105 protein-coding genes, 1 tRNA gene, 2 pseudogenes and 1 riboswitch (2 of these 109 only partly in view) are annotated in these 111,865 nt (G+C 65.3%); of the genes and pseudogenes, 53 read left to right on the top strand and 55 right to left on the bottom strand.

From position 1 onward, the window contains the following. The 5 genes from VHN57_RS00290 to VHN57_RS00310 form a co-directional block, all read left to right on the top strand. Positions 1–1,389: the 3' portion of a hypothetical protein gene (locus tag VHN57_RS00290; RefSeq protein ID WP_423282280.1), read on the top strand. The gene continues 564 nt to the left of window position 1, outside the view; 1,389 of the gene's 1,953 nt are visible here — the last part of the coding sequence; its start codon lies off the left edge, out of view; the stop codon is at positions 1,387–1,389. Between the two features lie 49 nt (positions 1,390–1,438). Further along, on the top strand, positions 1,439–1,987 hold the full coding sequence (locus tag VHN57_RS00295) for a J domain-containing protein (RefSeq protein ID WP_004210421.1): 549 nt from the start codon (positions 1,439–1,441) through the stop codon (positions 1,985–1,987). After that, on the top strand, positions 1,960–2,310 hold the full coding sequence (locus VHN57_RS00300) for a (2Fe-2S) ferredoxin domain-containing protein (protein ID WP_136186469.1): 351 nt from the start codon (positions 1,960–1,962) through the stop codon (positions 2,308–2,310). Before VHN57_RS00295 ends, VHN57_RS00300 begins: the two co-directional genes overlap by 28 nt. A gap of 72 nt (positions 2,311–2,382) precedes the next feature. Then, positions 2,383–2,703 (top strand): hypothetical protein, encoded by a 321-nt coding sequence (locus tag VHN57_RS00305; protein WP_004210423.1) that lies wholly within the window; start codon positions 2,383–2,385, stop codon positions 2,701–2,703. Further along, a complete protein-coding gene (locus VHN57_RS00310) occupies positions 2,703–4,232 on the top strand; it encodes a methyl-accepting chemotaxis protein (RefSeq protein ID WP_010336709.1) in 1,530 nt (509 codons plus the stop codon). The genes VHN57_RS00305 and VHN57_RS00310 overlap by 1 nt, the downstream gene beginning before the upstream one ends. Positions 4,233–4,239: 7 nt before the next feature. Here VHN57_RS00310 and VHN57_RS00315 read toward each other — a convergent pair whose 3' ends face one another. Then, positions 4,240–4,686: a hemerythrin domain-containing protein gene (locus VHN57_RS00315; RefSeq protein WP_278984807.1), complete on the bottom strand. Its 447-nt coding sequence runs from the start codon at positions 4,684–4,686 to the stop codon at positions 4,240–4,242. Between the two features lie 169 nt (positions 4,687–4,855). Continuing rightward, positions 4,856–5,470, bottom strand: a complete 615-nt coding sequence (locus VHN57_RS00320; protein WP_010336711.1) for a superoxide dismutase — start codon at positions 5,468–5,470, stop codon at positions 4,856–4,858. A gap of 420 nt (positions 5,471–5,890) precedes the next feature. Here VHN57_RS00320 and rnk point away from each other — a divergent pair, with 420 nt between their 5' ends. Next, on the top strand, positions 5,891–6,295 hold the full coding sequence (gene rnk, locus VHN57_RS00325; RefSeq protein ID WP_278984805.1) for a nucleoside diphosphate kinase regulator: 405 nt from the start codon (positions 5,891–5,893) through the stop codon (positions 6,293–6,295). A 143-nt stretch (positions 6,296–6,438) separates the two neighbouring features. Here rnk and ispZ read toward each other — a convergent pair whose 3' ends face one another. Genes ispZ through VHN57_RS00350 form a run of 5 tightly spaced genes read right to left on the bottom strand, consistent with a single transcriptional unit; the run spans position 6,439 to position 11,109 of the window. After that, positions 6,439–7,092 (bottom strand): septation protein IspZ, encoded by a 654-nt coding sequence (ispZ, locus tag VHN57_RS00330; protein WP_278984803.1) that lies wholly within the window; start codon positions 7,090–7,092, stop codon positions 6,439–6,441. Further along, positions 7,082–8,020 (bottom strand): signal recognition particle-docking protein FtsY, encoded by a 939-nt coding sequence (ftsY, locus tag VHN57_RS00335; RefSeq protein WP_004210433.1) that lies wholly within the window; start codon positions 8,018–8,020, stop codon positions 7,082–7,084. Before ftsY ends, ispZ begins: the two co-directional genes overlap by 11 nt. Next, positions 8,020–9,261 carry a tRNA (N(6)-L-threonylcarbamoyladenosine(37)-C(2))-methylthiotransferase MtaB gene (gene mtaB, locus VHN57_RS00340; RefSeq protein WP_278984800.1) on the bottom strand — a complete coding sequence of 414 codons (1,242 nt, stop codon included), beginning with the start codon at positions 9,259–9,261 and terminating at the stop codon, positions 8,020–8,022. The genes ftsY and mtaB overlap by 1 nt, the downstream gene beginning before the upstream one ends. A 2-nt stretch (positions 9,262–9,263) precedes the next feature. Continuing rightward, positions 9,264–10,076, bottom strand: coding sequence for a diaminopimelate epimerase (gene dapF, locus VHN57_RS00345; RefSeq protein ID WP_278984798.1), 813 nt, complete (start codon positions 10,074–10,076; stop codon positions 9,264–9,266). Between the two features lie 40 nt (positions 10,077–10,116). Then, on the bottom strand, positions 10,117–11,109 hold the full coding sequence (locus VHN57_RS00350; protein ID WP_278984796.1) for a threonine ammonia-lyase: 993 nt from the start codon (positions 11,107–11,109) through the stop codon (positions 10,117–10,119). Between the two features lie 139 nt (positions 11,110–11,248). Beyond that, a riboswitch (cobalamin riboswitch) is annotated at positions 11,249–11,490 on the top strand. A gap of 171 nt (positions 11,491–11,661) precedes the next feature. On the opposite strand from VHN57_RS00350, the gene VHN57_RS00355 reads away from it, so the two are divergent. The 3 genes from VHN57_RS00355 to VHN57_RS00365 are packed head-to-tail and all read left to right on the top strand — an operon-like array spanning position 11,662 to position 15,276. Then, positions 11,662–13,518, top strand: a complete 1,857-nt coding sequence (locus tag VHN57_RS00355; RefSeq protein WP_278984795.1) for a TonB-dependent receptor plug domain-containing protein — start codon at positions 11,662–11,664, stop codon at positions 13,516–13,518. Continuing rightward, positions 13,505–14,509 (top strand): FecCD family ABC transporter permease, encoded by a 1,005-nt coding sequence (locus VHN57_RS00360; protein WP_278984794.1) that lies wholly within the window; start codon positions 13,505–13,507, stop codon positions 14,507–14,509. Before VHN57_RS00355 ends, VHN57_RS00360 begins: the two co-directional genes overlap by 14 nt. Continuing rightward, on the top strand, positions 14,503–15,276 hold the full coding sequence (locus VHN57_RS00365; protein WP_278984792.1) for an ABC transporter ATP-binding protein: 774 nt from the start codon (positions 14,503–14,505) through the stop codon (positions 15,274–15,276). The genes VHN57_RS00360 and VHN57_RS00365 overlap by 7 nt, the downstream gene beginning before the upstream one ends. 37 nt (positions 15,277–15,313) lie before the next feature. On the opposite strand, the gene VHN57_RS00370 is transcribed toward VHN57_RS00365, so the two are convergent. After that, entirely contained in the window at positions 15,314–16,519 is a 1,206-nt protein-coding gene (locus tag VHN57_RS00370) for a penicillin-binding protein activator (protein WP_423282286.1), read from the bottom strand. 11 nt (positions 16,520–16,530) lie between these two features. Here VHN57_RS00370 and rsmI point away from each other — a divergent pair, with 11 nt between their 5' ends. The 4 genes from rsmI (at position 16,531) to VHN57_RS00390 (ending at position 19,507) form a co-directional block, all read left to right on the top strand. Beyond that, complete coding sequence (gene rsmI / locus VHN57_RS00375) at positions 16,531–17,388, top strand: 16S rRNA (cytidine(1402)-2'-O)-methyltransferase (protein ID WP_097382229.1); 858 nt, start codon at positions 16,531–16,533, stop codon at positions 17,386–17,388. Next, positions 17,385–17,738 carry a YraN family protein gene (locus VHN57_RS00380; RefSeq protein ID WP_010336721.1) on the top strand — a complete coding sequence of 118 codons (354 nt, stop codon included), beginning with the start codon at positions 17,385–17,387 and terminating at the stop codon, positions 17,736–17,738. The genes rsmI and VHN57_RS00380 overlap by 4 nt, the downstream gene beginning before the upstream one ends. A 33-nt stretch (positions 17,739–17,771) precedes the next feature. Next, positions 17,772–18,746, top strand: a complete 975-nt coding sequence (gshB, locus tag VHN57_RS00385) for a glutathione synthase (protein WP_004210448.1) — start codon at positions 17,772–17,774, stop codon at positions 18,744–18,746. Between the two features lie 161 nt (positions 18,747–18,907). Then, entirely contained in the window at positions 18,908–19,507 is a 600-nt protein-coding gene (locus VHN57_RS00390) for a DedA family protein (RefSeq protein WP_037516194.1), read from the top strand. A gap of 6 nt (positions 19,508–19,513) precedes the next feature. On the opposite strand, the gene VHN57_RS00395 is transcribed toward VHN57_RS00390, so the two are convergent. The 3 genes from VHN57_RS00395 to VHN57_RS00405 form a co-directional block, all read right to left on the bottom strand. Continuing rightward, positions 19,514–19,807, bottom strand: coding sequence for a hypothetical protein (locus VHN57_RS00395; protein ID WP_423282289.1), 294 nt, complete (start codon positions 19,805–19,807; stop codon positions 19,514–19,516). Between the two features lie 74 nt (positions 19,808–19,881). Beyond that, positions 19,882–20,772, bottom strand: coding sequence for a tyrosine recombinase XerC (locus VHN57_RS00400; RefSeq protein WP_423282291.1), 891 nt, complete (start codon positions 20,770–20,772; stop codon positions 19,882–19,884). Positions 20,773–20,924: 152 nt separating this feature from the next. Continuing rightward, positions 20,925–21,335 carry a hypothetical protein gene (locus VHN57_RS00405; RefSeq protein WP_423282293.1) on the bottom strand — a complete coding sequence of 137 codons (411 nt, stop codon included), beginning with the start codon at positions 21,333–21,335 and terminating at the stop codon, positions 20,925–20,927. Between the two features lie 162 nt (positions 21,336–21,497). Here VHN57_RS00405 and VHN57_RS00410 point away from each other — a divergent pair, with 162 nt between their 5' ends. The 7 genes from VHN57_RS00410 to VHN57_RS00440 all read left to right on the top strand — a co-directional run bounded on the left by VHN57_RS00410 (position 21,498) and on the right by VHN57_RS00440 (position 29,388). Beyond that, the gene (locus tag VHN57_RS00410; RefSeq protein ID WP_278988120.1) at positions 21,498–22,376 is read left to right on the top strand and encodes an MBL fold metallo-hydrolase; all 879 of its coding nucleotides are present in this window, start codon (positions 21,498–21,500) and stop codon (positions 22,374–22,376) included. Beyond that, complete coding sequence (locus VHN57_RS00415) at positions 22,361–23,074, top strand: DUF4230 domain-containing protein (RefSeq protein ID WP_278988118.1); 714 nt, start codon at positions 22,361–22,363, stop codon at positions 23,072–23,074. Before VHN57_RS00410 ends, VHN57_RS00415 begins: the two co-directional genes overlap by 16 nt. Positions 23,075–23,105: 31 nt before the next feature. Continuing rightward, positions 23,106–24,092, top strand: coding sequence for a quinolinate synthase NadA (gene nadA, locus VHN57_RS00420; RefSeq protein ID WP_037516208.1), 987 nt, complete (start codon positions 23,106–23,108; stop codon positions 24,090–24,092). Between the two features lie 24 nt (positions 24,093–24,116). Continuing rightward, positions 24,117–25,532, top strand: a complete 1,416-nt coding sequence (gene cls / locus VHN57_RS00425; protein WP_423282296.1) for a cardiolipin synthase — start codon at positions 24,117–24,119, stop codon at positions 25,530–25,532. Positions 25,533–25,710: 178 nt separating this feature from the next. Then, entirely contained in the window at positions 25,711–27,837 is a 2,127-nt protein-coding gene (locus VHN57_RS00430) for a prolyl oligopeptidase family serine peptidase (protein WP_423282298.1), read from the top strand. Beyond that, entirely contained in the window at positions 27,834–28,688 is an 855-nt protein-coding gene (gene nadC, locus VHN57_RS00435; protein WP_278987964.1) for a carboxylating nicotinate-nucleotide diphosphorylase, read from the top strand. The genes VHN57_RS00430 and nadC overlap by 4 nt, the downstream gene beginning before the upstream one ends. Further along, the gene (locus VHN57_RS00440; RefSeq protein WP_278987962.1) at positions 28,681–29,388 is read left to right on the top strand and encodes a ribonuclease T2 family protein; all 708 of its coding nucleotides are present in this window, start codon (positions 28,681–28,683) and stop codon (positions 29,386–29,388) included. Before nadC ends, VHN57_RS00440 begins: the two co-directional genes overlap by 8 nt. A 142-nt stretch (positions 29,389–29,530) precedes the next feature. Here the strand turns inward: VHN57_RS00440 and VHN57_RS00445 are convergent, their stop codons facing one another. Both VHN57_RS00445 and VHN57_RS00450 read right to left on the bottom strand, forming a co-directional pair. Beyond that, positions 29,531–29,953, bottom strand: a complete 423-nt coding sequence (locus VHN57_RS00445) for a DUF4112 domain-containing protein (protein WP_136186488.1) — start codon at positions 29,951–29,953, stop codon at positions 29,531–29,533. A 65-nt stretch (positions 29,954–30,018) separates the two neighbouring features. Next, positions 30,019–31,521 (bottom strand): ABC transporter substrate-binding protein, encoded by a 1,503-nt coding sequence (locus VHN57_RS00450; RefSeq protein WP_125997154.1) that lies wholly within the window; start codon positions 31,519–31,521, stop codon positions 30,019–30,021. Between the two features lie 142 nt (positions 31,522–31,663). On the opposite strand from VHN57_RS00450, the gene VHN57_RS00455 reads away from it, so the two are divergent. Then, positions 31,664–33,103, top strand: coding sequence for a porin (locus VHN57_RS00455; protein ID WP_278988212.1), 1,440 nt, complete (start codon positions 31,664–31,666; stop codon positions 33,101–33,103). Between the two features lie 15 nt (positions 33,104–33,118). On the opposite strand, the gene VHN57_RS00460 is transcribed toward VHN57_RS00455, so the two are convergent. The 5 genes from VHN57_RS00460 to VHN57_RS00480 all read right to left on the bottom strand — a co-directional run bounded on the left by VHN57_RS00460 (position 33,119) and on the right by VHN57_RS00480 (position 38,643). Further along, positions 33,119–34,540, bottom strand: coding sequence for a carboxylesterase/lipase family protein (locus VHN57_RS00460; protein WP_278988214.1), 1,422 nt, complete (start codon positions 34,538–34,540; stop codon positions 33,119–33,121). A 168-nt stretch (positions 34,541–34,708) separates the two neighbouring features. Further along, positions 34,709–35,083, bottom strand: coding sequence for a 50S ribosomal protein L7/L12 (rplL, locus tag VHN57_RS00465; RefSeq protein WP_004210471.1), 375 nt, complete (start codon positions 35,081–35,083; stop codon positions 34,709–34,711). Between the two features lie 72 nt (positions 35,084–35,155). Further along, positions 35,156–35,671 (bottom strand): 50S ribosomal protein L10, encoded by a 516-nt coding sequence (gene rplJ / locus VHN57_RS00470; RefSeq protein ID WP_004210472.1) that lies wholly within the window; start codon positions 35,669–35,671, stop codon positions 35,156–35,158. A gap of 329 nt (positions 35,672–36,000) precedes the next feature. Beyond that, positions 36,001–36,531 carry a hypothetical protein gene (locus VHN57_RS00475; protein WP_278986008.1) on the bottom strand — a complete coding sequence of 177 codons (531 nt, stop codon included), beginning with the start codon at positions 36,529–36,531 and terminating at the stop codon, positions 36,001–36,003. A gap of 6 nt (positions 36,532–36,537) precedes the next feature. Then, a complete protein-coding gene (locus tag VHN57_RS00480) occupies positions 36,538–38,643 on the bottom strand; it encodes a RelA/SpoT family protein (protein ID WP_004210474.1) in 2,106 nt (701 codons plus the stop codon). A gap of 121 nt (positions 38,644–38,764) precedes the next feature. Between VHN57_RS00480 and VHN57_RS00485 the strand changes: the two genes are divergently transcribed. The 3 genes from VHN57_RS00485 to VHN57_RS00495 are packed head-to-tail and all read left to right on the top strand — an operon-like array spanning position 38,765 to position 41,209. After that, positions 38,765–39,247, top strand: a complete 483-nt coding sequence (locus VHN57_RS00485) for a winged helix-turn-helix transcriptional regulator (RefSeq protein WP_004210475.1) — start codon at positions 38,765–38,767, stop codon at positions 39,245–39,247. 55 nt (positions 39,248–39,302) lie between these two features. Next, positions 39,303–40,409 carry a sensor histidine kinase gene (locus tag VHN57_RS00490; protein ID WP_004210476.1) on the top strand — a complete coding sequence of 369 codons (1,107 nt, stop codon included), beginning with the start codon at positions 39,303–39,305 and terminating at the stop codon, positions 40,407–40,409. After that, entirely contained in the window at positions 40,406–41,209 is an 804-nt protein-coding gene (locus VHN57_RS00495; protein ID WP_004210477.1) for a LytR/AlgR family response regulator transcription factor, read from the top strand. The genes VHN57_RS00490 and VHN57_RS00495 overlap by 4 nt, the downstream gene beginning before the upstream one ends. 82 nt (positions 41,210–41,291) lie before the next feature. Here VHN57_RS00495 and VHN57_RS00500 read toward each other — a convergent pair whose 3' ends face one another. Continuing rightward, positions 41,292–42,023: an SDR family oxidoreductase gene (locus VHN57_RS00500; protein ID WP_278986010.1), complete on the bottom strand. Its 732-nt coding sequence runs from the start codon at positions 42,021–42,023 to the stop codon at positions 41,292–41,294. A 189-nt stretch (positions 42,024–42,212) separates the two neighbouring features. Here VHN57_RS00500 and VHN57_RS00505 point away from each other — a divergent pair, with 189 nt between their 5' ends. Continuing rightward, positions 42,213–43,106, top strand: coding sequence for an AraC family transcriptional regulator (locus tag VHN57_RS00505; RefSeq protein ID WP_278986011.1), 894 nt, complete (start codon positions 42,213–42,215; stop codon positions 43,104–43,106). A 20-nt stretch (positions 43,107–43,126) separates the two neighbouring features. On the opposite strand, the gene VHN57_RS00510 is transcribed toward VHN57_RS00505, so the two are convergent. After that, a complete protein-coding gene (locus VHN57_RS00510; protein ID WP_278986013.1) occupies positions 43,127–43,543 on the bottom strand; it encodes a GtrA family protein in 417 nt (138 codons plus the stop codon). A 44-nt stretch (positions 43,544–43,587) separates the two neighbouring features. Between VHN57_RS00510 and VHN57_RS00515 the strand changes: the two genes are divergently transcribed. After that, positions 43,588–45,501, top strand: a complete 1,914-nt coding sequence (locus VHN57_RS00515; protein ID WP_278986014.1) for a hypothetical protein — start codon at positions 43,588–43,590, stop codon at positions 45,499–45,501. Here the strand turns inward: VHN57_RS00515 and VHN57_RS00520 are convergent. Continuing rightward, positions 45,463–45,921: a nucleoside deaminase gene (locus VHN57_RS00520; RefSeq protein WP_278986015.1), complete on the bottom strand. Its 459-nt coding sequence runs from the start codon at positions 45,919–45,921 to the stop codon at positions 45,463–45,465. The two genes, VHN57_RS00515 and VHN57_RS00520, sit on opposite strands and share 39 nt — an antisense overlap. 149 nt (positions 45,922–46,070) lie before the next feature. Next, positions 46,071–46,292: a hypothetical protein gene (locus VHN57_RS00525; protein WP_004210483.1), complete on the bottom strand. Its 222-nt coding sequence runs from the start codon at positions 46,290–46,292 to the stop codon at positions 46,071–46,073. A gap of 153 nt (positions 46,293–46,445) precedes the next feature. Here VHN57_RS00525 and rpmB point away from each other — a divergent pair, with 153 nt between their 5' ends. Next, positions 46,446–46,739 (top strand): 50S ribosomal protein L28, encoded by a 294-nt coding sequence (rpmB, locus tag VHN57_RS00530; protein WP_004210484.1) that lies wholly within the window; start codon positions 46,446–46,448, stop codon positions 46,737–46,739. A 169-nt stretch (positions 46,740–46,908) separates the two neighbouring features. On the opposite strand, the gene VHN57_RS00535 is transcribed toward rpmB, so the two are convergent. Further along, a complete protein-coding gene (locus VHN57_RS00535; RefSeq protein ID WP_017502993.1) occupies positions 46,909–47,892 on the bottom strand; it encodes an esterase-like activity of phytase family protein in 984 nt (327 codons plus the stop codon). A 183-nt stretch (positions 47,893–48,075) separates the two neighbouring features. Between VHN57_RS00535 and VHN57_RS00540 the strand changes: the two genes are divergently transcribed. Further along, on the top strand, positions 48,076–48,501 hold the full coding sequence (locus VHN57_RS00540; protein WP_125986114.1) for a glycine zipper 2TM domain-containing protein: 426 nt from the start codon (positions 48,076–48,078) through the stop codon (positions 48,499–48,501). A gap of 58 nt (positions 48,502–48,559) precedes the next feature. On the opposite strand, the gene VHN57_RS00545 is transcribed toward VHN57_RS00540, so the two are convergent. Both VHN57_RS00545 and VHN57_RS00550 read right to left on the bottom strand, forming a co-directional pair. Beyond that, entirely contained in the window at positions 48,560–48,793 is a 234-nt protein-coding gene (locus tag VHN57_RS00545) for a hypothetical protein (RefSeq protein ID WP_278986017.1), read from the bottom strand. An 84-nt stretch (positions 48,794–48,877) separates the two neighbouring features. After that, positions 48,878–49,096 carry a hypothetical protein gene (locus VHN57_RS00550; RefSeq protein WP_004210488.1) on the bottom strand — a complete coding sequence of 73 codons (219 nt, stop codon included), beginning with the start codon at positions 49,094–49,096 and terminating at the stop codon, positions 48,878–48,880. Positions 49,097–49,309: 213 nt separating this feature from the next. On the opposite strand from VHN57_RS00550, the gene VHN57_RS00555 reads away from it, so the two are divergent. From VHN57_RS00555 to VHN57_RS00580, 6 genes are all read left to right on the top strand, one after another. Next, a complete protein-coding gene (locus VHN57_RS00555) occupies positions 49,310–50,281 on the top strand; it encodes an ArsR/SmtB family transcription factor (RefSeq protein WP_278986018.1) in 972 nt (323 codons plus the stop codon). Further along, positions 50,278–51,210 carry a methylenetetrahydrofolate reductase gene (metF, locus tag VHN57_RS00560; protein WP_161732471.1) on the top strand — a complete coding sequence of 311 codons (933 nt, stop codon included), beginning with the start codon at positions 50,278–50,280 and terminating at the stop codon, positions 51,208–51,210. Before VHN57_RS00555 ends, metF begins: the two co-directional genes overlap by 4 nt. Then, positions 51,207–52,253 carry a homocysteine S-methyltransferase family protein gene (locus tag VHN57_RS00565; RefSeq protein WP_278986022.1) on the top strand — a complete coding sequence of 349 codons (1,047 nt, stop codon included), beginning with the start codon at positions 51,207–51,209 and terminating at the stop codon, positions 52,251–52,253. Before metF ends, VHN57_RS00565 begins: the two co-directional genes overlap by 4 nt. A gap of 140 nt (positions 52,254–52,393) precedes the next feature. Beyond that, on the top strand, positions 52,394–54,994 hold the full coding sequence (metH, locus tag VHN57_RS00570; RefSeq protein WP_423282310.1) for a methionine synthase: 2,601 nt from the start codon (positions 52,394–52,396) through the stop codon (positions 54,992–54,994). Positions 54,995–55,136: 142 nt separating this feature from the next. Further along, complete coding sequence (locus VHN57_RS00575) at positions 55,137–55,406, top strand: SemiSWEET family transporter (protein ID WP_004210495.1); 270 nt, start codon at positions 55,137–55,139, stop codon at positions 55,404–55,406. Between the two features lie 101 nt (positions 55,407–55,507). Beyond that, the gene (locus VHN57_RS00580; protein ID WP_423282312.1) at positions 55,508–58,045 is read left to right on the top strand and encodes a PepSY domain-containing protein; all 2,538 of its coding nucleotides are present in this window, start codon (positions 55,508–55,510) and stop codon (positions 58,043–58,045) included. 391 nt (positions 58,046–58,436) lie between these two features. Here VHN57_RS00580 and VHN57_RS00585 read toward each other — a convergent pair whose 3' ends face one another. The 4 genes from VHN57_RS00585 to VHN57_RS00600 form a co-directional block, all read right to left on the bottom strand. Beyond that, on the bottom strand, positions 58,437–59,306 hold the full coding sequence (locus tag VHN57_RS00585; RefSeq protein WP_423282314.1) for an FAD:protein FMN transferase: 870 nt from the start codon (positions 59,304–59,306) through the stop codon (positions 58,437–58,439). A 110-nt stretch (positions 59,307–59,416) separates the two neighbouring features. Then, positions 59,417–60,298 carry a DUF4198 domain-containing protein gene (locus tag VHN57_RS00590; RefSeq protein ID WP_278988548.1) on the bottom strand — a complete coding sequence of 294 codons (882 nt, stop codon included), beginning with the start codon at positions 60,296–60,298 and terminating at the stop codon, positions 59,417–59,419. A 15-nt stretch (positions 60,299–60,313) separates the two neighbouring features. Next, entirely contained in the window at positions 60,314–60,847 is a 534-nt protein-coding gene (locus VHN57_RS00595; RefSeq protein ID WP_048938354.1) for a DUF2271 domain-containing protein, read from the bottom strand. A gap of 17 nt (positions 60,848–60,864) precedes the next feature. Further along, on the bottom strand, positions 60,865–61,509 hold the full coding sequence (locus VHN57_RS00600; protein WP_037506089.1) for a PepSY-associated TM helix domain-containing protein: 645 nt from the start codon (positions 61,507–61,509) through the stop codon (positions 60,865–60,867). A 309-nt stretch (positions 61,510–61,818) separates the two neighbouring features. Between VHN57_RS00600 and VHN57_RS00605 the strand changes: the two genes are divergently transcribed. Next, the gene (locus VHN57_RS00605; protein ID WP_267218477.1) at positions 61,819–62,940 is read left to right on the top strand and encodes an MlaA family lipoprotein; all 1,122 of its coding nucleotides are present in this window, start codon (positions 61,819–61,821) and stop codon (positions 62,938–62,940) included. Between the two features lie 119 nt (positions 62,941–63,059). Here the strand turns inward: VHN57_RS00605 and VHN57_RS00610 are convergent, their stop codons facing one another. Together VHN57_RS00610 and VHN57_RS00615 are read right to left on the bottom strand one after the other, a co-directional pair. Further along, positions 63,060–67,721 (bottom strand): NAD-glutamate dehydrogenase, encoded by a 4,662-nt coding sequence (locus tag VHN57_RS00610; RefSeq protein ID WP_278987604.1) that lies wholly within the window; start codon positions 67,719–67,721, stop codon positions 63,060–63,062. Positions 67,722–68,053: 332 nt separating this feature from the next. Beyond that, on the bottom strand, positions 68,054–69,328 hold the full coding sequence (locus VHN57_RS00615) for a PAS domain-containing protein (RefSeq protein ID WP_278987606.1): 1,275 nt from the start codon (positions 69,326–69,328) through the stop codon (positions 68,054–68,056). A 204-nt stretch (positions 69,329–69,532) separates the two neighbouring features. Here VHN57_RS00615 and VHN57_RS00620 point away from each other — a divergent pair. Together VHN57_RS00620 and VHN57_RS00625 are read left to right on the top strand one after the other, a co-directional pair. Then, positions 69,533–69,608: transfer RNA gene (locus VHN57_RS00620), tRNA-Thr, on the top strand. A 94-nt stretch (positions 69,609–69,702) separates the two neighbouring features. After that, the gene (locus VHN57_RS00625) at positions 69,703–71,835 is read left to right on the top strand and encodes a hypothetical protein (protein WP_423282318.1); all 2,133 of its coding nucleotides are present in this window, start codon (positions 69,703–69,705) and stop codon (positions 71,833–71,835) included. A 737-nt stretch (positions 71,836–72,572) separates the two neighbouring features. Here VHN57_RS00625 and istB read toward each other — a convergent pair. The 4 genes from istB to VHN57_RS00645 all read right to left on the bottom strand — a co-directional run bounded on the left by istB (position 72,573) and on the right by VHN57_RS00645 (position 76,838). Beyond that, positions 72,573–73,379 carry an IS21-like element helper ATPase IstB gene (istB, locus tag VHN57_RS00630; RefSeq protein WP_037523679.1) on the bottom strand — a complete coding sequence of 269 codons (807 nt, stop codon included), beginning with the start codon at positions 73,377–73,379 and terminating at the stop codon, positions 72,573–72,575. Continuing rightward, a complete protein-coding gene (gene istA / locus VHN57_RS00635; RefSeq protein ID WP_009823850.1) occupies positions 73,369–74,892 on the bottom strand; it encodes an IS21 family transposase in 1,524 nt (507 codons plus the stop codon). The genes istB and istA overlap by 11 nt, the downstream gene beginning before the upstream one ends. 385 nt (positions 74,893–75,277) lie before the next feature. Continuing rightward, positions 75,278–75,832: a hypothetical protein gene (locus tag VHN57_RS00640; RefSeq protein ID WP_423282321.1), complete on the bottom strand. Its 555-nt coding sequence runs from the start codon at positions 75,830–75,832 to the stop codon at positions 75,278–75,280. A 454-nt stretch (positions 75,833–76,286) separates the two neighbouring features. Beyond that, positions 76,287–76,838 (bottom strand): recombinase family protein, encoded by a 552-nt coding sequence (locus VHN57_RS00645; RefSeq protein WP_423282323.1) that lies wholly within the window; start codon positions 76,836–76,838, stop codon positions 76,287–76,289. A 1,271-nt stretch (positions 76,839–78,109) separates the two neighbouring features. Between VHN57_RS00645 and VHN57_RS00650 the strand changes: the two genes are divergently transcribed. Both VHN57_RS00650 and VHN57_RS00655 read left to right on the top strand, forming a co-directional pair. Next, complete coding sequence (locus tag VHN57_RS00650; RefSeq protein ID WP_069338532.1) at positions 78,110–79,048, top strand: right-handed parallel beta-helix repeat-containing protein; 939 nt, start codon at positions 78,110–78,112, stop codon at positions 79,046–79,048. Between the two features lie 31 nt (positions 79,049–79,079). Then, a complete protein-coding gene (locus tag VHN57_RS00655; protein ID WP_048938279.1) occupies positions 79,080–79,274 on the top strand; it encodes a hypothetical protein in 195 nt (64 codons plus the stop codon). Between the two features lie 113 nt (positions 79,275–79,387). Here VHN57_RS00655 and ahpF read toward each other — a convergent pair whose 3' ends face one another. The 3 genes from ahpF to betI form a co-directional block, all read right to left on the bottom strand. Further along, positions 79,388–80,968, bottom strand: a complete 1,581-nt coding sequence (gene ahpF, locus VHN57_RS00660) for an alkyl hydroperoxide reductase subunit F (RefSeq protein WP_278392316.1) — start codon at positions 80,966–80,968, stop codon at positions 79,388–79,390. Positions 80,969–81,155: 187 nt separating this feature from the next. Beyond that, the gene (ahpC, locus tag VHN57_RS00665; protein WP_004210655.1) at positions 81,156–81,719 is read right to left on the bottom strand and encodes an alkyl hydroperoxide reductase subunit C; all 564 of its coding nucleotides are present in this window, start codon (positions 81,717–81,719) and stop codon (positions 81,156–81,158) included. A 134-nt stretch (positions 81,720–81,853) separates the two neighbouring features. Further along, the gene (betI, locus tag VHN57_RS00670; protein WP_278987871.1) at positions 81,854–82,456 is read right to left on the bottom strand and encodes a transcriptional regulator BetI; all 603 of its coding nucleotides are present in this window, start codon (positions 82,454–82,456) and stop codon (positions 81,854–81,856) included. 170 nt (positions 82,457–82,626) lie between these two features. On the opposite strand from betI, the gene VHN57_RS00675 reads away from it, so the two are divergent. Then, positions 82,627–83,109 (top strand): hypothetical protein, encoded by a 483-nt coding sequence (locus tag VHN57_RS00675; RefSeq protein WP_278987873.1) that lies wholly within the window; start codon positions 82,627–82,629, stop codon positions 83,107–83,109. A 728-nt stretch (positions 83,110–83,837) separates the two neighbouring features. Here VHN57_RS00675 and rsmA read toward each other — a convergent pair. From rsmA to VHN57_RS00695, 4 genes are all read right to left on the bottom strand, one after another. After that, entirely contained in the window at positions 83,838–84,692 is an 855-nt protein-coding gene (gene rsmA / locus VHN57_RS00680; RefSeq protein ID WP_423282327.1) for a 16S rRNA (adenine(1518)-N(6)/adenine(1519)-N(6))-dimethyltransferase RsmA, read from the bottom strand. Continuing rightward, positions 84,682–85,707 (bottom strand): 4-hydroxythreonine-4-phosphate dehydrogenase PdxA, encoded by a 1,026-nt coding sequence (pdxA, locus tag VHN57_RS00685; protein ID WP_010335611.1) that lies wholly within the window; start codon positions 85,705–85,707, stop codon positions 84,682–84,684. Before pdxA ends, rsmA begins: the two co-directional genes overlap by 11 nt. Next, complete coding sequence (locus VHN57_RS00690; RefSeq protein WP_169859866.1) at positions 85,685–87,049, bottom strand: peptidylprolyl isomerase; 1,365 nt, start codon at positions 87,047–87,049, stop codon at positions 85,685–85,687. The genes pdxA and VHN57_RS00690 overlap by 23 nt, the downstream gene beginning before the upstream one ends. A gap of 86 nt (positions 87,050–87,135) precedes the next feature. After that, on the bottom strand, positions 87,136–89,400 hold the full coding sequence (locus VHN57_RS00695) for an LPS-assembly protein LptD (RefSeq protein WP_125998953.1): 2,265 nt from the start codon (positions 89,398–89,400) through the stop codon (positions 87,136–87,138). Between the two features lie 179 nt (positions 89,401–89,579). Here VHN57_RS00695 and VHN57_RS00700 point away from each other — a divergent pair, with 179 nt between their 5' ends. From VHN57_RS00700 to ndk, 3 genes are all read left to right on the top strand, one after another. Then, entirely contained in the window at positions 89,580–91,025 is a 1,446-nt protein-coding gene (locus VHN57_RS00700) for a leucyl aminopeptidase (RefSeq protein ID WP_278987237.1), read from the top strand. Positions 91,026–91,030: 5 nt separating this feature from the next. Next, on the top strand, positions 91,031–91,468 hold the full coding sequence (locus VHN57_RS00705; protein ID WP_278987239.1) for a DNA polymerase III subunit chi: 438 nt from the start codon (positions 91,031–91,033) through the stop codon (positions 91,466–91,468). A gap of 113 nt (positions 91,469–91,581) precedes the next feature. Continuing rightward, positions 91,582–92,004 (top strand): nucleoside-diphosphate kinase, encoded by a 423-nt coding sequence (gene ndk, locus VHN57_RS00710; RefSeq protein WP_004210674.1) that lies wholly within the window; start codon positions 91,582–91,584, stop codon positions 92,002–92,004. Positions 92,005–92,099: 95 nt separating this feature from the next. Here ndk and VHN57_RS00715 read toward each other — a convergent pair. Then, positions 92,100–92,285: pseudogene (locus VHN57_RS00715) on the bottom strand (transposase); the annotation flags it as partial. Between the two features lie 392 nt (positions 92,286–92,677). Between VHN57_RS00715 and VHN57_RS00720 the strand changes: the two are divergent. Both VHN57_RS00720 and VHN57_RS00725 read left to right on the top strand, forming a co-directional pair. Next, positions 92,678–93,459: pseudogene (locus tag VHN57_RS00720) on the top strand (IS5 family transposase). A gap of 45 nt (positions 93,460–93,504) precedes the next feature. Next, positions 93,505–94,188 carry an IS3 family transposase gene (locus VHN57_RS00725; RefSeq protein WP_423282331.1) on the top strand — a complete coding sequence of 228 codons (684 nt, stop codon included), beginning with the start codon at positions 93,505–93,507 and terminating at the stop codon, positions 94,186–94,188. Here VHN57_RS00725 and VHN57_RS00730 read toward each other — a convergent pair. The 4 genes from VHN57_RS00730 to VHN57_RS00745 form a co-directional block, all read right to left on the bottom strand. Beyond that, positions 94,185–94,964: an IS5 family transposase gene (locus tag VHN57_RS00730; protein ID WP_423282333.1), complete on the bottom strand. Its 780-nt coding sequence runs from the start codon at positions 94,962–94,964 to the stop codon at positions 94,185–94,187. The two genes, VHN57_RS00725 and VHN57_RS00730, sit on opposite strands and share 4 nt — an antisense overlap. 346 nt (positions 94,965–95,310) lie before the next feature. Beyond that, entirely contained in the window at positions 95,311–95,649 is a 339-nt protein-coding gene (locus tag VHN57_RS00735) for a hypothetical protein (RefSeq protein WP_287430120.1), read from the bottom strand. After that, entirely contained in the window at positions 95,646–96,833 is a 1,188-nt protein-coding gene (locus VHN57_RS00740) for an aromatic ring-hydroxylating oxygenase subunit alpha (RefSeq protein ID WP_278988470.1), read from the bottom strand. The genes VHN57_RS00735 and VHN57_RS00740 overlap by 4 nt, the downstream gene beginning before the upstream one ends. 108 nt (positions 96,834–96,941) lie before the next feature. Beyond that, entirely contained in the window at positions 96,942–97,532 is a 591-nt protein-coding gene (locus tag VHN57_RS00745; RefSeq protein WP_278988471.1) for a TetR/AcrR family transcriptional regulator, read from the bottom strand. 99 nt (positions 97,533–97,631) lie between these two features. Here VHN57_RS00745 and def point away from each other — a divergent pair, with 99 nt between their 5' ends. After that, positions 97,632–98,162 (top strand): peptide deformylase, encoded by a 531-nt coding sequence (gene def / locus VHN57_RS00750; protein ID WP_004210855.1) that lies wholly within the window; start codon positions 97,632–97,634, stop codon positions 98,160–98,162. 85 nt (positions 98,163–98,247) lie between these two features. On the opposite strand, the gene phoB is transcribed toward def, so the two are convergent. The 7 genes from phoB to VHN57_RS00785 all read right to left on the bottom strand — a co-directional run bounded on the left by phoB (position 98,248) and on the right by VHN57_RS00785 (position 105,649). Then, complete coding sequence (gene phoB / locus VHN57_RS00755) at positions 98,248–98,946, bottom strand: phosphate regulon transcriptional regulator PhoB (RefSeq protein ID WP_004210860.1); 699 nt, start codon at positions 98,944–98,946, stop codon at positions 98,248–98,250. 3 nt (positions 98,947–98,949) lie between these two features. Further along, entirely contained in the window at positions 98,950–99,645 is a 696-nt protein-coding gene (phoU, locus tag VHN57_RS00760) for a phosphate signaling complex protein PhoU (protein ID WP_004210862.1), read from the bottom strand. Between the two features lie 108 nt (positions 99,646–99,753). Continuing rightward, complete coding sequence (pstB, locus tag VHN57_RS00765) at positions 99,754–100,542, bottom strand: phosphate ABC transporter ATP-binding protein PstB (RefSeq protein WP_004210863.1); 789 nt, start codon at positions 100,540–100,542, stop codon at positions 99,754–99,756. Between the two features lie 8 nt (positions 100,543–100,550). Then, on the bottom strand, positions 100,551–101,795 hold the full coding sequence (gene pstA / locus VHN57_RS00770) for a phosphate ABC transporter permease PstA (protein WP_010337565.1): 1,245 nt from the start codon (positions 101,793–101,795) through the stop codon (positions 100,551–100,553). Continuing rightward, positions 101,795–103,189, bottom strand: a complete 1,395-nt coding sequence (gene pstC / locus VHN57_RS00775) for a phosphate ABC transporter permease subunit PstC (protein ID WP_004210867.1) — start codon at positions 103,187–103,189, stop codon at positions 101,795–101,797. Before pstC ends, pstA begins: the two co-directional genes overlap by 1 nt. Before the next feature lie 7 nt (positions 103,190–103,196). Then, a complete protein-coding gene (locus tag VHN57_RS00780) occupies positions 103,197–104,252 on the bottom strand; it encodes a substrate-binding domain-containing protein (protein ID WP_004210869.1) in 1,056 nt (351 codons plus the stop codon). A gap of 143 nt (positions 104,253–104,395) precedes the next feature. After that, positions 104,396–105,649: an ATP-binding protein gene (locus tag VHN57_RS00785; RefSeq protein ID WP_159365431.1), complete on the bottom strand. Its 1,254-nt coding sequence runs from the start codon at positions 105,647–105,649 to the stop codon at positions 104,396–104,398. Between the two features lie 99 nt (positions 105,650–105,748). Between VHN57_RS00785 and VHN57_RS00790 the strand changes: the two genes are divergently transcribed. The 5 genes from VHN57_RS00790 (at position 105,749) to VHN57_RS00810 (ending at position 109,662) form a co-directional block, all read left to right on the top strand. Next, positions 105,749–106,189 (top strand): hypothetical protein, encoded by a 441-nt coding sequence (locus VHN57_RS00790; protein WP_278986688.1) that lies wholly within the window; start codon positions 105,749–105,751, stop codon positions 106,187–106,189. 97 nt (positions 106,190–106,286) lie between these two features. After that, entirely contained in the window at positions 106,287–107,465 is a 1,179-nt protein-coding gene (locus tag VHN57_RS00795) for a glycosyltransferase (protein WP_278986686.1), read from the top strand. Positions 107,466–107,531: 66 nt separating this feature from the next. Further along, entirely contained in the window at positions 107,532–107,816 is a 285-nt protein-coding gene (locus tag VHN57_RS00800; protein ID WP_278986685.1) for an HPr-rel-A system PqqD family peptide chaperone, read from the top strand. Continuing rightward, positions 107,813–108,676 carry an HprK-related kinase A gene (locus tag VHN57_RS00805; protein ID WP_278986684.1) on the top strand — a complete coding sequence of 288 codons (864 nt, stop codon included), beginning with the start codon at positions 107,813–107,815 and terminating at the stop codon, positions 108,674–108,676. The genes VHN57_RS00800 and VHN57_RS00805 overlap by 4 nt, the downstream gene beginning before the upstream one ends. Continuing rightward, entirely contained in the window at positions 108,673–109,662 is a 990-nt protein-coding gene (locus VHN57_RS00810) for a nucleotidyltransferase domain-containing protein (RefSeq protein WP_278986682.1), read from the top strand. The genes VHN57_RS00805 and VHN57_RS00810 overlap by 4 nt, the downstream gene beginning before the upstream one ends. A 1-nt stretch (position 109,663) precedes the next feature. Here the strand turns inward: VHN57_RS00810 and VHN57_RS00815 are convergent, their stop codons facing one another. Continuing rightward, positions 109,664–110,257, bottom strand: coding sequence for a TetR/AcrR family transcriptional regulator (locus VHN57_RS00815; protein WP_278986681.1), 594 nt, complete (start codon positions 110,255–110,257; stop codon positions 109,664–109,666). A 72-nt stretch (positions 110,258–110,329) separates the two neighbouring features. Here VHN57_RS00815 and bdcA point away from each other — a divergent pair, with 72 nt between their 5' ends. Continuing rightward, complete coding sequence (bdcA, locus tag VHN57_RS00820; protein ID WP_423282341.1) at positions 110,330–111,043, top strand: SDR family oxidoreductase; 714 nt, start codon at positions 110,330–110,332, stop codon at positions 111,041–111,043. Positions 111,044–111,215: 172 nt separating this feature from the next. Next, on the top strand, positions 111,216–111,865 hold the 5' portion of the coding sequence (chrA, locus tag VHN57_RS00825) for a chromate efflux transporter (protein WP_278988238.1). 541 nt of this gene lie beyond the right edge of the window; the window shows 650 of its 1,191 coding nt (coding positions 1–650); it begins with the start codon at positions 111,216–111,218; its stop codon lies beyond the right edge, outside the window.

Below are 111,865 nucleotides of genomic sequence, written 5' to 3' on the forward strand. Positions count from 1 at the left end.
ATCCGGGGGCGGGCGCTGCTCAATCTGGGCCAGTTCGATCCTGCGGAAAAACTGTTCGCGCGGGCGGTGAAGCAGCAGGGCGGGCTGACCACCAGGGTCGATTTCAATGATCTGGTGACCCGGTCGGATGCGTCGATCGCGGCCATGCTGGCCGGCCATCGCGACACGGCGCGCAATTATCTGGTCTATACCGGTGCCGGGCGCATGCCGCAGCAGGACTTCACCCAGGGCGCGGACATGGCGCTGCCGCGCTGTGGCGAGGATGGCGTCCAGCCCGAGGATTATGCCGTGGTGGAATTCGGCATCAGCGACAGCGGCGCCGTTTCCTATGCCCGGCCGGTCTATGGATCGCGCCCCGGCCCGTCGGCGCTGGCGTTTGCGCGGGCGGTGCGGGACTGGTCGTGGCGGCCCGATGACGTGAATAAGATCCCGGCGCTGTTCCGGTTCGTGACGCGGCTGGAACTGCGTTGTTCGACCGCGGAAGGCGGCCCGTCGATGCTGGCGGGTCCGACCAAGGCGCTGGCCGACTGGCTGGAGGCCAGGCGCGTTCCCGGCCCGGTGCTGGACAATGTGCCGATGACCCGACAGCGCGCGCTGCTGTTGCAGCAGGCCCAACTGATCCGCAGCCAGAAGGGCGATGCGGCGGTGGAACTGGTGCCGGTGCTGATCCCGCTGCTGGCAGGATCGATGGCCGCGCGCGAGGATGTCGAGACCTATGGCCCGCTGCTGCGCCGGGTGGTGCGGACGGCGGATGCCCCGCCACTGGCGCAATTGCGGGTCGACCGCCTGGTCCATGATGCCGCCGAGCATGTGGATATTCGTATCCGGGCCGATTCCCCCTATGCGTTGCGCGCCGCCGATTATCAGGCCGATGCCGATGCACGGGCGACCTTCGCGATCCTGGCCTATGATGATCTGAGGCCCAGGGAAAAGGCCGGGTCGCAGGGGCTGTTGAACGCGGTGATCGACGATGGCGCCTTGCCGGCCAATGATCCGCTGCGCGTGGCGGCGCTGGTGCGGCGCGCCAGCTTGCAGGCGACCGGCGGCAATCTGGAAGCGGCACGGGCCGATTATGCCGCGACCGGATTGTCGGCGCAGCAATGTTCGATCGTCGATGCCAAGCCCAGCCTGCGCAGCGCGCCGGTATCCTCCGCCGACTATCCCACCGACATGGTGTCTGTCGGTGTCGAGGGATGGACGCGGGTCCAGTTCGACATCGCGGCGGATGGCACGACCCGCAACCAGCGGGCGGTCATCACCTATCCACCGATGATCTTTGGCACCAACGGCACGAAGATCGTGACGCGGGCCAAATATGAGCAGAGCTATCGTCCCGATGGGGGGCTTGGCTGCGGCGGCAACATGCAGGGTGTGACTTTCCGTCGCTAATCCCGGTCCGGGGCTGGCTTTCCGGGCGCGGCTTCCCTAATTTGGTCCGATGGCAAGACAGAGCCGATCCAATGACTGGGGTTTTCCCCGCTGGCGTGCCTATGGCGCGACGCGGGAAGCGCAGCGCGTGCGCATCTGCGACCGTTTCGGCTGTGACCAGCCGGGTAACTGCCCCGCGCCCAAATCGCCCAACAGCCCGGACCGCTGGTATTTCTGCAGCGAGCATGCGGCCGAATATAACCGCAACTGGGACTATTTTCAGGGGCTGGACGAGGAAGAGCGGGCCGAGCGCGAGCGCACCGAACGGCGCGATGCCGGCGGCTATCAGTCGAGCGCCCATCATGGCTGGGGCGGTCCCGGCGACGGCAGCCGGTCGCGCGACGAGATGCACGCGCTGCAGGCACTGGGGCTGGAGGATGACGCCGATTTCGAGGCAGTGCGCAAGAGCTGGCGCAGCTTGGCCAAGGAATATCATCCCGACGTGAAGCCGGGCGATGCCGAGGCGGCGGTGCAGTTCCAGACAATCCAGGCCGCCTATGAGGTGCTGCGTGCGGCCGAGGAACGGCGCACCTGGAAGCCGCGGGGCGCCAGCGATTGAAAGATCATGTCCGGTCCAACTGGCATAATGCCGTGCTGGTCTGCCGCAAATGCTCGAAGAAGCTGGACGGCGGCTTCGGCAAGGATGGCGAGGAGCGGTTGGCCAAGGCGCTGCGGCGGCATCTGTCGCTGAAGAAGGGGCGCAAGGCGGCGGCCGGCATCATCGAGGTGAATTGCCTGGGCGTCTGTCCGAAGGGCGCTATTACGGTGGTCAACGGCGCGGCGAGCCGCGACTGGCTGTTGGTGCGGCCGGGGGCGGATCTGGATGCGCTGGCGGCGGCGCTGGACCTGCCGGCGCAGGCGGAAGCGCAGAATCCGGGCTGACTTACGCAAAATGCGTAAATCCGGACGGGCCTGTTAAGCCTATCCTTACCAACATTTCCTAGGGGGGATGCCATGCGGATATGGCTTCCTTCCTCGCGCGGTGCGGTGCTGCTGGCCCAGCTCGCGATCATCCTCCTGGGTCTCGCCCTGCTCTACGGCAATCCGCCGGCGCAGGGGCGCATCCTGCTGATCCCGATGACGGCCGGTGCGCGCGCGCATCTGGTGCCTGATGCGGTGGCGCATGGCGCCCGGCTGGTGGCGAGCGGACGCCTGCCGGGATCGATGGTGGTGGAGGGGCAGCGCGACGCGCTGCTGCCCTTGTTGCGGGGCGGCATATTGCCGCTGCGTGCCTTTGCCGCGGCCTGTGGCGAACCGGTGGGAGGATTGGCCTGATGGCGTTCAACAGTCTCGAAAGCCTGCGCCTGCATGGCCTGCGCATCCTGTTGCTGTGCAGCCTGATCTGGACCGTGCTGATCGGCATTGGCGGCATGATGATCGGCAATGAGCGGGCGGCGCCCGCCATGCTGCTGTCGGCGCTGGCCAACATCCTGCCGACCTGGATGGTGATGCGGCGTCGCAACGACCTGGAGGTGCGGCTGGTGATGGGGACGCTGGCGGCGGTGCAGCCGGCGATCACCCTGTTCCTGCTGAGCGGCCATGTCTGGCAGATGGACGCGCACATGTATTTCTTCGTGGCGCTCGCCTCGCTGGCGGTGCTCTACGACTGGCGGCCGATCCTGCTGGCGTCGGTGCTGATCGCGCTGCATCATCTGGTGCTGACCTATGTCGCGCCCAATTGGGTGTTTTCGGGGCAGGCGGAGATCGGCCGGGTCATCATCCACGGCTTTGCGGTGGTGCTGCAAGGCACGATCCTGGGCTATCTCAGCATCAAATTGCATGGGCTGCTGCTGGCGCAGGATGCGCATGTGGCGGACACCGCCCGGCTGGCGCGGGAAGCGCAGGCCGGGCGCAATGCGGCGGAATCGGCGATGGATGCCCAGCGCCAGTCCGACGCGCGCGAGGCGCATCTGCGGATCGAGCGGGACGCCGAAAAGACACGGATGGCACAGGACCGCCGCAGCGAGACGCTGGCGCTGGTCGGCGCCTTCCGCCAGTCGGTGGCGGGCGTGGTGAGCGCGGTCAGCGCGGCAACGGGCGAACTCAAGGAATCGGCCGGGCTGCTGCACGATCTGGCGCGCCGGGCGAGCGTGGGCACGGACGAGACGATGGCGGCGGCGGGCCAATCCTCGGCCAGCGCGGCGGTGCTGGCGCGGCGGATCGAGCAATTGTCCGAATCGATCAGCGCAATCGCGGCGGCGGCCAGCCAGCAGGCGAGCCTGGGCGGGGAGGCGCAGCGCGTGTCGGTGGCGGGGCATGAGGCGATGCAGGCGATGGAAGGGCGCACCGCGTCGATCACCAGCTTCGCCGATTCGATCACCGAGATTGCCGCCCGCACCAATTTGCTGGCGCTCAATGCCACGATCGAGGCGGCACGGGCCGGCGAGGTCGGGCGCGGCTTTGCGGTGGTGGCCGGAGAGGTGAAGCAACTGGCCAACCAGACGGCGAGTGCGACCGGCGAAATCCAGTCGCTGGCCTCGTCCGCGCGGCAGGGGGCCGGGGTGGCGCAGGAAGCCCTGTCCGAGGTCGCCGGGAGCGTCGAGGAACTGGCGCAGGCGGCGCAGGCGATCCAGCGTGCGGTGGCCGACCAGCGTGATGCGACCGCGGCGATCGGCCAGTCGGCGCGCGATACCGCCCGCGACGCCGATCATATGGCGCAGCGCATGGCGACCGTGGCCGATGTCGCGCGCAATACCGAAAATCTGTCCGATCGCGTGTCGAGCGCGGCGGCTGGCCTGTCGCGCACGGCGCAGGAGTTGCAGCGCGCGACCGACCTGTTCGTGGCGCAGCTGGAAGCGGCCTGATCGCCGGTCAGCCGGCGCGGGCTATCTGGCCGGTTGCCTGGTCATCAAGGGAGCGTGCCAGCGGGTAGAGGATGCGCTCCTCCCGATCGATCCTCCGGGCAAGGGCATCCAGTATCCGGCCGCTGTCGGCGCAGAAGCCGCGCCAGTCGCGGGTGATCCGCTCGTCCGTCCAGGCGGCCATGTAGCGGGCGAAGCTCTCGGCCAGCGCGCCGATCTCGGCCTGGATGCGCGCGGCGGTGGCGCGGACGCGATCGTCGCCCTGGCGCTGGAGCGCGGGGTAGAGGATACGATCCTCCAGCGCGAGATGGGCCATCAGCTTGCGCGCCAGTTGCCAGCGCAATGCGCTCACCGCCTGGGGCAGGTCGGGATCGGCGATCGCCTGGCGCAGTTGCGCGGCGATCAGGGCGATCTCCTCATGCTGCGTGCCCAACTCGTCCATGTTCATCGCGATCATCCTCCCTGCCCCGTGCGATCATGCGTCGGCCGGCGTTAAGAGGGGATTGGAGCGCAGGGCGGGCAAAGCGCGCAAAGCCTGTAAAAAGAAAGACCGCCCGGCGCCTGCGCACCGGACGGTCCTTCTGTCATCGATCCTGGGGATCAGGCCCCATCGGAGCCTGTCGCGATCAGGCCGGCTGGTCGGCGCGGCTGGCGCCCTGGCCGTCGAGATTGAGGGCAGCGAAGTCCCAGTTGATCGCTTCCTTCAGCAGCTTTTCGGCATAGGCCGGGCGCAGGTTGCGATAGTCGATATAATAGGCATGTTCCCACACATCGAGGATCAGCAGCGGCGCGTGGCCTTCATGCGCGACGGGGGTGTCGGCGTCATGATAGCTGGTCACTTCCAGCTTGCCGTCCTTCAGGATCAGCGCGGCCCAGCCGCTGGCGAAGTGGCCGACGGCCTCTGCCTTGAGCTTTTCGATCAGCGCGTCGACCGAACCGAAGGCTTCCTCGATCTTGGCGAGCAGGTCGCCGGTCGGGGCGGTCTTCACCGGCGACAGCGAGTTCCAGTAGAAAGTGTGGTTCCAGATCTGGCCGACCTGGTTGAACAGGCCGCCCTTGGACGACTTGATCAGCTCGACCAGCGACTTGCCCTGCAGGCTCTCGTCGGCGGCGACCAGTTCATTGGCCTTCACGACATAGGCATTGTGATGCTTGCCGTGGTGGAAGTCGAAGGTTTCGACCGACAGGATGTCGCCAAAGGCGTCCTTGGCATAGGGAAGATCGGGCAGAACAAAGGCCATGGCGGAACTCCTCGGGTTCGTTATGGGGCGGCCGGGCAATGGCTGGCGCGGCCGGTTGATTCTATGGTCCGGGCGGGGCGTTGACGCCTCCGACGCTTCCCATATGCGCACCCAACGCCCAAGAAAACCAATATGTGCCTATTGCGAAACGATCGCAGAAACAGGCGGTTGGCGGGGCTTTCGGGCGATGATGGCCGGGGCAGGATAATGGCCGCTTTGTTGACAGGCGGGGCGGGGGTGAACATGATCGCGGCCATGCCGTTCAAGGTCATCTTTGCGCGCTTCCGCCATCATGGGGGACAGCTTCTCGCGGGCCATCCGCCCCGGACCTGACAGGCGCGCTGCCGGCAGGTCCGGGGCACCCTTCTTGACGCTTTGCGCCCGAGCACCGGGCGCGCACCCCAATCAGGAAGTTTTCCCATGACCCTGCAACAGAAGTGGGCGGCCGTGCCGCCGATCCATATTGTCGAATCCGAAGCCGACATGATTTCCGACCTCGCCTGGGCGGCGCGCGACCGCTTTCCGGACGTCAGCCAGTTGTTGCTGGAGGAGGTCGGCCGGGCGCAACTGTGCAGCCGGGCGGCGCTACCGGCCGATGTCGCGGCGATGGGATCGACCATCCTCTATCGCGATGGCGCGCGCGGGACGCCGCGTCGGGTGGAGCTGGTCTATCCCAGCCATGCCGATGTGGCGCTGGGCCGGATATCGATCCTGACGCCGGTCGGCGCCGCGCTGATCGGGATGCGGGCGGGCAACGCGATATTGTGGCCGGACCGCGACGGCCATCTGCGCGACATCATGGTGGACGAGGTGGTTCAGGCCTAGGGCCAGTCCTGCCCCACATCCGTCATCCTGACGGAAGGCTCTCCTGAGCTTGTCGAAGGATCAGGATCCATTCGGCACTACGCCCGAGAGCGAGCGTAGAATGGATCCCGGATCAAGTCCGGGATGACGGCAGTTTTTAGGGGTCAGCCCTGCGGCGGGGTGGTTTCCCCCACCTCGTCGCTGTCGAGGCCATCGTCCAGGGTCAGGCCGTGGCGCAGCAGCATCGGGATATTGGCGCCGGCGAACACGACCGAGACGATGGTGACGCCCCAGACCTTGACCGCGAGCCAGGTGTCGAAGCTCATCGACCGGCGCATGAGTTCGTTGGCGACCGCCATGGCGACGAAGAAGAGGGCCCAGTTGCGCGACAGCTTGCGCCAGCCTTCCTCGGTCAGGCCGTCATAGGCGGCCTGGAGCAGATATTTGAGCAGCGGCTTGCCGCGCAGCAGCCCGGCGAACAGCATCAGCGCGAAGAAGGCGTAGATGATGGTCGGCTTCAGCTGGATGAAGCGCTGGTCGTGGAAATAGATGGTCAGGCCGCCGAAGAAGAGGATCAGCAGCGCCGAGAGCCACAGCATCGGCGAGACCCGGCCGAGCTTCACCTTGGAGATGATCACGGCGATGACGATCGCGGCCATGAAGGCGGCGGTGCCAAAGCTCATGGCGGTGATCGGATTGCCCGCACCCCAGAACCAGCCCGCGCCCTTGTAGCTCAGGAAAAAGACCAGCAGCGGCCCGAAATCGAGCGCGAGGCTGAGGCTGCCGCCATGGGCGGGCTTCTTGGCGTCAACGGGCATAGGCCGTCCCCGCGATCGCGCGTGCCATGTCGCCGGCATCGAAGGGGCGCAGATCCTCGATCTTTTCGCCGACGCCGATGGCGTGGATCGGCAGGCGATATTTCTCCGCCGCCGCTACCAGCACGCCGCCGCGCGCGGTGCCGTCCAGCTTGGTCATGACCAGGCCCGTGACCTGTGCAGTTTCCTTGAAGACTTCGATCTGGTTCAACGCATTCTGTCCCGTGGTGGCATCGAGGACCAGGACAACGTCGTGCGGGGCGGCCGGGTTCAATCGGCCGAGCACGCGGCGCACCTTGGCCAGTTCGTCCATCAGTTCGGTCTTGTTCTGCAGGCGGCCGGCGGTGTCGACGATCAGCACGTCGATGCCGGTGGCCGTGGCCTGCTTGACCGCGTCGAACACGATGCCTGCCGCGTCGCCGCCTTCCTTGCCCGCGACGATGGGCACGCCGAGGCGTTCTGCCCAGACCTTGAGCTGGCCGATCGCGGCCGCGCGGAAGGTATCGCCCGCCGCCAGCATCACGCCATAATCCTGTTCCAGGAAATTATTGGCGAGCTTGGCGATGGTGGTGGTCTTGCCCGATCCGTTGACGCCGATCACCAGGATCACCTGCGGCCGCGGAAAGGCTTCGATCTCGAGCGGGCGGGCGACCGGGGCCAGCACCTTCTCGATCTCCTCCGCGATGATCTCGCGCAGATATTCCTCGGTCAGTTCCTTGTTGTAGCGCCCCTCGGCCAGGCGATCGCGAACCCGGCCGGCCATGGCCGGGCCGAGATCGGACATGATCAGGGCTTCCTCGATCTCGTCGAGGGTCTGGTCGTCGAGCGCGGCCTTGGTGAAAAGGCCGGTCAGATTCTCGCCGAGCTTGTCGGATGTGCGCTTGAGGCCGCCGAAGAGGCGGTCGCGCCAGCTGGTGCCGGTGTCAGTCATTATTGCGCCTCTTGCGCGATCAGCGCGCCATTCTCAAGGCCGCTGATGCGGGCCGCGACGATCGTGGAGGGGGGCTGGGGCGTGGTGAAGCGCACCGGCGCGAAATTTTCCGCATGGCCCGACAGGCCGTTGCGTTCGACCAGCACCGACTGGCGGGTGCCGACCAGGCGAGCGAGCCAGGCGTCGCGCTGCGCCGTGCAGGCGTCGCGCAGCAGCGCGGCGCGGGCCTTGATGGTGGCGCGATCGAGCTGGGGCATGCGCGCGGCGGGCGTGCCGGTGCGCGGCGAATAGGGGAAGATATGGCCATGGACGATGTCGCAATCGGCGACCAGCGCCAGACTGTTGGCGAACATGGCATCATCCTCGGTCGGGAAGCCGGCGATGATGTCGGCGCCGATGCTGATGTCCGGGCGGGCGGCCTTCACCCGCTCGACGATGCGCACGGCATCGGCGCGGGCATGGCGGCGCTTCATGCGCTTGAGGATCATGTCGTCGCCGGCCTGTAGCGAGAGATGCAGATGCGGCATCATGCGCGGCTCATGGGCGATGAGGTCGAACAGCCGCTCGTCAATCTCGACACTGTCGATCGAGGAAAGGCGCAGCCGGGGCAGGTCCGGGACATGACGCAGCAGTCGTTCGACAAGCTGGCCGAGCGAGGGGCTGCCCGGCAGGTCGGGGCCATAGCTGGTGACGTCGACGCCGGTCAGCACGATCTCGCTATAGCCCGCATCGACCAGTTGCTTCGCCTTGTCGATCACCGCGCCGGCGGGGACGGAGCGGCTGTTCCCCCGGCCATAGGGGATGATGCAGAAGGTGCAGCGGTGATCGCAGCCATTCTGCACCTCCAGAAAGGCGCGGGCATGTTCGGCAAAGGCGCTGGCCATGTGCGGCGCGGTGTCGCGCACGGCCATGATGTCGGAGACGTTGACCTTATCCGCCACCGGGGCGAAGGCGGCGGCCTCCAGCTTCTCCCGGTTGCCGATCACGCCGTCCACTTCCGCCATGGCGGCGAAGGTCTGGGGCTCGGTCTGGGCAGCGCAGCCGGTGACGAGGATGCGGGCTTCGGGGCGGTCTCGCCGGGCGCGGCGGATCGCCTGCCGGGTCTGGCGCACGGCCTCGGCCGTCACGGCGCAGCTGTTGACGACGATCAGGTCGTCCTGTGCGCCGGCCATTTCGCGGATCGCTTCGCTTTCCGCGATGTTGAGCCGGCAGCCCAGGGTGATGATGTCGGGACCGGCCACGGTCAGAAGCGGTCCCAGTCCGCCTCGCCGTCGAACACATGGGTGGCGGGGCCGGTCATGCGGATCGTGCCGCCCGGTGCCCAGTCGATCTCCAGGTCGCCGCCCGGCAGGCTGACCGTCACCGGGCCGGCCATCAGCTTGCGGCGGATCGCCGCGACGGCGGTGGCGCAGGCGCCGGTGCCGCAGGCGCGGGTGAGGCCGGCGCCGCGTTCCCAGACGATCAGGCGCAGGTGCTGCGGGCCGACGATCTGCGCGAAATTGACGTTCACGCGGGCGGGGAAAAGCGGGTCATGCTCGATCAGCGGGCCGAGCCGTTCGAAATCGACCGCGTCCAGATCCTCGACGAAGAAGATCACATGCGGGTTGCCGACATTGACGGCGGCCGGGGCGGGCAGGTCTTCCCAGCTGGCCGACATCGTCAGCGTGTCCATCGGATAGCCAAGCGGGATCGCGTCCCAGTCGAAGCGGGGCGCGCCCATGTCGACGCTGGCGCCGCCGTCCACGCCCTTGGCGTCGAGCAGCCCGGCCCTGGTCCGGATCAGCACGTCCTTGCCGACGAACAGCGGCACGCAGCGGGTGGCATTGCCGCAGGCTTCCACTTCCGACCCGTCGGAATTGAAGATCAGCATCGACACGTCGGCCTGGTCGCCGGTCTCGGCATCGCCGATGACGATCAACTGGTCGCAGCCGATGCCGGCATGGCGATCGGCAATGGCGCGGGCGCGCGCCTCCGTCATCGCGACCGGCGCTTGGCGCGCGTCGATCACGACGAAATCATTGCCCAGACCATGCATCTTGGAAAAGCGGCTCATCATGGCGCCGCATTTAGTGCGGGACGGGGCAAAAGACCAGCGGTCAGGCGTCTTGGCTGCCGATGATCGCGGCATAGGCCGCCGGATCGACATTGGCGCCGGAGATGACGAGGGCGGTGGCGCCGTCGGTGGGCGGGGCGAGGCCGGTCAGCATGGCCGCGAGGGCGACCGCGCCACCCGGTTCGACCACCAGCTTGAGCGTGGTGAAGGCGAAGCGCATCGCGTCGCGCACCTGATCGTCGCTGACGACCAGGCCGCCGGCCAGCAGGGCATGGTTGATCGGGAAGGTCAGCGCGCCGGGGCTGGGCGCCAGCAGCGCGTCGCAGATGCTGCGCGCGTCGGGCGAGACGCTTTCGCGCGTGCCGCTGGCGAGCGAGCGGGCGGTATCATCGAAACCGGCGGGTTCGACCGCATAGACGCTGATGTCCGGGCGGGCGGCCTTGACCGCCGTGGCCGTGCCCGCGACCAGGCCGCCACCACCGCAGCAGACGAGAATCTGCGTGAGGTCGGCGCCGGCGGCCTGCGCTTGCTCCAATATCTCCAGGCCGATCGTGCCCTGGCCGGCGATGATGAAGGGATCGTCGAAGGAGGGAACCAGCGTCGCGCCGCGTTCGGTGGCAAGGGCGGTGGCGATTTCCTCGCGGCTCTGGGTGAAGCGGTCATAGGGGACGACCTCGGCGCCCAGCGCGCGGGTGTTGGCGGTCTTGATCGCCGGCGCATCGGCCGGCATCACGATCGTGGCGGGAATGCTGAGCAGGCGCGCGGCAAAGGCGACGCCCTGGGCATGATTGCCCGAGGACCAGGCGACGACGCCCGCCGCGCGTTCCGCAGCGTTCAGTCGGGCGAGGCGGTTATAGGCGCCGCGGAACTTGAACGATCCGCTATGCTGGGCCCCCTCGAACTTCACCAGCACACGCCGGCCGCAGAGATCGTTCAGCGCGGCATTCTCGATCAGCGGGGTGCGGACCGCCGCCGGCGCGATCAGCCGCGCGGCATCGGCGACGTCGGCGGCAGTGATGGCAAGCGAATCGGACATGTCGGCTCCTTCGGTAAGAGGCCCCTGCATAGCCGCCCGCCGGCGCCGCGCAACGATCCGCCGGGGCGATCCTGGCCCGCTTGGCAGGGCTTGTGCTTTGGCTTATGGGGGCCGCGCGCCGGGGCGGTCAAAAGCCCCGGACGCGCATGATCGCGCCGGTGCCCGCAAGGGCTGAAAACGGGAATGCGGTGCGGGGGGCGAAGCCCTTCCAAATCCGCGGCTGTCCCTGCAACTGTAAGCGGTGAGCGCGATACGCAGGGTTCCCAAGCTCTTCAAAAGGGGAGAGCCGGAACCGGCCACTGGACCGACAGGTCCGGGAAGGCTGGCGCATCGTTGCCCTGACCCGCGAGCCAGGAGACCTGCCGGCGTCTGGTCGCTCTTGCCCTGGCCCAGGGGATGGCCATGGCGCGGTGTTTCCGTCGAGCGACGCCCATGGCGGCCGGGGCCGCATCGGTGCGTGGGGCGGGGCGCTGGCGTCTTCCCGATCCTCACGCAGCGACCGCTTGTGCGGACGCCCCGGTTCCAAATCGACGGACGCCGGGGGACGATAAAATGAAGACGTTGGGGATTTCGCTGATCGCGCTGCTGGCCGCTACGCCGGCACTGGCCCAGGATCTGGCACAGGATGACGATATCGTCGTCACCGCTTCGGGCATTGCGCAGCCGCGCGACGAGGTCGGCCAGGCGATCACGGTGATCGATGCCGACACGATCAGAACGCGCCAGGCGGTCGATGTCGTCGAACTGCTCGCCACCACGCCGGGCGTCCGTTTCAGCCGCAACGGCTCCACCGGCGGCGTGACCGGCGTGTCGCTGCGCGGGGCGGAGACGACCCAGACGCTGGTGCTGATCGACGGGGTCAAGGTCAACGACCCGAGCGGCATCGGCGACGGCTATGATTTCGGCCATTTGCTGACCGGCAATATCCGCCGGATCGAAGTGCTGCGCGGCTCCAACTCGGTGGTCTATGGCAGCCAGGCGATCGGCGGCGTGGTCAATGTGATGACCGGCGCGCCGAGCGAGGGTTTCGAGGTCAATGCCTCGGCCGATTATGGCTATAGCGACACGCTGAACGCCAAGGCCGATGTGTCGGGCACGCGCGGCGCGGTGTCGGGCGGGCTGGGCGTCGCCTATTTCAACACCGACGGCATTTCCTCGGTCGGCCGGTCGTTCGGCGGCGTGGAGAAGGATGGCTATGAGAATATCGCCACCAACGCCAAGCTGAAGATCGCCTTTTCCGACACGCTCAGCCTCGACCTGCGCGGCTATTATATCCATGCCGATCTCGACTATGACAGCTTCTTCGGCGCGCCGGCCGACAGCAGCGACGTCAGCAAGCTCGACCAATATGTCGGCTATGCCGGGATCAACCTGGCGCTGCTCGACGGCAAGCTGACCAACCGCGCTGCCGTCACCTGGATGCGCAACGATCGCGACTATTATTTCGTGCGCGGCACTGACCCGGACTATGGCTATTCGGGCACCAATCTGCGGTTCGAATATGAGGGCGTCTATGCCCCGGTGGATCAGGCCAAGCTGATCTTCGGCTATGAGCATGAGCGGCCGGACTATGAGTATTTCGGCTTTGGCGACATAGCGAGCGCGAAGGCGAACATCGACAGCGTCTATGCGCTGGCGGTGGTGAAGCCGCTTGCCGGCCTCGCCGTCACTGGTGGGCTGCGCCATGACGATCATAGCCAGTTCGGCGGCGCGACCACCTTTGGTGCCAACGCCAATTACACGCCGAACGCCGGCGCCACCAATATCCGCCTCTCCTATGGTGAGGGGTTCAAGGCGCCGTCCCTCTATCAGCTCTACGACACCTATAGCGGCAACAGCGCGCTGCGGCCGGAACGGTCGAAAAGCTATGATATCGGCTTCGACCAGAGCCTGGACGGGGACAAGGCGGTGCTGTCGCTGACCGCCTTCCGGCGCGATACCCGCAACCAGATCAATTATGATTATGCGACCTACACCTATGGCAATCTGGACCGGACCCGCGCCAAGGGCGTGGAAGCGACGCTGACGCTGAAGCCGGTCGAGGCGCTGACGGTGGCGGCATCTTACAGCTATGTCGATGCGCGCGACCGGTCGGGCGGGGCCACCGACGGCAATCGCCTGCCGCGCCGCGCCGCCAATGCGGTCAGCCTGTCGGCCGACTATCTCTGGTCCTTCGGCCTGTCGACCGGCGCGACGCTGACCATGGTCGGCGACAGCTATGACGACACGGCGAACACCCGCCGGCTCGACGGCTATGGGCTGGCCGGGCTGCGCGCGACCTTCCCCGTGGGCGACCATCTGGAAGTCTATGGCCGGATCGACAATCTGTTCGATGCGGATTACGCCACCGCCTATGGCTATGGCACCTATGGCCGGTCGGCCTATGGCGGCGTGCGTGTCCGCTTCTAAGGGGCGGCGGCATCCTCTGTTGCTGCCGGGGCTGATCGCCCTGCTGCTGGTCGCGGGCATCGCGTCGGTCGCGCTGGGATCGGTGACGATCGCGCCGGCGCGCATCCTGTCCGTGCTGGCGGGCGGCGGCGACATGGTGGCGCGGGCGATCGTCATCGACCTGCGCCTGCCGCGCATGGCGATCGGCCTGCTGGTCGGCGCCATGCTGGGCCTGTCGGGTGCGGCATTGCAGGGCTATCTGCGCAATCCGCTGGCCGAACCCGCCGTGCTGGGCGTGTCCAATGCGGCGGCGCTGGGGGCGGTGATCGCGCTTTATTTCGGCCTGTCCGAACTGCACCCGATGGCGTTGCCACTGCTGGCGATCGTCACCGCGCTGGCGGCGATCGGCGCGCTGTTCCTGCTTGCCGGGCCGTCGGAAAGCCCGTTGACGCTGATCCTGGCCGGCATTGCCGTCGCGACGCTGGCGGGGGCGGGAATCAGCCTGGCGCTGAACCTGTCGCCCAATCCCTTTGCCGCGATGGAGATTATGAGCTGGCTGATGGGGAGCCTGGAAAATCGCAGCATCGACCATCTGCTGCTGGCGCTGCCCTGCATCGCGGTCGGCGCGGCGCTGCTGCTTTATGACGGGCGCGCGCTCGATGCGCTGACCCTGGGCGAGGATGGCGCGCGGGCGCTGGGCGTCGACCTGTCGCGGGCGCGGCTGCGGCTGATGGCGGGGGTGGCGATCGGTGTCGGCGGCGCGGTGGCGGTGACCGGATCGATCGGCTTCGTCGGCCTGATCGTGCCGCATCTGGTGCGACCACTGACCGATCGATCGCCCTCCGCGCTGCTGTTGCCGTCGATGCTCGGCGGCGCGGTGCTGCTGACCCTGGCCGATATCGGCGTGCGCATCATCCCGACCAGCAGCGAATTGAAGCTGGGCGTGCTGACCGCGATCCTTGGCGTGCCGGTTTTCCTCATTCACCTGATGCGGGAGCGGCGGCTATGGTGACCCTGTCGACCGAGCAACTGGACGTCCGGCTAGGCCGCCATCTGGCGGTGTGCGGCGTCAATCTGACCATGGCGCCGGGGCAGTTGATCGGCGTGATCGGCCCCAATGGCGCGGGCAAGTCGACCCTGGTGCGGGCGCTGCTGGGGCTGGTGAAGCCGGCCGCCGGACGCGCGCTGCTGGACGGCACGCCGGTCGAGCGGCTGTCGCGCCAGGCGGTCGCGCGGTCCATCGCCTATCTGCCGCAGGGCCAGACCTTGCACTGGCCCCTGGCGGTAGAGCGGCTGGTGGCGCTGGGGCGCTTGCCGCATCTGGGGCCGCTGTCGCGCCTGACCGCCGACGATGAGGCGGCGATCGAGGATGCGATGGTCCGCGCCGATGTTACCGGCTTCAAGGGCCGGATCGCGACCGAGCTGTCGGGCGGCGAGCGGGCGCGGGTGCTGCTGGCGCGGGCGCTGGCGGTGGGGGCACCGGCGCTGATCGCCGACGAGCCGCTCGCGGCGCTCGACCCCGGCCACCAGATCGACGTGATGGCATTGCTGCGGGCGCAGGCGCAGGACGGGGCGCTGGTCGTCACCGTGCTGCATGACCTCGCCATGGCGGCGCGCTATTGCGACCGGCTGCTGCTGATGGATGGCGGCGCGCTGGTGGCGGACGGGGCGCCGATGGACGTGCTGACGCCGGAGCGGCTGGCATCCGTCTATGGCGTCGCCGCGCGGATCGACGTCAGCGACGGGCTGCCGCTGATCGTGCCGACGACGCGGGTCTGATTCGTAACGAAAAAGGGGGCCTTCCGGCCCCCTTTGCTTAATTGCCGAAGCCGCGTGGGGCGGGATCGACTACGTTGATCGTGCCGGCGCCGACCTCGCTCACTTCCAGCGCGCGTTCGGCGATGCCGTTGCGGTTGAAGCGGAAGGCGCCGTCGATGCCGGCAAAGCCGCCCGGATCGCGCAGGCGCGCGGTCGGGAAGGGCGCGCCCGGCTTCCAGTCCTGGGCGATCCGCACCGTCAGCAGCACCGCGTCATAGCCCATCGAGGACAGGCGGAACGGCGTGCTGCCGTACCGGGTGCGATATTTGGTCGCGAGCTGGCGATAGAGGCCGTCCGAAACGCTGGCATACCAGGCGCCGCGCAGCACGGGGCTGGCGGCCAGCGATTCTTCGGTATTCCAGATTTCGGTGCCGAGCAGACGGGCATTGGCGCCGCCATTCTTGCGCACGATCGGCGCGACCTGCAGCGCGACCCGGCCGCTGTCGGCGATCAGCAGTGCGTCATAGCTGGACGAGGCCTGCAATTTCTTGACCGCAGCGGTGATCGAGGCGGGGGTGCGGTCGAAGGTCTGCATCGACACGACGGTGCCGCCGGCCTGTTCGACCGCGCGCAGCAGCGCATTGCCGGCGCGCTCGCCATAGGTGCCGCGCGGCACCAGCGCGCCGAAATTGGACAGGCCCTTTTCACGGGCGAAGCCGATGACGCGCTCGATCGACTGGTTGGGCGTATAGCCCATCAGGAAGATGTTGCTGCCCGCGACGCTGGCGTCGTTGGAGAAGCTGATGACCGGGACATTGGCCTTGGCCGCGATCGGCCCGACGATGCGGGCATCGTCCGCCAGCAACGGACCCAGGATCAGGCGATTGCCGTCGGCCAGCGCCCGGTTGGCGGCGGCCGCCGCGCCGGTGGCGGTGTCATAGGTGGTGATGCGGACCTTGTCGGTCTTGATATCCATCAACGCCAGGGTGGTGGCGTTGGCGATCGATTGGCCCACGCCCGCATTGGGGCCGCTGGTCGGCACCAGCAGCGCGACGCGGTGGCGCGCAGTGTCGGTCGGCAGGCCCTGGGTCACTTCCGGGCCGGTCGGCTTGGCGGGGCCGGTGGGCTGGGCGGGGCCGGGGCCCTTGGGCACGATCGACTGACAGGCGGCAAGCATGATGGTGCTGGCAACGAACAGCAATCGCGCGCTGCGCTTCATCGCCGCGAACATGTTCGCTTGCCGGGGGGCATCCGTCTCTGTCATCTGGGATCCTTATGGAAACTATATTGGCATCCGGGCTTGAGCCCGGGCTTTACATCGTGGCGGGGCCGATCGGCAACCTTGGAGACCTTACGCCGCGCGCGGCCGAAGTCCTGCGGTTGGCCGACGTGGTCGCCGTGGAAGATACACGGGTCAGCGCAAGGCTGCTGCGCCATGCGGGATCGGATCGGCCGATGATTCCCTATCATGACCATAGCGCCGAAAATGTGCGGCAACGGCTGATCGAGCGGATGGCGAGCGAATCGGTGGCGCTGCTGTCGGACGCGGGGACGCCGCTGATTTCCGATCCGGGCTACAAGCTGGTGCGCGACGCGCGGGCGGCGGGGCGCAAGATCACGACCCTGCCGGGGCCGAGCGCGGCGATCGCGGCGCTGACCCTGTCGGGCCTGCCGACCGATCGGTTCCTGTTCATGGGCTTCCTGCCGAACAAGGCGAAGGCGCGCGGCGACGTGCTGGCCGAAGTGGTGGCGCTGCGCGCGACCCTGGTCTTCTACGAAAGCGGGCCGCGCCTGTCGGACAGTCTGGCGGCGATGGCGGCGGCACTGGGCGATCGCGAGGCGGCGGTCAGCCGTGAGATCAGCAAGACCTTCGAGGAGACGGCGACCGGCACGCTGACCGAGCTGTCCGCCCGCTATGCCGATGCCCCGCCCAAGGGCGAGATCGTCGTCATCGTCGGCCCGCCCGGCGAGGCGCCGCCGGCCAGCGCCGAGGATGCCGATGCGGCGCTGCGCGAGGCGCTGACCCGGCTGCCGGTATCGAAGGCGGCGGGCGAGGTGGCCAAGAAGCTGGGGCTCGACCGGCGGACGCTCTATGACCGGGCGAACGAACTCAAGGGAGAACGCGAGGCGTGAACCGCCAGCAGGCGGAGAAGCGCGGCCGGCAGGCCGAACGCATCGCCGCCTGGTGGCTGCGCCTCAAGGGTTGGCAGATTATCGGCCAGCGCCTGCGCACGCCCGCGGGCGAGGTCGACCTGGTCGCGCGCAAGGGGGCGATGCTGGCCTTTGTCGAGGTGAAGAGCCGCGCGACCGACGCCGAACTGGACGTCGCGATCGACCAGCGCCGACTGGCACGGGTGGCGGCGAGCGCCGAAATATTATGGCATCAACTGGCAAGACCCGGAGACGACATGCGAATTGACGTCATCCTCCTTGCGCCCGGCCGCCCGCCACGCCATCTGGCCAATGTCTGGCATGGGGGGTGATGAGCTGCCCCATCAATCAAGGGAAAGATGCGCATGACCGAACTCAACCCCCTGACCGTCGCCATGCAGATGGACCCGATGGAAGGGATCAGGATCGCCGGCGATTCGACCTTCCACATCATGCTGGCGGCGCAGGCGCGGGGGCATAAGCTCTATCATTATCTGGCGCCTGACCTGACCTATCGCGACGGCCGGGTGCTGGCCAAGGCGCGGCCGGTGAAGGTGCAGAAGGTCGAGGGCGACCATTATGCGCTGGGCGAGCCGGAGATGCTGGACCTGGGCCGCGACGTCGATGTCGTGTGGATGCGGCAGGATCCGCCCTTTGACCTGAGCTACATCACCGCCACCCATTTGCTGGAGCGGGTGCAGGAAGAGACTCTGGTGGTGAACGACCCTGCCAGCGTCCGCAATGCGCCCGAAAAGCTGTTCGTGCTCGACTATGCCCGCTTCATGCCGCCGACGATGATCACCCGCGACCTGGCCGAGGTGAAGAGTTTCCTTGCCGAGCATGGCGAGATCGTGGTGAAGCCGCTTTATGGCAATGGCGGCGTCGCGGTGTTCCATGTCGGCAGCAATGGCGCGAACCTGTCGTCGCTGGTGGAACTGTTCAAGGCTTCGTGGGTCGAGCCCTTCATGGTCCAGGCCTTCATCCCCGGCGTCGCACAGGGCGACAAGCGCATCGTGCTGGTCGATGGCGAGGTGGCGGGCGCGGTCAACCGCATCCCCGGCGCGGGCGAGATCCGCTCCAACCTGGCGGTCGGCGGATCGGCGGCCAAGACCGTGCTGACCGATCGCGAGCGCGAAATCTGCGAGGCGATGGGGCCGGAATTGAAGCGTCGCGGCCTGCTGTTCGTCGGCATCGACGTGATCGGCGGCGAATGGCTGACCGAGATCAACGTGACGTCGCCGACCGGCATCGTGTCGATCGACGCATTCGACGGCACCGACACCGGCGGCATGATCTGGGACGCGATCGACGCGCGCCTGGCGGCACGGGCGGCGGCTTAAGCCTTGGGCAGTTTGGGCTTGGTACAACGAAATCCGTTCGGGCTGAGCTTGTCGAAGCCCTCAACTGAGCGGAGCGAAGTGCCTCCCTTCGGTCGGCCGAGCCCTTCGACAGGCTCAGGGCGAACGGAGGGGGGGCGTTCGGGCGCCAACGGATTTTGGTCATGACCGACTGGGTGCTGCGGCTGATCGATGCGGGGGGCTATTGGGGGATCTTCCTGCTGATGATCCTCGAAAATGTCTTTCCGCCGATCCCGTCCGAACTGATCATGGGGATTGGCGGCATCCGCGTCGGCCAGGGGCGGATGGCGATGGAATGGCTGCTGCTGGCGGGCACGTTGGGCACCACGATCGGCAATTATTTCTGGTATCTGGTCGGCCATATATTGGGCTTTGGGCGGCTCAAACCGCTGGTTGATCGCTTCGGCCGCTGGGCGACGCTGGAATGGCGCGATGTCGAGGCGCTGGACCGGCTGTTCGGCAAATATGGCCAGATCGTCGTCTTCGTCTTCCGCTTCATGCCGGCCTTCCGCACGATGATATCGCTGCCGGCCGGCCTGTTCCGCATGGGGCATGTGCGGTTCCTGATCTGGACCGCCGGCGGGGCGCTGATCTGGAATGTGATCCTCGCCTATGCCGGTTTCCTGCTCGGCCAGAATTTCCGTGATATCGACAAATATGTGGGGCCGGTGGCGACCGCCTGCGTGGTCGGCGCGGTGCTGCTCTATCTCTGGCGGCTGGCGACCTGGCGGCCCAAGGGGTAAGGTGGTTCAGAAGGGCAGCTTGATGCCCACCATCACCCGTTGCGAGCTGGTGCCGTTGCCCATGCCCTGGCTTTCGACATGGACATTGCCCTTCACCTTGCCGAACAGGGTGGTCTCGGCCCGGCCGAGCGGCGGCTCGTCGCTGGTGGCGACGACCTCGCGGTCGACCCGTTCGTCGCGGCGGCGGCCGGTGACGACGATGGCGTTGGGACTGGGCGCGGGCTGCACTTTCTGCAGGTCGAAATCGGGCGGGATGTCGGTGCCGCCAACGCTTTGCAGGGCCATCAACAGACGCAGCATCCTGGGGTTCCTCCGGTCGCAACGGGGATCTGCCAGGCAGGCTGACGCAGGATTACGGCGAATCCATGGCCGTTTCAGGCGCGGGGATGGGCGGCGCGATAGACGTCGAGCAGATGGGCGGCATCGACCTGCGTATAGACCTGGGTCGAGGTCAGGCTGGCATGGCCGAGCAGTTCCTGGAGGGAGCGCAGGTCTGCGCCGCGACCGAGCAGATGGGTGGCGAAACTGTGGCGCAGCGCATGGGGCGTGGTGCGGTCCGACAGGCCAAGCCGCCCGCGCGCGCCCTGCACCGACCGGCGGATGAGCGCTGCCGAAAGCGGACCGCCGCGCGCGCCCCGGAACAGCGGCTGGTCGCGCTCCGGGGACCAGGGGCATTGGTCGGCATAGGCCTCGATCGCGGCACGGACCTGCGGCAGCAGCGGCACCAGCCGCGTCTTGCCGCGCTTGCCGGTGACGCGCAGCGTATCGCCCAGCGGCATGATGTCGCCCATCAGCCCCATCGCCTCGCCAATGCGCAGGCCCGCGCCATAGAGCAGCAGCAGCACCGCCCAGTCGCGCGCGCCTATCCAGTCCTCGCGCGCGCCCTCGGCAATGTCGCCGGCCAGCGCCAGCGCCTCGTCGGGGGAGATGGGGCGGGGCAGGCCGCGCTTGACCCGTGGTCCCTTGAGCTGGGGGATACGGGCCTCCGCGCCGCCGACAAATTTCAGGAAGCCGCGCACCGCCGACAATTCGCGCGCGGCGGAGATATTGCCGATGCCGTCGACCCGGCGGCTGGCGAGGTAGGCGCGCAGGTCCGCCTGCTCCAGCCGGGCGAGGCTGGCGGCGGTCACGGCCTGGCCCTGATGCTCGGCGAGGAAGGCGATCAGCCGCTCGGCGGTGGCGACATAGGCCCGCACCGTATGGGTGGAGCGCCGCCGGTCGAGGCTGAGATGCTGGCGCCAGCGTTCGGGGAGCGAGGGGGTCATGTTGGAAAAGCCGCGCTTAACTTCGCATATTTCCCGCACATTTTGATAGGATGAAACAAGAGTTGGAAATCTTGTTGCGTGAAGTGGGAGATGCGGGGAGAGGCTGCGTTGCGCATGGCGGCAGCCTAGCAGAGGGGGGCGATGTAGGACAGTTATCGCGGTTCATCGGCTTGGCTGATCTCCAGCACCTGATCGATCCAGACGTCCTTTCCGCCATCACCCAGATAGAGGGACTTATGCGGGGCAAGGCCGCGTCGCCCGATGAAGCGAATGCGGAACGCCCCTTCCGGTGGTTCCTGCGACTTGGCGCCCATGATCCTCCGGGCAGGCTGATCAAGCATCGCGCAGCTCTTGTCGGCGCAGGCGATCGATGCCCATTCGCTAAGACTGTCGCCCTCGCAGCTGTCGCTGCATTCGAGGAACCGGCTATTTTCGAAATTGGTGAACCAGATGCCCGAGAGCGTGGCCTTTTCTCCATAGGCGATGCCATCGATCGTCTTCCCCTGTGCGCAGGAGATGGCGGCAAGAAGGATTAGGGCCAGAGCCAGCGGCGCTTTCATCATCGGGACAGGCTGGACGATATCGGTGCGGAGGGGAAGGGGGATGTTGATCCTGCTACAGCCCCTCCACCACCGCCTGCGGCGGCGGTCCCCCTCCCCGAACAAGCTCGGGGAGGAATGGCAGCGTGCCCTTGAAATCCGCCGGGAAATGGGCACATGGGAGCCATGGCTACCCCGTTTGATCCGGCCGATTTGCCGACCGGCATCCTGATGACGCTGTCGCCGCTGGTGGCGCGCGTGCTGGCGCCCAATCCGTCGCCCTTCACCTATACCGGCACCCAGACCTATCTGGTCGGCGGCGCGGATGTCGCGGTGATCGATCCGGGGCCGGACGAGGCCGCGCATCTCGACGCGCTGATCGCGGCGATCGGCGGGCGGCGCGTGGTGGCGATCCTCTGCACCCATACCCATCGCGACCATAGCCCGGCGGCGCGGCCGCTGAGCGCGCTGACCGGTGCACCGATCATCGGCTGTGCGCCGCTGACGCTGAGCGACGACGGGCCGCGCGCGGACGCGGCCTTCGACGCGGACTATCGGCCTGACCGGGTGCTGGGCGATGGCGAGCTGGTAGCCGGCACCGGCTGGACGCTGGCGGCGGTGGCGACGCCGGGCCATACGTCCAACCATCTTTGTTTCGCGCTGCCCGAGGAAAGGGCCTTGTTCACCGGCGACCATGTGATGGGCTGGTCCACCAGCGTCATTTCCCCGCCCGATGGCGACATGACCGCCTATATGCGATCGATGCAGCGGCTGCTGGAGCGGGACGATGTCGTCTATTATCCCGCCCATGGCGAGCCGGTGGAAAATCCGCAGCGGCTGGTGCGCGGCATGATGGGCCATCGCAAGCAGCGCGAGGGCCAGATCATGCGCTTCCTGGAGCGCAATGGCGACAGCGCCATCCCCGACATGGTGGCGGAAATGTACAAGGGCGTGGACCCGCGCCTTTACGGGGCGGCCGGGCGATCGGTGCTGGCGCATTTGATCGACCTCAATGGCCGGGGCATGGCCGCGCCGCTGGAGGATGGGCGATGGCAGATGCGCTGAAGCGCTATGCCGGGCCGGTCGCGGTCGCGCTGCTGATCCTGATTGTCGGCGGGGCGATGCTGGTCGGCTGGCAGCGCTATAATCGCGACTATGTGGTGAGCGTCGAGGATGACGGGACGGCGGTGACCAAGGTCATTGCCGAAAGGATCGCCGGCACCAGCAGCCTGAAGGTTTCGGAACTCAGCGGCACGATCCAGAGCAGCGCGCGCGACGTGCGCGGCTTTGGCTGGCTGAAGTCCGACCAGGTGGTGAAGATGCCCTTTTCGGTCGATTATTTCGTCAATGTCGGTGCGATCGGCGCGGATGACCTGGAATGGGATGCAGAGCGCCGCACCCTGATCGTCAATGCGCCCGATGTCACCGTCGGCAAGCCCAATGTGGACGAGAGCCAGCGTACTCTGGTGCGCACCGGCGGCCTGTTCGTAACGCGCGAGGCGGGCGAGGAACTGAGCCGTCGCACATCTGCTTACGCGCAGGCGCGGGCTGCCAAATCGGCCGGATCGCCCGAACGGATGGCGCAGGCGCGCGAATATGGCCGGGCCGCGCTGGTGAAGCTGATGGCGGCGCCGCTGGCAGCGGCCGGGCAGGGCGATGCGCGGGTGATCGTCACTTTTCCGGCGGAACGCCCCAATCGCGATCGCTGGGACGTGACCACGCCGGTTAACGAGGTACTGGCAAACCGGAGACAGGCCCGCTAGGGCGCCCGGTAAGACCGAGGAGTCACAGGGTATGAACGCTTTCACCGATATTCCGCAGGGGACGGACCTGCGCGCGGAGATCGACCGCCTGCGCAAGGAGCGCAACGCCGTCATCCTGGGCCATTATTACCAGTCGCCCGAGATTCAGGATCTGTCCGATTTCGTCGGTGACAGCCTGGAACTGTCGCGCAAGGCGGCCGAGACCGACGCCGATGTCATCGCTTTCTGCGGCGTGCGATTCATGGCCGAGACGGCGAAGATATTGTCGCCGCAGAAGATCGTCGTGCTGCCCGACATGGACGCCGGCTGTTCGCTGGAGGACAGCTGCCCGCCCGCCCAGTTCAAGGCGTTCCGCGAGGCGCATCCCGATCATATTGCGCTCAGCTACATCAACTGTTCGGCCGAGGTGAAGGCGCTGTCCGACATCATCGTGACATCGTCGTCGGCCGAGAAGATCCTGGCGCAGATCCCCAAGGATCAGAAGATCATCTTCGGCCCCGACAAGCATCTGGGTGGATATCTGAAGCGCAAGCTGGGCCGTGACATGCTGCTGTGGCCGGGCGTGTGCATCGTGCATGAGGCGTTCAGCGAGACCGAATTGCTGAAGCTCAAGGCCCAGCATCCGCAGGCGCCGGTCGCCGCGCACCCGGAATGCCCGCCCTATATCGTCGACCATGCCGATTATGTCGGGTCGACCAGCGGCATATTGGACTTCGCCAAGACGATGCCGGGCGACACGCTGATCGTCGCCACCGAACCGCATATCATCCACCAGATGCAAAAAAGCGTGCCGGACAAGAATTTCATCGGCGCGCCGGGCGCGGACGGCAACTGCAACTGCAATATCTGCCCCTATATGGCGCTCAACACGATGGAGAAGCTCTATCTGTCGCTGCGCGACCTGAGCCCGCGCATCGAGATGGACGAGACGCTGCGCGTCGCCGCCAAGAAGAGCCTGGACCGGATGCTGGAAATGGCCAGCGGCACGGTCGGTCAGGGCGATCTGGGCGCACGCTGAGGATAGACGGGGGAGGTCGGTCACATGGTCAACCTCCCCGACAGCGACTTCGGCCTTTTCTATTATATCCTCGAATGGGCGATCCGCATCGGCGCGCTGATCGCCGTGCCCTTTCGCCGGACGCCGGCGGCGACGCGGGCCTGGCTGCTGCTGATCTTCTTCCTGCCGGTGCCGGGGCTGATCCTGTTCTGGATCATCGGCAGCCCGCGTTTCCCCGAATGGCGGCGCGCCCGGTTCGGCGAGCTTGATCCCTGGTTCGGCGGCATTGCGGCGCGGCTGCTGCCCCATGCGCCATCACCCGACCCTGATCGTGCGCCGATCGTCGACCTCGCCGCAAAGCTGGGCAAGATGCCGGCGACCGGGGGCAACCGGGTCGACCTGATCTTTGACTATATCGTCGCGATCGACCGGCTGGTGGCGGACATCAACGCCGCGCGGCACAGCGTGCGCATCCTCGTCTATATCTTTGCCGATGATGCGGTGGGGCGGCGGGTGGCCGATGCGCTGGGCGCGGCGGTGAAGCGTGGCGTCACCGTGCAGGTGATGTATGATCCGGTCGGATCGCGGCCCTGGCGCAAGGGGATGGAAGCGATGCTGACCGCGGCGGGGGTGGAGCTGTGCGCCGCCCTGCCGTTCCGCTGGATCCGCGGGCGGACAAGGCGCGACATGCGCAACCATCGCAAGCTGTTCGTGATCGACGGGGTGATCGGCCATATCGGATCGCAGAATATCGTCGCGCGCGACTTCAAGCCCGGCATCGTCAACCAGGAACTGGTGGCGCGCGTGACCGGGCCGGTGGTGGCGGAGCTGGAGGCGCTGGTGCGCGCCGACTGGTATATGGAGACGCACCAGTTGCCCGAGGGGCCGGTGATCATTCCCGATCCGGCCGGCGAGGCGGTGACGCAATTGCTGCCGAGCGGGTCCAATTATCCGCTGGAAGGGTTCAAGACGCTGCTGGTGTGGCAACTGCACCAGGCGCGCAGCCATGTGATGCTGGTGACGCCCTATTTCATCCCCGACGATGACCTGGTCGATGCGATGCGCACGGCGGTGGTGCGCGGGGTGAAGGTCGACCTGATCGTGTCCAAGCCGGTGGACCAGTGGCTGGTCCATGCGGCGCAGGCCTCCTATTATGCCGAGCTGATGGCGGCGGGCATCGGCATCCACGCCCATCGGCCCGAATTCGTCCATGCCAAGACGGTCAGCATCGATGGTCGGCTGGCGGTGGTCGGCTCCTCCAATGTCGACATGCGCAGTTTCGAGCTGAACGAGGAGGCGAGCCTGCTCATCTATGACGCGGAAACGGTGGCGGCGGTGGAGCTGGTGCAGCGCCGTTTCATGGCGCGGGCGGAGATGCTGGACCGCGAAACATGGCGGGCGCGGCCGCTCTATCGCAAGGTTGCGGAAAATGTCGCGCGGATGGTCGGCTCGCTGCTTTGACCCTGCCGCTGGCGTCATCCCGCACTTGATGCGGGATCCATTCGGCACTCCATCGGTATAGATGGCTGACATCGTCCGGAATGGATCCTGACTTCCGTCAGGATGACGGCGGTTTTCAATGGACTGTGCGCATCCACAGGCTGGCATCGCCCCGCATCATCGCCTATCGCATCGGGCCATGAGACATAAGCTGACGCTCCGTTCCGCCCTGATGGCGATCGCCATCGCTTCCGCTCCTGCCCTGATCGCCGCCGCGCCCGCCACAAGCGATGATCCCTATCTCTGGCTGGAGGATATCGAGGGCGCCAAGGCGATCGCGCAGGTCGAGCAGTGGAATGGCGAGACGGAAAAGCTGTTGCGGGCCAGCCCGCGGTTCGAGGCGGACCGGGCGCGCGCGCGCGCGATCCTGGACGATGAAAGCCAGATTGCGGTGCCCGACAAGGTGATGGGCGACCGCGTCACCAATTTGTGGCGCGACGCGAAGAATCCGCGCGGCCTGTGGCGGTCGAGCGACCTGGTGTCCTATCTCGCCGGCAAGCCCAACTGGACGACGATCATCGACGTCGATGCGCTGGGCAAGGCGGAGGGCAAGAGCTGGGTCTGGCATGGCGCCGACTGCCTGGCGCCCGATTATGGCCGCTGCCTGATCTCGCTGAGCGCGGGCGGCACTGATGCCGATGTCGTGCGCGAATATGACCTCGCCACCGGCAAGTTCGTCGAGGGCGGCTTTACCTTGCCCGAAGCCAAGAGCGACGTCGCCTGGGCCGACAAGGACACGTTGCTGGTCGGCACCGACTATGGCGCGGGATCGCTGACCGCGTCGGGCTATCCGCGCATCGTCAAGCGCTGGAAGCGGGGCACGCCATTGTCGGCCGCAACTTTGGTCAAGGAAGGTGTCGACAGCGACATTTCGGTGCGGCCGCGCGTCGAGCAGGATGGGACCAAGCGCTGGGTCTTCATCGACCGGGCGCTGACCTTCTACACCAATGACCTCTATATCGAGGGCGCGAACGGCCAGCTGATCCGCACGCCGGTGCCCGACACGGCCGATTTCCGCGGCCTGATCGGCGGCCAGATGATCGTGCTGCTGAACAAGCCGCTGGGCGACATTCCGACCGGATCGCTGGTGTCCTGGCCGATCGCCGATGTGGCGGCGGGCAAGGCGGGCGCGCCGCAGGTCGTGCTGAAGCCGACCGCGACCACCGTGGTCGAGGAAGTGCGCACCACCGACCATATCCTGTGGGTGAAGCAGCTCGACAATGTGTCGGGCGCGCTGCTGGCGATGACCCGCGACGCCGCCACCGGCCGCTGGACCAGCCGTTCGGTGCCGCTGGCCGACAAGGCGACGGTCCATCTGGTCGGCACCGACGACAAGGGCGACCGGGTGTTCGCCTCGGTCGAGGGAATGCTGACGCCGCCGAGCCTGATGGTGGCGGGCGCGCAGGGGCCGGCGCACACGATCCAGCAACTGCCAGCGCGCTTCGACGCCAGCCAGTTCGTGGTGGAGCAGCGCTTCGCCACGTCGAAGGACGGGACGAAGGTGCCCTATTTCCTGGCGCGCAAGAAGGGCGTCAAGGGACCGGTGCCGGCCTTCATCCATGCCTATGGCGGGTTCCGCGCGGCGCAGACGCCGACCTACCTCACCACCGAACCCTATCGCGCCGGGCCGCTGGGCCTGTTCTGGGTCGAGGATGGCAATGCCTATGTCCTCGCCAATATCCGGGGCGGCGGCGAATATGGCCCGGCCTGGCATCAGGATGCGCTGCGCGAGAAGCGCCAGAATGCGTTCGACGATCTGGCTGCGGTGGCCGAGGATCTGGTCAAGACCGGCGTGTCGACCAAGGGCGATATCGGCATTTCCGGCCGCTCCAATGGCGGCGTGCTGGTGGGCGCGGCGATGACCCAGCGGCCCGACCTGTATGGCGCGGTGATCGCGGGATCGCCGCTGGAGGATATGAAGCGCTATTCGCATCTGTCGGCTGGCGCGTCGTGGGTGGCGGAATATGGCGATCCTGATGTGCCGTCGGACTGGGCGTTCATGTCCAAATGGTCGCCCTATCAGAATGTGAAGACCGGGGTGCACTATCCGCCCGCCTTCTTCTACCTGTCGACCAAGGATGACCGGGTGCATCCGGGCCATGCGCGCAAGATGGCGGCGAAACTGAAGGCGACCGGCAGCATGGTCTATTATCATGAATATCGCGAAGGCGGCCATTCGGTCGGCGCCGACCATGCCGAGGATGCGGTGCGCGCGGCGCTGCTGCACGCCTTCCTGACCCGCGAACTGGTGGAGAAAAAGAAGTGAGCGCGGCTTTCACGCTGGAGGGGTTCGACCTCGACGCCTTTGTCGCTTCGACGCTGTCGGAAGATCTGGGGCCGGACGGCCGCGACGTCACCAGCGAGGCGGTGATCCCGGCCGATGCGATCTTCGACGGCGTGATGGACAGCCGCGACGCGGTGACGCTGGCCGGCCTGCCGATCGCGGTCGCTTTCTTTCGCGCGCTCGACCCCGATGTCGAGATCGAACTGCTACATCAGGATGGCGACCGGGTGGCGGCGGGGACCGACATCATGCGCATCCGGGGCAAGGCCCGCGCGCTGCTGACGGCCGAACGATCGGCGCTCAACACGGTGCAGCATCTGACCGGCATCGCCACCATGACCCGCGCCTATGTCGACGCGATCCTGGGCACGGGCGCGACCTTGCTCGATACGCGCAAGACGATCCCCGGCCTGCGCCGGCTGGAGAAATATGCCACCCGCATGGGCGGCGCGACCAATCATCGCATGGGCCTGTGGGATGCGGCGATGATCAAGGACAATCATGTCGCGGTCGCCGGGTCGGTCGAGGAAGCGGCGCGCCGTGCGGTTGCCGCCGGCATCGCCCAGATCATCGTCGAGGTCGACCGGGTCGACCAGATCGAACCGGCGCTGGCCGCCGGGGCGACCCATTTGCTGCTCGACAATATGGATGCGCCCACGCTGCGCGGCGCCGTCACCCTGGTCGGCGGGCGGGTGCCGACCGAAGCATCGGGCGGCGTCACGCTGGAGACGATCCGCGCCAAGGCGGAGACCGGCGTCACCTATATCAGCGTCGGCCGCCTCACCCAATCTGCCCCTGCCGCCGACATCGGACTGGATTTTTCCCATGCGTAAATATCTGCTGCCCCTGATTGCCCTGCTGCTGCCCGGCATCGCCCATGCCCAGGCCAATCAGTGCCGCCTGCCCGAGATCATCGCCCGCCCGCAGGTGGAGGGGCCGAGCGCCGACGAGCCCAAGCGCGTGCTGCCGATCGGCTATTACACGCTGGCGGTCAGCTGGAGCCCGCAATATTGCAAGACGTCGCGCGGCGGCGCCCGCGATGCCTTCCAGTGCGGGTCGGGCAATGATTTCGGTTTCACCCTGCATGGCCTGTGGCCCGACGGCTATGGCAAGGAATGGCCGCAATATTGCAAGCCGGCCGCACCGCTGCCGCGCAAGGTGATCCGCGAGCATCTCTGTTCGACGCCTTCTGTGCAGTTGATCCAGCATGAGTGGGTCAAGCATGGCACCTGCATGCCGACCACGCCGACCAAATTCTTCGCCCTGTCGCGCAAGCTCTATCAGGCGTTGCGCTATCCCGACATGGCGGCGCTGGCCGCGCGGCCGACCCTGTCGGCGCAGGATTTCGCCAAGGCGTTCGCGGCGGAGAACAAGGGCATGGTCGCCGATGGCATCCGCCTGAACGTCAGCCGCGACGGCGCGCTGAGCGAAGTGTGGATCTGCATGGACCGCAAATTTCGCTACATGGCCTGCCCGCCGCAGCAGGGTGGCGTGCGCGACCGGGCGCAGCTGCGGATCGAGCCGAGGGGCTGAGACCCAGGCGCCCTTTCCCGCGTGGAAAGGGCAATGATAGCGGGCCAGGCGGAGAGGCAGCGCTCCATCGAGAGCGGGACACCCCTCCACCGGCTTTGCCGGTCCCCCTCCCCTGGCAGGGGAGGATCAACGATGGTGCATGTCAGCCGTCGATCGTCACCGTCGAGGGATGGTGGCGATCGAGATGCTTGCGGATGATGCGCAGATTCTTCGTGTTCGACTTGTAGAGAAAGTCGAAGATATCGCCGGCAAAGGGGATGGCACCGACCAGCGTGTCGACGCCGACATTGGCGGCCATGCGGGTGAGCTGCCATTTCGACAGGCCGAGATTGCGGGCTTCCCACACGATCCAGGCGCCCATGGCGGCGGTCGCGATGTCGCCGACGACGGGAACGAGACCGATCAGGCTGTCCATGCCGACCCGGTGCTTCGTGCCGGGAATGACGAACAGCCCCTCCAGCACGGCCTCCATCATCTCGATCCGGCGACGGATCGAGGCGGGGTCGCGGCCGAAACCGGGCATGTCACGAACAAGGTCATCGAACTGCTTGGCCGAAACGGGCATTCCATCACTCTCCAAAGCCCCGTGCTGCCGGATAACGTCCGGCGCAGCAAAAAGGGCGCAGACCCTTAGTTGGTGCTGCGGAAGAGATGGTTCAATGGGTGGCGACCGCGCGGCGAAGGCAGGAAGCCGCTGAGCCGTTTCGACACCAGCGACCAGCGGATTGGTGCGCCGAGCGGAATATAGCCATCATGGCCCTGAATCAGGCCCACCGCCTGGGCGACGCGGGCGGCGCGCTCCTCCGCCGTGCTGGCGAGGCTGGCGGCCTGCAGCGCGGCTTCGCCCTCCGGGCTGCAGTGAATCTTGCGGGCACAGCCGATGCGGCCGAGATACCAGAGCGCGCTGTCATAGGCGGCGACCTCGTCGATCAGGGACAGGTCCGCCTTGTCGGCCAGATCGACCCGCTCTGCGGCCAGGCCGATGGCGCCCAGATCGCGCGCCAACAGGCCGAACAACAGGGTCGAGCCGGGGCCGGCGGGCAGGGCGATGCGCAGCGGCGGCGGATCGCCATGGGTGCCACGCCAGCGGTCGATGATGGCGCGGCCCTGTGCGCGGCGATCATCCATCGCCTGCCCGACCCAGGCGGGCGTGGGCGGCGCCACCGGCAGGTCGAGCTGACCGGGCAGCAACTGCTCGCTGATCGCCCAGCCGCCCAGCGGGAACATCTGGAGCAGCTGGTTGCGATCGACCGCCATGTTGATCGCGGCGCGCACGCCGTCATCGTCGAGCAGATCGCCCTTGCCGGTGACGGCAAGGCCCAGCAGCCCCTGCACCGGGTCCATTCGCACGGCGTCACGATCGATGCCGGCGGGCACCAGCAGGGGCAGGTCGGCATAGCGGCCGCCCAGCACCAGCGCCGACTGTTTCTCGCGGAAGCGGATGATGGCGAGCGACGCGCGCTCGGCTCGCAGCACGCGGGTCTGCCAGGCGGGGACGCCGGCTTCCTCCTCATCGCTGTCGGCATCGTCGCCGCTGAGGCGATCGACCGGGGCGAGCATCGCCGCGCCGCTGCGCCAGACGCTGCGATAGGGGCCGGTGCCGCCGTCGCGCGACAGCACCGCCATTTGCGGCTGGGCCAGCATCTGCAGCACATAGGGGCGGGCGGCGGCCATGCGAATCTCGATCACCTCGCCGGTCATCGGCACGACAGCCTGCACCGCGTCGAGCGGTCCGTCGGGGTCGAGCTGGCGCAGCATCTCGATCCGCGCCATCAGCATGCGGGCGACATCGGGCGCGGTGACGCGGGCGCCATTGGCCCAGAAGGCGCGGCGCAGGCGGAAAATATAGCTGCGCCCATCATCCTCCACGACCCAGCGCTGGGCGAGGGCCGGCAATATGTCGCCGCCTGCATCGAAGGCGACCAGCCCCTGGGCGGTGGCCTCCAGGATCAGCTTGGCCGCCGGATTGGGCAGGTTCTGCAAGGGCTTGGCAAGTTCGGTGCGGCTGCCGATGACGCTGACCACCACCGGGCCGCTGCCTTCGTCGGAGCAGCTGCCGAGCGCGAGGCTGGCCCCGGCGATCAGGGCAGCGCGGCGCGACAGGCGACGCAGGCGAGGCGAGACGGCGAACATGCAGGAATGGCTTAGCCGGACGGGGCGCCGCCGCCAACCGCGATCGGCGCTTTTGCCAATGTCACAAAATCGACATCTGAAAGACGCTGCGATGTAACATAAACTTCATACTGGCGTCCCCGAAACAGGGGAATGGACAGGAATGACGCTCCGATTGCGACTGGCCGCCGGCACCGCGCTGGCGACGCTGATGATCTCCGCGCCGGCACAGGCGCAGGATAATGCGGCCTTGCAGCGCCAGATCGACGAACTCAAGGCGCAGGTGCAGGCGCTGACCGCCGCACTGGCCGCCAACAAGGGCACGCAGCCGGTGGCAGCAGCGCCAGCGCCCGCGGTGGACGCCGCTTCGGCTGCTGCTGCGCCCGTCGCCCTTGCCGCGGCGCCGGCCACGCCGGCGGCCGTCCCGGTGTCGGCAGAGGCGCCCAAGTCCAAGGCCTGGTATGAGAAGCTGTCGCTGCGCGGCTATACCCAGATGCGCTACAACGCCTTCTTGTCGGGCGACGACACGGCGCCGACCGGCGAGTCCCGGCTCCGTTCGCCCCATGACAGTTCGATCTCGGATCGCGGCGGTTTTTCGCTGCGCCGGGCGCGGCTGGTGCTGCAGGGCGATGTGTCCGATCGGGTGTCGCTCTATCTCCAATCCGATTTCGCGTCGGCGGTGAACAACCAGGCGGGCAGCGAGCGGCGCGAGGGCTTCGTCCAGTTGCGCGATGCCTATGCCGATGTCTTCCTTGACAAGCAGAAGAATTGGCGCCTGCGCTTCGGCCAGTCGAAGGTGCCGTTCGGCTGGGAAAATATGCAGTCCTCGTCCAACCGGCTGACGCTCGATCGCAGCGACGCGATCAACAGCGCGGCGCCCAGCGAGCGCGATCTGGGCATTGTCGGCTATTATACGCCGACATCGGTGCAGCAGATCTGGGATCGGCTGGGGCATGACGGGCAGAAGCTGTTCGGCAATTATGGCGCGTTCGGCCTGGGCGTCTTCAACGGCCAGGGCACCAACCGGACCGAGCAGAATCGCGGGCTGATGAAGGTCGCCTTCGCGACCTGGCCGTTCGAGCTGGACGGGCTGGGCGGTGCCTTTGAGGGGCAGGTGCTGGAAATCGGCGGATCGGCGATGATGAACGATGTGCAGCCCGAACTGCGCAGCGGCGGCGTCAGCACGATCGCCTATGACGATGATCGCGTCGGCTTGCACGCCATTCTCTATCCCCAGCCCTTCGGCATCCAGGCCGAATGGAATTGGGGCAAGGGGCCGGAATATGACCTGGACAGCCAGTCGATCGAGACCAAGAATCTGAGCGGCGGCTATGTCCAGATGATGTATCGCCTGCCGACCGAGTCGATCGGTGCGCTGATGCCCTATGCCCGCTGGCAGCATTATCGCGGCGGGTGGAAGGCCGGCACTAATGCGCCGCGGCTGGAAACCGACGAGTTCGAACTGGGGATCGAATGGCAGCCGTGGAAGGCGCTGGAATTCACCTTCGCCTATAGCCGGATGAAGCGCGCCGAAGCCGATGAACGCCGCACCGGTCGGGCGGAAGGTAATCTGATCCGCACCCAGGTGCAGTGGAACTACTGACCGGCCATGCCCCTGTTAGGGCGTGACCGGCGGTAGCGGATCCTTCTGCGCTGCGGCCTTGCCGTCAGGGTTGAACAACATGATCCGGTCCTCGCTCGCATCATAGCGGGGCCAGGCGGCGAGGCCGGTGCCGTTCGGATCGCCGCTGCGCGCGAAATTGACGATATAGGCGCTGATGGTGCGGCCCATCTCATTGTCGCGCGGCGTGGTCGCGGCGCCATATTTGATCGCTTGGGTGTCGAAGAAATAGGGGATGTCGGTGGCATGGCCGGCACCGGGCTTGCCCACCGAGGTTGCGACATAGTCGAAGCGATAGGCGTAGACCGGCAGCTTCGCCGCCGCGAGGGTGGCAGCGACGGTGCGGGCACCGCCGACCATGAAGCCGGTCGGGCCGCCAATGTCGGCGCCGGTCGCGCCGACCATCACCGGCACATGGGCGAAATTGCCGCTGGCATAGGCGGCGGCGGGATTGACCGCGATTTTTCCGTCGGGGAAGGGCGGGCTGTAGGGGCCAAGCTGGCCCTTGAACATGCCTTCCAGGTTGAGGCCGTCGATCACCTGGTCGGCGGGCAGGGCGCGCAGCGCCTTGAGCGCGGCGGCGTCGCTGCCCTTGATCCCCTTGGTCGCGGCAAAGGCTTCGCCGATCGTGGCGGCGCTGCCGTCCTTTGGCCCCATCATCTGGCCATCGCCGCCTGACATGATGACCGCGCGCTGGAACAGGCCCTGCGACAAAGGCGAGGTCAGCAGCGCATGGACCGACATGCCGCCTGCGCTTTCGCCGATGATGGTGATATTGGCGGGATCGCCGCCGAAGCGGGCGATGTTGCGCTTCACCCATTGCAGCGCCGCGACCTGATCCATCAGGCCGTAATTGCCGGCGAGGCCCTTGTCCTCGTTCGCGGCGGCAAGGGCGGGGTGGGCGAAGGTGCCGAAGCGGCCGAGCCGATAGTTGAAGCTGACCACCATCAGCCCCTGCTTCGCCAGTGCAGCGCCCGCATAGGTCGGGGGGGAGGAGCCACCATTCACGAAGCCGCCGCCATAGATCCAGAACAGGACCGGCAGCTTGGCGGTGGCGCCGGCGGGCTTCCAGACATTGGCGGAGAGGCAATCCTCGGCCGGCGGGGTGCCGAGCGGGGCGGCGTCGCTGGGGAAGGGAAGCTGCATGCAGTCGTTGCGATAGGCGGTGGCTTCGCGCACGCCCTGCCAGCGGGCCACGGGCTGGGGCATGCGCCAGCGCAGGTCACCGACCGGCGGCGCGGCGAAGGGAATGCCCTTCCAGCTTTCCACCCCGGCGTCGAGCGCGCCATGGACGATTCCCGCTTCGGTCTGGACCATCTGCGGCTGGGGCGTGGGGGAGCGGGCGGCGAGGGGCGCCGTGCCAAGGGTGCTGGTGGCGAGCAACAGGGCGCCCAGCCCGATGATAGTGGTCCGCTGCATCGCCTGCATCCTCCATTCCATTCTGTGGGCGGGAATAGAGGCAAATATGGCGTGGAAATCAATCCGCTTGATCGGACAAAGAAAAAGGGGCGGCGCCCGAAGGCACCACCCCATATCTCTCCGGCCGAAACCGGAAGCCGGGCCTTGCCGAAGCAAGGCCGCAACAGCTTACTTCAGCTCGACGGTCGCGCCGGCTTCTTCCAGCTGCTTCTTCAGCTTTTCGGCTTCGTCCTTGCTGGCGCCTTCCTTGACAGCCTTCGGGGCGCCTTCGACCAGAGCCTTGGCTTCGGTCAGGCCCAGGCCGGTGATGGCGCGGACTTCCTTGATGACGTTGATCTTCTTGCCACCGTCGCCGGTCAGGATCACGTCGAATTCGGTCTGCTCTTCAGCAGCCGGAGCGGCGCCGCCAGCAGCCGGAGCGGCCACAGCGACAGCAGCGGCGGCCGAAACGCCCCACTTTTCTTCCAGAGCCTTCGACAGCTCAGCGGCTTCGAGGACGGTGAGGGCCGAGAGCTGATCGACCAGAGCGTTGATGTCTGCCATTTTTCAATTCCTTCTAAGGGGCGATTGCCCCGAACAAATGAGGTTCAAAAGTTAATGAGGATGAGGGGCGGCTCAGGCCGCTTCCTTCTCCGCATAGGCGTTGAAGACGCGCGCAAGCTGCGCAGCCGGTGCCTGGGTGACGGTTGCGAGCTTGGTAGCCGGGGCGACCAGAAGGCCGACCAGCTTCGCACGCAGTTCATCCAGCGACGGCATCGATGCCAGGGCCTTGACGCCCTCCGCATCGAGCAGCACTTCGCCCATCGCGCCGCCAACGATCTCAAGCTTGTCGTTGGTCTTCGCGAAATCGACTGCAACCTTGGCGGCTGCAACCGGATCGACCGACGAGGCGAGGCCGACGGGGCCGGTCAGCAGGTCGCTGATGCCGGTATAGTCGGTGCCTTCGAGGGCGATCTTGACGAGGCGGTTCTTCGTAACCTTGTAGGACGCACCGGCGTCGCGCATCTTCTGGCGCAGGACGGTCGACTGAGCGACGGTCATGCCGAGGTTGCGGGTCACGACGACCACGCCAACTTCTGCCAGCTGAGCGTTCAGCGCGGAGACGATCTCAGATTTCTGATTACGATCCATGCCATTCTCCACTTCATGTTCGCGTCGCTTGCGCCACGCGAACGGCTAAAACCCATGGCAAGCCATGGGGTAGTTAAGTCCGAAGGGGAGAGGTCGACTGGCCCATATCCTCGAGAAGGAAGACAGGCAGACCCGAATCGGGCGCTTGGCCCGTCCGGTAAAGAACTTTTCCCCGTCTAGGCTGGAGATTAAGAAGGGCAAATTCCCTTCACCAACTGTCTCGGACGGAAGACCAATGGCATCAGCCACGGGTCTGCTGGGGCGCCCTTACAGATTTTGGGCCACGCTGTCACGCGGAATCTGGCGAGAAACGGTTGCGCGGCAGGCGGTCAGGATTGTCCCAATGCAGCCCTGCTGCGCTCGCCGACGATGCGGTTCACCGATATGCTGTCGAGAACGGTCTTCGACGATGGAGCGCCTGGTTTCAGGAAGATCAGGAATTTCTCTCCCACCTCGCCTTGCAGGGCGTCACCATTTCCCGGCCATTCGCAGCTGTCTTGGGCTATGGGCTTGAGCTGGAAACTCTGGAGCTTTCCTGTTCCCTTGAGCCAGCGAACAGGGCGCAGCCATACTTTCGGCTTCAATAGTGAATCGCGAAAGGCGACCGCCTCGGCCAGCAGGACGCGATCGGCTGAGGCCCAGTTCTTCGCGTCTCGTTGCAGTTGAAACTGGCGGATTTGCTCCTCTTGCTTGCGCACGCGCTCGGTGTCGAACAGCTCTAAGCGTCTGGCATAAGCACCCTCGCTCTCTCCCTCCAGTCGGGAAAGGGTCGGTGGTGGTGGAGGAAGGCACGCTATCGCGCTGTTCATCGACGCCGCCACAAGGCTGGCCGTGATCAGCGAGGCGATGCGTGCCTTCATCCAGGGTCAGACCCGGTCCGCCTGCACCACCGTGTCGAGGGCGCGCAACGCCGAGACGATGCGGCTCAGATGCTGGGCGTCGGCCACTTCCAGGTCGATGATGTCGGTGTGGAAGGGGCCTTCGCGATTGACCAGTTGCAGGTTGAGGATGTTCGCCTTGGTTGCGCCGAAGACATTGGCGACCGCGGCGAGGGCGCCGGGCTGGTTCTTGACGATGACCTGCAGCCGGGCGGTGCCGCCCTTGGACTTGCTGTCCCAGCTGAGGTCGACCCAGTCGTCGTCCTGGCCGGCCTCCAGCGTGCGGCAGTCGATGGTGTGGACCTCGATCGGCTCGCCGGTGCGGCGGATGCCGACGATGCGGTCGCCCGGCACCGGGTGGCAGCATTCGCTCAGCTTGTAGGCGATGCCCGGCGTCAGGCCGCGGATCGAGACCGGGGCATGCTGGCGCGGATGGGCTTCTTCCAGTTCCTGGCCGCTGGTGGAGCCGGGGATCAGCGCCTCCATCACCTCGGAATCGAGCAGGCGATGGGTGGCGATCGCCACCATCAGCGAGGCACGATCCTCCAGCTTCAGCCGCTTGAGCGCGGCATTGAGCGCCTTGTCGCCCAGTTCGCTCGCCAGTTCGGGCGAGAAGCGGCCGATGATTTCCTCATAGAGTTTTTCGCCCAGCGCCACTTCCTCGCCGCGCTGCTTCTGGCGGATGAAGCGGCGAATGGCGGCGCGCGCCTTGCCGGTGATGGCGAAGCTGAGCCAGCCGGGCTGGGGTTCCTGGCCGGCGGATTTCAGGATTTCGACCTGGTCGCCATTTTCGAGACTGGTGCGCAGCGGCACCACCCGGCCATTCACCTTCGCCCCGACGGTCTGGTTGCCAAGCGAGGTGTGGACGGCATAGGCGAAATCGACCGGAGTCGACCCCTTGGGCAGCTGGTGCAGCTCCCCCTTGGGCGAGAAGGCGAAGATGCGATCCTGATACATCGCCATGCGGGTATGTTCGAGCAGTTCGTCCGCATCCTGGCTCTGTTCCAGGATTTCGACCAGGTCGCGCAGCCAGGCGGCATTCTGGTCGGTGGCGTCGCCCTTCTGCTTGTAGGCCCAGTGCGCCGCGAGGCCGAGTTCGGCGTCATTATGCATGTCGCGACTGCGGATCTGCACCTCGATACGGGCATTTTCCTGATGGATGACCGTGGTGTGCAGCGAGCGATAGCCGTTGCGCTTGGGGGTGGAGATATAATCCTTGAACCGGCCCGGCACCATCTTGAAGGTCTGGTGGATGACGCCGAGTGCGCGATAGCAATCCTCGGTCGTTTCCGTGATGACGCGGAAGGCCATGACGTCGGTCAGCTGTTCGAAGCTGATGTGCCGTTCCTGCATCTTCTTCCAGATGGAATAGGGATGCTTTTCGCGGCCCGACACGGTGACGGACAGATTATGGCCGCCCAGCAGCAATTGCAGCTCCGCGCCGATCCGGTCGACCTTGTCATGGCCGCCTTCCTTCAGCTGCTCCAGCCGCTTGGTGATGCTGTCATAGGCTTCGGGTTCCAGCACGCGGAACGAGAGAAGCTGCATCTCGCGCATGAAGTCATACATGCCGATCCGCTCCGCCAGCGGGGCATAGATGTCCATCGTCTCCTTGGCGATGCGGCGGCGCTTCTGCTCATTCTTGATGAAGTGCAGCGTGCGCATATTGTGCAGCCGGTCGGCCAGCTTCACCAGCAGCACGCGGATATCGTCCGACATGGCGAGCAGGAACTTGCGCAGATTCTCGGCCGCCCGCTCATTTTCGGACATGGCCTCGATCTTGGAGAGCTTGGTCACGCCGTCGACCATGCGGGCGACGTCCTTGCCGAACGCCTCCTCGATCTCGTCATAGGTGACCAGAGTATCCTCGATCGTGTCGTGCAGCAGCGCGGTCACGATCGTCTGGTCGTCCAGATAGAAGTCGGTCAGGATACCCGCGACCTCGATCGGATGGCTGAAATAGGGGTCGCCGCTGGCGCGCTTCTGGCTGCCATGCTTCTGGACGGAGAAGACATAAGCGCGGTTGATCATCGCTTCATCCGCATCCGGATCGTAGCGCTTTACCCGTTCGACAAGTTCATATTGACGTAGCATCGTTTCCCGATTGTGTGGGAAGCGCCTTGCAGCGCAACAAAAAAATCCCGATCTGTGTGATTTGGGTTGCTTTTGTGCAACTTTTGCAACGGTCGCCGCTTTGCGCTATTAGATCGGGATCATGAAACATAATCTTGCCCAGGACCTGGAACAATGCGCCCTTCCCGCCGCGCTGGAGGCGATGGGTGAGCGCTGGTCCTTCCTGATCCTGCGCGGCGCCCTGTCGGGCATTCGCCATTTCGAGGAGTTCCAGTCGACGCTGGGCATCGCCCGCAACATCCTGGCCAACCGCCTCGCGCGGCTCGTCGAAAATGGCATCATGCTGCGCCAGCCGATGCAGTGCGACCGGCGCAAGGTCGAATATCGGCTGACCGAAAAGGGCCAGGAACTGGCCCCCGCGATGATCGCCCTGCGCCAGTGGGGCGAGAAATGGGGCAGCGCGCCGCCCTTCTGCCAGGTGCTGGCGGACAAGCGCGATGGCATGCCGATCCGCGCGATCGCGATCCAGGCGCATGACGGCCGCACGCTGGACCTGAGCGACCTGGTCTGGCTGTGTCGCGACGAAGTCACCCCGATGGCGCAAGAGCCGGCTGCGGCGGCCTGATACCGGACGACGGGGCGGCTTCACCATGGCGCTGAAATCGCCTAGGCTGTCGGCAATGTCAGTCCATCCCCTGCAGCCAAAACCCTTTTTCGCGGACAAGAATCGCGCTTTCTGGAACCTCCAGTCGCTTGGCTGGGCCGGGGCCTTTCTGCTGCGTGGGTCGTCCACCATCGCCAATGGTCAGCCGCTGTCCAGCCTGATCCCGGTGCTGATCTCCACCGTCACCGGCTATTCGGCGACCTTGCTGATCGCGGTCGCCTTCCGCTTCCTGCAAAAACAGCGGCCGATCCTGACCTGGGGCGCGTCGATCGTCACCGTGGTCGCCGCCGCCGCGATGGTCGCCTTCATCGATGCCTGGGTCTTTTCGACCCAGAACAAGGGCAGCGAAACCGCCGGGTTGCAGCTGTTCCTGGGCGCCTTCTATCTGTCGATGACGCTGCTGGGTGCCTGGTCGGCGCTCTATTATGCGATCAACTTCTACCTGACGGTGGAGGAACAGGCGGACCAGCTGCTCCATCTGGAGAATCAGGCGTCGAGCGCGCAGCTCGCCATGCTGCGCTATCAGCTCAATCCGCATTTCCTGTTCAACACGCTCAATTCCATCTCGACCCTGGTGCTGCTCAAGGAAACGACACGCGCCAATGCGATGCTGTCGCGGCTGTCCTCCTTCCTGCGCTATACGCTGATCAATGAGCCGACCGCGCAGGTGACGATCGAGCAGGAGATCGAGACGCTGAAACTCTATCTGGAGATCGAGAAGATGCGCTTCGAGGACCGGCTGCGTCCGTCCTTCGATGTCCATCCTTCGGTCGCCCATGCACGCCTGCCGTCGCTGCTGCTGCAGCCGCTGGTGGAAAATGCGATCAAATATGCGGTCACGCCCAAGGAGGAAGGGGCGGAAATCTCGGTGTCGGCGCAACCTGCCGGTGAAAATGTCCGGATCGTCGTGTCGGACAGTGGGCCGGGATTGAACGATGGCGCAATGAAGCCACACATTCCGGTCAGCGAGGGGACGGGCGTCGGCCTGCCGAACATCCGGGACCGGTTAATTCAGGCCTTCGGGGAACGACAGCGGTTCGAAACGCGTTCCACGCAAAGCGGATTTTCGGTCATCATCGAAATTCCGCTTAACATGGATGAAACATCGAAAGTGGCCGCATGACCATCAGAACAATCCTCGTCGACGACGAAAGCCTGGCTATCCAAGGCCTTAAGCTCCGTCTGCAAGCGCATGAGGATGTCGAAATCATCGAGACCTGCACCAATGGCCGCGAAGCCATCCGTGCCATCAAGACGCATAAACCCGACCTTGTGTTCCTCGATATCCAGATGCCCGGCTTCGACGGCTTCTCCGTCGTCCAGGGGATGATGGAGGTCGAACCACCTTTGTTCATCTTCGTCACCGCCTATAGCGACCATGCGATCCGCGCCTTCGAGGCGCAGGCGGTCGATTATCTGATGAAGCCGGTGGATGAAGGCCGCCTGGCCGATGCGCTCGACCGGGTGCGCCTGCGCCTGTCCGAGAAGAAGCAGGTGCAGGAAGCGGAAAAGCTGCGCGAGGTGCTGGCCGAAGTGGCGCCCGACGCGATGCACGATTTTGCCAATGGCGACGAGGATGCGCCGGCGTCGAACCGCTTCGAGAAGCTGATCAACATCAAGGATCGCGGGCAGATTTTCCGCGTCGACGTGGATTCGATCGAGCGGATCGACGCGGCGGGCGACTATATGTGCATCTATACCGCCGACAACTCGCTGATCCTGCGCGAGACGATGAAGGATCTGGAAAAGCGGCTCGACCCGCGCAATTTCCAGCGCGTCCATCGCTCGACCATCGTCAACCTGAGCCAGGTGCGCCAGGTGAAGCCCCATACCAACGGCGAATGCTTCCTGGTGCTGGAATCCGGCGCCCAGGTAAAGGTCAGCCGTTCCTACCGCGACGTCGTCGCGCGTTTCGTCCACTGACGAAACGGCGCCGGCCGCCCGTGCAGGGGCGGCCGGCCGTTTGGTGCGGGCTGGTAGCGCCATTTCTCAAATGGCCTCTTCCTCAGTCCATCGTCCGCACCGGACGGACGATCAATTCATTCACATCGACATCGTGGGGCTGTTCCACCGCATAGGCGATGGCGCGGGCGATCGCGTCGGGCGTCAGGGCGATGGCGCGGAAATCCTCCATCGCGGCGGCGGCGCCCGCTTCGGTGATGGTACTGGCCAGTTCGGATTCGACCACGCCGGGCGACACGATGGTGACGCGGATATCGTCATGCTCCATCCGCAGTCCGTCGGAAATGGCGCGCACCGCATATTTGGTCGCCGAATAGACGCCGCAGGTCGGCCAGACGCGATAGCCGCCGATCGACGAGATATTGACGAAATGGCCGCTGCCCTGGGCCTTGAAGCGGGGCAGGGCGGCGGCGATGCCGTGCAGCACGCCGCGGATGTTGACGTCGATCATCCGGTCCCATTCCTCGACCTTCAAACTGTCGAAGCGCGACAGCGGCATCAGCCCGGCATTGCTGACCAGCACGTCGATGCGGCCAAATTCGGCTTCGGTTGCGGCAATGAACCCCTCGACATCGGCGCGGTCGGTGACGTCGAGCGCGCGGAAGGCGACCGTGCCGCCGGCGGCGTTCAGTTCTGCGGCGAGCGCGGCCAGCCGGTCGGTGCGGCGGGCGCCCAGCATCAGCTTCGCGCCGCGTGCCGCCAGCAGCCGCGCCGTGCCCTCGCCAATGCCGCTGCTGGCGCCGGTGATCGCGATGACCTTGTTCTCGATAGCCATGATTGAAGCTCCATCCTTGGGGCGGATCGACACCCGATCCGATGGAGCAGGAATGCGCCCGATTGCCCCCGGAGCGGTAGAATGGTCCTGCGCCATGATTGCACGATATTCCGAATGAATGATCGGGCGTGGTGGTTGGCGGGCTTATGGACTATCTAGATTGCCTGAAATTCCTGGGAGGTGGCGTGCATGAGCCATGAGCATCTGGGCGAGAAGATCGCCCGCCATATGGACGCGGACGGCATAGTCGACACGCTGATCCCGCGCCTGACGCTTGTGCGCTGGTCGCAGCCGGGCGAACCGGTGCATATGCTCCAGCGCCCGGCGCTGTGCATCATCGCGCAAGGCGCCAAGCAGGTGATGATGGGCGACGCGGTCATAGCCTATGGCCCGGCCAGCTATCTGGTCGCCTCGCTCGACCTGCCGATCACCGGCACGGTGACGCAGGCGGATGCGGACAGCCCCTATCTCTGCTTCTGCCTCTATCTCGACCCGGCGATGCTGTCCGAGATCGCGCTGACCTTGCCGGCTGCTGCGGCGGTGGAGGAGGGGCGGGCGCTCTCGCTCCATCCGATCACGCCCGAACTGCTGGACGCGGCGAGCCGGCTCACCGGCCTGCTCGGCCAGCCGGACAGTGCCGTCCTGCTGGCGCCATTGGTCGAGCGGGAATTGCTGCTGCGGCTGATGATGGGGCCGAGCGGCGGGCTGCTGCGGGCGATTGCCAGCGGCGACAGCCGCACCGGCCAGATCGCGCGCGCGATCCGCTGGCTCAAGGCCCATTATCGCGAGCCGTTCAGCGGACCGGTGCTGGCCGATCTTGCCGGCATGAGCCTGTCGAGCTTCCACGATCATTTTCGCCGGGCGACGGCGATGACGCCGCTGCAATATCAGAAGCAGCTGCGGCTCCAGCAGGCGCGGCAGATGATGCTGGCGCAGCGGATCGACGCGGCCGAGGCCGGCTATCAGGTCGGCTATGACAGTCCGTCCCAATTCAGCCGCGAATATCGCCGCCTGTTCGGCGCGCCACCCCAGCGCGACGTCGGCCGGTTGCGCGCCATGCCGAACCGGGCGCTGGCGATCTGAGGAATCGGGGGGTATTTCCCCTAGCGGAACACCCATTGCCGGTTGAGGCCGAACACCACGGCGGGGGTGAGGCAGATCATCGCCGGTATCGGCGACCATTCGGGCCAGCGCATATGGGTGACGCACAGATACACCCAAAGGGCGTTGAGCGCATAGCTGACCAGCGAGACGGCGACGAAGCGGAAACCGCGCGCGGCATGGCCCGACTGGCTGCCATGGCCGCGAAAGGTGAAGGCATTGTGCAGCACATAGCCGATCGCCACCGCGCAGAGATAACCGATGCCGTTGGCGACCTGTGGATGGAGACCCACCGGCGCCGCCAGCGTCCAGTAGATCGCCGCCTGGCAGGCAGTGATGAACAGGCCGCTGATGCCATAGCGCAATATCTGCCAGAACAGGGCCTGATGGGCCGGCGACAGTCGGTCGATGATTTTCATGGAGCCCCGTTGCGCTTTGGTGTGGAGCGTCTAATCCACCGGCCATGAATTTGCAAAGCTGGCCTGCTTTTCGCGCCCGCGCGCCCCATTGGTTCGCGATCCTCACCGCCTATGCCGATCGCCACTGGAAGTGGCTGACCTTCCTGATCTGGATCGCGATCCTGGTCTGCATGCTGGTCGATCGCTGGCCCGCCATCCACTGGCTGACGCTGAGCGACACGGACGACAATATCCGCTTCGTCCAGGTCAAGGACTGGCTGGCCGGGCAGGGCTGGTATGATCTGCGCCAATATCGGCTCGATCCGCCGGGCGGCGCCAATATCCACTGGTCGCGGCTGGTCGACATCCCGCTCGCCGGGTTGATGCTGTTCTTCCGCGCCTTTGTCGAACAGGATCTGGCCGACCGGCTGGCCTGCGCGATTGCGCCGCTGCTGCCGCTGTTCCTGCTGATGTTGAGCCTGGGATCGATCGCCCGGCGGCTGGCGGGCGACGCCGTCGGCGCGCGCTGGGCCTGGCTGTTCGCGGTGCTGGCGCCGCTCGCCGCGCAGATGGGCCTGGGCATGTTCGCGCCGATGCGGATCGACCATCATGGCTGGCAACTGGCGCTGGCGCTGACGATGATGGCGGGCCTCATTGACCGCAACTGGCTGCGCGGCGGCGTGGTGGCGGGCGTGTCGAGCGCCCTGTCGGTGGCGATCGGGATGGAGATGATCGTCTATCTCGCCGCCGGCGGCGCGCTGGTGGCGCTGCGCTGGGTGTTCCGCGATGGCGCCGGGCGGCGGATGCTGCCCTATGGCCTCAGCCTCGCGGGGGCGACCTCGCTCTGCTACGTCCTCTTCGCCAGCTACGATAATCGCCACATGGTGTGCGATGCCATCTCGCCCATCTGGGTCGCGGTGTTCGGCGCGGCCGGTGCGGGCATGGTGCTCTTGAGCCGCCTGCCGCTGCGGCTCTGGTGGCAGCGGCTGATCGCCGGCATGATCGTCGGCGGCGCGGTGGGTCTGTTCTTCCTGCTCAATTGGCCGCAATGCCTGACCCCCTATCAGATCTCGCCCGAGCTGCAGCAGCTCTGGCTGGCCAATATCCGCGAGGCAAAGCCGATCACCGCGCAGGCGCAGAGCCTGGTCGTGCCGCTGATGGCGCTGCCGGCGGTGGGCCTCCTCGGCCTGCTCTGGGCGCTATGGGAATTGCGGCGCGACAGCGACCGGCTCTGGGCGTTCGCGACGATCGGCCTGATGATGCTTTTCTCGACCGCTCTGCTCTTCTGGCAGCTGCGCGCCGGGCCGGCGGCGCAGTTGCTGGCGATTCCGCCCGCCGCCTGGGCCGGATGGCGGCTGGTGACGGCGATCTTCACCGGATCGCGCCGGGTGCGCATCCTGGCCGGGATCGGCGCGCTGCTGGTCGGCGCCATTGCCTGTGCCTATCCGCTCTATCCGCAGGTGATCGCGCTGTGGCAGCAGGCGACCGGCACCAAGCCCAAGCCCTGGCGCCCGTCCGCCATCGCCCGCACCGACGCGATCAAGAAGGCCAATGGCCGCTGTCGCACGCTGCCGGCGCTGGAGGTGCTGGACCAGCTGCCGTCGGCGACCATCTTCACAATGGTCGATCTGGGGCCGCGCATCATCGCCACGACGCATCATAGCGCGGTGGCCGGTCCCTATCATCGCAATGGCGCGACGATCCTCGACATGCATCATGCCTATGACGGGCCGGCCGACGCCTTCCGCCCGATCGCGGCGAAGCATCATGCGACCTATTTGCTGGTCTGTCCCAATTTCCCGGAAGGAACCATCTATCAGTCGCGCAGTCCGCGCGGCTTCTATGCGGACCTGATGCGCGGCACGATTCCCGCCTGGTTGCAGCCGGTGACGCTCAAGACGGCGATGACGCTGCCCTACACGCTCTACAAGATTGATTATTCAGCGCCGGGCGGCAAAAAAGTCGCGCAGCAGCGCTGATCCTTCCGCCTCGGCCAGCCCGCCATAGATTTCGGGGCGGTGCAGGCATTGCGGCTGGGCAAAGAGGCGCGGTCCCTGTTCGACCGCGCCGCCCTTGGGGTCGGACACCGCATAATAGAGCCGGGCGACCCGTGCGTGGGAAATCGCGCCCGCGCACATCGGGCACGGCTCCAGCGTCACCCACAGGTCGCAGCTGGTCAGACGGAAATCGCCGATCCGGGTGGCGGCGGCGCGAATCGCCACCATTTCGGCATGGGCAGTGGGGTCATTGTCGCGGCGGTTGCGATTCTCGCCCTCGCCGATGATGACGCCATCGCGCGTGACCACGGCGCCGATCGGCACCTCGCCCGCCGCTTCGGCTTCCCGCGCCAGCGCAAAGGCGCGGCGCATCGGTTCGGGCAAGGGAAAGGGCGAGGTCATGACCCCGCCTTAGTCGGAGAGGGAGGGCCGCACCAGCCCGCACCCCCACCCGGCCTCCCAACAGCATATCCTAGAATGGGCGGCCGGGTGGGGGTGCGGGCTGGTGCCGTCCATGCGCCGGGCGGCGCATCAAAAGCCCGCGAATCGACTCAGGGCTTCTTCACGTCCACGGTCGGAACCTCGACCGTTTCGTTGCGGCTGCCCACTTCAACCTTGGCGACGCTCGCCTCATATTTGGGCAGGGCGCCCTGTTTTACGGAGACTTCGGGCAGGCGACCCTCCTGAGTCTTCTGCAGGTCGATGAATCCGGTTGCTATCCCGGCGCCGATGACGATAAGCGCGATCAGCAGCAATCCGCCGATGAAACGCATGGCACTCTCCTCTATTGAACGGGGGGATGAACGCGGGGCCCGGTGAAATGGTTGCGATAGTGCCACGAACCGAGCGGAAGGTTGACGGCGAGCGGGAATCCCGCTATCGGCGCCGCTTTCCGAACGAACCCGAATTTCAAAGGTTGATTGACTATGTCGCGCATTTGCGAGCTGACCGGTAAGGGTCGCCAGGTGGGTCACAATGTTTCCCACGCCAACAACAAGACCAAGCGCGTGTTCCTGCCGAACCTGCAGAACGTGTCGCTGATCTCCGAAACGCTGGAAACCACCGTCAAGCTGCGCGTGTCGACCCATGGTCTGCGCTCGGTCGAGCATAATGGCGGCCTCGACAACTGGCTGGTCAAGACCAGCGACGACAAGCTGTCGCTGAAGGCCCGTCGCCTGAAGCGCGACATCGTCAAGAAGCAGGCTGCCGCAGCCGCCTGATTCGCTTCGATTCGTTTCGGCATAAGAAGCGGCCTGGCAACAGGCCGCTTTTTTGCGTTTTCTGATATTCCCTGCTGCGCAGGGAATGCGCCGCACCAGCCCGCACCCCCACCCGGCCTCCCAACAGCATATCCTGGAATGGAAGGCCGGGTGGGGATGCGGGTTCCGATCAATCCAATCGGAATTTCAGCAGCAAGGTGCGCTGGAAGAATTCGTGATTGTCGTCGGATGCGACCCACAGGATCGTCCGGCCCTGTTCCCGGCTGAGCGCCAGTCCTTCGAAATTGTCGGCCAGCAGCGGCGGCGCCAGCCGTGCCAGCGTCCGGGCGCGCAGTTCCGTGTTCGGTGCGGGATTCTCAGGCAGCTCGATCATCGCGATCGTCGCGGTGAACAGTTCCTGCAGGGTCAGGCGCCGGTTCAGTACCAGCAGATGGCGATCGTCCAGCGCGACCATGTCGGTCGGGCGATAGCCCTGCGGCGCGACATAATGGAGGTGGATCGGATCGGCCGTGTCATGTTCGGCCGGATCGCCCGACCAGAGCAATGTGTCATGATGGCCGTCGGCAGTCATGCCCATCTCGCCGATCGCGATGAAGCGGCCGTCGGGCAGGCGGGTGAAGGATTCGATCGATCCGGTCTTGGGCCAGGCGACGATTTCCGGCCAGGTCCGGCACGCCTCCACCCGCGCGAAGCCGGGCGAGTAGCGGCAGATCGCCTGGAGCAGCTCGAACCCCACCCAATAGCGGTCGCTCGCCGGATCATGGGTCATGGATTCCGAATCCCAGGACCACCAGGGCCGGTCCCTGTCCTGCGCCCGCACCGGCAGCGGCGCGATGAAGGGCCGGCGGCTGGCGCGACCGGGACCGACATGGAAGCCCATCAGCACGCCGGCATCGCTCAGCGCCAATATCTGGCCCGGCCCGTCGACCAGCAGCGAGGATATGCTGCCAAAGCCCGGATTGTCGCTGCCAAGCTGCCAGCCGCCCAGATAGGTGAGCGTGCCGACCCGGCGGCGATCGGGATCGCTGCTGTCGAGCGGCACCGCCCGCGCCGTCACCAGCAAGGTGCCCGGCCGCACGGCGGCGGGCTTGGTGGACGGCGGGGCAGGCAGCAGCAGGATCGCAAGAGCGAGAACGATCAGGATTCGACGCATCGCGCTCTGCCATAGGGGAAATGTCGGCGGGACGCAGCAGGGGAGTGGCGAAGCGTTGCCAGCTGAACGGTGGCTGTCACCGCCATTCAGGCTCCACTCAACGCGAATCAGTCATAAGGGCATCAATCCTGGTGATCGGCCCGTCCGGTTCACCGCGGAAATGGCAATCTGAGGAGCAACGCCATGAAGATGAAGTATCTGATCAATCTGGGTGCTGCGCTCGCCATGGGCGCTGCCTCCCTCGCCGTCACCGCGACGCCCGCCATGGCGCGCGATGGCTGGGGCCGCAGCTATGAGCGCGGCGACTATTACCGGGGTGATCGCGGCTATCGCGGTTACCGGGGTGACTATTATCGCGGCGACCGTGGCTATCGCGGCGGTTATCGCGGCAATTATTACCGCAATGATTATCGCGGTTATCGTGGCGGCTATCGCTGCCGGGACAATGGCACGGGCGGCACCATCATCGGTGCGATCGCCGGTGGCCTGCTGGGCAACGAAGTCGGTAAGGGCAGCAGCCGCTATGGCCGGGGCGACGGCACCACGGGTGCCATCATCGGCGCAGGCGTCGGTGCGCTGGCTGGCCGCGCGATCGACCGCAACTGCTAAGCGTCACCCCATCTGGTGACTTTGAAGGGCCGTCCCCGTGAAGGGGGGCGGCCTTTTGCTATCGGGCGGCATTGCCCCCGGCCTGTCGCCGGTCGGCGCGGGCGGCCGCGACGGCGGCGGGGTTGAGCCCGGCCTCCTGCGGCGACGCGGCACCGGCGCGCGCATCCAGCTGCGCCGCGGCGGCATTGAGCGCGCTGGCTTCGGCCGCGCTGACGCCGCCGACGCCATCATCCTGGCCGGAATGGCAGGCGCCCAGCGCCAGCAGGAGCAGCAGGGCAGGTCGCTTGATCACTCGCCGGTCCTTTCGCGCATAAGAAAAGGGCCGCTCCCGTTTCCGGTGCGGCCCTTTTCCAAGAAACTCTTCCCGAAAGGGAAATTACATCGCGTTGGCGACGTTGTTGGTCGCGTTCGAAGCGGCGTTCGCAGCGTTGTCGGCAGCGTTCATCGCGGCGTTCATGGCGTTGTCGGCAGCGTTCGAAGCGTTCTCAGCAGCGTTGGCGGCGTTGTTGGCAGCGTTTTCGGCGGTGTGGCCACCGCAAGCAGCCAGACCCAGCGAAGCGGCGAGAACGAGCGAAAGAGCAATCGACTTGGACATGGGCAAACCCCTCTCAGAGAAAAAAAAGATGCAGACCACTCTCGGAGAAAAGCTCACCCCCCATTGCGCCTGCGCGCTGATTCGTAATGCTTTGGGCGGAGCAAGGCAATCCCATTCCTGAGCGGGAGGGCCTGATAAGGCGCGGTTTTTGTCGGAAGTGCCCGCAATGGACGGCCATTGACGCATATAAAGATTTCTTTATATGATTGCCGCATGAGTGGCGCCCTCGACATTTTCCGGTCTCTTGGAGACCCGACGCGGCTGCGCATCGTCCACCTGTTGCGGGCGATGGAACTGGCCGTGGGCGAAGTGGCGCAGGTGGTCGACCAGAGCCAGCCGCGCGTGTCGCGCCATATCCGCATTCTCGTGGAATCCGGCCTGGTCGAACGGCGCAAGGAGGGCAATTGGGTCTTCCTGCGGTTGGGGCAGAAGGCGTCGGTCCAGCCCTTCATCACCTTGTTCGACCGGCTGCAGCCGTCGGCCGCCGAAGCCGCCTGGCAGAGCGCGGACCTGGCCCGTCTTGCCGCCGTGCGGGCCGAGCGCGCGCGCGCAGCCGAAGCCTATTTCGCCGAACATGCCGAGGAATGGGACGCAATCCGTTCGCTCCATGTCGCCGAAGCCGATGTGGAAGCGGCGATGCGCGCGATGCTGGACGGGCAGGCGATCGGCCATCTGCTCGACATCGGCACCGGCACCGGGCGGATGATCGAATTGTTCGGCCCCGCCGCCGATCAGGTGACGGCGCTTGATCGCAGTCCCGATATGTTGCGGCTGGCCCGCGCCAAGCTGCCCGAGGATGCGGGCGACAAATATGCGTTGCTGCTGGGCGATTTCGCCGCGCTGCCGATCGATCCCGCCAGCGTCGACACGGTGCTGCTGCATCAGGTGCTGCATTATGCCCAGGCCCCCGAGCAGGTGATCGCGCAGGCGGCGCAGGTGCTGCGCCCCGGCGGCCGCGTGCTGATCGTCGATTTCGCCGCCCATGAACGCGAGGAGCTGCGCACGCGCGACCAGCATGCGCGCCTGGGCTTTTCCGACATGCAGATCGAAGGCTGGTTCGCGCAGGCGGGCCTGGAACTGGAGCGGGTGGACATGCTGCCCGGCCAGGAACTGACGGTACAATTATGGCTCGGGCGCCAGCGCGGCGCCGACATCTTGCCCATCGAAGAACGGATTTCCGCATGACCCAGACTGACCGCGCCCGCCATGATGCCGAAGGGCCGCTCTATGCGGATCTGGCCGGCGACCTCAATGTGAGCTTCGAATTCTTCCCGCCCAAGACGGAGAAGATGGAGGAACAGCTCTGGTCGGCGATCGAGACGCTGACGCCGCTGGCGCCAAAGTTCGTGTCGGTGACCTATGGCGCGGGCGGCTCCACCCGCGAGCGCACCCATAATACGGTCGCCCGCATCGCCAGGGAAACGCCGCTGGCCGCCGCCGCGCACCTGACCTGCGTCGCCGCCAGCAAGGCCGAGATCGACGAAGTGGCCGACGCCTATTGGGAAGCGGGCGTGCGCCATATCGTCGCGCTGCGCGGCGATCCGCCGGAGGCCGGCACCGCCTTCCAGCCGCATCCCGATGGTTATAAAGGCGCGGCCGAACTGGTCGAGGGGCTGCGCAAGCGCCATGATTTCGAGATTTCGGTCGCCGCCTATCCCGAAACCCATCCCGATGCGCTGAGCGCGCAGAGCGACATCGACAATTTGAAGCGCAAGATCGACGCTGGCGCGACCCGTGCGATCACCCAATTCTTCTTCGAGGCGGACACCTTCTTCCGCTTCCGCGACACGGTCGCCGCCGCCGGCATCGATGCGGACGTCATTCCGGGCATCATGCCGGTCAGCAATTTCGCAGCGGTCCAGCGCATGTCGGCGATGTGCAACACCGATGTCCCCGCCTGGATGGGCCGCCTGTTTGACGGGCTGGACCAGCATCCGGCCGCGCGCCAGCTCGTCTCCGCCACGCTGGCGGCCGAGCTGTGCCGCAACCTCTATATGGGCGGCGTGCGCGACTTTCATTTCTATACGCTCAACCGGGCGGAACTAAGCTATGCGATCTGCCATCTGCTGGGGTTGAGGCCTCAGGTTGCGGCTGAACTGGAGAAGACGGCATGAACGCCGAAGCACGTTTGCGCGCCCTGGCGGCGGAAAAGATCCTGATCTTCGACGGTGGCTATGGCACGTCGATCCAGAAGCACGGCCTGACCGAAGCCGATTATCGTGGGTCTCTGGACCTGGCCAAGGACCAGAAGGGCAATAACGACCTGCTCTGCCTGACCCGGCCGGACATCGTTGAGGGCATTCACACCGCCTATCTCGACAATGGCGCCGACATGATCGAGACCAACACGTTCAGCTCGACCAAGATCGCCATGGCCGACTATGGCTGCGAGCATCTGGTGTGGGACATCAATGTCGCCGCCGCCAAGATCGCGCGGGCCGCCTGCGAAAAGGCGACGGCCAAGGACGGCAAGCCCCGCTTCGTCTGCGGCTCGATCGGCCCGACCAACAAGACGCTGTCGATCTCGCCCGACGTCAACGATCCCGCCTATCGCGAGGTCGATTATGATACGCTCAAGGCCGATTATCGCGAACAGTGCGACGCGCTGATCGCTGGCGGCGTCGACTTCCTGCTGATCGAAACCTGCTTCGATACACTCAACGCCAAGGCCGCCGGCATGGCCGCGCGCGAGGCGGAGGAAGCGGCAGGTCGCTCGGTGCCGGTGATGCTCAGCTTCACCATCACCGACATGTCGGGCCGGAACCTGTCGGGCCACACGATCAACGCCTTCTGGTATTCGCTGCGGCACCTGAAGCCGCTGACCATCGGCGTGAACTGCGCCTTCGGCGCGGACCTGCTGCGGCCTTATCTGGCCGAACTGTCGAAGAATGCCGACACGCTGATCCTGGCCTATCCCAATGCCGGCCTGCCCAATGAACTGGGGCAATATGACGAGCTGCCGGAAACCACCGCGAAGCTGATCCGTCAGTGGGTGGACGAAGGGCTGGTCAACATGGTCGGCGGCTGCTGCGGCACGACGCCCGCCCATATCGGCGCGGTGGCGAAGGCGCTGGCGGGGCACAAGCCGCGCCAGGTGCCCGAACTGACGGTCGTGACGCGCCTCGCGGGTCTCGAACCGATGCATATCGCGGCCTAGTTTCATCCTCCCCTGGAAGGGGAGGTGGCTGGCGAAGCCAGACGGAGGGGTGTTACCCCCTCGATAGCGTGATACCCCTCCACCATGCCTGCGGCATGGTCCCCCTCCCCCTAAGGGGGGAGGATTTTTGGAAGAAACCGATGACCCAGCAATCCACCGCCACCTTCGTCAATATCGGCGAGCGCACCAACGTCACCGGCTCCGCCAAGTTCAAGAAGCTGATCATGGCCGGCGACTATGCCGCGGCGATCGACATCGCCCGTGAGCAGGTCGAAAATGGCGCGCAGATCGTCGACGTGAACATGGACGAAGGCCTGCTCGACGCGGTCGAGGCGATGACCACTTTCCTCAAGCTCATGACCTCGGAACCGGACATCAGCCGCGTGCCGGTGATGATCGACAGTTCCAAATGGGAAGTCATCGAAGCGGGCCTGAAATGCGTCTCCGGCAAGCCGGTGGTCAACTCGATCAGCATGAAGGAGGGCGAGGAGGCCTTCCTGCATCATGCGAAACTCTGCATGGCCTATGGCGCCGCCGTGGTGGTCATGGCCTTCGACGAGACCGGCCAGGCCGATACCCAGGCCCGCAAGGTCGAGATTTGCGAGCGCGCCTACAAGCTGCTGATGACGATCGGCTTTCCGCCCGAGGACATCATCTTCGATCCCAATATCTTCGCCGTCGCGACCGGGATCGAGGAGCATAATAATTACGGCGTCGACTTCATCGAGGCCTGCCGCGAGATCAAGAAGCGCTGCCCGCATGTCCATATCTCGGGCGGCCTGTCCAACTTTTCCTTCTCCTTCCGTGGCAACGAGCCGGTACGCCGGGCGATGCACTCGGTGTTCCTCTATCATGCCATTCCCGCCGGCCTCGACATGGCGATCGTCAATGCCGGGCAGCTCGACGTCTATGACGCGATCGATCCGGCCTTGCGTCAGGCGTGCGAAGACGTCCTCCTCAACAGCGATCCCGAAGCCGGCGACCGCCTCGTCGCGCTCGCGGAAAGCTTCAAGGGCAAGGATGCCGCATCGGAAAAGGCCGCGCAGGAATGGCGCGGCTGGCCGGTCGCCAAGCGCCTCGAACATGCGCTGGTCAAGGGCATCGACATGTATGTGGTGGAAGACACCGAGGAATGCCGCCTTGCCGCAACCAAGCCGATCGAGGTGATCGAAGGCCCGCTGATGGACGGCATGAACGTGGTCGGCGACCTGTTCGGCGCGGGCAAGATGTTCCTGCCCCAGGTGGTGAAGTCCGCCCGCGTCATGAAGAAGGCGGTGGCCCATCTGCTGCCCTATATCGAGGCGGCCAAGGAACCCGGTGCCAAGGGCAAGGGCAAGATCATCATGGCGACGGTCAAGGGCGACGTCCATGATATCGGCAAGAATATCGTCGGCGTCGTGCTCCAGTGCAACGGCTTCGAGGTGATCGACATGGGCGTGATGGTGCCCTGGCAGGACATCATCAAGGCCGCGAACGAGAATGATGCCGACATGATCGGCCTGTCCGGCCTCATCACCCCCTCGCTCGACGAGATGGTGACGGTGGCGGCGGAAATGCAGCGCGCCAACATGACCATGCCGCTCCTCATCGGCGGCGCGACCACCTCGCGCGTCCACACCGCGCTGCGCATCGACCCGGCCTTTACCGGCCCGGTCGTCCATGTGCTCGACGCCAGCCGCGCCGTCGGCGTCGCCACCGCGCTGGTCTCCGAAACGCAGAAGGCCGATTTCGTCCAGAAAACCAAGGATGATTATGAGCATGTTCGCGTCGCGCGCGCGAACAAGGGGCAGAGCCAGCTCCTGTCGCTTGAGGACGCCCGCGCCAACGCCTTCGAGATGGACGAGAGCCTGAAGGCGCCGCGCCCGCTGCTGCCCGGCACCCACCGCTTCCCCGACTGGGATCTGAAGGATCTGGTCAACTATATCGACTGGACCCCCTTCTTCCGCGCCTGGGAACTGGCCGGCAATTATCCCGCCATCCTGGATGACGAGATTGTCGGCGAAAGCGCCCGCAGCCTGTTCGCCGATGCGCAGAAGATGCTCCAGAAGATCATCGACGAGAAATGGCTGACCGCGCGCGGCGTTGCGGGCCTATGGCCCTGCCGCCGTCAGGGCGACGACATCATCGTCCATGTCGAGGACGAGAAGCACTACACCCTGCCGATGCTGCGCCAGCAGATCGCCAAGCGCGAAGGCCGGGCGAACATGTGCCTCGCCGACTTCATCAGCCATGATGGCGACTGGATGGGCGGCTTTGCCGTGTCGATCCATGGCATCGAGCCGCATCTGGCCCGCTTCAAGAATGCGATCGATGATTATTCGGATATCCTGCTCAAGGCGCTGGCCGACCGTCTGGCCGAAGCCTTCGCCGAACGTCTCCACCATTATGTCCGCACCGCGCTCTGGGGCTATGCCGAGGGCGAGCAGCTGACCAACGAGGCGCTGATCAAGGAAGAATATCGCGGTATCCGCCCGGCGCCGGGCTATCCGGCCTGCCCGGAACATAGTCTCAAGCCGATCCTGTTCGAGATGCTGGACGCTCATCATGCGACCGGCGCGACCCTGACCGAAAGTTTCGCCATGCTGCCGACGGCGGCGGTCAGCGGCTTCTATTTCGGCCACCAGCAGGCCGAATATTTCGGCGTCGCCCGCGTCGGCCGCGACCAGCTGGAAGATTATGCCCAGCGCCGCGGCATCGACCTGGACACTGCCGAACGCTATCTGCGCCCGAACCTGGACTGACGCCCGGCGCCTCCCTCCATCGGGGAGAGGTCGCCTGCTACCCCACGCCCAGCGGTGCCATGCGCGCCTCCGGGTAATTGCGGTCTTGCGCGCGGGCGGCGGTCGGTGGCTAAGTGCCGCCGACGACAGGCATGGGGGCAGGATGGCACGGCATCTCGACGAGCGGACGTTGCGGGTGGTCGGCTGGATCGCGACCGTCACCGCCATCCTCATGTATGGTTCCTATCTGGACCAGATCCGGATGAACCTGGCCGGGGACAAGGGATCGGTGATCCAGCCGCTGGCGACCGTGCTCAATACCTGTCTGTGGGCGGCCTATGGCTGGCTGCACAAGGACAAGGACTGGCCGATCATCGTCGCCAATGTGCCCGGCATCATCCTGGGCGCGACTTGCCTCTACACCGCGCTTTAGGGCTGATCTTTACCCGGTTTGCTTGAAACTAAGTCGCAATTGCATTCATGTTGCAGATGCGTAATAGGCTGGGCTTTCGGATGGCAGCCCACGGAGCCCAGGTGACCAAGCGCATATTGTTCCAGATCCACTGGTTCCTGGGGATCACCGCCGGCCTAGTGCTGGCGCTGATGGGCGTGACCGGCGCGACCATGAGCTTCGAGGACGAAATCAGCGAGGCGCTGTCGCCGCGCCTCTATGCGCCCGGCGTGCCGGCCGGGCCGGACCTGTCGCCCGACCAGTTGATCGCCAGGGTGCAGGCCGACAATCCGGGCTATTATATCGCACGGCTGGACTGGGAAATGGCGCGTGACCGGTCGCACAGCGTGCGCCTGTCGTCGAGCGAAGGGCGCGGCCGCAAGCAGGGGCAGGTCGATCGGGCCACCGGCGCCTGGCTCGGCGCGCCGGCGGGCGAAGGCTTTTTCCATCTGATGGATGATCTGCATCGCTGGCTGGCGCTGCCGGGCGGCGGCAATGGCATCGGCCGGCAGATCACCGCCTTCAGCGCGATTGCGCTGATCTTCTTCGCTCTGTCCGGCCTCTATCTGCGCTGGCCGCGGCAGGCGCTGGACTGGCGCGCCTGGCTGGTGCTGGACCTGCGCAAGACCGGGCGCAACCTGTGGCGCGCGCTGCATGTCGTGATCGGCACCTGGGTGCTGCTCTTCTATCTGCTGAGCGCGCTCACCGGCCTGTGGTGGAGCTATGACTGGTATCGGCAGGGGGTGATATACAGCCTGACCGGCAAGGCGCCGGGCGAGGAAGGGCGGCGTTCGGAAAAGCGCGACGGGATCGCGCCGCGACCGTCGATCGATCCGGCCTGGACCGCCTTCCGCCGCGCCACCGGCAATGACTATATCTGGGTGCGCATCACCCAGCCGGCGCCGTCGCAGCCGATGAAGACGATCAGCTTCGACGCCCGGCCCGAAGGCGCGCGCCATCTGCGCCAGACCGACAAATATAGCTATGATCCGGCCAGCTATGCGCTGGAGAAGCGCGACCTCTATGATCGCCGGCCGCTGGGCGTGATCATCACCCAGAGCGTCTATGAACTGCATCGCGGTGCCTTTTTCGGGCTGCCCGGCCGGATCATCATGATGCTGACCAGCCTCACCATGCCGCTGTTCACGGTGACCGGCTTCCTGCTCTATCTCTCGCGCCGCAAGCGCAAGCAGGCGGCACGGGCGCTGGCCGGCGATGCCGCGGCGGTTGTGGGTGGCGACATGGGCGGCGGCGACCTGCTGATCGCCTATGCCAGCCAGACCGGGACAGCCGAGATCCGCGCGCGCAACGCGGCGCAGGCGCTGGCCCATGGCGGGGTGCGGGCACAAGTGGTGCCGGTCGGCCGGCTGACCCGCGATATGCTGGCGGGGGCGCCGCGTATCCTGTTCGTCGTTTCGACCTATGGCGAGGGCGAGCCGCCGGACATGGCGCGCGGCTTTGCCAGCCGGTTGCTGCGTGGCGGGGCGATCGATCTTGGCCATCTCCATTATGGCGTGCTGGCGATCGGCGACCGGGAATATCCCGATTTCTGCGCCTTCGGCATCGCGGTCGACGGCTGGATGGCGGGGGCGGGGGCGCAGCCGCTCTTCCCGCTGATCGCCATGGGGCATGAAGATGATGCCGCCGAACGGGCCTGGCATGATGCGCTGCATGATCTGGGCGCGGGCGAGGGCGATCGGGGCCAGATGGTGATCCCGTTCACGCCGTGGCGACTGGTGGCGCGCCATGCGCTCAATCCCGACAGCCCGGCGCTCACCGCCTATCATCTGCAGTTCGAGCCGGTGGGTACGGACGTGCCTGAATGGCAGGCGGGCGATATCGTCGAACTCCACCCCTGCAACGCGCCCGAGGCGGTCGAGGCGCTGCTGGCCAGCCAGGCGCCCGAGGGCGATCTGATCGCGGTGCCGGCGGCGTTGCGGGCGGAACTGGCACGCGCGATGCTGCCCGACGCTGGAACCCCGCTCACCATGGCAGAAGCGCGGGCGCTGCGCCCGCTGCCGGCGCGCGAATATTCGGCGGCGTCGATCATGGCTGATGGCGTGCTGGACCTGGTGGTGCGGCAGGTGCGCGATGATGACGGGCGGCTGGGCATCGGCTCGGGCTGGCTGACCGCGCATATGGCGCCGGGCGAGACGACGATGATGCGGGTGCGGCCCAATCCGGGCTTCCGCACCGATCCGGCGGCGCGCGGCGCGATGATCCTGATCGGCAATGGCACCGGTATTGCCGGGCTGCGCGCCCATCTGCGCGCCGCCGCCCATGACGGGATGGGCGGCCACTGGCTGCTGTTCGGTGAGCGCAGCCGGGCGCATGAGCGCTATTTCGATGCGGAACTGTCGGCCTGGCTGGCGGACGGCACGCTGGCACGGCTGGACCGCAGCTTCTCGCGCGATGACGATTGCGGCCGCTATGTCCAGCATCTGCTGGCGGACGCCGGCGCGGAACTGCGCGAACGGATCGGCCAGGGCGCGACCATCCTGGTCTGCGGCAGCCTGGAAGGCATGGCGCAGAGCGTCCATGAGGCGCTGATCGCGATCCTGGGCGAGGCGACGCTCAATGACCTGGCCGAGGCCGGCCGCTACAAGCGCGACGTCTATTGAGGGCGGATTGGCGAAGTCTGGGCGGTTTGGAAGCAAGTTGAGGCGGACCTTGCTTCCTCTCCTCCCTTCCAGCGAGCGGCTATGCCTCGTTCCCACCCCTGACGCCGTCCACTGGGCCGATCGGTGCCTAGCGGTCCCTTTAGCGGTCGGTCCGCATCTGGGCGGAAAAGCTGCCCGGCAAGAAGCGACCAGAAGCTGTAATTCCTCCCCGGAACGGGGAGGTGGCAGCGCGAAGCGCTGACGGAGGGGCAGGAGCCTATTAGTGCTGCGCTATTGGGCCTGTGCCCCTCCACCACTCGCTGCGCGAGTGGTCCCCCTCCCCGTACCGGGGAGGAATGCCGCAATCCACCCAACTCCGCCCTCTGGGGTGCCACCTTGCCTGAAGTCGGCCTTAGTCGGCCAGCATCGCGGCGAGGGTGGGGGTTATATATTCCTGGCCACCGGTTTCGGTGCGCAGGATGAGGCGGGCGGCGAGGTTGTGGCGGGTGGCGAGGGCCATGCCGCGATCGGCGCCCAGCACGGTGATCGCGGTCGCCCAGGCGTCGGCCAGCATGGCAGAGGTGTGGAGCACGGTGACGGCGGCGACGCCCTCCGCAATGGGGGCGCCGGTCGCGGGATCGATGCTGTGCGACAGGCGGCGATCGCCCTCCATCCGGTAGCGGCGATAATCGCCCGAACTGGCCATGGAAAGGCCGCAGAGCCCGACCCGCAGCGCCGGTAGGTCGAGGCCCGGCGGCACTTCGGCATCGACCCACCAGGGCTGGATATCGGGCTTCACCCCTTCGCCGCGCAATTCGCCGCCAATTTCCACCAGGAAGTTGGAGAGGCCGAGGCTGCGCAGGCAGGCCGCGACCGCATCGACGGCATAGCCCTTGGCAATGCCGGAAAAATCGAGCGCGACGTCGGCGGTGCGCCGGGCGCGGTCGCCATTGAGTTCGATGCAGGTCCAGGGCGCTACCGAGGCGGTGGCGCTGCCGCCAGCAAGCGCCGGGCCGAAGCCCCAGCGCGCGACGATGCCGCCGATCGCCGGGTCGAAGGCGCCGTTCGACAGGCGGGCCATGGACAGGCCCGCGCGCAGCACGCCCGTCATCGCGGGCGGCAGGCGGGTCCATTGGCCGATCGGGCTGCGGTTGAAGCGGCTGATGTCGGAGCCGGCTTCCCAATTGCTCATCTCGCCGATGACGGCGGCCAGCACGGCCTCGACATGGGTCTGGCAGTCGGCGGGCGGATCGACGATGCGGGCCGACCATGTGGTGCCCATGGTCGGTCCGCCCAAAGTGACGATAGCGCCCTGACGCTGGCGCCCGACAAATTGCTCGGGCGACAGGTCGGGCGCTATCGCGATCCGGACGGGATGGCCGGCGGGCCGGGTCAGGGCGCCAGCACTTCCAGCGTGGTGATGTAGGAGGCGCGCTTCTGCGGCGGGCCGGCCGGCGGTGCGGGCGGTGCGCCCTCCGGCTTGCCGCCCTGCGCGCCCGGACCACCGGGACCGCCGGGGCCGCCTTCGCGGCCGCCGCCGGTGCTGGCATTCAGCCAATACATGCCGGGGGCGCCCCATTTGACGGCCAGCTTGCCATCCTTGTCGGTGACGAGGTCCATCTGGCCCAGCGCATCGCGATAGCGGATGCCGCCGGGAATGACGGTGACCTTGAGGTCGGCGGCGGGCTTGCCGTCGAGCAGGAACTGGAAGGTCGCGGTCTCGCCCGACACCAGGTCATTGGGATGGGTCACCGGGACCAGTTCGATGCCGGTGCCGGTCGGCTTGAAGATGGTGGTGGTCGGCGCGCCCAGCGTCACGAAGATCTCGTTGCGGTTGCTCGCCTCGGCGGTCTGCACATTGGTGGCGCCGGCGGGGATCGCCTGGGCCAGATTGGCCTTGGTGGTGCCGCGCGGCAGGCGCTCCTGCTTGCCGTTCAGGGTGTAGCTGCCCATCACCATGGTCGACACATTGGCAATGCGATAGGTGCCGGGCTTGGTCAGATGCACGTCGAAGGTCGAACGATATTTGCCGGTGGCGGCATTTTCGATCTTGCCGGTGGTGCCATCCGGCTCGGTCACGGCGATGCCGTCGGTGCGCATCGGGAAATGTTCGAAATAGAAGAGGTCGTTGGAGACCGCCGCGTCGACCGTCACCCAGCTGTCAGTGCCCGACAGGGTGGTGGAGGAGGGCAGCATCCACTGGCGGTGGGCCTGGGCCGCGCCGGAGAGCATCAGGGCGGCAAGCGCGCCCGCGATCAGATATTTGGCTTTCATGGTCTTGGTCCCCTGTTACTTGCCGAAGCTGACGCTGACGGCGCCGAGTTCGCTGCTGCCCTGTGCCTTGGCGGCGACGCCGGGCTTGGCCGGCCAGGTGAAGGGCAGGCGGAGCAGTTCGCGGCCGCCGACTTCACGGGCGGCTTCCACCACCAGCGTATATTTGCCCGGACCCAGGGCGCCGAGCGGCCCCTTGCCGGCGGTGAAGGCGATCTTCTGGTCGCCCGGCGCGCGGGTCGCGCCCGATACGCCATCGGCCGGGAAGCTCATCGTGCGGCCCGACACGCGCCACCACTGGCGGATGTCGCGCAGCCATTTGGTGCCTTCGCCCTTGGCCTTGTCGACATCATACCAGACCGCGAGCGTGCGGGGGGCGGCGCCCTCCTTCTCCAGCCAGATGGCGACATAGGGGCGGTGATATTCGGCGACCGACAGGCGCGGGATATTGACCGTGACGGTCATGGTCTGCGCGGCGGCCGGCGCGGCCAGCGCGCCGGTGACGCCGAGTGCGGCGCCGCCGGACAGGATGAGCTTGGGACTGATCTGCATGGAAAGATGGACCCCCGTTAGTGGATGAAGAGGATGGCAAGCAGCGCCGGCAGCGCCAGGCCGATCGCGACCAGCGGCCAGGTGCTCGGCCGCTTGGCGGCGTGCAACTGGAGCAGCAGCAGGCCGGTCAGCGCGAACAGGAAGCAGGCGATGGCGAAGATATCGATGAACCATTTCCACACGGTGCCGGCATTGCGGCCCTTGTGCAGGTCGTTGAGATAGCTGACCCAGCCGCGGCTGGTCGCTTCGCTGGTGACCTTGCCGTCATGCCGGTCGATCGACACCCAGCCATCGCCGCCGGGACGCGGCAGGGCGAGATAGACCTCGTCCGCCGACCATTCCGCCTCGCCCGCGCCGCTCTGGCCGATTTCCTTTTCGACCCATTGGGCGATCGGGGCGGGCAGGGGCTTCTTGGCGTCGGGCGCGTCATCGGCCGCGACCAGCTTCAGCAGCGGGGCGGGCAGGGTGGCGCTCTTCTCGACGGTCTGGGGCGAACCCTCGACATCGGCGGCGTGGTTGAGGGTGATGCCGGTGAAGGCGAAGAGCAGCAGGCCGATCAGGCTGATCGCCGAACTCACCCAATGCCAGGTATGCAGCTGCTTCAGCCAGAATGCCTTGGCGCTCTTCTTTTTCTTGGGCTGGGCGCGGGCGGGAGCGTGCATCGAGGGAACGGCGAGTCCTGTAGGAAATGAGGCGGCCCGAATAACGCGAACGACTCGCAATTGCAAACCGCTCGCAACAGGAAAAATGTATCAAAATGTAAGCGGTCGGGAACCAAAGCGCCGCACGCGCGTCTCCGCCTGCCGCCTCCTGCTTGACCACCATACTTGACGGGTGCGGCACGCCCCCCTAGAGAAATCAGCTTGGACAGCGATGTCGCGGGGATGCGATGTCTGTTTATCGGCCCTTATCCAGGCCGTTGCTGGCCGTTGGGCCCGTCGTCCAGACGCGGCCGTGACAAGGGACGATTTATGCTGCTTTCGGTTGCCGCCACTGGAATGATGCTGATGGCGGGACAGGGGGAGGCCGTGGACAGCGGCGCTCCGTTGGTGCCGGCTGCGGCCGTGGCGCCTGCGCCGGCGGAAACGCCCCAGACGGTCCCTGCCGATCCGGTCCAGCCCGCGCAGATGCCGGCACAGGCGCCGGCACAGGCGCCGTCACCCGACAGTCCCTATCCGCCGCCGGTCGTGCTGCCGACGCTGAGCCCGATCGCGGAGCAGCCCAAGGAAGAGGTGCCGGTCGATCCCAATGCGATCGTCGTGACCGGCGACACCGGCCTGCGCAAGCGCGATCCCTTCGCCGCGATCAACGAACAGTCTTTCGAGGCGGTCCAGGCCGTCGACAAGGCGCTGATCGAGCCGGTGGCCAAGGCCTATAACAAGGGCCTGCCGCGCCCGGTGCGCAAGGGGCTGCGCAACTTCTTCTCGAACCTGGGCGAGCCGGTCGTGTTCGCGGCCTATATGCTGCAGTTCAAGCCGGGCAAGGCGTTCGAGACGGCGGGGCGGTTCGGCATCAACAGCACGCTGGGTTTTCTTGGCCTGTTCGACGTCGCCAAGCGCAAGCCGTTCAACCTGCCCTATCGTCCCAATGGCCTAGCCAACACGCTGGGCTTCTATGGCGTGGGGCCGGGGCCGTACATGTATCTGCCACTGGTCGGCCCGACGACGCTGCGCGACATCATCGGCGACACGGTCGACAAGATGATCCTGCCCTTCGCGGTGGGCAAGCCCTTCACCCAGCCCACGGTCGTCATTCCGATGGCGGTGCTGGACCAGCTGGGCGAGCGCGCGGCGTTCGACGAGCGCATCCAGGCGATCCGTTCCGACGACAATCCCTATGGCAGCTATCGCGACCTCTATCTCAACCAGCGCAAGGCGGAGATCGAGGCGCTGCACGGTCGCTACACGCCGGGCGTGACGCCGGTCTATGGTCCGGGGCTGCGCGTGCCGGGCAAGGACAAGCCGGCAGCCGATGCGCCGGAGGCTGCGGCCCCGGTTGCTGCGGAGCCGGTGCCTGCGCCCGCTGCTGCGCCAGCCCCCGCACCGGCGCCCAAGCCGCTGATGGTTCAGCCGCTGCCCGCCGACCCGCGCTGATCGCATCAAAGGCACGGAAAAGAAAAAGGCGCCCGATCACTGGATCGGGTGCCTTTTTCTTTTTTTTTTGGGGGGGGGCGGTTGAAACCCCTTCCCGCTGACGGGAAGGGGCGATGGCCTCAGCGGCCGAGCAGGCCGCGGGCCTGACCGGCGATTTCCGCGAGCATCGCGACATTGGGCGACGCCGCTGCCTTGGCGCGCTGCACCAGGGCGCGGAACTGCTGGATGCGCGCACCGCGCTCGATCAGCCATTTCTCGACATGGTCCGACACGTCCTTGCCCTTGCCCTGGGCCAGGAAGTCGAGCCGCACCTGCTGCATGTCGCGCGCGACGCCGGAGATGAGCAGGCGTTCCCACGGATCGGTCGGTTCCATGCGGGCGGCGGCCGACTGGACCCAGTCGATGCCGACAGCCTCGCCCAGATGGGTGAAGGCGCGGGTCAGCGCGATCTCGTCCATCTTCAGGCGACCGGCGAGCGCGGCGATGCCGACCGCACCATCCAGCTTGAACAGGCCGGCGGTACGCACGGCCAGCATGTCCGGTGCGCCGAGCGAGAGCAGGCGATCGGTAACGGCGGTGACACGGCGCAGCGCTTCGCTGGTGAGTAGGTCATCGACCTGGTTGGCGAGCGTTTCGACGCCCTTGGCCAGGATCGCATGGCCGGCGTCCGGCAGGGTGCCGGCCGGCACGCTGCGCAGGATGTCGGCGATCTGCGCGCGCATGCCGCTGGCGATGTCGCCGAACAGGGCCAGGCGGGCGGCTTCCGACATGTCGGCCGCGTCGATATCCGCCCACAGGGTGCGGATGTCGTAGAGACGCTCAGCGATCAGGAAGGCGCTGGCGAGATCGGCGAGCGAGCAGCCCTCTTCTTCCGCCAGTTCGAAGGGATGGATGATGCCGAGGCGGTTGACGATGCGGTTCGCAACCTTGGTGGCGATGATCTCCTTCTTGAGCGCATGGGCCGCGATCGCGTCGGCTTCCTTCTCCTGCATCGCGGCAGGGAAGGCGGCGGCCAGTTCCGCGCCCATGCTGGGATCGGTGGCAAGGTCGCCATGTTCGATCGCGTCCTGCAGCGCCAGCTTGGCGGTCGAGAGCAGCACGGCGAGTTCGGGGCGGGTGAGGCCCTGGCCATCCTGGCCACGCCGCAGCAGCTGGTCATTGGCGGCCAGCCCTTCGACCTGGCGGTCGAGACGGCCGGTTTCCTCGAACGTCTCGATCAGCCGGACATAGGAGGCAAGGTCGGCCGCGCCGCCGCTTTCGGCGATCGACAGGCCGAGCGCCTGAAGCCGGTTATCCTCCAGCACGATCGCGCCGACCGCGTCGGTCATGCTTTCGAGCAGGGCATTGCGCTTGTCGAAGGGCAGGCGGCCTTCCGCCATTTCCTTGTTCAGCGCGATCTTGATGTTGACCTCATTATCCGAACAGTCGACGCCGGCACTATTGTCGATGAAGTCGGTGTTAATGCGCCCGCCATGCAGCGAGAAGGCGATGCGCCCGGCCTGCGTGGTGCCAAGGTTCGCGCCTTCGCCCACCACCTTGACGCGCAGCTGTTCGGCATTGACGCGCAGCCGGTCATTGGCCGGGTCGCCGACATCGCCATGGCTCTGCGCGGCGGCCTTCACATAGGTGCCGATGCCGCCGAACCACAGCAGGTCGTTGGGGCTCTTGAGGATGGCGGAGATGAGCGCGGTCGGCTCCATCTCGCTCTCGGTCACGCCCAGGATTTCCTGAACCTGCGGGGTGAGCGGGATCTTCTTGAGGCTGCGGGCGAACACGCCGCCGCCTTCGGAGATCAGGCCCTTGTCATAATCCTCCCAGCTGGAACGGGGCAGGGCGAACATGCGGTTGCGCTCTTCCCAGCTCTTGGCCGGATCGGGATTGGGGTCGAGGAAGATATGGCGATGGTCGAAGGCGGCGACCAGCTTGATCGCCTTGCTGAGCAGCATGCCGTTGCCGAACACGTCGCCCGACATGTCGCCACAACCCACGACTTTAACGGGCTCGCTTTGCACATCGACGCCCATTTCGGCGAAGTGCCGTTGGACACTGATCCAGGCGCCCTTGGCGGTGATGCCCATCGCCTTGTGGTCATAGCCGTTGGAGCCGCCGCTGGCGAAGGCGTCGCCCAGCCAGAAGTCCCGCTCCAGCGCGATCGCGTTGGCGACGTCGCTGAAGGTCGCGGTGCCCTTGTCGGCGGCGACCACGAAATAGGGATCGTCGCCGTCGCGCACCACCACCTGGGCAGGGTGCTTCACCTTGTTCTTCACGATATTGTCGGTGATCGACAACAGGGTGCGGATGAAGATGCGATAGCTTTCGGTGCCTTCGGCAAACCAGGCGTCGCGATCGACCTGCGGATTGGGCAGCTGCTTGGGATAGAAGCCGCCCTTCGCGCCGGTCGGCACGATGACAGCGTTCTTGACACGTTGCGCCTTCATCAGGCCCAGGATTTCGGTGCGGAAATCGTCGCGCCGGTCGGACCAGCGCAGGCCGCCTCGGGCGACCGGGCCGGCGCGCAGGTGGATGCCCTCGACGCGCGGGCTGTACACCCAGATTTCCCGCCAGGGCAGCGGCGCCGGCAGGCCGGGGACCAGCGCGCTGTCGATCTTGAACGCCAGCGCCTCGGCCGCGGCCGGGGCGTAGAAGTTGGTGCGCAGCGTCGCGGTGATGACCGCGCGGATCAGGCGCAGCACGCGATCCTCGTCGATCGAGCTGACCTGTTCCAGGCCCGCGTCGATCTCCGCCTGGATGGCCGTCGCCTTGTCGCTGCCGTCCTGCGCGGCGGGATCGTGCAGCGCTTCGAACAGGGCGACAAGATTGCGGGCGACGCCCTGTTCACGGCGCAGCGTGTCAGCGAAGGTCGCCATGCCAAAGGCGGTGCCGGTCTGGCGCAGATAGCGGAACAGCGCGCGGAACAGCACGACCGCGCGCGGCGCGAAGCCGGCGGTGACGATCAGTTCGTTGAACCTGTCATTTTCGGCGACGCCTTCGATCACCTGGGCGATCGCCTCGGTCACCACTTCGGCGCGGTCGACCACTGCCTGGGCATCGCCGCCGACCGGCAGTTCCAGCACGAAGCGCTGGACATGGCCGAGTGTGCCGCCGTCGATCGGCGTGGTCATCTCGTCGATCACGCGGAAACCGAAATTCTCGAAGGCGGGGACGACTTCGGACAGGGCGATGGCGTCATGGCTGTAGAGCTTGAGGCGCAGCCGTTCGGCGCTGTCTTCCGGGTTGCGATAGATGCGGATCGACTTGTCGCCCGGACCCGACAGGCCGTGGATCAGGCGGATATCGACCGCCGCCTCGACCGGGCCGGCGCCGTTGCGATAGGCCATCGGGAAGCCGGGAGCGAAGCGCTGGGCCAGCGCCGCGGCGCGGCCGGCTTCCTCGCTTTCGGCCAGCGCTTCCTCGACGGCGGGCAGCCAGCCGCGCACCATCTGCTTGAGCTGACGATCGAGCGCGGCGTCATCGGGCACGACGCCGCCGTCACGCAGGTCGAGGGTGATGCGCAGCAACGCCAGGCCACCTTCCTCCAGCGCGATCGACCAGCTCAATACCGGGCCATTCGCTGCCTTGGCCAGCATGTCCTGGATCGCGACGCGGCGCGCAGTCGACAGTTCGTCGCGCGGCAGCCAGACAAAGGCATAGAGGTGACGGGCGAGCGCGCTGGTGGCGAGCACCAGCTTGGGGCGCGGCCGGTCGGTCAGCGACATGAAGGTCAGTGCCAGATGTTCCAGCGTGTCGCGCTCGAAGCCGATCAATATGTCGTGCGGCAGGGTGGTGAGCGCATGGGCCAGCGTCTTGCCGGCATGGCCGGCCGGATCGAAGCCATATTTGTCCATCAGCGCCGACAGCGCCGAGCGCAGCAGCGGCACCTTTTCCGGCGAGGCGGCAAGCGCCGCGCTGGTCCACATGCCGGCGTGGATCGACAGGCCGGTGACGCTCTTGCCCTCGCGCACCGGCAGGATGATGAGGTCCAGCAGCACGCCGCGATGCACGCGCGAGAGGATGTTGGACTTGATGATGAGCGGGCTGCGCTTGCCTTCCTCGAACCAGGTGAAGGCGGCCTCGCGCGAGGCCGGCGCGATCATCGGCTTGTCGCGCAGCGCGCAGATGCCAAGCCGCTCTTCCGAGGTGCCGACCCGGCTGCACAGTTCATGGCCGATCTGGGTGAAATGCCCCGCGAGGAACCAGCGCAGCAGCGCGGCGCCTTCATCGTCGGTGACGGCATTGGCGTCGGCCGACATGGCTTCCTGCATGCGCGGCCAGTCGCGCACGGCGACGCGGACGTCGGCCAGCGTGTCTTCCAGCGCCTTTTCGAGCGCGCGGCGCGCCTTTGCGTCGGCACGGTCGGCCTCGATATAGATCATCGATTCCCGCAGCGCGCCCGGCGCATCATCGTCCAGGATCGCGGACAGGGTGCCATCGGCGCCGCGCGATATCGACAGGACGGGGTGGAGCAGCCGGTGGATGCTGATGTCGGCCGCCGCGAGCGTGGTGGCGATCGAATCGACCAGGAAGGGCATGTCGTCGTTGATCAGCGCGATCCGCATGAAGCGGCCGGTGGCGCCTTCGCCCAGCGTCTCGATCGCGATACCGGGCTGGCCGGCCTTGCGCGCATTGGCGGTGCGACCGAGGAAGGCCGCAGCGGCGGCGATGGCCGCCTGATCAAATCCCTCGCTCTCGCCGGGCAGGGCGCCCTTTGCCAGGACGCCTTCCAGCGCCGCGCGAACAGTTGAATCGACTTCCTTGATATTGGGATCAGCCAGCGCCGTCATTCGCCTACCTCTTAGCCGCGGGGAAATGTCCCGCTGTTGCCGAAACGGAGGAGGCGCTGGAACACCACCAGACGACTCCTTGTCCTAGGGGCCTCTATATGCCCCTCTCACCGGATCGTCTCAAGTATTGGTCGAAATAAAATTTCGCGCGCGTGAAATATTATGATGCAGCGCAGCATGGTCGGGCCGCCCGTTACTGGCGGATATCGATGTCTGGAAGGCATGGCCCGAAGAGCAGGCATGTCCCTATGCACTTGGAAAGCCGCGATGTCACCCCAGGATGGCGCGTTTGCGGCACGGCTGGGAGTGAGGGCCGGCGCCGAGGCAAGATCTCAGTCGGCGGCGGCCAGGATCACGCGCTGGCCCAGGTCCGATCCCTCCGGCAGCGCGCCGACGATCGCCAGCGTGCCATCCGCCTCGCGCCGGGCGACGACGACGGCCAGGCCGTCATTGTCGGTGGCGACGGCCCGCGGATCGAGCGCGGTGGCGCATTTCATCGTGTCGCGGGCGGTCTGGCGCTTGTCGGGGCGGGCGGGCATGTCCGCCCGGCGCGCGGCGCGCTCGTCGCGGACCAGGGCCTTGAGGCCACCATCATAGGAGGCCAGATAGGCGGCGAAGCTGCCGACCGACAGGCTGGCGGTCGCGGCATGATCCAGCGCGGTCGCATATTCGGTGATGCGCGTCTTGTCGTAGGTGGCGCCGAAGACCAGCTTGATGACGGCGGTCATCGGGCTGCGCGCCTGCGCCTTGATGCCATAATCTTCGAGCAGTTCGGCATATTCCTCGGCCGATCGGCGGGTCACCAGCGCGAAATCATAAGCAAGGCCGATCGCGCGATAGAGGGCGGCATGGCTGCGCGCCTCGCTGGTGCGGGCCTTTTCCGCGCCTTCGCGGGCGAGCGCCAGCCAGTCGGCAAGCGGCGCATCCTCGGTCGGCATCTCCATGCCGGCCAGGTCCAGCACGTCGTCATCCTCGTCCGCGCCCGGACCATCGGCCCAGATCGGCGCATCGCTGCGAGCCGGGGGATTGTGCAGCAAATTGGTGTCGACCTCGCGCTCGATCGCGACCGACAAAGCGTGGCTGGCCATTTCCTTCCAGTTGATCACGCCAAAGACGAAGTCAATCGAATCGCCCTGCGCGGAAAAGGGCATCAGGATGCCGCGATAGAGAATCTCGCGGCCGCGCTGGTTGATGAACTCCGCCTCGAATCCGATCGGCGCGGCATTGGCGATGATCTGGAGATAATGATCGGTCAGGCGCGACAGCAGCGAACGGGCGGGAACATCGGCGATATGGCCGATCGGCCCCTCGATCTCGCATTCCTCGCGCAGCGCCGTGCCGAGATAGACGATCGCGGGATTCTCGATGCCGGCGGTGAAATCGAGCAGCACGCTATAGGGGCCGAAATCGTCCATCTGATCGGGCGACAAATCCTCGATCAGGGGCAGGGCGCGATCGCCCAGCAGCGACGCCCAATAATTATAGGCGCGCACCTGCATGCGCCGTTCCTCATATCCCACGGCGAGCGGACGGTCGATCGCGGCATCACCGGGATATTCGAAATCGTCCTGGTCGTTGGCGACGTCATGCCCCCGCAGAATGTCCATCCGGTCGGTCCTTGGAACAGAGAATAAGCGACTTTGCGCAAGGCTGTGCCATGGGGATGGTAAACATGCCGTAAATTCGCGTGCAAAAGCGGATGGATGGCGCGCAATATCGGTCGATCGTGCTGCGGCGGCAGGGGCGGGGGCAAGAAAGTGCATTTGAGCGCTTGTCCAATCGCCCGACCGCTGTTATCTGCCCGCGCCAGTGCCGCTTTAGCTCAGTTGGTAGAGCATCGCATTCGTAATGCGAGGGTCACGTGTTCGAGTCACGTAAGCGGCACCAGGCCTCCTAAAAGGCCAGGATTTCTCAGGAAAACACGGATTTCTGCGGTTTCTGTTCCTGCCAAGGTACATGGCTAGGGTACAAGGAAGCAGCTATGGGTTGGCTTGTGAAGCATATCCAGAACCATCCGGGAGGAAGGAAATCCTTCCGTCGCCTATACCCTCCGCACCTCCTTCCTTACCTTTCCGGAACCCAGTTGAGGGTCTCGCTGGGCCGTCCTGATTCGGCAGATTTCCATGAGCGGTACGCGAAGGCGGCGCGGCAGTGGGAGGAGGACGTGGCGCTCGCCGAGAAGAAGCACGCGGGGACCTTTGTCGCCCTCGACGGCCCTACCATCTTGCACCTCGCGGCCGCTTTCCACGCTGAGGCTCTGGAGGAGGACGATCAGGCCCGTTGGGATGCCGATGAGCGGGAGCAGTTCAAGGCCATTGCCGTCCGCGTCGATGAGTCCGGAGGGGTGAACTCATGGGCTGGCTCGGAGCGCTCTCGCTGGGCCACGAAGACGCGGGAAACGCAAGAGGCGGCGCTGGCTTCCCGCAAGGCTCTGAAAGCTACTGGGGACCTTCAGGGCGTCCTAGAGGAGTGGACTGAAGAATCCTTGCTCCTGGCCGAGGCTCGGGGCTTTCTTGTCAGTCCCTCCGACCCCCTTCTGCCGGAGCTTTGCCGCGCACTCAACGATGCCGCTATATTGGCGGCCCAGGACCGGCTGAAGCGCCTGGAGGGGGAAGACGTGCCGACGCCTGCCGCTCCCGAGCCTCCGGCGACCGCGGCCCCTGCGAAGGCAGTCAGGAAGAAGGGCGGCGAGGTCCTCCTCATGCCGACCTTCGAGGCCTACGCGACCGCCCAGGGCATTTCGGAAGGGGTCCGTAGGGAATGGCGTAAATACATCCAGAGCCTCATAGGTTTTGTGGGCCATGATGACGCTCGGAGGTTAACACGGGACGATGTGGTCGCGTGGCGCGATCATCTTCAGGTCACGCCCATGCGGAATGGTGCGTTGCGCAAGCCTGTCACGGTCCGGGATAAGTACATCACAGCCCTCCGATGCACCCTTACCTGGGCCAAGGAAGAGAAGCGCCTGGAAGAGAATGTGGCAGCGGATGTAAGGGTCCGCATCCCGAAGGAGGCTAAAACTAGAGACAAAGATTTCACCATGGACGAGGCCAAGGCGATCCTACAGGCGAGCCTTGAAGCCCCGACCGGCCGCCTATCGGCACCCTATGTCAGAGCGAGGCGTTGGATACCCTGGCTTTGTGCTTACAGCGGGGCGCGGGTGAATGAGTTGAGTCAGCTTCGCAAGGAAGACATTTTCGAAAGCGATGGCGTATGGGTCATGCAGATTACGCCCGATGCGGGGACCGTGAAGACCCGTGACACCCGCCTAGTCCCGTTGCATCCACACATTCTTGAGCAAGGTTTCCTTGGCGTTCTCAAGGTGCTGAGCAGTGGTCCGATTTTCTATGAACCGCAAAACCTACGATCCACCGGCGATGAGGTTAAAGGGAGGCGGCTGGAGATCGAACCGACTGACCTGAAGGCCGCAGTGATCCGGGAGGGCGTAGAGGGCATCAATCGGTATCTGATGGAAGAAGGGCGAATAGGAGGCATCGCGTTTACCGGGCTGCGCCGTGTCTTCTGTAACGCCGATCAGCCGGGGTTTGACTGGCAATGGCACGGCAGATATTACTCGGCCAAGGGCGCGGATGCCTACGAGACCATGGAGGGCGGTGAGGATTCCCGGCACAAAGTCGTTCGGATCGACGGGAAGAAAACCGCAGAGGTCGATATCAGCGCCGCTCATCTCACCATCCTACACGGCCTTTTAGGTTTGCCTTTCGACCCTGCGACGGACCCCTACGCTTTGGAGGGAGTAGACCGCTCAAAGTTCAAGGAATGGCTGACTATCGCTCTCGGTGCTGCCGATCCCGAAGCGGGTGGGGCCACGCTCTCCAAGGCCCGTGCAGCCGGGCTAGAACGCTATCCGTTTCTCGCAGACCTCCCAACGCTGGGGATTTCGGCTCTCGACCTACAGTATCACGAGGCGGAGATTATGCGGCGGGCTATGGAGCAGATGATGACCGTCCATAAGGTAGGATTCTTGCCGGTCCACGACGCCCTCATGGTTTCCGTGGGGAACGAAGAGTTGGCCGCCCAGGCTATTCGTTCAGGCTTCAAACAGCATTTCGAGGAGCAAGGTTTGACGGCCGTCGCCCCTAGGGTCCGGTGAGGCCTGAAGTGCCGTCTGGTCCATCTAGCGCGTCCGGTTGGCGGCCCCTGCTGTTAGGCCCACAGCACTGCGGGGGAATCTGGAAACGGCAGAAAACCGCGTACCCAAAATGCTAACATCCTGGAATGAATGTAGATTGGCCTGCCCGATTATTGTTGGACCTTCTGGCTCCCGTGGGGCGCGGACATAGGCCAAGCTGTCGTGCAGAGTCAGCAACGCGTCCATGTTGGTCATTCAAAGATTCCAGAGCCGATCCGCAAAGCAGCCGTTGATTGCATGGTGTGCGAATGGCCCTTAGGGGCGGACTGCTGACATTCGCTGCGCCATCAACGAGGCTGGCAATGGGCAAGATGCAGACGGCAAAGGGACTGGACTGAAAACACACTACTCTGGTCGTCGGGACGGTGTCAGGAAGCTGACGCGAGCGGCAGACCAGGCGCTTCACCACGAGCATGTACCGATCCACCTCTGGATATGTCATCTATCAACACGCCTAAAGCGAGCATGCCGTATCCTGCGTTTCATCCCCGCGCTCCTGTAGTCATTTAAAAAATGTATTTCCGAAGTCAGGTCAAGGCAACATTATGGCAAATGAACGTATTACCGAAGAATTGGTAGATGATCTTCTCAGGGAGTTTGGTTTTTATGCAGACGAAGAGAAGGTTCTTGTTGAGAAACTGTTGATTTCCACTGAGAAGTGACCCGGGTTTTCCATCGAGAAGTGACCCGTCTGCGGATTATGTTTCGGGTGTCACGGGTGGGTCAACCCGTGGTTTTCTCCTTTGGGTTCTGGCCTGCTTGGCAGAGCTGTTTTTGAAGCGGAAGCTATCGTTGCCGGTCTCCAGGATGTGGCAGTGATGGGTAAGCCGATCGAGGAGCGCCGTGGTCATTTTGGCGTCGCCGAACACGGTGGCCCATTCGCTGAAGCTCAGGTTTGTGGTGATGATGACGCTGGTGCGCTCGTAGAGTTTGCTCAGCAGGTGGAAGAGCAGCGCGCCACCTGAAGCACTGAACGGCAGATATCCAAGCTCATCCAGGATAACGAGATCGGAGTGCAGGAGGCGATTGGCGATCTGACCGGCCTTGCCCTGTGCTTTTTCCTGCTCGAGCGCATTGACCAGTTCGACCGTCGAGAAGAAGCGGACGCGCTTTCGATGATGTTCGATGGCCTGGATGCCCAGCGCCGTTGCCACATGGCTCTTGCCGGTGCCAGGACCGCCGACCAGCACGATATTGTCGGCGATGTCGATGAAGTCGCAGCGATGCAACTGACGCACCAGAGCTTCATTGACCTCGCTACTGGTAAAGTCGAAGCCGGCCAGATCGCGATAGACAGGGAAGCGCGCGATCTTGAGCTGATAGGCCACAGACCGAACCTCCCGTTCTGCTGTCTCGGCTTTGAGCAACTGGGAGAGGATCGGGATGGCGGCTTCGAAGGCTGGAGATCCCTGTTCCATGAGATCGGTGACGGCCTGCGCCATGCCATGCATCTTGAGGCTGCGGAGCATGACGACGATGGCGCCGCTGGCAGGGTCATGACGCATGACGCTTCTCCTTGCGCAGATCATCATAGCGTTCGACATTGGCCATCGGCTCGCTGACCAGCTTGAGCGCCTGGGGCGCCGTCACCGGCGGCGTGGAGATCGGTTTTCCGTCGACCAGCCTATAGAGCAGATTGAGGATATGGGTCTTGGTCGGAACGCCAGCCTCCAGCGCCATGGTGACCGCCGTCAGCACCAGTTGCTCATCATGATGAAGAACCAGCGCCAGTATTTCGACCATTTCCCTGTCGCCGCCGGGATTGCGCAACAGATGTCGCTGCAGACGCTGGAACGCATCGGGTAGCTCAAGGAAGGGCGCACCGTTGCGCAGGGCGCCGGGCTTGCGCTGCACGACCGCCAGATAATGGCGCCAGTCATAAACCGTATGACCTGGACCGTCGTGAGAGCGGTTGATGATGCGCTGATGTGCGCAGATTGGCTGCCCCTCGGCGACGACCTGGAAGCGATCAGGATAGACGCGCAGGCTGACAGTGCGATTGGCGAAAGAGGCCGGTACGCTGTAGCGATTGCGCTCAAAGTGGATGAGGCACGTCGGCGATACCCGTTTGCGATATTCCACAAAACCATCGAAGGGCCTGCCCGCAACCATCAGACACTCAGATTCATCGGCCCAGGCATTGGCAACCGATCCGGGTTCGATCCCGTGAGGGATGTCCTCCCATAACGCCTTGCAGCGCTCCTCCAGCCACAGGTTCAGCGCATCAAGGCTTTCGACCTGCGGCGTGGGTTGCCACAGACGGTGCCGCGCATCCTGGACATTCTTCTCGACCTGCCCCTTTTCCCATCCCGCAGCCGGGTTACAGAACTCAGCTTCGAACAGATAGTGGCTGACCATCGTCAGGAAGCGTGCGTTGACGGTGCGTTCCTTGCCACGCCCGACCTTGTCGACGGCCGTGCGCATATTGTCATAGATACCCCGGCGCGGCACGCCGCCCAGCACGCGGAAGGCGTGATTATGGGCGTCGAACAGCATCTCATGGGTTTGCAGCAGGTAGGCTCGCACGATGAATGCCCGGCTGTAACTGAGCTTGAAATGCGCGACCTGCAGCTTGGTCCGAACCCCGGCGATGATTGCCCAGTCCTCACTCCAATCAAACTGGAAAGCTTCCCCCGGCGCGAACGACAGGGGCACGAATGTCCCACGCCCGCCAATCTGTTGCTGGCGCCGATAATCTTCGCGCCAGTCCCGAGCAAAAGCGGCAACCCGGTTGTAGGATCCTTCATAACCCAGGCTCACCAAATCGGCGTGAAACTGCTTGATCGTGCGCTTCTGCTTGCGCGATCGGCCCATATCGCGCCGCAGCCAGGCCGCCAGATGCTCAGCAAATGGGTCCAGTTTGCTTGGTCGATCAGGCACCTTGAACCGCGGATCGATCGTCTCGGACCGCAAATATTTGCGGATCGTGTTGCGTGATAGTCCGGTGCGCCGCGCTATCTCCCGGATCGGTAGATGATCGCGAAAATGCCAGCGCCGGATAACGCTCAATAACGCCATGTCCAACACTCCATATACCCTCGCTTGTCAAAGCCAGGGACGAGTTCAACATGGGTCAATTCTCAGTGGAAATTTATGCCCTACCCGGGTCACTTCTCAGTGGAAATCAACAGGCTGAGGCTAGACGCGCTTCGCGCTTGGCGAGATCGTCTGCTTTTGGCGGGGATCGGTCTCCGCTACGCCTGGCGCGAAGGCCCGCTCTGGGCAGAAAGCGTCTATGCGCATATTCAGCGTGAAGGTCTGCTTCGGTGGTTGTGAATCCAAAACCCGTCCTTCTCCTCCCTGCCATCCCGAGCCATCGATCCAGTTGCACAGTCATTCCGCTTCTGGTTGCTTCAAATCTAGTATGCCACGCCTTTAGGACCTGTCCGGGTGTCTCGCATTCCTACTCTTGATTCCAGAATGCGGTCATAAGCCCAGGTGCAACACGTGGTGCATCTTCCTTAAAGCCGAGGTCCACATCTGACCCATAATAGCCAATTAGCCGCCTGCGCATGTCCTTGTAGGCAGAACTGCCACGTTCCATGTCATAAGGCGCGGCTTGCAGCCCCGCATACCACGCCATTCCAGCGTGCAAACTTTTAAGGAAGCGTATCAACTCGAGCCCAAGTCGGTTGCCCACGGCTGCTGGCTCAGTTCGTATAGTGAGAATGCCAATGAAACCTGCGGTGACAGCATCAGGTTTGCCATGTCGACTCACCATCGCCCGCCTGGATTTCTGGAGGTAGTCGGCAAGATCGTAGGCAAACCCGCTATGCTCCTCGAAGGATGTGGCGAGATCGTCGGCTTGGGACATGTCAAAACATGGCTCGGCCCAACGGAGAGCTTTTAACGTGCATAGGCGCTCGCCATTGCCCGCCTTACCGACAACCGTAATGTTCTGCATCGTTGGCCAGTCGTATTCCGGAACGCAGATTGCTTCGATATCATCCAATTCCATCGGTCAATTCGCCTCTAGGGGCTTCTCCAAATCAGTGAGAGGGGAAAGGGGCTGGTTAGATGACGTTCCGCTCTTGGGGAAAGAATTTTGACCACCGAACGGCAGAAATTGGTGGTTCTTGTTCCTTCCGGATTTGTCAACGCGCCGTCGCGTCCCTTGTAGGCCTTCGGGCTTCTCCTTTGGCGCTAGGCTCTGTATGGAAGGGGAGGGAGGCCGCCCGACCTGTAAGGACCGGACGCCCCCTAAGGCGCTAGAACTTCTCGCGAAGGTCTAGGAGGGCGACGACAAGTTTCGTGGCTAGTGTCGCCCTCAACACCCAGCGCCAGCCTGCTTTCAAAGGCCGACATGGCATCTGCGCCAAGTGTGCGGATCGCCTCGCGTCCGTTCTAGCAGCCTCCACGGGCTTCGTTCCCGATTGCCCTGATCTTACTCAGGTGCCCGGCAGCTTAGGCCCCTAGCCAGCTTTACCACCAAGTACCTTGTAGACCGCGCTGCGCGAGCAGTTGAGCCGCCGCGCTATTTCCGTAGCGCCTAGACCCTCCGCTTTGAGTCTGCGAAGCTCCACGGCGTCCAGCGTGACCGGGCGGCCCTTATAGCGCCCTTCGGCCTTCGCCTTTGCGATTCCGTCCTTTTGGCGCTCGCGGATGAACCCTAGTTCCATCTCGGACACCATGCCCAGGACGGTTAGGACGATTTTGCCCATCGGTCCGCTGGTATCAATCTCAGGCTCAAGGACCCTCAGGGCCGCGCCACGCTCCTCTAGTTCATGCACGAGGTTGAGGACGTCGCGTGTTGAGCGGCCAAGGCGGTCCAGCTTGGCAACGACGAGGGTATCCCCGGCCTGGATAAATTCCAAAATCGTCTCAAGCTCCGTGCGGCCCTCACGGCTGCGGCCTGATACCTTCTCCATGCGGATGATGCCGCATCCCGCCTCTTTCAGCTTGGCGACCTGTATGTTCGTGGACTGGCTGGAGGTCGAGACGCGGGCATAACCGATCAGGCTCATGGAATGTGTCCTAGCTGAGATTGTGTAAAAAGGTCTAAGAGCCTCCGTGCTGATCGTCAACTAAATATTCAAACGACCCTAAGTGTACACATGCATGAGGTGGCGGTGTACGCCCTCTGTGAGTGTACCCAAAGTACACAGCAGGCCAATTGGTGGCGGGGATCAATGTCTGCGGCTAATGTCCCGTTGCTTCAGGCGGACGATCATGGGCTAATGCCGCCAGCCCTGTCCTCGCGCATGGTGCCCCGCTCAGGATTGCGGTAGCGCCCGACACGGCTCGGCAGGTTCGGCGCGGGCAGGGCACTGGGTCCCATTCGGTCTTGGGGTTTCCACGGGTCCCCTTCCGACGCTGCGGGTTCCCCCTGATCGCCCATTCTCTAATCCGGCTCGAAACTGACGGCTTCGCTCGCTCGCCAACATCAACATCGGACCCCAAGTGTATGCATGCTCGCCCTGAGATTTCCCGACCATCCGATTTTTAGGGTCCCCCTTTTTTCAATGGGTTCCCTTTCGCCCTGCGGGACCCCCAAGACGGTGCGGTGTGATCCATCTAAACTACTTGCAGAGGGTACAAGGGGCAGGTACAAGCTACTCGAACGGCAAGGCTCTGAAAGCCAGAAATTCCGGGGCTTTTGGCTGTCCAAGAGTTCTTCCTGACCGCATCACGTAAGCGCACCATTTCCCAGAAAATCGTTGAAAAACAATCGATTGAACGATTTCCGGCGCGCGGCTGTAACCCAAGAGTGTCGCCCAGTGCCGGCGTCGAATCCAATTTAACACCTTAAAAAGAAACGGAAAATCGGACCGCGAGGTGTAGCCCAAAGGTTTCGCCCAGAAGATATACCGGTTTGTGGCGTCGAGGAGCGGTCTACCAATATGGTGTTCGCGTCCCGTGCGATGACAATAAACCCTGCCGGTAAACGCACCATTCCTTGCGATTTGTCTCATGCGCACTCGCTGCGCTTCCGTCGTGGGGAGAGTATTTTATCATACTCGGTCTTCACGCGGCCGTTTGACTGGTCAGATATGCCGGCCTCAATCTTCTGTTCTGCAAGCGGAAGCGACGGACGGGCGTGCGGTGCGTTCGATCAGGATGTCATTGCGTTGCGGTCTGCCGCTTCGCCGACGGTCAGGTGAAAGGCGAACGGCCTTTTAGGGGCGCCGGACCCCTGTATACGTCTTGGCAATAATCCTGCCCCAAAGTGGGGCATGTGCTTTCAGGTTTACTATGGGGCTTGGCTATGATGCGGTCGGCGCCTAGCCTTGATGTCATGCGCATCCTCTCGACCCTGCTGCTGGTGTCCGCAGCCATCACCGCGTCGGCCTTTGCCCAGAGCGCGCCGGCCCCTTTCACGCTCGCCGAAAATGGGCGGGGCTTTGCCTCGCTCGCCGATGCGATCGGCGCGATCGGCGATGGCAAGGGCACGGTCATCGTCGCGCCGGGTACCTATCGCCAATGCGCGGTGCAGAATGGCGGCGAGGTGACGATCAAGGCGGCAACGCCGGGCAGCGCGATTTTCGACGGCACGATCTGCGAAGAAAAGGCGGCTTTGGTGCTGCGCGGCCGCGCCACCATGGTCGATGGCCTGATCTTCCAGAATCTGCGCGTGCCTGACGGCAATGGATCGGGCATCCGCCTCGAAAAGGGCAATCTTTCCGTCAGTAACAGCCTGTTCCGCAACAGCGAGGAAGGCATTCTGACCGGCGAGGATCGCGGTGCCACGGTCCAGATCGACAAGTCGACCTTCCGCCATCTCGGCCGGTGCGACCGCGATCTCGACTGTGCCCATGGCATCTATATCGGCCGGGTCGCGCGCCTTAGCGTCACCCGTTCGCGCTTCGACCAGGGCGATGGCGGCCATTATCTCAAGAGCCGCGCCGCGCAGGTCGATATCCGCGACAACAGCTTTGACGACAGCGGCGGCCATCTCACCAATTACATGATCGACCTCAGCAACGGCGCCAGCGGCCAGATCGTCGGCAACGACATGGTACAGGGCAAGGACAAGGATAATTGGTCCGCCTTTATCACCATCGCGCCGGAAGGCCGCGAGCAGGACAGCAGCGCCCTGGTGATCGAGGGGAACAAAGCCGGCTTCGTGCCGGGCCTGGCGCGCGGCTCGACCTTCGTCGCCAATTTTACCGACGATGTCGTCCGGATCGGCCAGAACCAGCTTGCCTCCAGCATGAAGGTGAAGGACCGGCGCTGACTTGGTCTCGCCGATCTGATAGGGAAGGGCGATGCGCACCACCTATGACAGCGCGACCGTCCGCCTCTATCATCTGGGCGACGACGGCGCGGCGATGACGATCCTGTATGGCCCCCTGAGCGAAGCCCTGCGCGTCGCCGAGCAACAGCCGCAGGACGTGCAGGACGGCCTGTTCCTCGCCACAGACAATGACGTCGTCGCCTATCTCGACCTGATCGAAAGCTGAGCGGCCGCGCATTTCGGACGAGAAAATAGGAAAAAGGCCGGTCCGTCAGGGTAACGGACCGGCCTTCGCTGGCCTGAAAACCAGAAGGGGGAAATGGTTCAGGCGGGCATTTTTCAGGCTGCCTCGGCTGCCTCCTCGGCAGTGGGCAGACGGATCAGATAGTCGAAGGCCGACAGGGCTGCGGTTGACCCCGCACCCATGGCGATGACGATCTGCTTGTAGGGCACGGTGGTGCAGTCGCCGGCGGCGAAGATGCCGGGCTGGCTGGTTTCGCCGCGCGCGTCGATCTCGATCTCGCCACGGGGCGAGAGGGCGATCGTGTCCTTGAGCCATTCGGTGTTCGGGACCAGGCCGATCTGGACGAAAATGCCCTCCAGCTCGACATCATGCTCGGTGCCGCTGTTGCGATCCTTGTAGCTGAGGCCGCTCACCCGCTCGCCATTGCCGTTCACCTTTGTGGTCAAGGCCGAGGTGATGATCTTGACGTTGGGCAGGCTGGCGAGCTTGCGCTGCAGCACCGCGTCGGCGCGGAGCTGGCTGTCGAATTCGATCAGCGTCACATGGGCGACGATGCCGGCCAGGTCGATCGCGGCTTCGACGCCGCTATTGCCGCCGCCGATCACCGCCACGCGCTTGCCCTTGAACAGCGGACCATCGCAGTGCGGGCAGTAGGCGACGCCCTTGTTGCGATATTCGTCTTCGCCGGGCACGCCCATCTGGCGCCAGCGAGCGCCGGTCGACAGGATGATGGTGCGGCCCTTCAGCGACGCGCCATTTTCCAGTACGACCTCATGATAGCCGCCTTCGGTCTTGGCTGGGATCAGCTTCGCCGCCTTCTGCAGGTTCATGATCTCGACGTCATAATCCTTGACGTGCGCTTCCAGCGCGCTGGCGAGCTTGGGGCCTTCGGTGCGGCTGACCGAGATGAAATTCTCGATATCCATGGTGTCGAGCACCTGGCCGCCGAAGCGTTCCGCCGCCACGCCGGTGCGGATGCCTTTGCGCGCCGAATAGATGGCCGCCGCCGCGCCGGCAGGGCCGCCGCCGACCACCAGCACCTCGAACGGATCCTGCTTGCGGATCTTCTCGGCCGCCTTCGCTTCGGCGCCACTGTCGATCTTGGCGACGATCTGTTCCAGTTCCATCCGGCCCTGGCCGAAGGGTTCGCCGTTGAGGAAGATGGTCGGCACCGCCATGACCTTGCGGGCGTCGACCTCATCCTTGAACAGGCCGCCGTCGATCGCGACATGGCTGATCCGGGGGTTCAAGACGCTCATCAGGTTCAGCGCCTGCACCACGTCGGGGCAGTTCTGGCACGACAGCGAGAAATAGGTTTCGAAGGCGAAGTCGCCGTCGAGATCCTTCACCTGCTGGATCAGGTCCTGCGCGGCCTTGGACGGATGGCCGCCGACCTGCAGCAAGGCGAGCACCAGCGAGGTGAATTCATGGCCCATCGGCAGACCGGCGAAGGTGACGCCGATATCGGTGCCGACCCGGCGGATCATGAAGCTGGGCTTGCGCTTGTCGTTGCCGGTGGCGAGGCTGACCTTGTCCGAAAGCTCGGCGATTTCGGTCAGCAATTCGTTCATTTCGCGCGACTTGGCGCCGTCATCCAGCGAAGCCACCAGCTCGATCGGCTGGGTGATGTTCGCCAGATAGGCCTTCAACTGCCCCTTGAGATTTGCGTCCAACATGTCTGTCTGGCTCCGTGGAAAAAATGGCGGGCCGTCCCGATCGGGAGGACGCGACGGCCCGTCCGGGGAATTGGTGCGACCCAAAAGCCCCGTTGAAACTAAGATAAGTCTGTAGAAATTTTTTTGAAGGTCCGCCGGGTCCCCTCAATCTGGGCGAACCCGGCGGCCTGTCAGCACCTAAAGATGCTTAGATCTTGCCGACGAGGTCGAGCGAGGGGGCGAGGGTTTCCGCGCCTTCTTCCCACTTGGCGGGGCAGACTTCGCCCGGATGGCTGGTCCAGTACTGCAGCGCCTTGATCTTGCGCAGCAGTTCGGCCGCGTTGCGACCCACGCCCTCGGGGGTGATTTCGACCAGCTGGATCACGCCTTCCGGATCGAGCACGAAGGTGCCGCGGTCGGCCAGGCCGACGCCTTCGCGCAGCACGCCGAACTGGTTCGAGATGTCGTGGTTCTGGTCACCCAGCATGTAATAGTTAATCTTGCCGATGGCCGGCGAAGTGTCGTGCCAGGCCTTGTGGCAGAAATGGGTGTCGGTCGACACCGAGTAGACTTCCACGCCCATGCCCTGCAGGGTGGGGTAGATGTCGGCCAGGTCTTCCAGCTCGGTCGGGCAGACGAAGGTGAAGTCGGCCGGGTAGAAGAAGAAGACGGCCCACTTGCCCTTGACGTCGGCATCGGTGACATCGACGAACTTGCCTTCCTTGAAAGCGGTTGCCTTGAAAGGCTGCAGGGGGGTGTTGATGAGAGCCATGGGCTATCCAGTTCCTTGATTAGGGTTGCTGTTGCGAAGCCTGTTTAGGGAAGCGGATGATTCGGGGGAAATTGGTTTTCTCGGACATGTTGATAGATAAAAGCGATCACACACTATCCGATTAATCGAACGGTTCATTGATCCCGCAGGGCATGACCCATGGCTCGTTCAACCAGCTGCTGCGCCTCTGCCGCGCTGAAACTGGTGGGATCCAGGCAATATTCCAGCCACAGCCCGTCGACCAGGGCCGTCAGGCCGATGGCCTTGAGCCGTACCTGCGCGGGGGAGAAGGCCGGCGCGGCGGCGGCGACCAGCCCCTCCAGCTGCGCGCGCGATGCGGCATAGATGTCGGCATGGGCGGCCGCGACATCGGCGTTGGACTTGATCAGGCTCCAGAAGGCGATCCAGGTGGCGAGCAGGTCGGCGTCCAGCACGGGCTCGCGGAAATTGGCCTGGAGAAAGGCACGTAGCCGGTCCAGCGGATGATCGCCCGCGCCTGCGATCGCTGCGTCCATGGCCTGGGACACGCGCTGCCCGACATCGCGATAGGTGGCCAGGATCAGCGCATCGACGCCCTCGAAATAATGGGTCAACAGCCCGGACGATACGCCCGCGGCGGCGCAGATAGCGCGGACAGAGGTGCCTGCCACGCCCTTTTCCGCCAGACATTTTGCCGTTGCGTCGATCAGTGCCTGCCGCCGGACATCGGCGGACTCCCGTACGAATTTCGCTCTCACTTGCCCCCCGGCATGGGGCGACCCGGCGCCCCGAACATGCTATTCTGTTGCCGCTCATTGTGCGGAAATGACGGGCGCTGGCAAGCGCCGTTCGACCCGATTGCGGATCGATCCGGCCGGTTCGCCCGTTTGCCCCGCATATTGTCGTCATGACAGCAAGGAGACCATGGATGATCCGACAGCCCGCCACCACTTTCGCCCTTCGCCTGATCCTGCCCGGTCTGGGCGCGGTATTGCTGCTGGGTGGCTGCGCCAAGGGCGTGGACAATGAAGCGGTAGCGAACAATGCGAGCGTGCCGGCCCATGCCGAGGCGATCGAGGATACGGACTCTGTCGCGGCCCCGGACAATGTAGGCGCGGCGCTGCCGACCGACGAGTGGGTCGGGCGCTGGACCGGACCGGAAGGGCTGTTCCTCGACATCCAGCCCGCGCCCGATGGCAAGCCGGGCCATTATGCGCTGGCCAACAAGGATAATCTCGACCGGGAGGCGACCTATAGCGGCCTGGCCGATGGCGCGGCGATCCGTTTCGTGCGCGATGGCCGCGATCTTGCCATCCGACCGGGCACCGGGGCGGAGACGGGTTTCAAATATCTCGCCGACAAGCAGGACTGCCTGATCGTGAAGCCGGGCGAGGAAGGCTATTGCCGATAAAGCGGGAACGGCAAAGGTCATGCCGACGTGACAGCGCCGAAGTTCACAGTGTCGTACGGCATTTAGGGCCGTTTGCACCGGATATGCGCCTGCCACGCGCCCATGACGCGACCGTCGCGCGTCAGCTGGGTCAGGACAGCCTCGCACCGACGCGCCGGTCGGGTCATGCCGACGCGACAGGGGGGCGACACATGGGTCACCGCCTGTGGCGGGCTGCGGTCGGGGCGAGGGAAGGGCGCGGTGCTGGTGCATCGCCCAGGGTAGATCAGAGATTGGGCGAGTAGGACAGGGCTTGCCTGACGCTGTCGGGTTTTGACGGCTGACGACCAGAAGCTGCCATCGTCACCCCGGCCTTGAGCCGGGGTCCCGCTTCTTTATCCGCTGCATCGAAAAGCGTCATGCCGGGTCAAGCCCGGCATGACGCCAACGGGGATCGACGGGTTGCGACCAGAAGTGCTCATTCCTTCTCCCGTTGGCGGGAGAAGGATACGAAGCCTTGCCGGCAAAGCCGGTTAGGCGAAGTTGGATGAGGGCGGCTTGTTTCAGAAGGCCCTCACCCCCCACGCCTTCGGCGCGGGCCCCTCCCTCTCCCGTGAACGGGAGAGGGTAGGCTGCCAGTCCGCTACCCACCCAACTTCGTCACTCACGTCTCCGCAGGGGTGACCGTGCCAGAGACGTTCAGTTTCGGCTCCGTATCTGAGCCTTGCTGGGAGTGCCCCGTAGCGGAATCAGGCGCTGGTCGTTGCGTGGCCGAGCTGGCGGGCGAGGGTGACGAATTCTTCGACGCTGACGGTTTCGGCGCGGCGTTGCGGGTCGATGCCGATCGCTTCCAGTGCATCGAGCGCGCCGGGGACGGACTTGAGGCTCTGGCGCAGCATCTTGCGGCGCTGGCCGAAGGCGGCGGCGGTCAGGCGTTCCAGGATCTTGAGCTGCACGCCTTCCGGCGCCGGCTTGGGGGTGATGTGGACCACGGCCGACATCACCTTGGGCGGCGGGGTGAAGGCGCTGCGATGCACCTTCATGGCGATGCGCGCGTCGCTGCGCCACTGGGCGAGGACGGCGAGGCGGCCATAATGGTCGGTGCCCGGCTTCGCGACGATGCGTTCGGCCACTTCCATCTGGAACATGAGCGTCAGGCTGGACCACCAGGGCAGCGGCGCCCATAGCGCAGACAGCCAGCCGACCAGCAGGGCGGTGCCGACATTATAGGGCAGGTTGGCGATGATATGGGCGCCATCGCCGGCCTCGGCACGGGCATCCACCTCCATCGCGTCGCCGGAAATGACGCGCAACTGACCGGGGAAGGCCAGCTCCAGTTCGGCGAGCGCCGGCAGGCAGCGCCGGTCGCGCTCGACCGCGACCAGCCGTCCGCCGGCGCGCAGGATCGCGCGGGTCAGGCCGCCGGGGCCGGGGCCGACCTCGAACGCGGGCTGATCCTGGATGCCGCCGGGAATGGCGGCGATCCGGTCGAGCAACTGTTCGTCGAGCAGGAAATTCTGGCCGAGCGCCTTGCTGGCCTGAAGCCCATGGGCGGCGATCACGTCGCGCAGCGGCGGCAAGGTGGGGCGGGCGTCAGCCGGCATAGGCAATCCGTGCGCGGGCGGCTTCGGCCGCCATCTTGAGGGCGGCGATCATCGCGCCGGGATTGGCGCTGTCGGTGCCGGCGATGCCGAAGGCGGTGCCATGATCGGGCGAGGTGCGCACGATCGGCAGGCCCAGGGTGATGTTGACGCCATCGTCGAAGTTCAGCGTCTTGATCGGGATCAGCGCCTGATCATGATACATGCAGAGCGCCGCGTCATAGGCTTCGCGGGCGCGGGCATGGAACATGCCATCGGCCGCCAGCGGGCCGACAATGTCGATCCCTTCGGCGCGCAGCGCCTCGATCGCCGGGCGGATCACCTCAATCTCCTCGCGGCCGAGTGCGCCATTCTCCCCGGCATGCGGGTTGAGGCCGGCGACGGCGAGACGGGGGCGGGCGATGCCGAAATTGCGCTGCAGCCCCTTCACCGTGGTGAGGGCGCGCGCGCGGATCAGATCGATGGTCAGCGCCGAGGGCACATCGGCCAGCGCGATATGGATGGTGATCGGCACCACCTTGAGCGACGGGCCGGCGAGCATCATGACCGCGTTCTGCGCCGAGACGCCGCAGCGTTCGGCGACGAATTCGGTCTGGCCCGGATGGGTGAAGCCGACGCCGTACAGTTGTTCCTTGCCGACCGGCGCGGTGACGATGCCGGCGGCCGATCCGGTGCGGGCAAGGCCGACCGCAACCTCCAGTGCCTGGAAAGCGGTGCGGGCGCCGTCGATGCTGGGCGTGCCGGGCACGATCTCGCCCGCTTCGGCCACCTGCATGCAGGGCAGGGCGCGCTCGAACACCTGCGCGGCTTCCTCGGGCGATCCGACGATCTCGACCGGGCCGAGCCACACCGCGCGCAGCGATGCAGCATCGCCGACGGCGAAGAAGGCAGGCAGGCCACGCGCTTCGCGCATGACCCAAGCCTTGGCGACGATTTCCGGCCCGATGCCTGCCGGGTCGCCGAGCGAGACGGCGAAGGGCGGCAGGCTGACCGGATCAGTTATATTCGATAACGGCATCGCGGCGAAGATCGCGCAGATAGATGCGGGCGCGCTTGTTGACGCGTTCCTCTTCCAGCTGGGCCTGGATCTGTTCGGGATTGGGGGCGTTGGCCGACTGCGGCTCGTCGCGGCCGCAGACGATCAGGACGCGGACGCCATCGTTGATCGAGCCGAAGGGCGGGGTGGATTCGCCGACCTGCAGATTGACCAGGATGTCCTGCAACTGGGGCGGCAGGTCGCGCAGCTTCACATTGTCATTGTCGACCACGTCGGCGCCGATGCGGGCGCCGATTTCGTTCGCCTGGCCGCAGCCCTTGATCTCCTTGACCGCGGCGGCGAAGGTCGCGGCCTTCTGGCTGGCGGCTTCCTTGCTGGTGCCGGCCGGGAAGAGGACCGACAGCTGCTTGAGGCTGAGCAGCGAATCGCGCGGATCGGCGGTCAGCACCTTGCGCTTGTCCATCACATAGATGATCGACATGCCGCCCACCGTCTCGATCGGGCCGGCGAGCTGGCCGACCTGCAATTCGGTGGCGGCCTGTGCCAGTTCGGTCGGCAGCTGGCTGGGGCGGACCCAGCCGAGATCGCCGCCGACGACGGCGGTGGAGGCTTCGGAGAACTGACGGGCATAGGCGGCGAAGCTGCCGCCCTGCTTGATCTGTTCGATGATGTTGCGCGCGTTGGCCGTGATCTGGTCACGGTTTTCCGGCGTCGAGGACAGGTAGATTTCGCTGATCCGCACTTCGTCGCTGCCCTTGGCGGCGTTGAGGCGATCGACCACCGACTTCACTTCGTCTTCGGAGACGTTGACGAAGGGCTGGATGTTGCGGCGGAGCAGGCGGCTCCAGGCCAGTTCGCCCTCGATCTGGCGCTTGATGCTGCTGGCCGAGCTGCCCTGTTCGCGCAGATACTGGTCGAACTGGGGCGGCGACTTGCGGAAATTGGCCGCGACGCGCTCATAGCTCTGGTTCACTTCGGCCGGATCGATCTTGATGTCGTTGGCCGCCGCTTCCTGAATCTGCAGCGTTTCGTCGATCAGGTTGCGCAGAACCTGAACGCGCAGCCGTTCCTTTTCCTCGGCCGACACCTTGCCGCCATTGGCGGTGATGATCAGGGCCAGGCGCTGATCGACATCGGTGCCGGTGATGATGCGGCCGTTCACGATCGCCGTCGCCTTGCGGACATTGGGATCATTCTTGCCGAAGATGGTGACGTCCTTGGGCAGGTTCAGGCCCTGATCGGCGTCATCGTCGACGGCCTGGGCCGACACGGTCTGTGCCGCCATGCCCAGAAGGGCGGTGGACAGAAGCAGGGTGCGCAGGCCCGAGCGAACGGATTTGGGCGAGAAAACGACAGAAAGCATCGTCGGCAAAAATCTCCAATACGGTCGGGAGCCAATGCCCCGTTCCGCCTTAACCGGTCCTGAGCGGACGGCGGGAAGGCAGTTCCTTATATGCCAATATTGCGAAAAGCCAGCCGCAGCTGGAAGCTGTTGCCGGCGCGCGCGTCACCGTTGGTCTGATAGTCGCGCCGCCATGTAAAGCCCAGCGTCAAACAATCATCCTCATAGGCAACGCCGAGGCGCTGGCGCACCGGCTCATAGCCGTCGGCCGTGGTGCCCGGATCTTCCTGCGCGCCGGTAAGATCGATGACGGTCGAGCCGAACACCGACCAGAAGCGGGCGAACTGGATGCGGCCGCCAAGGCGCAGTTCCTCGCGGTCCTGCAGATCCTCCAGCGTGATGTTGGCGTTGCGGTTGAGGCGCAGATAGCTGATCTGGGCATAGGTCTTCTTGCTGCCCACGGTCGCGTCGACCTCGTTCCGGCGGACCGCCAGATTGTCCTTGTCGACCCGGAAGCGCTGGGTGAAGCTGACGAAATCCTTGTAGCGGATGGTCCAGCGGCCGACGATGTCGGACATGCGGTCGGACAGGCCGGTGCCGTCGGGCAGGATGCTGGCGCGGTTGTCGAGCCGGTAGCTCTGGCCGACATTGGCGTCGAGCGTGAAGTCGGGCAGCGCCAGATTATATTCCAGGCCATAGGTGATGCGGCTCGAATCCTCGAACCGGTCATAGCCCGCGAAGCGGTTGAGCGCGAAGAGGTTACTGTCCTCCAGATCGACCGACCGGGCATCCTCATTGGGCACCGACAGGTTGGCGAGATGGGGCGAGGCGACGATCTGGACGCGCGGGGCGATGCGCTGCACGCCGCCGAAGGCCTCACCCATGAAGGGCCAGCGCATGTCGACCGCGGCGGCGGCGATGCCGCGCGCCTTCCAACCCGGATCGCCGGCATAGCTGATCGTGTCGGTGAGCAGATTGTCGCTGCTGTGATAGACGTCGCCGCGCAGATAGGTGGTGAAATTCACTTCCTGGCCAAGGCCGGTCAGCTTGCGCAGATTCCATTCGAACGCGGCAAAGGCGCGCTGGGTATCCTGCCCTTCGGTCCGGGTGATCGCCAGCGTATTGGCCTGGAACTGCATCTGGCCGCCCAGCAGCGGATCCTTCATCCGCAGCCGATAATCCATGACCGGCAGGGCGATCGGCATCTGGCCCTGGGGGTCATCGACGCGCAGCGTCTGCACCGCCCAGCCGGCGAGCGAGAAATAGCTGTTCTCGCCGATCCGCTGGACGCCCAGGGTCGAACGCAGCCGGTCGTCGCGGCTGATGTCGTAGCGGCGCAGGAAGGTGCGGTCGGTGGCGACCCGGATCGACCCGTTGACGCTCCATTCCGGCGACAGCTGCATGCCGCCGCTGGCGTCGATCGCGCCGCGGATGTCCTTTTGCGAATCGGTCGGCGTGATGCCGCTCGACCGGCTGCCATAGGTGGCATAGCCGGTGATCTGATAGGCGCCGCGATCGTAGAGATGGCGGAAATTGCCTTCGATCATCGGCAGCGAATCGCTGTAGACGTGCGGCGTGACGGTCAGGTCGCGATTGGGCGCGAGCTTGAGATAATAGGGGACCGCGACCTCGAAGCCGTTGACCCGGTCATAACGGATATTGGGGACCAGAAGGCCGCTGCCGCCATCGTCGCCGACCGGATGCGACAGGCCCGGCACCGGGATCAGCGGCAGGCCGAACAGCTCGACATTGGCGCGGGTATAGGAGACGCGCTGCTTGGTCGGGTCATAGACGACCTTGACCGCGTTGATCTGCCAGGTCGGTTCCTTGGGGCAACCGTCGCTGCCTTCCACCGGACAGCCGGTATAGGCGGCGTGGTGCAACGTATAGACGCCATTGACCCGCTCGCCCTTGGTCGCGGCCATGCGGCCGCCCTTCTGGAGGACCAGCAATATATTGTCGACCGCGCCATCCTTGAGCGTATCGGTGACATCGAAGCGATCACCATAGGCGACATTGCCGTCGGGATCGATCACCGAGACGGCGCCCTGTGCCTCGACCTTGCCGGTGTTGCGGTCCCACACGATCTTGTCAGCGCGCAGCCGGTTGCCGTCGCGCAGCAACTGGACATTGCCGGTGGCGGTCACGACCTGACTGTTGGTGTCATATTCCAGCGTATCGGCGGCGAAGCCGATTTCCTGGTCATTGTCGGGCACTGGCGCGTCGGGCGCGCTGATCGGCGTCTGGGGCTCGTTCAGCTTGGGCTCGGGCGCCTGTTGCGCATGGGCCAGCGGCGCCGCGAGCAGGCAGGACGAGGCAGCGCCGGCAAGCAGCGCCTGTTTGAACGACAGGGGAAACACGGAAATCTGCAAGCGTAGGGGCCTCTTTGTGGGCACTTCTGGTCCCTGCCTATCGCACTGCTTGGCCCGCGCCGCAATCGCTGCTCGCATTCGGGACGGCGGAAATCCGCCGAATGGCTTTGCAGAGCGGCAAAGCCGCACTATCTGGCTGAAACAAGAACGACACGGCATTCCAGAGAAAAGGCCCCCAGATGGACATCCAATTCAGCCCCACGCGCCCCCAGGTCGACACGTTGGTCCTTGCCGTGGCGAAGGGGACTGTCGACAGCCTGCCGCTTACCGCATCGGCCACGCTGGTCGCCGGCGCCGCCGCCGCGCGCTTCGCCGGTGAGGCGGGCGGCAGCGTCGAGAGCTTCGTCGAGGAAGGCGGCGCAGTGCTGCGCGTCCTGCTGCTGGGCATCGGCAATGGCAGTGCGGCCGACCTGGAGCGGGCTGGCGGCGCGCTGACCGCCAAGCTGTCGACCAGCGGCGCCACCCACGCAGCGGTCGAATTCCCGGCCGGCGTCAGTGGCGAGGATGCCGCACGGCTGGGCCTGGGCGCGCTGCTGCGCAGCTGGCGGATCGACACCTATCGCACGCGTCAGCCCGAAAAGGCGAAGCCGACGCTGGCGACCGTGACGATCGTCGCAACCGGCGCCGAGGCCGAATGGGCCAAGCTGTCGGCGGTCGCCGCCGGCGTTGCCTTCACCCGCGAACTGGTGTCGGAACCGGCCAACATCCTCTATCCTGAAAGCTTCGTCGCGCGCTGCCAGCATCTGGCCGAACTGGGCGTCAAGATCACCGTGCTGGACCGCGCGGCGATGACGGAGCTGGGCATGGGCGCGCTGCTGGGCGTGGCGCAGGGGTCGGCGCGTGAAGCGCGGTTGCTGGCGATGGAATGGGACGGCACTGATGGGGCCGCCGAAAAGCCGGTCGTGTTCATCGGTAAGGGTGTGACCTTCGACACTGGCGGCATTTCGCTCAAGCCTGGCCCCGGCATGGAAGACATGAAGTGGGACATGGGCGGCGCCGGTGCCGTCGCTGGTGCCATGAAGGCGCTGGCCGGTCGCAAGGCCAAGGCGCGTGTCGTCGGCATCTGTGGCCTGGTCGAGAATATGCCCGACGCCAATGCCCAGCGCCCCGGCGACATCGTGACGTCGATGTCGGGCCAGACCATCGAGGTGCTGAACACCGACGCCGAAGGCCGTCTGGTGCTGTGCGACGCGGTGACTTGGGCGCAGAAGACCTATGAACCTGAAGTGGTGATCGACCTCGCCACCCTGACCGGGGCGATGATGATTGCGCTCGGCAGCGAGCATGGCGGCTTGTTCGCCAACGACGATGCGCTGGCCGACGACCTGCTGGCGGCGGGCAAGACCAGTGGCGAGAAGCTGTGGCGCTTCCCGCTGTCGGAGGCCTATGACAAGCTGATCGACAGCCCGATCGCCGACATGAAGAATATCGGTCCGCGCTTCGCCGGCTCGATCACCGCTGCCCAGTTCATCAAGCGCTTCGTCAACGAAGGCGTGAAGTGGGCGCATCTCGACATTGCCGGCATGGTCTGGTCGGACAAGCCCGGCGCCACCGCCGACAAGGGCGCGACCGGCTATGGCGTGCGCCTGATCGACCAGCTGGTGGCCGACAAGTTCGAGCGCTGAAGCCGGTGCAGGTCGACTTCTACCAGCTGAGCCGCGATCCCGTGGAAGGGGTGCTGCCCGCGATCGCGGCGCGCATCCTGGACATGGGCGCGCGGCTGCTGGTGGTGGCCGACGAGCCGGAACGGCTGGCCCGCATATCGGCGGGCCTGTGGGCGGGGCCACCCGAAAGCTTCCTGGCCAATGGGCTGGCAGGCGACGGGGTGGACGCCGCCCAGCCGGTGCTGCTGGCGCAGGATTGCGTCGCGGCCAATGGCGCCAGGCATATCGCGCTGGCAGACGGAATATGGCGCGAGGAGGCGCTGGGCTTCGATCGCGCCTTCTATTTCTTCGATGCGGACACGATCGACGGGGCGCGGGCCAGCTGGCGGGCGCTCAGCAAGCGCGAGGGCGTGACCCCGCGCTTCTGGCGGCAGGAAGGCCGCAAATGGGTGCAGGGGCCGTGAACGCCCGGAAATAGGGACTTCTACGAAGCCCACTCGCGCCCCTCTTGCGAAGTGATCCGGCCCGGTCTAAAGGGCGCGCAACTTTATTCCAACAATCCGGAGTTATGAGGGCCATGGCCGTCACGCGCACTTTTTCGATCATCAAGCCCGACGCAACCCGTCGCAACCTGACCGGCGCCGTCACCAAGATGCTGGAAGAAGCCGGCCTGCGCGTCGTCGCTTCCAAGCGCATCCGCATGAGCCGCGAGCAGGCCGAGGGCTTCTATGCCGTTCACAAGGAACGCCCCTTCTTTGCTGACCTGGTCGCCTTCATGATCTCGGGCCCGGTCGTCGTCCAGGTTCTGGAAGGCGAAAATGCCGTGACCCGCAACCGCGACATCATGGGCGCCACCAACCCGGCCAATGCCGACGCCGGCACCATCCGCAAGGAACTGGCCGAATCGATCGAAGCCAATTCGGTCCATGGTTCGGACAGCGAAGAAAATGCCGCGATCGAGATCGCCTATTTCTTCAAGCCCGAAGAAATCGTCGGCTAAACCCGACACCCGTCCCCGGACGAGCAAAAGGCCCGGCGCTCCCGCAAGGAGCGGCCGGGTTTTTTGTTGCGAGGATGATGGATTGGGTGGTGGGTTCAACGGGTGGCGGCAACACATGCTTGGAAACGCTCTGCGGGCGTTTGATATTCGAGCGTTTTCCTTGGCCGTTCGTTGAGTTGCCGTGCAACGGCACTCAGCTTGGCCTGGCTGTATAGCGACAGATCGGTTCCTCTGGGGAAATATTGCCGTAGCAGGCAGTTGGTGTTTTCGTTGGAGCCGCGCTATATCTCTGCTCGCTGGCTGGCCGTGTAATAGATCCGACGACGCTGCTTCATCGAGACACTCCATATTCCTCAAGATATTAAATGCTGCAGCCCGTTGAACCCACCGTGGATGGCGGACGTAGCCAAATAAACGGGTATGGATTATGATGTGACATGATGGCCGCTGATTATCCTATGTCTGAGGAACAACTTGTCGACATGCTGCTTGCTCGGAACGGTCGGCGGACATTGGCCACCACTGTCAACAAAGAACCGATGAAGGTGACGTCCTTAGAAATTACCGACCTTCCCTCAGATGCTGGATGTGAGTAGCCCCTAGGTTGCGTTGACAAAAGAGATTCCCAAGCCGGTGAAGTTTTGATTCAAGCCTTCCTTTTGGAAGGGCAAGCATGGATCGCGGCGACCTGAGCGACGCAGAATGGGAATTGATCGGGCCGCTGCTCCCACCCGAGCGTGGCAGGCATGCTCGCCCGGCCGGAGATAACCGGCGCTATCTCAATGGAATGCTGCACGTCCTTCGGGTTGGCTGCCCCTGGCGCGACATGCATGAGCGCTATGGGAAGTGGAACTGGGTCTACGTCCGGTTCCGGCGCTGGGCCGAGCAAGGCGTCTGGGATGCCATGCTGCAAACTCTGGTCGATCTCGGCCTAACCGACGACTGGCAGCACATGATCGACAGCACCACGGTTCGCGGTCATGTCTCGGCCGTGGGCGAAAAAGGGGGGCTTGTGCGCAGGCTTTTGGTCGATCACGCGGCGGCTTTACGTGCAAGGTCCACGCCCGCTGCGACAATCAAGACCTCCCTCTCGGCTTCTACCTGACGGGCGGGGAGGCTTCCGATTACGGCGGTGTCGATAGCCTCATGGCCATGCCGGTGCCAAAGCCTGCGGCCTTGCTCGCCGACAAGGGCTACGACGGCGACCGTTTCCGCGAGAACCTGCTCCTGCACAACATCCTGCCCGTCATCCCGCCGCGTTCGAACCGCAAGGCACCAGAGCATCCCGACTATCGCCGCTATCGCGAACGCAACCGCGTCGAGCGCATGTTCGGCTTCCTCAAACACCAACGCCGCATCGCGACACGCTTCGAGAAAACCGCGCTTTCCTACCTCAGCTTCCTCAACATCGCCGCAGCAAGGCTATGGTTGAAGCATTTTGTCAACGCGACCTAGATTTCTGGATGCTTTCTATCCTAATTTTGAGGACAGGAGACGACGATGGGGAAGCCCGATTTCAGCGATGAGTTCAAGCGTGATGCGGTAGCCCAGATCACCGAACGCGGGTATCCGGTAGCGGAGGTTTCTGAGAGGCTCGGCGTCAGTCAGCGTTCGCTGTATGCCTGGAAGCGGCAACTGGCGCAGGTGGTGTCTGGCGATGCCAGCAAGGATGCCGAGATTCGTCAGTTGAAGCGCGAACTGGCCTGGGTGACCGACATCACCTACATCCGCCCTCTGGAGGGCTTTGCTTATCTGGCTGTCGTGATCGATCTCTATTCCCGCCGTGTGGTGGGCTGGTCGATGCAGAGCAGGCAGACCACCGATGCGGTGCTGCAAGCGCTGCACATGGCGGTATGGCGGCGCAAGCCGAAGCAATGGGTGCTGATCCATTCGGATCAGGGCTCGCAGTTCACCAGCATGGACTGGACGGCCTTCATCCGGGCTCACAATCTTGAGCACTCGATGAGCCGCCGTGGCAACTGCCATGACAACGCGGTGGCTGAAAGCTTCTTCTCCTCGCTCAAGCGTGAGCGCATTCGGCGCTGGACCTACAAAACACGCGATGAAGCCCGGCAGGACGTGTTCGATTACATCGAGATGTTCGTCCGCAAGCAGGTCAGGAACAGGATGCTATCCCCCGCACAGTTCGAACGGCAGCAGATTTTGAAAGCAGAAGACGTCTAGGTCGCGTTGACAAAATGCTTCAACCATAGCCTTGCTGCGGCGATGTTGAGGAAGCTGAGGTAGGAAAGCGTGGTTTTCTCGAAGCGTGTCGCGATGCGGCGTTGGTGTTTGAGGAAGCCGAACATACGCTCGACGCGGTTGCGATCGCGATAGCGGCGATAGTCGGGATGCTCTGGTGCCTTGCGGTTCGAACGCGGCGGGATGACCGGCAGGATGTTGTGCAGGAGCAGGTTCTCGCGGAAACGGTCGCCGTCGTAGCCCTTGTCGGCGAGCAAGGCCGCAGGCTTTGGCACCGGCATGGCCATGAGGCTATCGACACCGCCGTAATCGGAAGCCTCCCCGCCCGTCAGGTAGAAGCCGAGAGGGAGGTCTTGATTGTCGCAGCGGGCGTGCCTTGCAGGTAAAGCCGCCGCGTGATCGACCAAAAGCCTGCGCACAAGCCCCCCTTTTCCGCCCACGGCCGAGACATGACCGCGAACCGTGGTGCTGTCGATCATGTGCTGCCAGTCGTCGGTTAGGCCGAGATCGACCAGAGTTTGCAGCATGGCATCCCAGACGCCTTGCTCGGCCCAGCGCCGGAACCGGACGTAGACCCAGTTCCACTTCCCATAGCGCTCATGCATGTCGCGCCAGGGGCAGCCAACCCGAAGGACGTGCAGCATTCCATTGAGATAGCGCCGGTTATCTCCGGCCGGGCGAGCATGCCTGCCACGCTCGGGTGGGAGCAGCGGCCCGATCAATTCCCATTCTGCGTCGCTCAGGTCGCCGCGATCCATGCTTGCCCTTCTAAAAGGAAGGCTCGAATCAAAACTTCACCGGCTTGGGAATCTCTTTTGTCAACGCAACCTAGAAAACTAGGGGCTACTCAATGGGATCACTATGCAGACATTGGAGGTATAGGCTTGCTGAGTGATGGAGGAAAATATTCCTTTTACTCTGCTGAGGTCGGCACGGTTGCGGACCTGATAGGCGGAGAGCTAATCTACACCCGCAAGCCCGCATAAATTGAGCCTTCGTGGGTACTACAAGGCCTACGGAATGACAAAGAATGGTCGTCAGCGGTCAAAATCCGATCCCCGTCATTGCTTTGCTGCGCTTGGATGACGGGGCGGCCTGCGTCTCTCAGGCGCCTGCCGGGGTCCGGGTAATGCGCATATGCTGGCGCTGGCGGGCGTGGGCGGGCTCCTGGTCGCACAATATCTCTTCGGTCAGCGAGACATGGGCGAGGGTCAGCATCATGTCCATCAGCCTTTGCTCGGCCGGCGGCAGGGCGTCGATCGGGTAGCGGTCGAGATGGGCGAGGGCGGCGTCGAGCAGGGGGGCTGCGGCGGCGAAGAAAGCGGCGCGATGGGTGGGGTCGGCGTCGCCGCGGCGGGCGGCACGGGCGATTGAGCCGCTGACCGCCCAATGATCTGCGAAGGGGGCGAGCGCCTCGAAACCAGTGGGGAGGAGCGTGGTCATGCCATTGCCTCCGCCCGCAGAGGGGGCGTAGCGCTAGCCCGTTCTGCTCGATAGGCCTGGACCCGGTCGTCGACGGCGGTGAAGAGGTGGCGGCAAAGCGCCTCCTGCGCCTGGAAATGGATATGTTTGAGCGCGCCGCTGTTGAGGCCGCGCTGGCCCGCCTCGATCACGTCGCGATCCTCGGCATGGATGTCGCGGGCGCTGGCCATCGCATATTCGCGGGCATAGCGGCGGCTGGCGCAGTCATCCTCGCCCTTCCAGTAGAGGCGGATCACGCCGCGCGAGCGGCGGGCGTCGATCGGCCAGACGGTGTGAGAGAAGGGCTGGGCCGGCGAGCCCAGGATGAAGAAATTGGGAAAGAGCGCGAGATAGTCGCGGCTATGCGGGCCGGCGGTGCCGTCGGCCATGGCGAAGCGGGCAGCGCGGCCGAAGGATTGCGCCTGCACCGGTTTGGGCGCGGGATCGGGATTGGTCCAGATCGTCTGGGTGCGGTGGGGGCCGTGAAAGCCCATCTTCACCGGATAGCCGAACGGGTTGTCCTCGCCCACGGCGGGTGCGCCCGAGCGGGGATGGATGAAGCGGAGATGGTAATTTTCCTGGAAATTGTCGTAGGTCAGCTTCCAGTTGGCGTCGATCTCATAGACATATTCGGAAAAGGTGGTGGCCTGTGCCGCCGGGAAGCCGTCGAGCATGGTCGCATAGGGGCCAAGATCGTCGCGTAGGCCTTTGTCCGGCGTGCCGAGATGGACGAAGATCAGCCCGCCGCAGATGTCGAGCGCGACGCGGGGCAGGGCGCAGTCGGCCTTGTCGACGAAGAAACGATCGAAATCGGGGGCGGCGAGCAGCGCGCCATCGGTGCCGAACGACCAGCGATGATAGGGGCAGGAGAAGGTGCCGCGCCTGCCGCTTTCCTCCTCGACCAGCTGGGTGCCGCGATGGGTGCAGACATTGTGGAAGGCGCGAATCTCGCCCTCGCGGCCGCGCACGATCAGCAGCGACACATTGAGTGCCTCGATCTCGCGGCGGATGAAGCTGCCGCTGTCGGGCAGTTCGCAGACATGGCCGATCTGCAACCAGGAGCGGCGGAACACCGCTTCCCGTTCCAGCTCGAACCAGGCCGGATCATGATAGGGGGCGGCGGGGATCGGCGCGGTGCCGAGCCAGGCCAGACTGTCGTCGCTCATGCCCTGAAAGCCGGGCCGTTCGCCGTGCATCATCGCTCTCCGCTGTCTGTCTTTTCGACAGCATGAGCGGGTCAACCTGAATTTGCAACACTATTGTTGTAAATGTTGTCAGTCGTCGGCGATGCCATCCCGGCGCAACACTCGCTGCTGTTCCTGGCGGAAGCGGGCGATGGTGGCTTCGGTGTCGAGATCGGGGGCGACGCGATGGCGAAAGACGCGCGGGCCGATCAGCGCGCTGGTGAGCAGCATCACGCAATAGACTTCGGCGTCGATCGGCTCGTCGGGGAAGGCGGCGGCAAGGCTGGTGCCGATGCCCGATACCAGGGCGTCCCAATGCGGATAGCTGGCGCGGATGTCGCCGGGCGCGATGAAATCCTCGATCCACAGCGACATGATGGCGGGATTGTCGAGCACGAAGCGGGTGACATAGTCGATCCGCGCCTGGCGCGGCAGTTCCGGGCGGAAGGCGGCGACGATCTGCTGCGAGGACCAGAGCTTCACCGCCGCGACCAGCGCGTCACGATCGGTGAAATGATAATAGATGGTGGTGCGGTTGACCCCGGCGGCGCGGGCGAGGGCGGACAGGGACAGCGCATCGATGCCGCGATCGGCGATCAGCCCGACCGCCAGTTCGATCAGCATCTGGTGGGTATCCTCGAAGGATTTGTAGCGGCGCTGCTGTGCGGTTTCGTTGGTCACGCCCCTTCGCCTAGACCCCGCCGGGCGGGGCGGCAAGCGGCGCGTGGGCCAGCGCCCGTGTCGCTTGAAATTTTCCCCCGTTCCGCCTATGTTTTCGCCATGGCCATTCTTCCGATCCTTGAGGCGCCCGATCCGCGCCTGCGTACCATATCGACCCCCGTAGAGGCGATCGACGACGATCTGCAGCGTCTGATAGACGACATGTTCGAAACCATGTATGACGCGCCGGGCATCGGCCTGGCCGCGATCCAGGTGGGCGTGCCCAAGCGCATCCTGGTGATGGATCTGCAGGAACCGGAATCGGATGAGGAAGGCGCGCCGCCGGTCAAGAAGCCGATGGTGTTCATCAATCCGGAAATCCTGAAGGAATCGGACGAGCAGTCGGTCTATAATGAAGGCTGTCTGTCGGTGCCCGACCAGTTTGCCGAGGTGGAGCGCCCGGCGGTGATCCGCGCGAGCTGGATGGACCGCGACGGCCGCATCCATGAGGAGCAGCTGGAAGGGCTGCTCGCCACCTGCCTGCAGCATGAGATGGACCATCTCGAAGGCGTGCTGTTCATCGACCATCTGTCGCGCCTGAAGCGCGACATGCTGCTCAAGAAGCTGAACAAGGCCCGCCGCGCGGCCTGATCGCGGCTCATTGCCGAAATAGAAAAACCTCCCCGGCACATCTTGCCGGGGAGGTTTTTTCTTGTCCGCATGTGCGGGGCGACGATCAGTTCAGGCCGTCGGTGTCCAGCGCATAGCCGGCCGAGCGGACGGTGCGGATGATGTCGTGGCGGCCGTCGACATTGATCGCCTTGCGCAGGCGGCGGATATGAACGTCGACGGTGCGCAGTTCGATGTCGCTGTCCTGGCCCCAGACGCTGTCGAGCAGACGTTCGCGCGAAAAGACCCAGCCGGGATGCTCCAGGAAATGCTTGAGCAGGCGGAATTCGGTGGGGCCGAGCGGGATGACCTGGCCGCCGCGACGGACCTTGTGGCCGACCGTGTCCATCTCGACATCGGCGAAGGTCAGCGTCTCGCCGGCCAGTGCCGGACGCACGCGGCGCAGCACCGCGCCGACGCGGGCGACGAGCTCGCGGGGCGAGAAGGGCTTGGTGACATAATCGTCGGCGCCGGTTTCCAGGCCGCGGACGCGATCCTCTTCCTCGCCGCGCGCGGTCAGCATGATGATCGGCACATTGGCGGTGCCGTTCATGCGGCGGAGGCGACGGCAGACCTCGATCCCCGACAGGCTTTCGACCATCCAGTCGAGCAGGACGATATCGGGCGTGTTTTCCTGCGCCATCAGCAGCGCTTCCTCGCCATCGACGGTATGGGCGACCTCGAAATCCTCACGCTTGAAATGCCAGATGAGCAGTTCGGCGAGCGCCGCGTCATCCTCCACCAACAGCATCTTCGCCCGCGCCATGCCTCAATTCTCCTGCTGCTGGGTGCCGCCGCGTTCGCGTTCGGGCAGGGTCTGGCCCGTTGCGGCATAATAGACCATTTCCGCGACATTGGTCGCATGGTCGCCGATGCGTTCGATATTCTTGGCGATGAACAGCAGGTGCGCGCACTCGCTGATCGTCTTGGGATTTTCGACCATGTAGGTCACCAGCGTGCGGAACACGCTGTCGTAGAAATCGTCGACCACCTGGTCGCGCTCCACCACCGCCAGCGCCAGTTCGGCGTCGCGCGCGGCGAAGGCGTTGAGCACGTCATGCACCATCTCGGCCGCGACCTGGCCCATGGAGGGCAGCAGCGACACCGGTTCCAGCTTATGCTGGTTGGCGGCGATCAGCGGCACGCGCTTGGCGATATTCTTGGCATAGTCGCCGATCCGTTCGACCACGCTGACGATCTTCAGTGCGGCGATCACGTCGCGCAGGTCGTTGGCCATGGGCGCGCGCAGGGCGATGATCTGCACCACCAGCTTCTCGACTTCCGCTTCCAGCGCGTCGATGCGCTTGTCGTCGGCGACGACTTCGGCGGCGAGACGCTGGTCCTGGCGCTGGAGCGCCAGCATCGCATTCTCGATCGCCGCTTCGGCGCGACCGCCCATTTCGGCGATCAGGCCACGCAGCCGGTCGATTTCCTCGTCAAATGCCTTGATCGTATGTTCAGCCATGTTTCTTCTCTCCGCAGGCATCGATCCTGCAGGGATCGATGCCGGAATCTCAAGTGGCGCGCTTTCCAAGCCGCCAGATGCAAGCATCTGGCTCGAAAGCGCGCGGGATCAGCCGTAGCGACCGGTGATATAGTCCTTGGTCCGCTCCTGGCGCGGGTTGGTGAAGATGTCGCTCGTCACGCCATATTCGACCAGTTCGCCCAGGTGGAAGAAGGCGGTGCGCTGCGACACGCGCGCGGCCTGCTGCATATTGTGGGTGACGATGACGATGCCATAGCGGCCGCGCAGTTCGTGGATCAGTTCCTCGATCTTGGCGGTGGCGATCGGGTCGAGCGCCGAGCAGGGTTCGTCCATCAGGATGACTTCGGGTTCGACCGCAATGGCGCGGCCGATGCACAGACGTTGCTGCTGACCACCCGACAGGGCGGTGCCGCTGTCATTGAGGCGATCCTTGACCTCGTCCCATAGGCCGGCGCGACGCAGCGACTTTTCGACGATCACGTCCATGTCAGCCTTGCCCGCGGCCAGGCCGTGGATGCGGGGGCCATAGGCGATATTCTCGTAGATCGACTTGGGGAAGGGATTGGGCTTCTGGAACACCATGCCGACCCGCGCGCGCAGTTGCACCACGTCCATCGAGGGGGCGTAGATATCTTCGCCGTCGAGCGTGATCGTGCCTTCGACCCGCGCCGAGGCGACGGTGTCGTTCATGCGATTGAGGGTCCGCAGGAAGGTCGACTTGCCGCAGCCCGACGGGCCGATGAAGGCGGTGACATGGTCCATGTCGACATCGATCGACACGCCCTTGATCGCCTGTTTCTCGCCATAGAAGACCTTGACGTCACGTGCCGTCATCTTCGGATTGGCCACGGCCAGGCTTTGCTGTTCTTCGGTCATGGGTGTGATTACCACCGTTTTTCAAACTTGTTGCGCAGGTAGATGGCGAGGCCGTTCATCGCGAGCAGGAAAGCCAGCAGGACGATGATCGCGGCCGAGGTCTTTTCGACGAAGCCCTTGGAGACTTCATCGGACCAGAGGAAGATCTGCACCGGCAGCACGGTGGCCGGATCGACGATGCCGCCGGGCGGCGTGGCGATGAAGGCACGCATGCCGATCATCAGCAATGGCGCGGTTTCGCCGAGCGCGCGGGCCATGCCGATGATCGTGCCGGTCAGGATGCCGGGCAGGGCCAGCGGCAGCACATGCTGGAACACGACCTGGACCGGCGAGGCGCCGATGCCGAGCGCGGCGTCGCGGATGCTGGGCGGCACCGACTTGATCGCATTGCGGCCGGCGATGACGATGACCGGCATGGTCATCAGCGCCAGGGTCATGCCGCCGACCAGCGCGGCCGAGCGGGGCAGGTGCAGCAGGTTGAGGAAGATCGACAGGCCGAGCAGGCCGAAGATGATCGAGGGCACGGCCGCGAGATTGTTGATCGACACTTCGATGATGTCGGTCCACCAGCTCTTGCGGGCATATTCCTCCAGATAGAGCGCCGTGGCGACGCCGATCGGGAAGCTGAGCACCAGCGTCACCAACATGGTCAGCAGCGACCCCTTGAACGCGCCCCAGATGCCGACCTGGGTCGGATCGGTGCCGTCGCTGGCGGTCAGGAAGCCCCAGTTGATACCGGTGGCGAGCAGGCCGGCCTGACGCAGGCGCGCGACCTGCGCCTCGGCCTCGGGCGATCCCTTGCTCTTGGCGGCGAGGTCGATCGCGGTCGCGGCGGGCACGTCGATCGTTTCGGTGCGGGCGAGGATTTTGGGATCGGCCTTGATCGCGTCGCGGATGGCAATCCAGGCGCTCGGCGAGATCATCGCGTCGGCATCCTTGCCCAATGCCTTTTGCGCGACGGTGCTTGTCACCATCGGCAGATTGGCGTTGGCCAGCGCTTCATCGGTGATGTTGGCCGGATCGAGCAGCAGCGGCGAGGCCGGGAAATCGACCTTTAGGGCGATTTCCGTGCGGGTGAAACCGCGCATGCCATTGCCGACCATGGTGAAGAGCAGGAAGGCAAGGAAGGCGGCGCTGAGCAGCACGGCGGCCATGCCGGCGGCCTTGAAGCGGCGCTCGGCGGCATAGCGCCGGGCGATCCGCTTGCGCATGGCGTCCGACTTCCAGTCGGTGGGGAGGCGTTCGGCGCTCATTATTCGTAAGCCTCGCGATATTTCTTCACGACCCGCAGGGCCACGATGTTGAGCAGCAGGGTGACGATGAACAGCACCAGGCCGAGCGCGAAGGCGGCAAGCGTCTTGGCGCTGTCAAATTCCTGGTCGCCGGTCAGCAACTGGACGATCTGGGTCGTCACCGTGGTCACGCTGGCAAAGGGGTTGAGGGTGAGGTTGGCAGCCAGGCCAGCCGCCATCACCACGATCATCGTCTCGCCGATGGCGCGGCTGACGGCGAGCAGCACGCCGCCGACGACACCGGGCAGGGCGGCGGGGATCAGCACGCGGCTGATCGTCTCGCTGGTGGTGGCGCCCATCGCCAGGCTGCCGTCGCGCATCGACTGCGGCACGGCGGCGATGCTGTCATCGGCCATGGAGGAGACGAACGGGATGATCATCACGCCCATGACGAGGCCGGCGGCCAGCGCGCTTTCCGAAGAGGCGCCATGGATGCCGATCATCACCGCAAAGTCGCGCAGGGCCGGCGCAATGGTGAGCGCGGCGAAATAGCCATAGACGACCGTGGGCACGCCCGCGAGCATCTCCAGCGTCGGCTTCATCCATTTGCGCACCGTGGGGCTGGCATATTGGGTGAGATAGATGGCGCTCATCAGGCCGAGCGGGATGGCGACGATCATGGCGATGATCGCGCCGATGAAGATCGTGCCCCAGAAGAGCGGCACCGCGCCGAACGCATCCTCATTGCCATAGCCCATGGCGGCCGACTGCGGGCTCCATTTGGTGCCGAACAGGAAGTCGATCGGGTTCACCATGGAGAAGAAGCGGAAGCTTTCCCACAAGAGCGAGGCGACGATGCCGAGCGTGGTGATGATCGCGATCAGCGAGGCGATCAGCAGCGTCGCCATGACCAGTCGCTCGACCCGTGTGCGAGCGCGGAAGTCCGGACGGACGCGGGTGAAGGCATAGGCGCCGCCGGCAAAGGCGAGCACCAGCGCCAGCACCGCGCCGGCAATGCCATAATGGCTGAGCGCGGTGCGATAGGGTTCGACCAGCGCATTGGCGGCCGGGTTGAAGGCGCCGGCCTGCGCACCGGTGGCGATCGCCCGTGCCTCGCCCAGGATGGCGGAGCGGGAGAAGCCGTCCATCGGCAGGCTCTGCGCCGCCGGATCGGCCAGGACCGACTGGGTGACGAGGCCGGGCGAGACATTGGCCCAGACCGCCAGGAAGATGCCGGCCGGGATTAGCGTCCACAGCGCGACATACCAGCCATGATAGCCGGGCAGGCTGTGTACCGCGTCGCGGCGGCCGCTGGCGCGCGCCACGCCGGCAAGGCGCAGCGCACGGGCGCGGGCGCTGACCCAGGCGATCGCGCCCAGGCCCGCCAGCAGCAGGAGGATTGCAGGACCGGTCATGATGCCCTTACTTCAGCTGCGAACCGTCGAGGACGCTGAGCGACTTGACGATTTCCGCGCTCTTCTTGCGCACGTCTTCCGGCGCCGCGACCATGCCGCGCTTGGTCAGCGCGCCGTCGGGGTTCCAGTTGGCGGCGAAGGTATCGAGGAAGCCCTGCAGGCCACGGATTGCCTGCATATGCGCCTTCTTCACATAGATGTAGAGCGGGCGGGCGCCGGGATATTGGCCGGTCGAGACGGTCTCGTAGCTGGCTTCGATGCCGTTGATCGGCACGTCCTTCAGCGTGTCCTTATTCTCTTCCAGGAAGCTGTAGCCAAAGACGCCGACGGCGTTCGGGTTGGCGCCCAGCTTCTGGACGATCAGATTGTCATTCTCGCCCGAGTCCACATATTTGCCATCCTCGCGCACGCGGGTGCAGGTGGCCTTGAACTCGTCCTCGCTCTTCTTCTTGAGTTCTTCCATCGCCGGGTCGGTCTCGCAACCCTTGGTCAGGATCAGTTCGGCGAGCGAGTCGCGGGTGCCGCTGGTCGAGGGCGGACCGAACACCGAGATGGCGATGGCGGGCAGGCTGGGGTCGACATCCTTCCAGGTCTGGGCCTTGTTCGGGCCCTTGCCATAGGGATTGGCGGCCAGCGCCTCATAGACGATCTTGGGGGTGAGCTTGAGGCCGGGGCCCTGCTTGCTCTCGGCGAAGGCAAGGCCGTCGACGCCGACCTGAATCTCGATGATGTCCTTCACGCCATTGCTCTGGCACTGATCGAACTCGGCCTTCTTCATGCGGCGCGAGGCGTCGGCAATGTCGGGATGCTGGGCGCCGACGCCGGCGCAGAACAGCTTCATGCCGCCGCCGGTGCCGGTCGATTCGATGATCGGCGACTTCATGCCGGGATTGCCCTGCACGAACAGTTCGGCGACCGCAGTGGCGAAGGGATAGACGGTGGAGGAACCGACCGCGCGGATCTGGTCACGGGTCGCGCCAGCGCCGCCGCCCGACTGGTCGCCGCAGCCGGCAAGCGAAAGAGCGGCCACAGCGGTCGCGGCGAAAAGGGCGAATTGCTTCACGGAAACCTCCAACTAACAGGCCGCGATTCGCAATGTCGCGCCCCTCAGGGAGGCGCCTAGCCGCGGACCATCGCGCCTTTGTGACAGTCAGATTGCATTTTCATGACACAGGGGCCGGATCGCGTCTTCGGAGTGAAATTTTCTTACGCCCTGGTCTTGGTCGCGGTGTCGTCGGCCGGGGCGCCGGGCAGCAAGATGCTGACATTGGTGCCTTTTCCAAGGACGCTGGAAATATCCAGCCGGCCACGATGCCGTTCGACAATATGTTTGACGATGGCCAGGCCCAGACCCGTGCCGCCCATCGCCCGGCTGCGGCCCGAATCGACGCGATAGAATCGTTCGGTCAGGCGAGGGAGGTGATCGGGGCCGATGCCTTCGCCTTCGTCCGCGACCGACAGGCGCACCATGCCGCTGGGCCCTTCGCCCAGGGTGACATGGATCGGCGTGCCCGGCCGGCCATATTTGACCGAATTGCCGACGAGGTTGTGGATGAGCTGCGACAATTGGGCGCGGTCGCCCTGGATCGCGGGCAGACCGGGGGTGATCTCCATCTCCACCTCACGGCCGCGATCGCCATTGCTGGTGCGGAACACGCCGACCACTTCGGCGGTCAGTTCCGACAGGTCGACCGCGGCTTCGGGCAGGCGATATTTCTCCGCCTCGATCCGGCTCAATGAGATGAGATCGTCGATCAGCCGCTGCATCCGGCGCGCTTCGCCGTCCATGATCTTGAGGAAGCGCTTGCGGGTTTCGACATCCTTGCCCAGTTCCGGGTCGGCCAGCGTCTCGATGAAGCCCAATATGCCGGCCAGCGGGGTGCGCAGTTCATGGCTGGCATTGGCGACGAAATCGACGCGCATCCGCTCGGCCGCATAGGTGCCGCTATGGTCGACCAGATGGACGAGGCGGCGCATGTCGCCGACCGCCCCGACCGACGCGATGCGCATCTGCCAGCGCTGTTCGCGCGTGCCCAGGCCCACCAGTTCGATCATCACCGGTTCGGCGAGTGGGGCAACGCTGGCCAGTCGCTCGGCGGCGGCGGGGTGGCGGATCGCGATGCGCGCATCCTCCCCCTCGATATGGCTGCCGAGCAGGCGTTTGGCGGCCTGGTTGGCATGGACGATGCGGCCCCGCTCGACCAGCATCAGCGGATCGGAAATGGCTTCCAGCAGGCCGGGAAAATCGGGATGGGCGAACAGGTCGGGCGCATCGAGCGCGATCGTCGGCACGTCGCGGCCGACCGGCACGCCTTCGGCCGTGATGACCAGCACGATCAGGCCGGCGAGCACCGGCAGGGCGATGGCGAGCGGCGATCCGCCGAGAATCAGCGCGCCACCGGTGCCGAGTAAAAGCACGGCCAGCGAGGCCGTAATCTGAGAAATTGTCAGTCGATTCATGGTTACCGTGCTGGATTTTGCGCGCATTTGCTGCGATGGCTACAGAGAATAGCGCCCAATATTTACGCTTTGGCAAGCGCGATAGCGGAACATTGTGACATGAGCGAGCCCATCCCCGGACCGGAAAGCGTGGAGCCTGAAAAGGCGGCGAACGAAGCCGTAGCGCCCGATCTGGCCGTCCCTTCGCGGCGCCAGTTGCTGATGGGCGGCGCGGTTGCGGCATCGGCGATCGTGTCGATCCGCCCGGCGCTGGCCAATACGGCGGCGTCTGTTCTCAACTGCACCATCCCCGTGCCTGATCCGTCGCGGTCGGGCAATTATATCGCGCCCAATGGCCAGATGGTGCCGGCGGGAACGCCGGGTGCCTATCCGGCGACGGGGCGCACCTATACCGGCGAGCAGGTCAAGCAGGCGCTGCGCGGCCGGCCGCTGCCGGGCACCAGCTATGAGCAGAATCAGGCCTATCTGAATTATATCCGTCGGTTGCAGTCGGGACAGAGCGGCTTCACCTGTTTCGCATCGCTGCAAATGCCACGCTAAGCCCCAAAGCTGCGTTGAACTGAAAGAACCGATTACGGGTCGCCCGCGTTGACGGCGTCGAAGCATCGACAGTTCCGTCGAGCGCAAGGGCGACACCATGTTCCATGCACGCCAGGTGGCGGCACAATCTCCATTCGCGGTCGTCTATCTCTATCGCCCCGGTGACGGGGGGCTCGACCGGGTCGCGATCCAGCTTGCCAACCATCTCCATCGGCGCGGCCTGCGGGTCGAATTATGGCTGGCGCATCTGGACGGGCCGCTGGCCGGGATGATCGACCCGGCGCTGACGGTTCGCCGTGTCTGTGCGCCGCGCTGGGTCCGGCGGCTGTCGATGATCGCGCAATTCCTGCCGCTGGCCGCGATGGTGCGGCGCCATCGGCCCGATGTCGTCTATTCGGCCGGCAACCAGAGCAACATGCTGGTCGCCGCCGCGACGCTGGGCACCCAGACCCGTGCGGTTGGCCGCATTTCCAACCCGATCGTCCGGCCGGGGCAGCAGGGCCTGTCCGCCTGGGCGCGCAAGACCCGGTTTCGCGCGATTGCCAGGGCCTGCAGCATGACCATCGTCATGGGCGAGACCGACCGGCATTTGCTGGCCGAGGAAGGGCCGTTGGGCGGTCGCGACGTGCGGCTGATGCCGCGTCCCACCGTCACCCGGCTGATGGAACAGGCCTGCAACGATCGCGGCACCGCCTGTTGCCCGCAGCGCCCGGCGCAATTGCTGATGGTCGGGCGGCTGGCGCCGCAGAAGGACCAGGCGACCGCGCTTGCCGCGCTGGCGCAATTGCGGGGCCGCGACTGGCGGCTGCGCATCGTCGGGCAGGGACCGCTGCGCGCGCAGTTGGAAGCGCAATGCGCGCGGCTGGGCCTGTCGGACCGGGTCGAGTTTCTGGGCTTCGTCGATTGTCCGCACCGCATGGCCAGCCTGTTTGCCGAGGCGGACCTGCTGTTGCAGCCGTCCTGCTGGGAAGGGCTGGCCGGCACGATGATCGAGGCGCTGGGCTGTGGCGCGGGCGTGGTGGCGACCGATTGCACCCGCAATATCCATCCGCTGCTGGCCGCCGCCGGCCAGCATCCGCCGGTGCCGGTCGGCCATGTCGATCGCTTTGCCCGTGCGATCGAGTGGGCGCTGGCCCATCCCGCGCCGCCCGAGCAACTGGCGCAGGCGGTGCGCGAACATGGGCTGGACCGGGCGCTCGACACCTATATGCGCGCGCTGATGACGGTCGGCGCGCGGGAGCTTCCGGTCGGCGTGGCGCTGCAGGCCTTTCCCTGATGCGTTAGGCACTTGGCTACCCTTTTGGCTTTAGGGCAAGAGGGGAGCCATGGAGGTGCCGGACGCGTGGTCAGGGAAGAAGTTTATCGTCGTGAAGGGGCGGAGGCGATCATCGTCCGGCCGCTGGATGATATCGTCCTGCTCTATCATCGCCCGTCGGGCCAGACCCATATGGTGATCAGCCCGGTGCCCGAGATATTGGACGCCATGGCCGACGGCCTGCCGGCGAGCGCGACGATGCTGCGCGATCGGCTGGCCCTGCTCTATGATCTGGGCGAGGGCGATGTGGTGGGCGAGATCGGCCAGCATCTCGCCTATCTCAACCGGATCGGACTGGTGCGGCCGGCATGAGGCACAGCCTGACCCTGCGCATCGGCCCGGCGACCTTCCGCATCGGTTCCGCCTGGGCGCAGCCGATCGACCAGTTGAAGCGCCTTTACGCCGATTATCCCGACGTCGATGGCGCGATCGCCGATTTCACCGTGCGGTTGCAGCCGACCAGCGCTGTCCGGCGCTGGGTGCGGCCGTCCATCTTCATCACCGGCGACCATGGCCTGGCCGACGCGGCGCCGATGAGCCTGGCGCATGGGCTGCTGGCAGCGGAAATGGGGATGAACCTGCAGATGGCGCTGGGCTGGCGCCGGCATCTGCTGCTCCATGCGTCGAGCGTCGAGAAGGACGGGCGGGTGTTGGTGATGACTGGCGAGTCCGGATCGGGCAAGTCGACGCTGGCGGCGCAACTGGGCGAGCGCGGCTGGCGTCTGATGGGGGACGAGTTTGCGCTGCTCGATCTCGACAGCGGGGCGATATTGCCCTTTCCCCGGCTGGTGTCGCTCAAGAACAAGGCGATCGACGTGATCGCGGGCGAGGTGCCGGCGGCGCGCATGGGGCCGCTGCTGGGCGCGACGGCCAAGGGCGACATTCGCCATATGGTGCCGCGCGCCGATGCTGTGGCGCGGATGGGCGAGGGCGGGATGCCGGCGCTGTTGCTGTTCCCCCGCTTCGGTTCGGGGCCGGCGGAACGGCCGGTGGGGCAGGGGGAGGTGTTCATGCGCCTGACCCAGGCATCGACCAATTATGTGGCGCTCGGCGAACCGGCGTTCGCCGCACTGACGCGCTTCGTGGCGCAGGTGCCGGCGCGGGCGATCGACTTCCCCTCGGGCGAGGCGGCGATCGCCATGGTCGACCGGCTGTGGAGCGAGATCGCATGAGCGCTGCGCTGCTGGTCGGGGCCTTGCGCGATCCGGCGACGGCGGCGCGGCTGGACGTGGCCGGCTGGAACAGCCTGATCGCGATGGCGCGGGCGGAGCGGCTGATCGGCACGCTCGCCTTCCGGCTGGAGGGGCAGGCCGTGCCCGATGCGGTGCGGCCGATCCTGACGGATGCAAAGGCCGATGCGGCGCGGGAAGCGCGGCAGGCAATATGGGAGGCGGACCGCGCGCGGGCGGCGCTGGCGCCGATCGGCCTGCCGGTGATCCTGCTCAAGGGGACTGCCTATGCGGCGGCGGGCCTGCCGGCGGGGCGGGGGCGCTTCATCGGTGACCTCGACATATTGGTGCCGCGCGACCGGATCGATGCGGCGGCCGATGCGCTGATTGCGGCCGGCTGGGAATGGGTCAAGGAAGACCCCTATGACGACGCCTATTATCGGCAGTGGATGCATGAGCTGCCGCCGATGATCCACACCGAGCGCGACCGGATGATCGACGTGCATCATACCGTGCTGCCGCTGACGGCGCGGCCTACGCCGGATGCGGCCGCGATGATGGCGGATGCGGCCCTGATAACCGATGGATTATATATGCTGTCGGCTGAGGACCGGGTCTGTCATGCTGTCGCCCATCTGCTGGCCGACGGTGACCTGCAGGGCGGTCTGCGCAACCTGTGGGACATTCACTGTCTGCTGGCTGATGTCGATCCCGAGGCGCTGAAAGTGCGGGCGGCGCGGCACGGCATCGCTCCTCATGTGCGGCAGGCGCAGCGACTGGCGGCGGCGATCTATGGCGCGGGCGGGCGGCTGACCCTGTGGGACCGGCTGGTGCGGGCGCGGCTGCTGGCGCGCAATGGCTGGGGGCAGGAGACGCGTAAAGCGCTGGTGTTCGCCTTCTTCGTGCGGTCTCACTGGCTGCGCATGCCGCCGCTGATGCTGGCGCGCCATCTGTTCACCAAATGGCGCAAGGGGCATCGGCCGCAATAGGTCAGGGTTGGGCCAGGGCCGCTTTCAGCGCGAGGCCGGCCATGTCAGCGATCGCGAGCAGCCGCTCGACCGGCTTGCCGTCGCGGGCATCGGACGACAGGCCGGACATTACCGCCACCATATAGTCGGCGACCGGCAGCGCCTGCTCGGGATGGCCGGGGGTCAGATAGTCCCGGACCCGATCGACGCTCCTGTCCTTCCAGCAGCGCGCCTGTGCGGCGGCGGTGGCGTCGGCGCCCCGTGCTGCCTCCAGCACCATGCAGCCCGGCGCGGCCGGGTTGGCGGCATAGATGCGGGCGGCGGTGCGCAGCAGTTCGGTAAGCGCGGCGGCCGGCGGCGTGCCGGGCGCCAATATCTCGTCCACAGGCAGGGCATCGCGGGCGTAGCGCGCCAGCACCCGGTCGAACAGGGCCGCCTTGTCACCGAAAGCGGCATAGAGGCTGGGCGGATTGATCCCCATCGCCTGCGCCAGCGCGGCGACACCGACACCATCATAGCCATGGTGATGAAACAGCGCCTGCGCCGCAGAAAGGGCGGCGTCCTCGTCAAAGGAACGCGGGCGGCCCCGGCTCTTGGCTTTTTCTTTAATGGTCATTACAAAAATCCTTGACGGGCGCGATTGATAATTTATATAGCGATCATTACAAATTTAGCAAGGAATTGTCCCATGACCGATTTCACTGCCAAGAAAATCCTCGTCCTCGGCGGCAGCCGGGGTATCGGTGCCGCGATCGTGCGGCGCTTCGCCGATGACGGCGCCGATGTCGCCTTCACCTATGCCGGGTCGCAGGATGCTGCCACCGCGCTTGCTGCCGATGTCGGCGCCCGTGCCATCCGCTCCGATGCGGCCGATCGCCAGGCGGTGATCGACGTGGTGGCGGGCGAGGGCGCGCTCGACGTGCTGGTCGTCAATGCCGGCACGCTGGTGCTGGGCGATCCGCTGACGCTGGACGCCGATGCGGTCGACCGGATGATCGATATCAATGTCCGTGCGCCCTATCATGCGGCGGTCGAGGCGGCGCGGCAGATGAATGCTGGCGGCCGCATCATCGTCATCGGTTCGGTCAATGGCGACCGCATGCCGTTCGAGGGCGGCGCGGCCTATGCCCTGACCAAGTCGGCGCTGCAGGGCATGGCCCGTGGCCTGGCCCGCGACTTCGGCGCGCGCGGCATCACCGTCAACATCATCCAGCCCGGCCCGACCAATACCGACATGAACCCGGCCGATGGCCCGATGAGCGCCACCATGCACGGCTTCATGGCGATCAAGCGCCATGCCACGGGCGAGGAAATTGCCGGGCTGGCCGCCTATCTGGCAGGACCGGAAGCCGGCATCATCACCGGTGCCATGCACACGATCGACGGCGGTTTCGGCGCCTGATCGTCCGTTCGGGAGGGGCGGCTGAAAGGCCGCTCCATCCTGTTGCGCCGCCTCTTTTCTTCGCGGCGCGCGATGCTATGATGAGCGCCAACGGGCCGTGCGGGCGCCCGTTCAGGCGATGATCGTCCAAGTTCCGCTCCATAGGCCGCGCCTGCGGCAGGAGCCGATGACGATGACGACACTGGATGATGGTCCGCCGCCGATCCGCCTTTTCCCGCTGTTCCTGAAATTCCTGCGCTTTGGCTGCCTGGCCTTTGGCGGGCCGGTCGCGCAGATCGCGATGCTGCGTCAGACCTTGGTGGAGGAGGAACGCTGGCTGTCCGGGCCACGCTTCAACCGCTTGCTGGCAGTGATGCAGATATTGCCGGGGCCTGAAGCCCATGAACTATGCGTCCATATGGGCATGATGGCGCGCGGGCGGATCGGCGGGGTGCTGGCGGGGCTGGGCTTCATGCTGCCCGGTCTGATGCTGATGCTGGTCGCCGCCTGGCTCTATCGCGACTGGATCGCCGGCGCGGGCTGGGCGCTGCCGGTGCTGTTCGGCATCCAGTTGGTGGTGCTGGCGATCATCGCGCGCGCGGTGCAGCGGATTGGCGGCCATGTGCTGGAGGATCGGCTGCTTTGGGCGCTGGCGATCGGTGCCTTTGCCGCGACTTTGCTCGGCACGCCCTTCTGGATCCCGTTGCTGGCGGCGGGGCTGGTCCATGCCTTTCGCGCCCGGCTCATGGTCATCGGCGCAGTGCTGGTCGGGGCGGTCATGCTGGCGTTGTTGCTGCACAAGGGGACAGTGGCGGTTGCGCCGATCCCGACGGTGGCTGGCGC

This window comes from Sphingobium salicis subsp. salicis (assembly GCF_049472635.1).
GTDB classification, from domain to species: domain Bacteria; phylum Pseudomonadota; class Alphaproteobacteria; order Sphingomonadales; family Sphingomonadaceae; genus Sphingobium; species Sphingobium yanoikuyae_A.

Excerpts from the sequence above, each read along its gene's own strand:
- VHN57_RS00445 (WP_136186488.1), bottom strand. The coding sequence starts at position 29,953 with ATGCCCGTTTCGGCCAAGCAGTTCGATGACCTTGTTCGTGACATGCCC.
- VHN57_RS00805 (WP_278986684.1), top strand. The coding sequence starts at position 107,813 with ATGAGGCACAGCCTGACCCTGCGCATCGGCCCGGCGACCTTCCGCATC.
- VHN57_RS00505 (WP_278986011.1), top strand. The coding sequence starts at position 42,213 with ATGAGCCATGAGCATCTGGGCGAGAAGATCGCCCGCCATATGGACGCG.
- VHN57_RS00520 (WP_278986015.1), bottom strand. The coding sequence starts at position 45,921 with ATGACCTCGCCCTTTCCCTTGCCCGAACCGATGCGCCGCGCCTTTGCG.
- dapF (WP_278984798.1), bottom strand. The coding sequence starts at position 10,076 with ATGATGAGCCGCTTTTCCAAGATGCATGGTCTGGGCAATGATTTCGTC.
- VHN57_RS00355 (WP_278984795.1), top strand. The coding sequence starts at position 11,662 with ATGAAGACGTTGGGGATTTCGCTGATCGCGCTGCTGGCCGCTACGCCG.
- pstC (WP_004210867.1), bottom strand. The coding sequence starts at position 103,189 with ATGACCGGTCCTGCAATCCTCCTGCTGCTGGCGGGCCTGGGCGCGATC.
- istA (WP_009823850.1), bottom strand. The coding sequence starts at position 74,892 with ATGGCGTTATTGAGCGTTATCCGGCGCTGGCATTTTCGCGATCATCTA.
- VHN57_RS00615 (WP_278987606.1), bottom strand. The coding sequence starts at position 69,328 with ATGGACATTCTGCGGGGGCATGACGTCGCCAACGACCAGGACGATTTC.
- cls (WP_423282296.1), top strand. The coding sequence starts at position 24,117 with ATGGTCAACCTCCCCGACAGCGACTTCGGCCTTTTCTATTATATCCTC.
- VHN57_RS00350 (WP_278984796.1), bottom strand. The coding sequence starts at position 11,109 with ATGTCCGATTCGCTTGCCATCACTGCCGCCGACGTCGCCGATGCCGCG.
- VHN57_RS00460 (WP_278988214.1), bottom strand. The coding sequence starts at position 34,540 with ATGCAGCGGACCACTATCATCGGGCTGGGCGCCCTGTTGCTCGCCACC.
- VHN57_RS00815 (WP_278986681.1), bottom strand. The coding sequence starts at position 110,257 with ATGACCATTAAAGAAAAAGCCAAGAGCCGGGGCCGCCCGCGTTCCTTT.
- ahpC (WP_004210655.1), bottom strand. The coding sequence starts at position 81,719 with ATGGCTCTCATCAACACCCCCCTGCAGCCTTTCAAGGCAACCGCTTTC.
- VHN57_RS00295 (WP_004210421.1), top strand. The coding sequence starts at position 1,439 with ATGGCAAGACAGAGCCGATCCAATGACTGGGGTTTTCCCCGCTGGCGT.
- VHN57_RS00645 (WP_423282323.1), bottom strand. The coding sequence starts at position 76,838 with ATGAGCCTGATCGGTTATGCCCGCGTCTCGACCTCCAGCCAGTCCACG.
- VHN57_RS00540 (WP_125986114.1), top strand. The coding sequence starts at position 48,076 with ATGAAGATGAAGTATCTGATCAATCTGGGTGCTGCGCTCGCCATGGGC.
- VHN57_RS00700 (WP_278987237.1), top strand. The coding sequence starts at position 89,580 with ATGGACATCCAATTCAGCCCCACGCGCCCCCAGGTCGACACGTTGGTC.
- VHN57_RS00430 (WP_423282298.1), top strand. The coding sequence starts at position 25,711 with ATGAGACATAAGCTGACGCTCCGTTCCGCCCTGATGGCGATCGCCATC.
- VHN57_RS00475 (WP_278986008.1), bottom strand. The coding sequence starts at position 36,531 with ATGAAGGCACGCATCGCCTCGCTGATCACGGCCAGCCTTGTGGCGGCG.
- VHN57_RS00725 (WP_423282331.1), top strand. The coding sequence starts at position 93,505 with ATGGGGAAGCCCGATTTCAGCGATGAGTTCAAGCGTGATGCGGTAGCC.
- VHN57_RS00730 (WP_423282333.1), bottom strand. The coding sequence starts at position 94,964 with ATGGATCGCGGCGACCTGAGCGACGCAGAATGGGAATTGATCGGGCCG.
- VHN57_RS00740 (WP_278988470.1), bottom strand. The coding sequence starts at position 96,833 with ATGAGCGACGACAGTCTGGCCTGGCTCGGCACCGCGCCGATCCCCGCC.
- VHN57_RS00410 (WP_278988120.1), top strand. The coding sequence starts at position 21,498 with ATGGCTACCCCGTTTGATCCGGCCGATTTGCCGACCGGCATCCTGATG.
- VHN57_RS00550 (WP_004210488.1), bottom strand. The coding sequence starts at position 49,096 with ATGTCCAAGTCGATTGCTCTTTCGCTCGTTCTCGCCGCTTCGCTGGGT.
- VHN57_RS00415 (WP_278988118.1), top strand. The coding sequence starts at position 22,361 with ATGGCAGATGCGCTGAAGCGCTATGCCGGGCCGGTCGCGGTCGCGCTG.
- VHN57_RS00595 (WP_048938354.1), bottom strand. The coding sequence starts at position 60,847 with ATGCAGATCAGTCCCAAGCTCATCCTGTCCGGCGGCGCCGCACTCGGC.
- ahpF (WP_278392316.1), bottom strand. The coding sequence starts at position 80,968 with ATGTTGGACGCAAATCTCAAGGGGCAGTTGAAGGCCTATCTGGCGAAC.
- VHN57_RS00400 (WP_423282291.1), bottom strand. The coding sequence starts at position 20,772 with ATGACCCCCTCGCTCCCCGAACGCTGGCGCCAGCATCTCAGCCTCGAC.
- rplL (WP_004210471.1), bottom strand. The coding sequence starts at position 35,083 with ATGGCAGACATCAACGCTCTGGTCGATCAGCTCTCGGCCCTCACCGTC.
- VHN57_RS00590 (WP_278988548.1), bottom strand. The coding sequence starts at position 60,298 with ATGAAAGCCAAATATCTGATCGCGGGCGCGCTTGCCGCCCTGATGCTC.
- VHN57_RS00500 (WP_278986010.1), bottom strand. The coding sequence starts at position 42,023 with ATGGCTATCGAGAACAAGGTCATCGCGATCACCGGCGCCAGCAGCGGC.
- VHN57_RS00315 (WP_278984807.1), bottom strand. The coding sequence starts at position 4,686 with ATGATCGCGATGAACATGGACGAGTTGGGCACGCAGCATGAGGAGATC.
- VHN57_RS00490 (WP_004210476.1), top strand. The coding sequence starts at position 39,303 with ATGTCAGTCCATCCCCTGCAGCCAAAACCCTTTTTCGCGGACAAGAAT.
- gshB (WP_004210448.1), top strand. The coding sequence starts at position 17,772 with ATGACCGAACTCAACCCCCTGACCGTCGCCATGCAGATGGACCCGATG.
- VHN57_RS00555 (WP_278986018.1), top strand. The coding sequence starts at position 49,310 with ATGAGTGGCGCCCTCGACATTTTCCGGTCTCTTGGAGACCCGACGCGG.
- VHN57_RS00625 (WP_423282318.1), top strand. The coding sequence starts at position 69,703 with ATGGGTTGGCTTGTGAAGCATATCCAGAACCATCCGGGAGGAAGGAAA.
- VHN57_RS00690 (WP_169859866.1), bottom strand. The coding sequence starts at position 87,049 with ATGCTTTCTGTCGTTTTCTCGCCCAAATCCGTTCGCTCGGGCCTGCGC.
- rplJ (WP_004210472.1), bottom strand. The coding sequence starts at position 35,671 with ATGGATCGTAATCAGAAATCTGAGATCGTCTCCGCGCTGAACGCTCAG.
- VHN57_RS00575 (WP_004210495.1), top strand. The coding sequence starts at position 55,137 with ATGGCACGGCATCTCGACGAGCGGACGTTGCGGGTGGTCGGCTGGATC.
- VHN57_RS00370 (WP_423282286.1), bottom strand. The coding sequence starts at position 16,519 with ATGACAGAGACGGATGCCCCCCGGCAAGCGAACATGTTCGCGGCGATG.
- VHN57_RS00785 (WP_159365431.1), bottom strand. The coding sequence starts at position 105,649 with ATGAATCGACTGACAATTTCTCAGATTACGGCCTCGCTGGCCGTGCTT.
- VHN57_RS00510 (WP_278986013.1), bottom strand. The coding sequence starts at position 43,543 with ATGAAAATCATCGACCGACTGTCGCCGGCCCATCAGGCCCTGTTCTGG.
- VHN57_RS00455 (WP_278988212.1), top strand. The coding sequence starts at position 31,664 with ATGACGCTCCGATTGCGACTGGCCGCCGGCACCGCGCTGGCGACGCTG.
- pstB (WP_004210863.1), bottom strand. The coding sequence starts at position 100,542 with ATGACCGAAGAACAGCAAAGCCTGGCCGTGGCCAATCCGAAGATGACG.
- VHN57_RS00450 (WP_125997154.1), bottom strand. The coding sequence starts at position 31,521 with ATGTTCGCCGTCTCGCCTCGCCTGCGTCGCCTGTCGCGCCGCGCTGCC.
- bdcA (WP_423282341.1), top strand. The coding sequence starts at position 110,330 with ATGACCGATTTCACTGCCAAGAAAATCCTCGTCCTCGGCGGCAGCCGG.
- VHN57_RS00495 (WP_004210477.1), top strand. The coding sequence starts at position 40,406 with ATGACCATCAGAACAATCCTCGTCGACGACGAAAGCCTGGCTATCCAA.
- metF (WP_161732471.1), top strand. The coding sequence starts at position 50,278 with ATGACCCAGACTGACCGCGCCCGCCATGATGCCGAAGGGCCGCTCTAT.
- phoU (WP_004210862.1), bottom strand. The coding sequence starts at position 99,645 with ATGGCTGAACATACGATCAAGGCATTTGACGAGGAAATCGACCGGCTG.
- VHN57_RS00515 (WP_278986014.1), top strand. The coding sequence starts at position 43,588 with ATGAATTTGCAAAGCTGGCCTGCTTTTCGCGCCCGCGCGCCCCATTGG.
- istB (WP_037523679.1), bottom strand. The coding sequence starts at position 73,379 with ATGCGTCATGACCCTGCCAGCGGCGCCATCGTCGTCATGCTCCGCAGC.
- VHN57_RS00395 (WP_423282289.1), bottom strand. The coding sequence starts at position 19,807 with ATGCTGCGTCTGTTGATGGCCCTGCAAAGCGTTGGCGGCACCGACATC.
- VHN57_RS00585 (WP_423282314.1), bottom strand. The coding sequence starts at position 59,306 with ATGGGCACCACATGGTCGGCCCGCATCGTCGATCCGCCCGCCGACTGC.
- VHN57_RS00565 (WP_278986022.1), top strand. The coding sequence starts at position 51,207 with ATGAACGCCGAAGCACGTTTGCGCGCCCTGGCGGCGGAAAAGATCCTG.
- VHN57_RS00310 (WP_010336709.1), top strand. The coding sequence starts at position 2,703 with ATGGCGTTCAACAGTCTCGAAAGCCTGCGCCTGCATGGCCTGCGCATC.
- pdxA (WP_010335611.1), bottom strand. The coding sequence starts at position 85,707 with ATGCCGTTATCGAATATAACTGATCCGGTCAGCCTGCCGCCCTTCGCC.
- VHN57_RS00650 (WP_069338532.1), top strand. The coding sequence starts at position 78,110 with ATGCGCATCCTCTCGACCCTGCTGCTGGTGTCCGCAGCCATCACCGCG.
- VHN57_RS00675 (WP_278987873.1), top strand. The coding sequence starts at position 82,627 with ATGATCCGACAGCCCGCCACCACTTTCGCCCTTCGCCTGATCCTGCCC.
- VHN57_RS00525 (WP_004210483.1), bottom strand. The coding sequence starts at position 46,292 with ATGCGTTTCATCGGCGGATTGCTGCTGATCGCGCTTATCGTCATCGGC.
- VHN57_RS00810 (WP_278986682.1), top strand. The coding sequence starts at position 108,673 with ATGAGCGCTGCGCTGCTGGTCGGGGCCTTGCGCGATCCGGCGACGGCG.
- ispZ (WP_278984803.1), bottom strand. The coding sequence starts at position 7,092 with ATGCCCGTTGACGCCAAGAAGCCCGCCCATGGCGGCAGCCTCAGCCTC.
- VHN57_RS00305 (WP_004210423.1), top strand. The coding sequence starts at position 2,383 with ATGCGGATATGGCTTCCTTCCTCGCGCGGTGCGGTGCTGCTGGCCCAG.
- VHN57_RS00480 (WP_004210474.1), bottom strand. The coding sequence starts at position 38,643 with ATGCTACGTCAATATGAACTTGTCGAACGGGTAAAGCGCTACGATCCG.
- ftsY (WP_004210433.1), bottom strand. The coding sequence starts at position 8,020 with ATGACTGACACCGGCACCAGCTGGCGCGACCGCCTCTTCGGCGGCCTC.
- VHN57_RS00535 (WP_017502993.1), bottom strand. The coding sequence starts at position 47,892 with ATGCGTCGAATCCTGATCGTTCTCGCTCTTGCGATCCTGCTGCTGCCT.
- VHN57_RS00320 (WP_010336711.1), bottom strand. The coding sequence starts at position 5,470 with ATGGCCTTTGTTCTGCCCGATCTTCCCTATGCCAAGGACGCCTTTGGC.
- rpmB (WP_004210484.1), top strand. The coding sequence starts at position 46,446 with ATGTCGCGCATTTGCGAGCTGACCGGTAAGGGTCGCCAGGTGGGTCAC.
- phoB (WP_004210860.1), bottom strand. The coding sequence starts at position 98,946 with ATGGCGCGGGCGAAGATGCTGTTGGTGGAGGATGACGCGGCGCTCGCC.
- def (WP_004210855.1), top strand. The coding sequence starts at position 97,632 with ATGGCCATTCTTCCGATCCTTGAGGCGCCCGATCCGCGCCTGCGTACC.
- rnk (WP_278984805.1), top strand. The coding sequence starts at position 5,891 with ATGACCCTGCAACAGAAGTGGGCGGCCGTGCCGCCGATCCATATTGTC.
- VHN57_RS00610 (WP_278987604.1), bottom strand. The coding sequence starts at position 67,721 with ATGACGGCGCTGGCTGATCCCAATATCAAGGAAGTCGATTCAACTGTT.
- rsmA (WP_423282327.1), bottom strand. The coding sequence starts at position 84,692 with ATGCCGGCTGACGCCCGCCCCACCTTGCCGCCGCTGCGCGACGTGATC.
- rsmI (WP_097382229.1), top strand. The coding sequence starts at position 16,531 with ATGGAAACTATATTGGCATCCGGGCTTGAGCCCGGGCTTTACATCGTG.
- VHN57_RS00440 (WP_278987962.1), top strand. The coding sequence starts at position 28,681 with ATGCGTAAATATCTGCTGCCCCTGATTGCCCTGCTGCTGCCCGGCATC.
- VHN57_RS00390 (WP_037516194.1), top strand. The coding sequence starts at position 18,908 with ATGACCGACTGGGTGCTGCGGCTGATCGATGCGGGGGGCTATTGGGGG.
- VHN57_RS00605 (WP_267218477.1), top strand. The coding sequence starts at position 61,819 with ATGCTGCTTTCGGTTGCCGCCACTGGAATGATGCTGATGGCGGGACAG.
- VHN57_RS00655 (WP_048938279.1), top strand. The coding sequence starts at position 79,080 with ATGCGCACCACCTATGACAGCGCGACCGTCCGCCTCTATCATCTGGGC.
- VHN57_RS00795 (WP_278986686.1), top strand. The coding sequence starts at position 106,287 with ATGTTCCATGCACGCCAGGTGGCGGCACAATCTCCATTCGCGGTCGTC.
- nadA (WP_037516208.1), top strand. The coding sequence starts at position 23,106 with ATGAACGCTTTCACCGATATTCCGCAGGGGACGGACCTGCGCGCGGAG.
- metH (WP_423282310.1), top strand. The coding sequence starts at position 52,394 with ATGACCCAGCAATCCACCGCCACCTTCGTCAATATCGGCGAGCGCACC.
- VHN57_RS00405 (WP_423282293.1), bottom strand. The coding sequence starts at position 21,335 with ATGATGAAAGCGCCGCTGGCTCTGGCCCTAATCCTTCTTGCCGCCATC.
- VHN57_RS00790 (WP_278986688.1), top strand. The coding sequence starts at position 105,749 with ATGAGCGAGCCCATCCCCGGACCGGAAAGCGTGGAGCCTGAAAAGGCG.
- VHN57_RS00365 (WP_278984792.1), top strand. The coding sequence starts at position 14,503 with ATGGTGACCCTGTCGACCGAGCAACTGGACGTCCGGCTAGGCCGCCAT.
- pstA (WP_010337565.1), bottom strand. The coding sequence starts at position 101,795 with ATGAGCGCCGAACGCCTCCCCACCGACTGGAAGTCGGACGCCATGCGC.
- VHN57_RS00735 (WP_287430120.1), bottom strand. The coding sequence starts at position 95,649 with ATGACCACGCTCCTCCCCACTGGTTTCGAGGCGCTCGCCCCCTTCGCA.
- VHN57_RS00640 (WP_423282321.1), bottom strand. The coding sequence starts at position 75,832 with ATGGAATTGGATGATATCGAAGCAATCTGCGTTCCGGAATACGACTGG.
- VHN57_RS00485 (WP_004210475.1), top strand. The coding sequence starts at position 38,765 with ATGAAACATAATCTTGCCCAGGACCTGGAACAATGCGCCCTTCCCGCC.
- VHN57_RS00600 (WP_037506089.1), bottom strand. The coding sequence starts at position 61,509 with ATGCACGCTCCCGCCCGCGCCCAGCCCAAGAAAAAGAAGAGCGCCAAG.
- ndk (WP_004210674.1), top strand. The coding sequence starts at position 91,582 with ATGGCCGTCACGCGCACTTTTTCGATCATCAAGCCCGACGCAACCCGT.